99 protein-coding genes and 2 pseudogenes (1 of these 101 running past the window's edge) are annotated in these 115,343 nt (G+C 39.6%); 50 read left to right on the forward strand and 51 right to left on the reverse strand.

Annotated features, from left to right (window positions below):
- Together KNQ97_RS13050 and KNQ97_RS13055 are read left to right on the forward strand one after the other, a co-directional pair.
- On the forward strand, positions 1-685 hold a 685-nt coding region (locus KNQ97_RS13050), incomplete at its 5' end, for an acetyl-CoA C-acyltransferase (RefSeq protein WP_253612324.1).
- 767 nt (positions 686-1,452) lie between these two features.
- Positions 1,453-2,363, forward strand: a pseudogene (locus KNQ97_RS13055) (hypothetical protein).
- 73 nt (positions 2,364-2,436) lie between these two features.
- On the opposite strand, the gene KNQ97_RS13060 reads toward KNQ97_RS13055, so the two are convergent.
- Entirely contained in the window at positions 2,437-2,907 is a 471-nt protein-coding gene (locus KNQ97_RS13060) for a hypothetical protein (RefSeq protein WP_163048376.1), read from the reverse strand.
- Between the two features lie 299 nt (positions 2,908-3,206).
- Between KNQ97_RS13060 and KNQ97_RS13065 the strand changes: the two genes are divergently transcribed.
- The 3 genes from KNQ97_RS13065 to KNQ97_RS13075 are packed head-to-tail and all read left to right on the forward strand — an operon-like array spanning position 3,207 to position 4,938.
- Positions 3,207-3,878 carry a CsgG/HfaB family protein gene (locus KNQ97_RS13065; protein ID WP_000721904.1) on the forward strand — a complete coding sequence of 224 codons (672 nt, stop codon included), beginning with the start codon at positions 3,207-3,209 and terminating at the stop codon, positions 3,876-3,878.
- 17 nt (positions 3,879-3,895) lie between these two features.
- Entirely contained in the window at positions 3,896-4,264 is a 369-nt protein-coding gene (locus tag KNQ97_RS13070) for a DUF4810 domain-containing protein (RefSeq protein WP_002059262.1), read from the forward strand.
- Positions 4,261-4,938, forward strand: coding sequence for a GNA1162 family protein (locus KNQ97_RS13075; protein ID WP_000592254.1), 678 nt, complete (start codon positions 4,261-4,263; stop codon positions 4,936-4,938). Before KNQ97_RS13070 ends, KNQ97_RS13075 begins: the two co-directional genes overlap by 4 nt.
- Positions 4,939-5,081: 143 nt before the next feature.
- On the opposite strand, the gene KNQ97_RS13080 is transcribed toward KNQ97_RS13075, so the two are convergent.
- Positions 5,082-5,441: a hypothetical protein gene (locus tag KNQ97_RS13080; RefSeq protein WP_000416092.1), complete on the reverse strand. Its 360-nt coding sequence runs from the start codon at positions 5,439-5,441 to the stop codon at positions 5,082-5,084.
- A gap of 383 nt (positions 5,442-5,824) precedes the next feature.
- Positions 5,825-7,183: an amino acid permease gene (locus tag KNQ97_RS13085; protein WP_074031673.1), complete on the reverse strand. Its 1,359-nt coding sequence runs from the start codon at positions 7,181-7,183 to the stop codon at positions 5,825-5,827.
- Positions 7,184-7,524: 341 nt separating this feature from the next.
- On the opposite strand from KNQ97_RS13085, the gene KNQ97_RS13090 reads away from it, so the two are divergent.
- A complete protein-coding gene (locus tag KNQ97_RS13090) occupies positions 7,525-8,037 on the forward strand; it encodes a hypothetical protein (RefSeq protein ID WP_253612325.1) in 513 nt (170 codons plus the stop codon).
- A gap of 94 nt (positions 8,038-8,131) precedes the next feature.
- Here the strand turns inward: KNQ97_RS13090 and KNQ97_RS13095 are convergent, their stop codons facing one another.
- The 7 genes from KNQ97_RS13095 to KNQ97_RS13125 all read right to left on the reverse strand — a co-directional run bounded on the left by KNQ97_RS13095 (position 8,132) and on the right by KNQ97_RS13125 (position 15,646).
- Positions 8,132-9,577 carry an FAD-binding oxidoreductase gene (locus tag KNQ97_RS13095; protein WP_000691959.1) on the reverse strand — a complete coding sequence of 482 codons (1,446 nt, stop codon included), beginning with the start codon at positions 9,575-9,577 and terminating at the stop codon, positions 8,132-8,134.
- A 19-nt stretch (positions 9,578-9,596) separates the two neighbouring features.
- Positions 9,597-10,928, reverse strand: coding sequence for an APC family permease (locus tag KNQ97_RS13100; RefSeq protein ID WP_253612326.1), 1,332 nt, complete (start codon positions 10,926-10,928; stop codon positions 9,597-9,599).
- Positions 10,929-11,123: 195 nt separating this feature from the next.
- The gene (locus tag KNQ97_RS13105) at positions 11,124-11,831 is read right to left on the reverse strand and encodes a cache domain-containing protein (protein ID WP_000191922.1); all 708 of its coding nucleotides are present in this window, start codon (positions 11,829-11,831) and stop codon (positions 11,124-11,126) included.
- 65 nt (positions 11,832-11,896) lie between these two features.
- Positions 11,897-12,616, reverse strand: coding sequence for a FadR/GntR family transcriptional regulator (locus tag KNQ97_RS13110; RefSeq protein ID WP_253612327.1), 720 nt, complete (start codon positions 12,614-12,616; stop codon positions 11,897-11,899).
- A gap of 59 nt (positions 12,617-12,675) precedes the next feature.
- Positions 12,676-13,446, reverse strand: coding sequence for a nuclear transport factor 2 family protein (locus KNQ97_RS13115; protein ID WP_001041177.1), 771 nt, complete (start codon positions 13,444-13,446; stop codon positions 12,676-12,678).
- 28 nt (positions 13,447-13,474) lie between these two features.
- Positions 13,475-14,905: a gamma-aminobutyraldehyde dehydrogenase gene (locus KNQ97_RS13120; RefSeq protein ID WP_109090620.1), complete on the reverse strand. Its 1,431-nt coding sequence runs from the start codon at positions 14,903-14,905 to the stop codon at positions 13,475-13,477.
- Between the two features lie 318 nt (positions 14,906-15,223).
- Entirely contained in the window at positions 15,224-15,646 is a 423-nt protein-coding gene (locus KNQ97_RS13125; RefSeq protein WP_002001056.1) for an Lrp/AsnC family transcriptional regulator, read from the reverse strand.
- A gap of 135 nt (positions 15,647-15,781) precedes the next feature.
- On the opposite strand from KNQ97_RS13125, the gene KNQ97_RS13130 reads away from it, so the two are divergent.
- From KNQ97_RS13130 to KNQ97_RS13140, 3 genes are all read left to right on the forward strand, one after another.
- Positions 15,782-17,017 carry an aspartate aminotransferase family protein gene (locus KNQ97_RS13130; protein ID WP_253612328.1) on the forward strand — a complete coding sequence of 412 codons (1,236 nt, stop codon included), beginning with the start codon at positions 15,782-15,784 and terminating at the stop codon, positions 17,015-17,017.
- Positions 17,014-18,108, forward strand: a complete 1,095-nt coding sequence (gene astA / locus KNQ97_RS13135) for an arginine N-succinyltransferase (protein WP_253612329.1) — start codon at positions 17,014-17,016, stop codon at positions 18,106-18,108. The genes KNQ97_RS13130 and astA overlap by 4 nt, the downstream gene beginning before the upstream one ends.
- Positions 18,109-18,506: 398 nt before the next feature.
- Positions 18,507-19,970 carry an amino acid permease gene (locus tag KNQ97_RS13140; protein ID WP_000042092.1) on the forward strand — a complete coding sequence of 488 codons (1,464 nt, stop codon included), beginning with the start codon at positions 18,507-18,509 and terminating at the stop codon, positions 19,968-19,970.
- 82 nt (positions 19,971-20,052) lie between these two features.
- Here KNQ97_RS13140 and KNQ97_RS13145 read toward each other — a convergent pair whose 3' ends face one another.
- Complete coding sequence (locus KNQ97_RS13145) at positions 20,053-21,513, reverse strand: coniferyl aldehyde dehydrogenase (protein ID WP_253612330.1); 1,461 nt, start codon at positions 21,511-21,513, stop codon at positions 20,053-20,055.
- 129 nt (positions 21,514-21,642) lie between these two features.
- On the opposite strand from KNQ97_RS13145, the gene KNQ97_RS13150 reads away from it, so the two are divergent.
- Entirely contained in the window at positions 21,643-22,713 is a 1,071-nt protein-coding gene (locus KNQ97_RS13150; protein WP_253612331.1) for an AraC family transcriptional regulator, read from the forward strand.
- 15 nt (positions 22,714-22,728) lie between these two features.
- Here the strand turns inward: KNQ97_RS13150 and KNQ97_RS13155 are convergent, their stop codons facing one another.
- The 3 genes from KNQ97_RS13155 to KNQ97_RS13165 all read right to left on the reverse strand — a co-directional run bounded on the left by KNQ97_RS13155 (position 22,729) and on the right by KNQ97_RS13165 (position 26,727).
- On the reverse strand, positions 22,729-23,625 hold the full coding sequence (locus KNQ97_RS13155) for a DMT family transporter (protein ID WP_253612332.1): 897 nt from the start codon (positions 23,623-23,625) through the stop codon (positions 22,729-22,731).
- Between the two features lie 125 nt (positions 23,626-23,750).
- Entirely contained in the window at positions 23,751-25,298 is a 1,548-nt protein-coding gene (gene garD, locus KNQ97_RS13160; RefSeq protein WP_253612333.1) for a galactarate dehydratase, read from the reverse strand.
- A gap of 70 nt (positions 25,299-25,368) precedes the next feature.
- Complete coding sequence (locus KNQ97_RS13165; RefSeq protein ID WP_047480210.1) at positions 25,369-26,727, reverse strand: MFS transporter; 1,359 nt, start codon at positions 26,725-26,727, stop codon at positions 25,369-25,371.
- A 285-nt stretch (positions 26,728-27,012) separates the two neighbouring features.
- Between KNQ97_RS13165 and gudD the strand changes: the two genes are divergently transcribed.
- From gudD to KNQ97_RS13185, 4 genes are all read left to right on the forward strand, one after another.
- Entirely contained in the window at positions 27,013-28,347 is a 1,335-nt protein-coding gene (gene gudD, locus KNQ97_RS13170) for a glucarate dehydratase (protein ID WP_000235919.1), read from the forward strand.
- Between the two features lie 162 nt (positions 28,348-28,509).
- Positions 28,510-29,421 (forward strand): 5-dehydro-4-deoxyglucarate dehydratase, encoded by a 912-nt coding sequence (gene kdgD / locus KNQ97_RS13175; RefSeq protein WP_000339249.1) that lies wholly within the window; start codon positions 28,510-28,512, stop codon positions 29,419-29,421.
- A 30-nt stretch (positions 29,422-29,451) separates the two neighbouring features.
- Positions 29,452-31,038, forward strand: a complete 1,587-nt coding sequence (locus tag KNQ97_RS13180) for an aldehyde dehydrogenase (NADP(+)) (RefSeq protein ID WP_253612334.1) — start codon at positions 29,452-29,454, stop codon at positions 31,036-31,038.
- Positions 31,039-31,279: 241 nt separating this feature from the next.
- Positions 31,280-31,993 (forward strand): FadR/GntR family transcriptional regulator, encoded by a 714-nt coding sequence (locus KNQ97_RS13185; RefSeq protein ID WP_000092890.1) that lies wholly within the window; start codon positions 31,280-31,282, stop codon positions 31,991-31,993.
- A gap of 63 nt (positions 31,994-32,056) precedes the next feature.
- Here the strand turns inward: KNQ97_RS13185 and KNQ97_RS13190 are convergent, their stop codons facing one another.
- The 8 genes from KNQ97_RS13190 to KNQ97_RS13225 all read right to left on the reverse strand — a co-directional run bounded on the left by KNQ97_RS13190 (position 32,057) and on the right by KNQ97_RS13225 (position 41,706).
- On the reverse strand, positions 32,057-33,808 hold the full coding sequence (locus KNQ97_RS13190; protein ID WP_253612335.1) for a tannase/feruloyl esterase family alpha/beta hydrolase: 1,752 nt from the start codon (positions 33,806-33,808) through the stop codon (positions 32,057-32,059).
- Positions 33,809-33,841: 33 nt separating this feature from the next.
- Positions 33,842-34,231, reverse strand: coding sequence for a PaaI family thioesterase (locus KNQ97_RS13195; RefSeq protein ID WP_000372418.1), 390 nt, complete (start codon positions 34,229-34,231; stop codon positions 33,842-33,844).
- Positions 34,232-34,271: 40 nt separating this feature from the next.
- A complete protein-coding gene (locus KNQ97_RS13200; RefSeq protein WP_000758283.1) occupies positions 34,272-34,808 on the reverse strand; it encodes a DUF3237 domain-containing protein in 537 nt (178 codons plus the stop codon).
- Positions 34,809-34,864: 56 nt separating this feature from the next.
- Positions 34,865-36,115 (reverse strand): OprD family porin, encoded by a 1,251-nt coding sequence (locus tag KNQ97_RS13205; protein ID WP_253612336.1) that lies wholly within the window; start codon positions 36,113-36,115, stop codon positions 34,865-34,867.
- A gap of 81 nt (positions 36,116-36,196) precedes the next feature.
- Positions 36,197-37,336, reverse strand: coding sequence for an acyl-CoA dehydrogenase family protein (locus tag KNQ97_RS13210; RefSeq protein WP_001119793.1), 1,140 nt, complete (start codon positions 37,334-37,336; stop codon positions 36,197-36,199).
- A 73-nt stretch (positions 37,337-37,409) separates the two neighbouring features.
- Positions 37,410-39,296 (reverse strand): feruloyl-CoA synthase, encoded by a 1,887-nt coding sequence (locus KNQ97_RS13215; protein ID WP_253612337.1) that lies wholly within the window; start codon positions 39,294-39,296, stop codon positions 37,410-37,412.
- An 81-nt stretch (positions 39,297-39,377) separates the two neighbouring features.
- The gene (locus KNQ97_RS13220; protein WP_253612338.1) at positions 39,378-40,829 is read right to left on the reverse strand and encodes an aldehyde dehydrogenase; all 1,452 of its coding nucleotides are present in this window, start codon (positions 40,827-40,829) and stop codon (positions 39,378-39,380) included.
- Positions 40,830-40,866: 37 nt separating this feature from the next.
- Complete coding sequence (locus tag KNQ97_RS13225) at positions 40,867-41,706, reverse strand: p-hydroxycinnamoyl CoA hydratase/lyase (RefSeq protein ID WP_171255666.1); 840 nt, start codon at positions 41,704-41,706, stop codon at positions 40,867-40,869.
- Between the two features lie 247 nt (positions 41,707-41,953).
- Here KNQ97_RS13225 and mhpT point away from each other — a divergent pair, with 247 nt between their 5' ends.
- The 3 genes from mhpT to KNQ97_RS13240 all read left to right on the forward strand — a co-directional run bounded on the left by mhpT (position 41,954) and on the right by KNQ97_RS13240 (position 44,528).
- On the forward strand, positions 41,954-43,186 hold the full coding sequence (gene mhpT / locus KNQ97_RS13230) for a 3-(3-hydroxy-phenyl)propionate transporter MhpT (protein WP_000411717.1): 1,233 nt from the start codon (positions 41,954-41,956) through the stop codon (positions 43,184-43,186).
- A gap of 70 nt (positions 43,187-43,256) precedes the next feature.
- Complete coding sequence (locus KNQ97_RS13235; protein ID WP_017386391.1) at positions 43,257-43,712, forward strand: MarR family winged helix-turn-helix transcriptional regulator; 456 nt, start codon at positions 43,257-43,259, stop codon at positions 43,710-43,712.
- Positions 43,713-43,835: 123 nt separating this feature from the next.
- Positions 43,836-44,528: a GntR family transcriptional regulator gene (locus KNQ97_RS13240; protein ID WP_162280053.1), complete on the forward strand. Its 693-nt coding sequence runs from the start codon at positions 43,836-43,838 to the stop codon at positions 44,526-44,528.
- A 43-nt stretch (positions 44,529-44,571) separates the two neighbouring features.
- On the opposite strand, the gene KNQ97_RS13245 is transcribed toward KNQ97_RS13240, so the two are convergent.
- The 5 genes from KNQ97_RS13245 to KNQ97_RS13265 form a co-directional block, all read right to left on the reverse strand.
- On the reverse strand, positions 44,572-45,516 hold the full coding sequence (locus KNQ97_RS13245) for a PDR/VanB family oxidoreductase (protein WP_253612339.1): 945 nt from the start codon (positions 45,514-45,516) through the stop codon (positions 44,572-44,574).
- A gap of 12 nt (positions 45,517-45,528) precedes the next feature.
- Positions 45,529-46,605, reverse strand: a complete 1,077-nt coding sequence (locus tag KNQ97_RS13250) for an aromatic ring-hydroxylating dioxygenase subunit alpha (protein WP_253612340.1) — start codon at positions 46,603-46,605, stop codon at positions 45,529-45,531.
- A gap of 235 nt (positions 46,606-46,840) precedes the next feature.
- Entirely contained in the window at positions 46,841-48,028 is a 1,188-nt protein-coding gene (locus KNQ97_RS13255; RefSeq protein ID WP_253612341.1) for an OprD family outer membrane porin, read from the reverse strand.
- Positions 48,029-48,040: 12 nt separating this feature from the next.
- On the reverse strand, positions 48,041-48,994 hold the full coding sequence (locus KNQ97_RS13260) for a formylglycine-generating enzyme family protein (RefSeq protein ID WP_253612367.1): 954 nt from the start codon (positions 48,992-48,994) through the stop codon (positions 48,041-48,043).
- A gap of 25 nt (positions 48,995-49,019) precedes the next feature.
- Complete coding sequence (locus KNQ97_RS13265) at positions 49,020-50,705, reverse strand: arylsulfatase (protein ID WP_253612342.1); 1,686 nt, start codon at positions 50,703-50,705, stop codon at positions 49,020-49,022.
- 374 nt (positions 50,706-51,079) lie between these two features.
- Between KNQ97_RS13265 and KNQ97_RS13270 the strand changes: the two genes are divergently transcribed.
- Positions 51,080-52,426: an MFS transporter gene (locus KNQ97_RS13270; protein WP_253612343.1), complete on the forward strand. Its 1,347-nt coding sequence runs from the start codon at positions 51,080-51,082 to the stop codon at positions 52,424-52,426.
- 31 nt (positions 52,427-52,457) lie between these two features.
- Positions 52,458-53,738 (forward strand): OprD family outer membrane porin, encoded by a 1,281-nt coding sequence (locus tag KNQ97_RS13275; protein WP_253612344.1) that lies wholly within the window; start codon positions 52,458-52,460, stop codon positions 53,736-53,738.
- A gap of 59 nt (positions 53,739-53,797) precedes the next feature.
- On the opposite strand, the gene KNQ97_RS13280 is transcribed toward KNQ97_RS13275, so the two are convergent.
- From KNQ97_RS13280 to KNQ97_RS13295, 4 genes are all read right to left on the reverse strand, one after another.
- Positions 53,798-55,468, reverse strand: a complete 1,671-nt coding sequence (locus KNQ97_RS13280) for a GMC family oxidoreductase (RefSeq protein ID WP_140954355.1) — start codon at positions 55,466-55,468, stop codon at positions 53,798-53,800.
- Between the two features lie 28 nt (positions 55,469-55,496).
- Positions 55,497-56,390, reverse strand: coding sequence for an alpha/beta hydrolase (locus KNQ97_RS13285; RefSeq protein WP_000811578.1), 894 nt, complete (start codon positions 56,388-56,390; stop codon positions 55,497-55,499).
- 72 nt (positions 56,391-56,462) lie between these two features.
- The gene (locus tag KNQ97_RS13290; protein ID WP_000834590.1) at positions 56,463-57,317 is read right to left on the reverse strand and encodes an SDR family oxidoreductase; all 855 of its coding nucleotides are present in this window, start codon (positions 57,315-57,317) and stop codon (positions 56,463-56,465) included.
- 44 nt (positions 57,318-57,361) lie between these two features.
- Positions 57,362-58,849 carry an NAD(P)/FAD-dependent oxidoreductase gene (locus KNQ97_RS13295; protein WP_098714533.1) on the reverse strand — a complete coding sequence of 496 codons (1,488 nt, stop codon included), beginning with the start codon at positions 58,847-58,849 and terminating at the stop codon, positions 57,362-57,364.
- Positions 58,850-58,985: 136 nt separating this feature from the next.
- On the opposite strand from KNQ97_RS13295, the gene KNQ97_RS13300 reads away from it, so the two are divergent.
- Positions 58,986-59,999 carry an AraC family transcriptional regulator gene (locus KNQ97_RS13300; RefSeq protein ID WP_001984934.1) on the forward strand — a complete coding sequence of 338 codons (1,014 nt, stop codon included), beginning with the start codon at positions 58,986-58,988 and terminating at the stop codon, positions 59,997-59,999.
- 11 nt (positions 60,000-60,010) lie between these two features.
- On the opposite strand, the gene KNQ97_RS13305 is transcribed toward KNQ97_RS13300, so the two are convergent.
- The 4 genes from KNQ97_RS13305 to KNQ97_RS13320 all read right to left on the reverse strand — a co-directional run bounded on the left by KNQ97_RS13305 (position 60,011) and on the right by KNQ97_RS13320 (position 64,400).
- Positions 60,011-60,886, reverse strand: coding sequence for a class I SAM-dependent methyltransferase (locus KNQ97_RS13305; RefSeq protein ID WP_253612345.1), 876 nt, complete (start codon positions 60,884-60,886; stop codon positions 60,011-60,013).
- A gap of 111 nt (positions 60,887-60,997) precedes the next feature.
- The gene (locus tag KNQ97_RS13310) at positions 60,998-62,521 is read right to left on the reverse strand and encodes an NAD(P)/FAD-dependent oxidoreductase (protein WP_253612346.1); all 1,524 of its coding nucleotides are present in this window, start codon (positions 62,519-62,521) and stop codon (positions 60,998-61,000) included.
- 23 nt (positions 62,522-62,544) lie between these two features.
- Positions 62,545-63,378 carry an SDR family NAD(P)-dependent oxidoreductase gene (locus KNQ97_RS13315; protein WP_000600022.1) on the reverse strand — a complete coding sequence of 278 codons (834 nt, stop codon included), beginning with the start codon at positions 63,376-63,378 and terminating at the stop codon, positions 62,545-62,547.
- Between the two features lie 62 nt (positions 63,379-63,440).
- Positions 63,441-64,400, reverse strand: a complete 960-nt coding sequence (locus KNQ97_RS13320; RefSeq protein WP_000626177.1) for a metal-dependent hydrolase — start codon at positions 64,398-64,400, stop codon at positions 63,441-63,443.
- 525 nt (positions 64,401-64,925) lie between these two features.
- Here KNQ97_RS13320 and KNQ97_RS13325 point away from each other — a divergent pair.
- The gene (locus tag KNQ97_RS13325) at positions 64,926-65,549 is read left to right on the forward strand and encodes a TetR/AcrR family transcriptional regulator (protein WP_000107496.1); all 624 of its coding nucleotides are present in this window, start codon (positions 64,926-64,928) and stop codon (positions 65,547-65,549) included.
- A gap of 65 nt (positions 65,550-65,614) precedes the next feature.
- On the opposite strand, the gene KNQ97_RS13330 is transcribed toward KNQ97_RS13325, so the two are convergent.
- Positions 65,615-66,337, reverse strand: a complete 723-nt coding sequence (locus tag KNQ97_RS13330) for a pirin family protein (RefSeq protein ID WP_000459994.1) — start codon at positions 66,335-66,337, stop codon at positions 65,615-65,617.
- A 511-nt stretch (positions 66,338-66,848) separates the two neighbouring features.
- Here KNQ97_RS13330 and KNQ97_RS13335 point away from each other — a divergent pair.
- The 6 genes from KNQ97_RS13335 to KNQ97_RS13360 all read left to right on the forward strand — a co-directional run bounded on the left by KNQ97_RS13335 (position 66,849) and on the right by KNQ97_RS13360 (position 73,629).
- Positions 66,849-67,811: a metal-dependent hydrolase gene (locus tag KNQ97_RS13335; protein WP_072618814.1), complete on the forward strand. Its 963-nt coding sequence runs from the start codon at positions 66,849-66,851 to the stop codon at positions 67,809-67,811.
- A 65-nt stretch (positions 67,812-67,876) separates the two neighbouring features.
- A complete protein-coding gene (locus tag KNQ97_RS13340) occupies positions 67,877-68,707 on the forward strand; it encodes an SDR family oxidoreductase (RefSeq protein WP_031993549.1) in 831 nt (276 codons plus the stop codon).
- 23 nt (positions 68,708-68,730) lie between these two features.
- Complete coding sequence (locus KNQ97_RS13345; protein ID WP_253612347.1) at positions 68,731-70,281, forward strand: NAD(P)/FAD-dependent oxidoreductase; 1,551 nt, start codon at positions 68,731-68,733, stop codon at positions 70,279-70,281.
- A 368-nt stretch (positions 70,282-70,649) separates the two neighbouring features.
- Positions 70,650-70,877: a hypothetical protein gene (locus tag KNQ97_RS13350; protein WP_000608974.1), complete on the forward strand. Its 228-nt coding sequence runs from the start codon at positions 70,650-70,652 to the stop codon at positions 70,875-70,877.
- A 322-nt stretch (positions 70,878-71,199) separates the two neighbouring features.
- Positions 71,200-72,519 (forward strand): NCS2 family permease, encoded by a 1,320-nt coding sequence (locus KNQ97_RS13355; protein ID WP_000729980.1) that lies wholly within the window; start codon positions 71,200-71,202, stop codon positions 72,517-72,519.
- Between the two features lie 111 nt (positions 72,520-72,630).
- On the forward strand, positions 72,631-73,629 hold the full coding sequence (locus KNQ97_RS13360) for an adenosine deaminase (protein ID WP_001077401.1): 999 nt from the start codon (positions 72,631-72,633) through the stop codon (positions 73,627-73,629).
- 42 nt (positions 73,630-73,671) lie between these two features.
- Here KNQ97_RS13360 and KNQ97_RS13365 read toward each other — a convergent pair whose 3' ends face one another.
- Positions 73,672-74,229 carry a cytochrome b gene (locus KNQ97_RS13365; protein ID WP_001111768.1) on the reverse strand — a complete coding sequence of 186 codons (558 nt, stop codon included), beginning with the start codon at positions 74,227-74,229 and terminating at the stop codon, positions 73,672-73,674.
- A gap of 239 nt (positions 74,230-74,468) precedes the next feature.
- Between KNQ97_RS13365 and KNQ97_RS13370 the strand changes: the two genes are divergently transcribed.
- Positions 74,469-74,858: a hypothetical protein gene (locus KNQ97_RS13370; RefSeq protein ID WP_000735756.1), complete on the forward strand. Its 390-nt coding sequence runs from the start codon at positions 74,469-74,471 to the stop codon at positions 74,856-74,858.
- 65 nt (positions 74,859-74,923) lie between these two features.
- Complete coding sequence (rnhB, locus tag KNQ97_RS13375) at positions 74,924-75,490, forward strand: ribonuclease HII (protein ID WP_000495836.1); 567 nt, start codon at positions 74,924-74,926, stop codon at positions 75,488-75,490.
- A 69-nt stretch (positions 75,491-75,559) separates the two neighbouring features.
- On the opposite strand, the gene csrA is transcribed toward rnhB, so the two are convergent.
- The 3 genes from csrA to alaS all read right to left on the reverse strand — a co-directional run bounded on the left by csrA (position 75,560) and on the right by alaS (position 80,043).
- Positions 75,560-75,814, reverse strand: a complete 255-nt coding sequence (gene csrA / locus KNQ97_RS13380; protein ID WP_000906487.1) for a carbon storage regulator CsrA — start codon at positions 75,812-75,814, stop codon at positions 75,560-75,562.
- A 246-nt stretch (positions 75,815-76,060) separates the two neighbouring features.
- On the reverse strand, positions 76,061-77,341 hold the full coding sequence (locus KNQ97_RS13385; protein WP_001185176.1) for an aspartate kinase: 1,281 nt from the start codon (positions 77,339-77,341) through the stop codon (positions 76,061-76,063).
- 65 nt (positions 77,342-77,406) lie between these two features.
- Positions 77,407-80,043: an alanine--tRNA ligase gene (gene alaS, locus KNQ97_RS13390; protein WP_000199457.1), complete on the reverse strand. Its 2,637-nt coding sequence runs from the start codon at positions 80,041-80,043 to the stop codon at positions 77,407-77,409.
- Between the two features lie 269 nt (positions 80,044-80,312).
- On the opposite strand from alaS, the gene gap reads away from it, so the two are divergent.
- From gap to KNQ97_RS13415, 5 genes are all read left to right on the forward strand, one after another.
- Positions 80,313-81,338 carry a type I glyceraldehyde-3-phosphate dehydrogenase gene (gene gap, locus KNQ97_RS13395; RefSeq protein ID WP_253612348.1) on the forward strand — a complete coding sequence of 342 codons (1,026 nt, stop codon included), beginning with the start codon at positions 80,313-80,315 and terminating at the stop codon, positions 81,336-81,338.
- 275 nt (positions 81,339-81,613) lie between these two features.
- Positions 81,614-82,780 carry an ATP phosphoribosyltransferase regulatory subunit gene (locus KNQ97_RS13400; RefSeq protein ID WP_000155682.1) on the forward strand — a complete coding sequence of 389 codons (1,167 nt, stop codon included), beginning with the start codon at positions 81,614-81,616 and terminating at the stop codon, positions 82,778-82,780.
- A 64-nt stretch (positions 82,781-82,844) separates the two neighbouring features.
- Positions 82,845-84,164: an adenylosuccinate synthase gene (locus KNQ97_RS13405; RefSeq protein ID WP_000517792.1), complete on the forward strand. Its 1,320-nt coding sequence runs from the start codon at positions 82,845-82,847 to the stop codon at positions 84,162-84,164.
- A 121-nt stretch (positions 84,165-84,285) separates the two neighbouring features.
- Complete coding sequence (locus tag KNQ97_RS13410; protein WP_000776215.1) at positions 84,286-84,603, forward strand: hypothetical protein; 318 nt, start codon at positions 84,286-84,288, stop codon at positions 84,601-84,603.
- Between the two features lie 116 nt (positions 84,604-84,719).
- Positions 84,720-85,499, forward strand: a complete 780-nt coding sequence (locus KNQ97_RS13415; RefSeq protein WP_001034598.1) for a M48 family metallopeptidase — start codon at positions 84,720-84,722, stop codon at positions 85,497-85,499.
- 57 nt (positions 85,500-85,556) lie between these two features.
- Here KNQ97_RS13415 and KNQ97_RS13420 read toward each other — a convergent pair whose 3' ends face one another.
- Together KNQ97_RS13420 and crp are read right to left on the reverse strand one after the other, a co-directional pair.
- On the reverse strand, positions 85,557-86,606 hold the full coding sequence (locus tag KNQ97_RS13420; protein ID WP_002067358.1) for an NADP(H)-dependent aldo-keto reductase: 1,050 nt from the start codon (positions 86,604-86,606) through the stop codon (positions 85,557-85,559).
- Between the two features lie 160 nt (positions 86,607-86,766).
- Positions 86,767-87,474, reverse strand: coding sequence for a cAMP-activated global transcriptional regulator CRP (crp, locus tag KNQ97_RS13425; protein WP_000203217.1), 708 nt, complete (start codon positions 87,472-87,474; stop codon positions 86,767-86,769).
- A 241-nt stretch (positions 87,475-87,715) separates the two neighbouring features.
- Between crp and KNQ97_RS13430 the strand changes: the two are divergent.
- From KNQ97_RS13430 to KNQ97_RS13440, 3 genes and pseudogenes are all read left to right on the forward strand, one after another.
- Positions 87,716-87,835: pseudogene (locus tag KNQ97_RS13430) on the forward strand (hypothetical protein).
- Positions 87,836-87,913: 78 nt separating this feature from the next.
- Positions 87,914-88,336 carry an OsmC family protein gene (locus tag KNQ97_RS13435; RefSeq protein WP_001195082.1) on the forward strand — a complete coding sequence of 141 codons (423 nt, stop codon included), beginning with the start codon at positions 87,914-87,916 and terminating at the stop codon, positions 88,334-88,336.
- Positions 88,337-88,429: 93 nt separating this feature from the next.
- Positions 88,430-88,855, forward strand: coding sequence for a GNAT family N-acetyltransferase (locus KNQ97_RS13440; RefSeq protein WP_001026236.1), 426 nt, complete (start codon positions 88,430-88,432; stop codon positions 88,853-88,855).
- Here the strand turns inward: KNQ97_RS13440 and KNQ97_RS13445 are convergent.
- The gene (locus tag KNQ97_RS13445) at positions 88,852-89,658 is read right to left on the reverse strand and encodes a peptidoglycan DD-metalloendopeptidase family protein (protein ID WP_253612349.1); all 807 of its coding nucleotides are present in this window, start codon (positions 89,656-89,658) and stop codon (positions 88,852-88,854) included. The two genes, KNQ97_RS13440 and KNQ97_RS13445, sit on opposite strands and share 4 nt — an antisense overlap.
- Before the next feature lie 300 nt (positions 89,659-89,958).
- Here KNQ97_RS13445 and clpB point away from each other — a divergent pair, with 300 nt between their 5' ends.
- On the forward strand, positions 89,959-92,538 hold the full coding sequence (gene clpB / locus KNQ97_RS13450) for an ATP-dependent chaperone ClpB (protein WP_245147062.1): 2,580 nt from the start codon (positions 89,959-89,961) through the stop codon (positions 92,536-92,538).
- A gap of 56 nt (positions 92,539-92,594) precedes the next feature.
- Here clpB and KNQ97_RS13455 read toward each other — a convergent pair whose 3' ends face one another.
- Complete coding sequence (locus KNQ97_RS13455; protein WP_058061855.1) at positions 92,595-93,083, reverse strand: CinA family protein; 489 nt, start codon at positions 93,081-93,083, stop codon at positions 92,595-92,597.
- A gap of 268 nt (positions 93,084-93,351) precedes the next feature.
- On the opposite strand from KNQ97_RS13455, the gene KNQ97_RS13460 reads away from it, so the two are divergent.
- Positions 93,352-93,768: a hypothetical protein gene (locus tag KNQ97_RS13460; protein WP_001060738.1), complete on the forward strand. Its 417-nt coding sequence runs from the start codon at positions 93,352-93,354 to the stop codon at positions 93,766-93,768.
- 26 nt (positions 93,769-93,794) lie between these two features.
- Here KNQ97_RS13460 and rlmKL read toward each other — a convergent pair whose 3' ends face one another.
- Positions 93,795-95,999, reverse strand: a complete 2,205-nt coding sequence (rlmKL, locus tag KNQ97_RS13465) for a bifunctional 23S rRNA (guanine(2069)-N(7))-methyltransferase RlmK/23S rRNA (guanine(2445)-N(2))-methyltransferase RlmL (RefSeq protein ID WP_253612350.1) — start codon at positions 95,997-95,999, stop codon at positions 93,795-93,797.
- A 238-nt stretch (positions 96,000-96,237) separates the two neighbouring features.
- On the opposite strand from rlmKL, the gene KNQ97_RS13470 reads away from it, so the two are divergent.
- From KNQ97_RS13470 to KNQ97_RS13490, 5 genes are all read left to right on the forward strand, one after another.
- Positions 96,238-96,582 (forward strand): hypothetical protein, encoded by a 345-nt coding sequence (locus tag KNQ97_RS13470; RefSeq protein WP_000654265.1) that lies wholly within the window; start codon positions 96,238-96,240, stop codon positions 96,580-96,582.
- A gap of 123 nt (positions 96,583-96,705) precedes the next feature.
- Positions 96,706-97,722: an aspartate carbamoyltransferase catalytic subunit gene (locus tag KNQ97_RS13475; RefSeq protein WP_000546639.1), complete on the forward strand. Its 1,017-nt coding sequence runs from the start codon at positions 96,706-96,708 to the stop codon at positions 97,720-97,722.
- Between the two features lie 12 nt (positions 97,723-97,734).
- Positions 97,735-98,970, forward strand: a complete 1,236-nt coding sequence (locus KNQ97_RS13480) for a dihydroorotase (RefSeq protein ID WP_000029353.1) — start codon at positions 97,735-97,737, stop codon at positions 98,968-98,970.
- 213 nt (positions 98,971-99,183) lie between these two features.
- The gene (locus KNQ97_RS13485; protein WP_000026485.1) at positions 99,184-100,599 is read left to right on the forward strand and encodes an OmpA family protein; all 1,416 of its coding nucleotides are present in this window, start codon (positions 99,184-99,186) and stop codon (positions 100,597-100,599) included.
- Positions 100,600-100,686: 87 nt separating this feature from the next.
- Positions 100,687-101,466, forward strand: a complete 780-nt coding sequence (locus KNQ97_RS13490) for a Rossmann-like and DUF2520 domain-containing protein (protein ID WP_109090597.1) — start codon at positions 100,687-100,689, stop codon at positions 101,464-101,466.
- A gap of 10 nt (positions 101,467-101,476) precedes the next feature.
- Here the strand turns inward: KNQ97_RS13490 and KNQ97_RS13495 are convergent, their stop codons facing one another.
- Together KNQ97_RS13495 and trmB are read right to left on the reverse strand one after the other, a co-directional pair.
- The gene (locus KNQ97_RS13495) at positions 101,477-102,103 is read right to left on the reverse strand and encodes a glutathione S-transferase family protein (RefSeq protein WP_000912920.1); all 627 of its coding nucleotides are present in this window, start codon (positions 102,101-102,103) and stop codon (positions 101,477-101,479) included.
- Positions 102,104-102,274: 171 nt separating this feature from the next.
- The gene (trmB, locus tag KNQ97_RS13500) at positions 102,275-102,991 is read right to left on the reverse strand and encodes a tRNA (guanosine(46)-N7)-methyltransferase TrmB (RefSeq protein WP_000020860.1); all 717 of its coding nucleotides are present in this window, start codon (positions 102,989-102,991) and stop codon (positions 102,275-102,277) included.
- Between the two features lie 145 nt (positions 102,992-103,136).
- On the opposite strand from trmB, the gene KNQ97_RS13505 reads away from it, so the two are divergent.
- The gene (locus KNQ97_RS13505; protein WP_253612351.1) at positions 103,137-105,575 is read left to right on the forward strand and encodes an ExeM/NucH family extracellular endonuclease; all 2,439 of its coding nucleotides are present in this window, start codon (positions 103,137-103,139) and stop codon (positions 105,573-105,575) included.
- A gap of 207 nt (positions 105,576-105,782) precedes the next feature.
- Positions 105,783-106,394 (forward strand): glutathione binding-like protein, encoded by a 612-nt coding sequence (locus KNQ97_RS13510; RefSeq protein WP_000781338.1) that lies wholly within the window; start codon positions 105,783-105,785, stop codon positions 106,392-106,394.
- A 63-nt stretch (positions 106,395-106,457) separates the two neighbouring features.
- Here KNQ97_RS13510 and KNQ97_RS13515 read toward each other — a convergent pair whose 3' ends face one another.
- Together KNQ97_RS13515 and ahpF are read right to left on the reverse strand one after the other, a co-directional pair.
- Positions 106,458-106,802 (reverse strand): hypothetical protein, encoded by a 345-nt coding sequence (locus KNQ97_RS13515; RefSeq protein ID WP_001037895.1) that lies wholly within the window; start codon positions 106,800-106,802, stop codon positions 106,458-106,460.
- Positions 106,803-106,975: 173 nt separating this feature from the next.
- A complete protein-coding gene (gene ahpF / locus KNQ97_RS13520) occupies positions 106,976-108,541 on the reverse strand; it encodes an alkyl hydroperoxide reductase subunit F (protein WP_004841445.1) in 1,566 nt (521 codons plus the stop codon).
- Between the two features lie 261 nt (positions 108,542-108,802).
- Here ahpF and KNQ97_RS13525 point away from each other — a divergent pair, with 261 nt between their 5' ends.
- Positions 108,803-109,021 carry a DUF1653 domain-containing protein gene (locus tag KNQ97_RS13525; protein ID WP_000058246.1) on the forward strand — a complete coding sequence of 73 codons (219 nt, stop codon included), beginning with the start codon at positions 108,803-108,805 and terminating at the stop codon, positions 109,019-109,021.
- Between the two features lie 36 nt (positions 109,022-109,057).
- Positions 109,058-109,645 (forward strand): O-methyltransferase, encoded by a 588-nt coding sequence (locus KNQ97_RS13530; protein ID WP_001133993.1) that lies wholly within the window; start codon positions 109,058-109,060, stop codon positions 109,643-109,645.
- Positions 109,646-109,709: 64 nt separating this feature from the next.
- Here KNQ97_RS13530 and KNQ97_RS13535 read toward each other — a convergent pair whose 3' ends face one another.
- Positions 109,710-109,925 carry a KTSC domain-containing protein gene (locus KNQ97_RS13535; protein WP_000024050.1) on the reverse strand — a complete coding sequence of 72 codons (216 nt, stop codon included), beginning with the start codon at positions 109,923-109,925 and terminating at the stop codon, positions 109,710-109,712.
- Positions 109,926-110,117: 192 nt separating this feature from the next.
- Positions 110,118-110,681, reverse strand: coding sequence for an alkyl hydroperoxide reductase subunit C (gene ahpC / locus KNQ97_RS13540; RefSeq protein WP_000052794.1), 564 nt, complete (start codon positions 110,679-110,681; stop codon positions 110,118-110,120).
- 352 nt (positions 110,682-111,033) lie between these two features.
- Here ahpC and hrpA point away from each other — a divergent pair, with 352 nt between their 5' ends.
- The gene (hrpA, locus tag KNQ97_RS13545) at positions 111,034-114,891 is read left to right on the forward strand and encodes an ATP-dependent RNA helicase HrpA (protein ID WP_253612352.1); all 3,858 of its coding nucleotides are present in this window, start codon (positions 111,034-111,036) and stop codon (positions 114,889-114,891) included.
- A gap of 94 nt (positions 114,892-114,985) precedes the next feature.
- A protein-coding gene (locus tag KNQ97_RS13550; RefSeq protein ID WP_253612353.1) for a beta-ketoacyl-ACP synthase III crosses the window boundary here: on the forward strand, positions 114,986-115,343 show its beginning. It continues 749 nt past the right edge of the window; 358 of the gene's 1,107 nt are visible here — the first part of the coding sequence; its start codon is at positions 114,986-114,988; its stop codon lies off the right edge, out of view.

Below are 115,343 nucleotides of genomic sequence, written 5' to 3' on the forward strand. Positions count from 1 at the left end.
CGTCAATCGTGCAGATCAGGACCAGTTTGCCTTGGTGAGCCAACAACGCACCGCAAGCGCGCAAGCCAAAGGCTTTTTTTCTAAAGAAATCGTGGCAGTTGAAATCCCTCAGCGTAAAGGTGATGCTGTGGTGATTGATACCGATGAACATCCACGTGCATCGACCACACTTGAAGGTTTAAGCAAACTTAAACCAGTTGTCAAAGCAGATGGTACAGTCACTGCAGGTAATGCTTCAGGCATCAACGATGGTGCAGCGGCTCTGCTGATTGCTTCTGATGAGGCAGTTCAGGCTTATAACCTAAAACCACGTGCCAAGATCATTGCTTCAACAGCCGTAGGTGTAGAACCACGCATTATGGGTTTTGCTCCGGCACCAGCCATTAAAAAATTACTTAAACAAGCCAACCTGACTTTAGATCAGATGGATGTGATTGAGCTCAATGAAGCCTTTGCTGCACAGGCTTTGACAGTGACCCGTGACTTAGGCTTACCAGACAACTCTGACAAAGTAAATCCAAACGGTGGTGCCATTGCTTTAGGTCATCCGCTTGGGGCGTCAGGTGCACGTCTTGTAACGACAGCCTTAAACCAGCTTGAACAAACAGGTGGCCGTTATGCCTTGTGTTCAATGTGTATTGGTGTGGGCCAAGGCATTGCTTTGATTATTGAACGTGTTATTTAAAAGGAAAGAATTAATGCTATTTACGTACGAAAATATTTAACTATATCTACTCCTTTAACTGATCAGAAAATTGAAGATATTCAAGCAGAGGAGAGTGCTTATTTCAAAGAAATTCAAAAGTCAGGAAGTGCTCCCACTTATAGAGAATAATGGAGCAATATACAAACATGAGTATTTTGATGTTGAAAGCAATTAGGAACTACATAACTTGTTGCAAAGTTTACCACTTTATTCTTATAGAAAATGGAAGTGGTTCGTTTAAACCCATTCTATCTTCAGTATGAGAAAATGTTTATTAATTTTTGATTAAAGCTATATTATTTTCTGCAAAGTATATATTTTTTTGTAACGAATATTCGGAAAACCTGTTAGATGGTTTTAATTTTTGGGTTTTTAAATACAAACAGCTTTTTGAGTGAAAGAGATACGATGTTGGAGTATTTTTTTAAATTTGCTCATTAAACCTAAGTTAGATCTAAATGTTGTCTTTTTCTTCAAGATATAAGTTGAATATATTGATTATATTTAATTTATATGTATGAGGTGTTTGAATTTTTTAATAATTTTTAACTAAATTGGAGGTGGAATTTAGTTGAAAATTAAAAAATAAATTAGTAACTGGCTTTGCAATTGAATGAGGGCAAAGGAAAAATTTAGTATTCTTATATGTCGTATAATATATTTTTATTTTCGAATAAAACAGAGTTTGGTATAAATTTATTTAATTATAGGAGTAAATAAAATATACAAACTTAAAGGTTTATTTTATGAGATTTAATAATTATAATTTAAAAGTTTATTTAATAGCATTAATATCATTATGTCAAAATTAGAAGTAAAGGCCGAAAACCATAAAATTTTTGTTTTCAAAAAGATATTTGAGTTTGAGTCCGCTAAGCAACAAGCTGAAAAGAAAAAGGTCAACGCTTTTGGAATGTTGGCAAAATTTAATTTTCTAAAACGTCCTACTGAAGAAACTGTAAATTTAAAAAATCATATTCTACGTTATGAACCGTTTTGGTTTGTTTCAAGTGAACGCAATTTAAACTATGATTGTGTTGTTACTTATTCTATTCCTGTACATAATCCTCATGCGAAGCAGATTCAGGTTTATACAGATCCTGAACAAAAAAATTATCCTGTTACACGCCAACAAGATAAAGGCAAAATAGAATTACAAATGAAGGAAGTGTGTAGCCGGAAAATAGAGTTTTCAAATTATTTTGATGGCTTGCAGCGTGAACTTAAATCATCTCATTTAGCAGAATATATTAGAAAATTTGAACTTACCGAAGTAGAGAAAGTCGAAGTTGAGAATGTACTTCAACCATTACTTTCTCTTGATTCAGTTACTAGTATAGTTAGGTCAGAACTACAAAATCAAAAAGTTCATGCAACTAATATCATTGAAGATTCAGAAGAAATAACTCAACTTTACCTTTATTTTCGCCCCGTTTATGCGTTTGAATATATTTGGTCTAATGCAGATAAAATTGGTGTTATTGAAGTTGATGGACTTACCGGCGAGGTTATTGAACAAGGAAATTGGTTCAGAAATACTTTTGATCAAGCTTTTACTAAAGAAAATTTAGTAGAGCTTTCAGCAGAATTGGCGAGTACAGTTGTTCCTGGTGGAGGTACTTTGGTAAAAGTCGCATCAAAAGCTATTCCTCTTTAAGGTAGCCTCTACCTATTGGATTCTTTAAGCCAAACAACTTGTTTGGCTCTTATTTTCAGAATTTAATTCCTATCTATTGAGACTCATCTAAATCACGTTCGCGGCATGATAATTCATAATAATTACCTTTTGGCAGAGAACTAATTTTAAACCCATAGTAAGTGCTATCGGTTTCTATCGGAGCGATATTACATTGATTCTTTTTTGCAAATTTTTCAATTAATTTTAAATTGGTGGTTTGCTTAAATACAGCTCCCCAACCTTCACTCACACAACAGCCCACATATTCAGACATATATTCATCTGAAATAAGTACAACGTTTTGTCCCATAAATTCATAAGGTTTTTTGAGTTTGTATATATCGTTATAGTCTGCTCTTGAAATATTAGGTTTTTTGGCTAGGAAACCTTTTTGTTTAAGAATTTGAAACTTTAAAAAATCTTCAGGACCAGTACCAAGTCCCCGATAAATCGAGCTATTTTCCTCTGCAAAACTATATGAGCTGAAAATGCTAACTAAGCTTAAAAGTAATAATTTTTTCATTTTAAATTTCAAAAGTTATATGAGGCCACAATTCTTTCATATCTTATGAATAGCGTAAAGTAAATGACTGATTTTTATATTATAGATAGGTTTTTCTATACCACGGCAAACCATAATTAATTTACTAATAATAGGTTTCATATAATTAACTATCTATAGAATAAATTTTTTGCTTCTTTAAAAATTATTTAAACGAATTAAGTAAATTTTTTATCAGAGTCCTAATTTATTCGCTTATTGGATAGTCTTTTTGTATATAATATGTATTCTTTGTATTTATTTATCTTTATAGAGTAAACATGAAAAAAATATTAATCATTACTATGGCGTGTTCTTTCAGTTTAATTGCTTGTTCAACTACTGAAACTTCAAGAACGATACAAAGTCCACAAGTCACTGCTGCTACTGCTACAACAAAATATACCGGAGTAAAAACTCCTATTTCTATTGGTAAGTTTGATAATCGCTCTAGTTATATGAGGGGTGTTTTCTCTGATAATGTCGATCGTTTAGGTGGGCAGGCGAAAACTATTCTTGAAACACATTTACAGCAAACTGGCTATTTTTCAGTTTTAAACCGTGACAATCTATCAGAAATTAAACAAGAAGTAGGTTATAGCAATACTGCTCAATCTATTAAAGGTGCTCGCTACGTTATTACTGGTGATGTCTCTGAATTTGGTCGTAAAGAAGTAGGCGATCAACAGTTATTTGGTATTTTAGGACGCGGTAAACAACAAGTTGCTTATGCCAAAGTTAATTTAAATATTGTTGATGTAAAAACATCAGAAGTCGTGCATTCGGTACAAGGTGCTGGTGAATATGCATTAGGTGCACGAGAAGTTTTAGGCTTTGGTACTACAGCTTCTTACGATTCTACGTTAAATGGTAAAGTACTCGACTTAGCTGTTCGTGAAGCAGTAAATAATCTTGTGACAGATATTCAAAATAACCGTTGGTCAATTCAATAATTTTGGATATGTGTTAGATGAAAAAAATTCTTTTTAGCAGTTTTCTTGCGATGAGTTTGGTGGGTTGTGCCGCTGGTCCTCAACCTTTATACAATTGGGGAACTTATACTCATCAAACCTATTTGATGTATAACGCACCTGAAAAAGCAACGCCAAATACGCAGATCACAAAATTAGAAGCAGAGATTGAAAAAACCAAAGGTAAGGGCCTAGCTGTACCACCGGGGTTATTTGCTCATTTAGGATTATTGTATTTACAAGAAAATAATTCTCAAAAAGCAATCGAGTATTTCCAACTTGAACGTCAAGTATATCCAGAATCTACCGTTTTAATGGATCGCTTATTGCAAAAAATGAATACGAATGGTGGGAATGCAAAATCATGATTAAGAAACTTCTCATTGCCAGCTTGGTCATTTCTAGCCTTGCATTTACAGGATGTGCAGTTACTGCACCACCTAATAAAGATATTACGGCCTATAAAGCCCATATGCCAAAGTCAATTTTGGTATTGCCACCAGTCAATGATTCACCTGATGTAAAAGCGACCTATAGTTATTGGCCTACTGTGGTGGCACCTGTAGCAGAAGCTGGCTATTATGTTTTTCCAATCTCTGTTGTAGACAACATGTTTAAAGAGAATGGCGTTACTAATGGCAACGATGCTCAGTCTATTTCACCTCAGAAATTACAAGAAATTTTTGGCGCAGATGCTGCTCTCTATATTCGAATTAAAGAATATGGCTCTAAATATCAAGTCATTCAAAGTGTTGCTACAGTAAGTGCAGATGCAAAACTTGTTGATTTGAAAACGGGAGATGTGATTTGGACAGGTGAGAAAAAACTTGTTCAAGCGAGTAGTGATGGTAATGCGGGTTTAATAGGGATGGTCGTTGGGGCTTTAGTTGAACAGATTGCTGGCAGCTTTAATGATAGAGCTTATCCATTAGCAAGTATGGTCAATACTCAACTGTTTACCCCGACTAATTATAATCCAGGTATGGGGTTATTATACGGACCACGTTCACCTAAATTTCAACAAGATGGCGTAGCTAAGTAAATTAAACTCAAGCTAGTTTCTTAATTTCTTAAATAAGTTGCTTCATATATTTGCTATGTGGAGCACTTCTATAAAAACTTTGAACTAAGCAGAATAGACAGTTAAGAAACTGATTTTATCTGCTTAATTCAATTGAAATCATATTATTTCTTCTGTTTAAAACGGTATTTACATTTCAAGCAGCGATAGTCCTGAAATATATTTTTATCAATCATTACGCCTGCTTTTTTACCAAAAATATTACCTACCACACCGCCAGTAATGCCTGCACTAATTGCACCGACAAAAGTTCCTACAGTTCCACCAACAATTACACCTAATGGTCCGGCAACAGTACCAATCGCTGCCCCTACAGTAGCACCAGTTGCGGCGCCGCCTACAGTACCTGCCGTAGTGCCTGCAGCTGTTAATAAAACACCGCCAGTGGTTTTAAGTAATTTGTCATGATCACGTGTTTCAATTTCTGTAGAACCACATTTCGGACATTGCAGTGTTTTTTCCATAAAATTTTCCTGTCTTTCATCATTGAGCGACGCAGTGAATAATGCGAAATCTATATGTGGGTAAAGAACACTGTGTTAGATGAAGTGTCTTTTTCCTAGAAAGGCATCGCAACAATATACTTTGTCAGCCTCGATTTTAGCTGAACATAAGCACAAATAATTATAGATCATGTAAACACTTGTATTTTAATCATGATCTGTTGAGTATGATTTAATTGCTTGTTTTAAAATGAATAAAGAATACATAAAATATCTCAGAATTAATTATTGTGAATTAAATTAGAAATAGGCATATGGCATAATTGGTTTGTTCTGAAGGCAAATTGTTTGTAAACCCCAAAATAATAAAGGCTTATCCTGTTTGAATAAGCCTTATTTGAAGATTAGAGTGATTTTTTCCAACTCAAAATTGTATATAGCCCAAACATAAAGGCGATCCAGATTGGAATAAGAATTACCGACTTTTCAAAGCCTTGAGTCCACATGATATATAAAATCATGCCAATAAAAGTCAAAACGATATAGTTACTCAAAGGTGAAAATAGGGCAGGAAATTTGGCAACTTTATTTTCAAGCTTCATCGAACGTTTAAATTTTAAATGGGTAAAACTAATAATTGCCCAGTTTAAAACCAAAGCTGCTACAGCCATGTACATAAGATAGCTTAAAGCTTCTTCTGGTATGAAATAGTTAAGTAATACACACCCAAAAATTAGAATAGAAGAAAAGATAACCGCGGATGTAGGTACACCTTGTTTGCTTACTTTTGCAAAAACTTTAGGTGCGTTGCCTTGAACTGCTAGCCCGTACAACATACGGCTATTGGCATACATCCCACTGTTATAAACAGAAAGTGCAGCAGTCAAAATAATAAAGTTAAGTAAATGTGCTGCCCAACCAATGCCCAGTTGGCTAAAAATCATGACAAATGGACTCTTATCTAAACCGCCGAGGTCCAGTTGATTCCATGGAATAAGCGACATAATAATTGCCAGCGAAGCCACATAAAATACCAAAATTCGAAAAATGACTTGGTTAATGGCTTGTGGAATACTTTTTTCAGGATTTTCAGCTTCAGCTGCCGTCATTCCAATGAGTTCAATACCACCAAAGGCAAACATTAAAAAAGCGAGCATATAAAACAGGCCCGAGAATCCATGAGGGAAAAATCCGCCATGCTGCCATAGGTTTGAAAAGCTAGCTATAGAGTCACTACCCGCGGTAAGCAGTAAATATAAGCCAAATACAATCATTGAAATGACCGCAGCAACCTTGATAATGGCTAACCAAAATTCAGATTCGCCATAAAATTTAACATTGCCTAAGTTCAAGCAGGTGACCAGCACAAAGAAAAATAAAACTGAAACCCAAGCAGGGATATGAGGCCACCAATAATGTACATATTTAGCCACGGCGGTAAGCTCGGTCATGGCAACCAAAATGTACACTACCCAATAATTCCAGCCCGATAAAAAACCGGGAAATCTTCCCCAGTATTTTTGTGCAAAGTAACTAAAAGAACCGACTACAGGTTCTTCGACAATCATTTCACCCATTTGGCGCATAATTAAAAATGCAACCAAACCGACAATGGCATAACCCAAAATGATTGAAGGACCAGCAGACTGAATGACTTGTGCCGAGCCTAAAAATAGTCCTGTGCCCACAGCACCACCCATAGCGATTAACTGGATGTGACGATTTTTAAGTCCACGTTTTAGTTGGGAAGATGAATTACTCAAAATACTATGCGCTGAATAAAGAAGCCGGCGTTATTGTAATGGATTGTGCATCATTAGCCTAATCAGAAAAACAGTGATGAATTGCAAGTATAGAAAACTACAAATATTTGAAATGATTGAAGACAATTATTTGATATACAAATAAAATAGAAGTTGATGAGTGAAATGACAAAGTTCTATGTAAGTCTTTTAAGCTAGTAAAGCTGTAAAGATGATTGTTAAAACTGGATATACTTTTATCTATGAATTTTGGTGGGATATTGTATTTCTAACAGTATTAACAAGAGAAATTTATATTCGTAAAAGAATAAAGCTGAATAAGGGAATAAAGGTAGTAGACAATGCAGTGTAAAGAACTATATAAATATGAATGCCTTATAAATCCTGATTGTACGAAACTAATAAAAGGAGAGATTCTGGGAATTATATTTCTCCTATTTTGTATGTTTATATTGGGGACAGCTCTTTTTGAATCTAATAAATGGGTAACAGATTTATTTGGTGTTAATATATCATTGTATTATTTGTATCCTGTCACTATTGGTATATGTGGACTAGTTTATTTATTTGGAAAATTTTTTAAGTATTATCGTTATACTATCTTTAGATTTTATTTTAAAAAAGATTTTTTGATATTGAAAATTTGTGGAATAAAAACTGTTAAATTTAATAATTTTAATATTATTACTGATCAATATCGTATTGGGCATTGGAATAGTTTTAAAAAGGAATACTTTAATTGTATAGGTATTGCTAATGACAAAAAAGTATACTTAATTCCAGTAGCTGACGGTAAGCAAGATGAGCTTATAGAAGTCTTAATGAATCATATTGATAAACAAGTTGAAACATAAATAGACCTATTCCTATTTAACTAAGTCTAATTAATATCTAAAAAAGGATTCACAACTGTACGAATCCTTTTTTAGAAAATGACGTTTTTATAAATTAGAAAGAAACCATTTTGCCTGGGTTAATCATTGCTCCGATGCCATACATACTTTTAGCGAGTGGAATAACGACAGGGGCAAGCGTACGGCCAAAAATAATATTTTGATGGTCAATTTTAGATAACATTTCAAAGTCATTCGATTGCCCAATAAAGTCATTTGCAATGGCTTTACCAATACGTACTGTCTGCGCTACGCCATGACCGCTCCAGCCGTGAACTGCATAAATCGGGAACTTGTTGCCAAATTTACGGCTATCGACTGCACCATTAACAGTTAAATCGGTAGTTCCACTCCAGACGAAATCCATCTCTAGATTTTTAATTTGCGGGAATACGGTATGAATTCGATGCTCTAGATAATTTAGAGTTTTCTCTGGTCCCCAACATGTTCCTGTACCTTGTCCACCAAACAGTAAACGGTTATTAAAGACAGGGCGGTAGTAATCAATCTGGAACTGAGTGTCATAAACCGGATGTCCAAATGGCAGAAGCTCTTTGGTATCAAGCTCTAAAGGGGCGGTGGTCGCGACATAGGTATAAAATGGAATAGTGGTATTGTTCTGTTCAGATAAAAGTTTAAACGAGGCATGGTGTACTGCCAGAACTACAGATTTTTTAGCTTTCACGACTGCATTTGCTGTGTGAACATAAATACCATCTTCTTTTTCTTCTATTGAAATAACTTCTGTTTGTTCATAAACAGTACCGCCGTTTTGGCAAAAACCATAAATTAAGCCGCGGTTTAGAGCCAACGGATGGATTTGTCCACCTAACTCATCAATTAAACCGCCTGTATAGTAGTCTGACTTAATAAAGTCCATGAGTTCATGTTTACCCACAATACGGGTATGGTCTTCACCTAAGTATTTTCGGGCATCGGCACCTTGTGTTAAGCCAACCAAATGTCCCTCATGAACGGCGGCAGTGATATGGCCGTATTTACGGTCAAAGTTGAGTTGGTATTTTTCAGAGATATCATCAATCAGTTGCATCGCTTCAGTAGAGGTAAAATGCCATAGCTTTTTGGCATCTTCGTAGCTGAGTCGATCGGCCATTTCTTGAGCTTCCCAACGTGCTAAACCTGGGGTGAGTTGTCCACCATTTCGACCTGAAGCTGCACTACCAATACGATTTTTTTCTAATAAAACCGTATCTACACCTTGTTCAGCTAAATGTAAGGCAGTTGATGAACCTAATAAGCCACCACCAATAACCACCACATCACACTCGATGTCAGCATTTAAACTGTCAAATGTATGCCAATTCGAGAGGGAACTTTCATAGTAGTTTGCTGGGTTATCTACCGAAGTGCCGTTAATCGTGGTTGCGTCAAATTTCGCGTGTTTTGGATTTAACCAGCTCCATTCTTTACCCACTTGTAAAGACTGACTTGGTTTGTATTCCACATCTTTTAAAAGTTGAGGTTTAGAAATAATTTTCATGACGAAGTTCCTTAAAAAATTAATAAGCATTACTAATTGCAATACTTTGTTTTTTAATCGTTTTATAAATGAATAGGAGAATGCCTAAAGCCAACCAGAAGCACCCAAAAGTCAGTGAAGACGAGTCGAGATTGAGCCATAAACAAATAATGCTGATGACCGATAACAGCGGTAAAAATAGGTTTAGAAATTTATTTTTAAAACCTGAGCGTTGTTTATCTTTAATATAAAATTTCATAAAAACTGAGAAGTTTACGGCTGTAAACGCAACAAGCGCACCAAAACTGATCAGACTGACAACTTGAGCTAAATCTAAGAAAATAGCCGACATTGAAATAAGCCCGACAAATAAAACCGAGAAAAAGGGTGTGCCTAAAGAGCTATGGATGGTTCCAAAATACTTTTTAGGGAAAATATTGTCGGTACCCATTATATACAGTAAACGCGAAGCACTGGCATGTGAGGCAAGGCCAGAGGCGACAGTGTTCATAATTTGTCCGCATAAGAAGATGGACTGAAACAAAGCACCACCGACATAAAGCACAATTTCTGGTAACGCTTCTGAAGGATGGTGAAAACGGACATTATTTGGAAAATAAAGCTGAATAAACCAAGCGGCTGTGAAGAAAATAGCTCCGCCAGCAAGTGTGGTTAACATGACTGCACGGGGAATATTTTTGGTGGGTTGTTTGGTTTCATTTGAAAGGGTGGTGACCGCATCAAAACCTAAGAATGAAAAGCATAGAACTGAGGCCCCAGCAACAAGTGGTAACAGTGATTGTTGACCATGCCATAGCGGAGCCAAGGTAAGTACATGTTCGTAACCTTGAGTAGAGCCAATACCCCGGACCACTAAATATACAAAAATGACCATGAGGATAATGGGTGCGAACACAAACACGAGGCTTAAGTTGGCAAGTAACTGAATACGGAAACAGTTGACTAAAGTCACAAGGCCCGCCGATACCAGCACCCAAAACCAATAAGGCAAACTTGGAATTAGTGCGGTGAGATAAATTGCAGCCAGTAACACATTGATGAGTGGTAATAACAGATAGTCGAGTAGAGAGCACCAGCCGACAAAAAAACCACTTTTGGGTCCTAAGCTTTCGGCAGTATAACTATAGGCTGAGCCTGATTTTTCCGAATTTTGACTAAACCTTGCGTAGCTCCAAGCGGTAAGCAACATAGCACCTAAAGCAAGTAAATATGCGAGAGGGACATGCCCGTTGGTAATTCCGGAAACAATACCGAAAGTATCAAAAACCGTCATGGGGGTCATATAGGCAATACCAATAATTGTCACTTGCCATAGCGATAATTTTTTTAAGGAAGACGCTTTATTTTCCATGTCTTTTCAACCTCAAATTTCGTTGTTTTTGCTTTTCATCCAGAAAGGCGATGCTATTTTTAGGCCAAAACTTCTCCTAGACCTGAATAAACAAGTCTGTTTGAAGAAAGTTTGAACAATAGCTAGGGACTTAAAGTGCTATATCACCTTGGTGGTACACTAAAGCGGGAATAAAAGGCCAATATTCTTTGCTTTTTAGATGACAACCAACTGGAAAGACTGACAGGGTTGCGAGAAAAACTGTTGATCAGTTTTATCTTTAAATAATGTCCCGGTTCTGATGCTAATGTCATTTGAAGTAATGACTCGAGATGAATCATTCATAATGACCGCCTTTTGCTTAATGTTTTTGAGTTTTGGCATAAGTAGTTTTTCAAGGGCCGAAACTAAAATATCGGTCGCAATGACACCGATAAAATGGTCATGAATCATGACAGGGTGAGCAATGGTAATGGTATAGGCACCATTGCAAATATAATCCACATAAGGACCATGTATGCATGGACTTTTATTTTGTGCAGGTTTATGGAACCACTCAAATGAGCGGAAATCTAAAAAGCGCTGCGCATTTTGGTAGTTTTCAAGTTTTGCTTGTTGTAATTGATCTTCTTTTTTATACCACCATTCTAGCGTCCAATAGTCTTGCTCATCTTGAGTTGCCGGACTATAACTTGCAAAACCCGTACCTTGACTATAATGGCTCTGAGAGAGTGCTTTTTTAATTTCTTTCTGCAAAGCAGCGCGTTCTGAAGTTGAAAGCTTAATATCTGCATTTTTTTCAGAAGCGTGTTTTGACAGAATTTTACTTGCTTTACTTGCGAGTGTTTCCGTAATAGAGGTTGTTTCGTCAACCACCGTCTTTAACAAATTTTGAAGCTCTTCTACATCTAAATGTTGGGTCATTCCTATAACTCCTAAAATTCCATATTCCTAACTTGTGTATTAATAAGCCATCTTATTTCTTATTTTTATTCACTCGATAACTTATATCGAAGCATTTGGTCAGTGAGCATTGAAACTATGTTTCTGGCTTGAATAACAGCTTCATTTTCATTGTTGTCAATAAAAGACGACAAAAGATGGTGATATTGTTTTACAACTTCACGGTGAAAATCATCATCTTGATAAAGCACGGCAATGAGCGGAGCCCATTCAGCCTGAATCGTGAGTTCCTGATTTGCCAGTCTCGAAGATTGGGCAAATGAGGTGAGTGTGAGTAAACAACGTAAATCAAGCTGTGCACGTGTATCTGCTTCAACAGCTTGTTCAAATTGATCAATCAACTCTTTGATTTTGTTAAGTTCGTATTCAGTTGTTCTTTGAGCGGCCAGATAGGCACTATGACTTAAAATTGCACTATGAAACTCACCTAAATCGGCAAGATACTCATTTGAAGCTTGGCGCAAAGGATGTTGATTTAAAAGTAAATCCGAAGGTAGCTCACAAACAAAACTTCCACCATTTCTTCCGCGACGTGTATCAATTAAACCCTTTACGCGTAAAGTATTTAATGCTTCACGAACAGTAATTGGCGAAACTCCCATTAAGCGTGCTAAGTCTGCTTCATTAGGAAGTTGTTCATTGCTTTTGAGCAAACCAGAGATAATTGCATTTTCCAAGCGTTCTACAACTTGTTCCGAACGAGTTGCTTGAGCAATAGGTGCAAAAATTATCGTATATGCTGACATGGCGAATTCTCTAAAAGCTAAGTCAAAAGACTTAGCTTAATGAAGCGGATAAATAGTTATTAAAACACGCCATAACCATGGACAGCCTGTTCATCTTCAGGCACAGCAGGTATTGCATCCCAAAGTTCAACAATTTTGCCATTATCTACACGCCATAGTTCAAAATAGGCATGTCGATTTCCGGCAATACTGCCTTCGGAATGTGTCAATACAAATTGACCATCAGCAATGGAGCGATGCGTTTTTGAGTATACCAAACCTTGTCCTTCATTACGGATATTGTTCAAAAAATCAATCACGGCTTTAACGCCATCACCAATATCTGGACTATGTTGAATGAACTGATCGCCGTCGGTATATTCTTTAAAGGCTTCATAATTTCCATCAATTAATGACTTCTTGAAGAAAGACGTCACAATCTCGCGGTTTTTCTCTGGGTCATGGTGAGTTACGATTTCAGTCGGACCATCTAGTTGAGTTCTACCGCTTACATTCGGTGCAGCTTCTGCCACAAGACCATCCCAATGCTCGACAATTTTGCCGTCTTTTACTCGGTAAATATCAAAACCAACCAATGGGTTTTCATCTAAGCCTTGAAAGCGGCCATGAATTGCAACCAAATCACCATCTGCTAGTACACGTACAGCTTCGTGTTGCATATCGGGACAATCTTCTACCAATTGACGAAGACCTGAAATACCATTTGCAACGAGTGGTGAGTGCTCTATAAAGTCTTCAGAAAAATAACGGTCTAGAGCAGTGGTGTCATGCAAATTAAAGAGTTCGTGATGGGCTTTAGTCACCAAGTCTTTCATTTCTTGCTTATTCATTTTGATCTCCTTTCAAAACGCATTGTTATTATTCGTTTGAACTCATCACATGTTTAACACGGGTATATTCTTCAAAACCGTAACCAGATAAATCTTTACCATATCCTGACTTTTTGAAGCCGCCATGTGGCATTTCCGCGGTTAAAGGAATATGGGTATTAATCCAAACTGTACCGAAATCAAGTTCACGTGATAGGCGTGTTGCACGAGCATGGTCTTTGGTCCAAACACTTGAAGCTAGGCCATATTCAACATCGTTGGCTTTTTCAATGGCATCATTTTCATCGGTAAATTTCTGAACGGTAATCACTGGTCCAAAAATTTCATTTTGAATAGCTTCATCATGTTGTTTTAGGCCACTAATAACAGTCGGTTCAAAATAGAAGCCTGGGCGGTCTGCCTGTTTTCCGCCTGTTTCAACTTTGGCGTGAGCAGGTAAGTTGTCGATAAACGCTTTAACATTCTTTAATTGATTGGCATTGTTAAGTGGACCATAAAGCGCGTCTTGATCATCTGGATCGCCAAAACGGGTATTTTTTGCAGCTTCAACGAGTTTAGCTAAAAACTCGTCATGAACAGATTCAGCCACAATCACACGTGTTGCAGCAGTACAGTCTTGGCCTGCGTTGAAATAGCCGGTTAAAGCGATCATTTCAACGGCTTTATCAAGGTCTGCATCTTCAAAAACCAGTACAGGTGCTTTACCACCAAGTTCAAGATGAGCTTTTGCTAAATTTGCAGCAGCAGAAGCAGCAACTTGTAATCCGGCACGAACTGAACCGGTAATCGAAACAAGAGCAGGGGTTTTGTGTGATACAACTTTTGAACCGACTTGCGCTTGGCCTAACACCACGTTAAATGCACCTTTCGGAAAAAATGGTGCAGCAATTTCTGCAAGTAAAAGGGTACTTTCAGGAGTGGTGTCACTTGGTTTTAATACGACAGTATTACCCGCTGCCAAAGCAGGAGCAATTTTCCAAACCGCCATCATGAGTGGATAGTTCCAAGGTGTAACTTGGCCGACCACGCCGACTGGTTCGCGGCGAATAGAAGAAGTTAAACCTTCTAAATATTCTCCAGTTGCTGTGCCATCGAGTAAGCGGGCAGCGCCTGCAAAGAAACGAACTTGATCTGCCGATGCACCTACTTCTTCAGATGCAATTAAATGTTTTAACTGACCTGTATTGCGGCTTTGCGCTTCAATTAAACGGTCAGCATTTGCTTCAATGGCATCTGCCAAGTGAAGTAATGCTTTTTGACGAGTCGAAGGTGTACTACGTCCCCAAATTTTAAATGCTTCTTTTGCAGCAGCATAAGCTGCATCAACTTCTGCCTCGGTCGCATTCGGCGATTGTGCATAGACTTCACCAGTGACTGGACTTACCAAATCGAAGAAATCATTTCCTTTGCTAGCAACATATTCGCCGTTAATGAAGTGTTGTAGTTGAGTTTTAGCCATTTTTATACCTTGTCCTTAGGTTTTAACATATAACATATAATACTATATGTATTATGTTTTAAATTTTCTGTCAAATGCTTTGATGGGGGGGAGTGAGTGAAAAAGGGGGAATTTAAATCAAATTAGATTTTAAGTTTTTGATTTTGATTATTTAAAAAAATTAAAAATTTATTGAGGATTGTTAGAATAGGTTCATCATGAGGATGGCACTTTTAGATTTAACGAGCGGCCATAGAGAAATTTTTGAATGAAAGGGAATGGATGAGCTCAGCCGTAAGTTGGCTCACTCCATGCTTGATTTAAGTTTGAACGCAGTGATTAGGTCTTATGGCTAGCAAGTAAAATACTAGTTTCACTATTGTAAATACCTGAAATATTTCTAATTCTCTCTAATACTTTATCGAAGTTTTCTAAAGTGTCGGAACGTAGCTCAACCAAAATATCCCATTTACCGTTGGTTTTATGTAGACATTCAACCGCACTTTCTAGGCGTAGTTCTTTAATCACAGACTGTGCTTTGGTGCCTTCGACCATAATGCTCATCCATGCACGGATGACATTCCGTTCCGCATTTGGTTTAAAACGAACCGTATATCCGGTAATAATGCCCGAGGATTCAAGATACTCCATTCTCTTTTTAATCGTTGCTCTTGAGACGTGAACTTTTTCAGCTAATTCGGTTACAGACATCCGTGCGTTATCTTTAAGTAAACCTAAAATAATTTGATCAATATTGTCCATAATGTAATTGTCAATTATCAGATTGGTAAAAAATAATTCATTTTTTACTGAATTACAAATTTTGTGAATCAATTTGATTTTGAATAATAAGGTCATCAGTTAACCCGAATAATTCAATTTAATGGACTAGATAAGATGAATAATTTTGCAGTTTCTCGTGGTGACTTTAACGAGTGGATGGTTCCAGTATTTGCACCGGCAAATTTCATTCCGGTACGTGGTGAAGGTTCACGTATCTGGGATCAAGAAAATAAAGAATATATCGATTTTGCAGGCGGGATTGCAGTAAATGCATTAGGTCATGCGCATCCAGTGGCAGTCAATGCGTTAACAGAACAAGCAAAAAAACTTTGGCACGTCGGTAACGGCTATACCAATGAACCTGTTCTACGCCTTGCTAAACAACTCACCGAAAATACATTTGCAGACAAGGTTTTCTTCTGTAACTCAGGTGCTGAAGCGAATGAAGCAGCATTAAAACTTGCGCGTAAAGTTGGACTCGACAGCGGTGTTGCAGGTAAAAGTGGCATTGTGGCATTTAACAATGCTTTCCACGGCCGTACCTTATTTACCGTTTCAGCGGGTGGTCAACCTAAATATTCACAAGACTTTGCACCACTTCCAAATGGCATTAATCACGTTGCCTTTAATGATTTAGAAGCTGCCAAAGCAGTCATTAATGAGCAAACTTGTGCAGTCATTGTTGAGCCAATCCAAGGTGAAGGCGGCGTTATTCCTGCTGAGATCGAATTTTTAAAAGGTTTGCGTGCGCTATGTGATGAGTTCGGTGCCTTACTTATTTTTGATGAAGTACAAACTGGTGTTGGTCGTACAGGTGCACTGTATGCCTACATGAACTACGGTGTGATTCCAGATGTGTTAACTACTGCAAAAGCATTGGGCGGTGGTTTCCCGGTCGGTGCAATGTTAACAACTGATAAATTTGCGCCGCATTTTTCTGTAGGCACACATGGTACGACTTATGGTGGTAATCCGTTAGCAAGTGCGGTTGCTGGCGCTGTATTCGAGTTTATTAATACGCCTGAAGTGCTTAATGGCGTTAAAGAGCGTCACGACTACTATAAAAACGCTTTAAATCAATTAAATGAAAAATATAAAGTCTTTAAAGCAATTCGTGGCAGTGGTTTATTGCTCGGATGTGTTTTAAAAGACGAGTTTGCTGGTAAAGCAAAAGATATTAATAACCTTGCGGGTGAAGAAGGATTATTGAGTCTGATTGCTGGTCCAAATGTAGTCCGTTTTACACCTTCTTTAATCGTTCCATTTGCTGATATTGATGAAGGTTTAAAACGCTTTGAACGTGCGCTTGCTCGCTTTGTGGAAATTCAAAAGGATGAACAAGCAGCATGATGATTATTCGCTACATTGAACCTAAAGATATTAATGACCTTTACCTGTTGGCGCAAAAAGCGGGTTTTGGTTTGACATCTTTGCAGCCAAATATGGAAAAGTTGGCTGCACGTATTGAACGGGCCTGTAAAACCGTAGCAGGTGAACTTCCAAAAGCAGATCAGGTTTACTTATTTGTTTTAGAAGATACTGAACTCAACAAAGTTGTCGGGGTTTGCGGAATTGAAGTCGCACTTGGTTTAAAAGAGCCTTGGTACAATTTCCATGTAGGAATCCAAGTTCATGCTTCAGAACCGTTAAGTGTTTATAACGCTTTACCTACTTTGTATTTGAGTAATGACCATACTAACTGTAGTGAGCTTTGTACTTTATTTTTAGATCCTGACTATCGCTTAAATAAAAATGGCAAATTTTTATCTAAAGTCCGTTTTTTGTTTCTCTCTGCCTTTCGCCAATATTTTGAAGAAACGATTGTTGCTGAAATGCGCGGCTATTCTGATGCAAATGGGCAATCACCATTTTGGAATGCGGTAGGGCATAAGTTTTTTAATATTGAATTTACCAAAGCCGATTATTTGAGTGGAGTGGGGCAAAAGGCTTTTATTGCTGAGTTGATGCCGAGACATCCCCTCTATGTCGATATGCTGCCTGATGATGCTAAAGCCGCGATTGGTATTGTTCATCCCAATACTCGACCAGCCTACAATCTCTTGCTTGAAGAAGGACTACGCTACAAAGGCTATATAGATATTTTTGATGGTGGTGCAACGCTGCAAGCAGATATTGAAAATTTAAGAGCAATTAAAGAAAGCCAGATTTTAACTGTACAAGTTGTAGAGTCTATTCCTCTTAGTTTAGGTGATGAACCCTATATTGTGGCCAACGATAACTATGAAAATTATCGAGCAATTCTTGTATTTGGCACACCTTATCAGGAGTCATTGCAAATAACAAAAGCACAAGCAAAACAATTAAATGCTGAAAATGGTGGTTTAGTCCGTGTGTTAAGCGTCCATGTTAAACAGGACTCGAACCCACAGATAGTGAACAAACTTAAAGAAACAGAACATTTGCGAATGGCTGTTAATTAAACAGAAATACTATACATTTCACCAAATTTAAGAAGGAATACTATATTATCGCTAGCGCAAGATGGGTATATGGATAAATACAATCTTGCTCGCTGAGCTGGGATTAATTAGCCTGTTTTATTATATAAAAGATAATTCAATAAAATGTGTAATTAATTTATATATTTTAAGAATTTTTCAAAATTATATTTTTAAATGCAGGCTAATATAATAATGAAGGAAAGGAATGATGAATAATTTTTATTGTTATAGGTGATGGCTTTTAAAAAGGAATTTATAAGGTCTTAAGTGATTTAATAATATTTTTAGAATGGTTTAATGGACTAAATTAATAATCATATAATTTATTTATTATTAAAGCATTTACGACGGTTGCTATAAATTGGAGTAAATATTACATGAGTAAGAATAACGGAAAGCAATTCCTGGAAGGAGATCTTCTTGGTAGTCAACATATGACTGAGCAAGAAGAAGAGAAATTGCAGCGCTCATTGACAAATCGTCATATTCAAATGATCGCAATCGGTGGTGCAATTGGTACTGGATTATTTATGGGTTCCGGGAAAACATTAAGTGTTTCGGGTACTTCAATTGTTTTAACCTATTTAATTATTGGTTTCTTCTTTTTCTTCGTGATGCGGGCAATGGGTGAATTGTTGCTTGCGAATACCAATTTTAAAACATTCGCCGATTTTGCAACGGCTTATCTCGGTCCGTGGGCGGGGTTCTTCCTTGGTTGGTCCTACTGGTGTAACTGGATTATTACTGCGATTGCCGATGTAATCGTGATCGGAGGGTACATGCAGTTTTGGTATCCAGATTTACCCGTCTGGATTCCGGCATTTACTTCATTGGCGATCTTAACCATACTCAATTTTGTGGCCGTTCGGCTTTTTGGTGAACTTGAGTTTTGGTTCTCCCTCATCAAAATTACTGCAATTATTCTGTTTATTCTGGCGGGAATTTATTTAATTGGGACTGGATTTACTTCACCAAATGGTGTTAAGGCCTCAATGAGTCATTTGTTTGAAACAGAATCAATGTTTCCTTATGGTGTAACAGGTTTCTTGGCAGGCTTTCAAATTGCCATCTTTGCATTTGTGGGTATTGAGCTTGTCGGTACGACTGCTGCTGAAACCAAAGACCCGCATACTTCACTTCCGAAAGCAATTAACTCTATTCCTTTACGCATTTTATTATTCTATGTAGGCGCATTGGTTTGTATTATTGCAGTCACATCTTGGGCAAAAGTTTCACCAGAAAAGAGCCCATTTGTAGAAATGTTTACCTTGGTTGGATTACCAATTGCGGCGGGTTTAATCAACTTTGTTGTTGCGACTTCGGCTTTATCTTCTGCAAATAGTGGAATCTTTGCAACCAGTCGTATGCTATATGGTTTGGCTTTAGACAACGATGCACCTAAAAGCTTTAGTAAGCTGTCAAAAAGAAAAGTTCCAATTCGCGGACTCGTATTTTCAATGGCATGCGTAACGGTTGGTACTTCTATTTTATTTATTGTGCCTAATGTCATGACCGCCTTTACGATTATTTCAGCGCTCACTTCAATTTTATGTATTTTTACGTTTATGTTGATTGTGCTTTCATATATTTATTATCGTAAGAAAAGCCCTGAACTACACATCCAGTCAAAATATAAAATGCCGGGTGGATTATTTATGGCTTGGATGACTATGTTGTTTTTAGTGTTTACTATCGTAATTTTGGCTTTAGATCATGATACTTTAATTGCACTTGAGTGTTCACCAATCTGGTTTATTGGTTTATTTATTGCCTATAAATATAAAAAGAAAAAGATGTTGCAGCTTGATATTTTAAAAGCTCAAAAGGTTGATTATATTTAAATCATTTTTAGTGATTTTATTAGAAATCTTATTATTTAAAACCCAATAAAAAAGCCTCATTGCGAGGCTTTTTTATTGGGTTTTAATTAATAGTTGGATCGCCTTTCTTCAAGAAAAAGCGAATCGCTAATTTTTGTAGGAATGTTCCATAAGGAGGGTGGAAAAGCTGAGTCGGGAAAAAACGATGGCGAATAAAAACAGTTTTTGCATGTGAAAGTTCACGGAAACCTTCTTCGCCATGATATGACCCCATACCTGAGTTGCCGATACCCCCGAAAGGAGCATCATGGTTAACTACATGCCAACCCCAGTCATTGATGGTCACACCACCCGAATGAGTTTCACGTAAAATACGATCACGTTCTATCGAGCTATGTGTAAAGCAATAAAGCGCTAAAGGTCGTTCGTCCGATTTCACATAGGTAATCGCATCATCTAAAGAATCATAAGCCACCACAGGTAAAATAGGGCCAAAGAGTTCTTCTTTCATAATGCGCATATCTGGCGTGCAATTCAGCACAATGTGCACAGGCATCCTGCGGCCTTGTTGATCGAAGCTGTAAGTGTCGCAAGGAATAATACGAGCACCTTTTTCTTGCGCATCGGTCAAGATATCTTGAATACGTTTTAAATGGCGGTCGTTCACAATGGATGTGTAATTCTCATTATTTTCAATGTCGTGACCAAACATTTTTATAAAGCTTGATTTCGCAGCTTCAACAAATTCATCAATACTTTCTTTGGGAACCAACGCGTAGTCAGGCGCTACACAGATTTGACCACTATTAGTTGCTTTGCCATGGGTAATACGTTTTGCCGCATCGGCAAGTGGGTAATTACGGCTCACAATGGCTGGTGATTTACCACCTAACTCAAGTGTAACAGGTGTTAAGTTTTCAGCTGCTGCTCGCATGACGACTTTGCCAATCGCTGGCGAGCCAGTAAAGACAATATGGTTAAATGGTAAAGAGGTAAATCTTGCTGGGTCTGTAATTTCTTCACCAAAAACCGCCACTTCATCTTCATTAAAGACTTCAGCAAGCATGCGTCTTAGCATTGCATTGGTATTCGGTGTAATTTCAGGGAGTTTAATCATGACTCGGTTGCCTGCAGCTAATGCGGCAATGAGTGGGCCAAGTGCTAAATAAACGGGGAAATTCCAAGGAACAATGACACCAACCACACCTTTAGGTTGGTATTGCACACTTAAACGGTTTGATAAAAATAAAAGCTCGGTACGGCGTTTACTTGGACGCATCCAGCGGCGTAAATGATGAATCGCATGATCAGCTTCCAACACGGAGCCAAGCAAATCTAGTAGTTTAGATTCATCGAGTGATCTTGAACTAAAGTCAGCATTAATCGCGGCAGCTAAAGCATCTTGATAACGAATAATTTGTTTTTTAAGTTGATGCAGACTTGTACGGCGTGCTTCAAGACTTGGGTAAGGATCTGCTTCAAAATTGGCACGTTGTTTGGAAAAAATAAGTTCCATATGTTCAGTGGCAGAGCCGCTATATTCTTTTAAGGTGGACTGTTCCATTATTATTCCTTCCATACTTTTGCTTATCATACTTTATGCTTGAAGCGTCATATGGTCGATGTTAAATTGAGACAACAAGAGGTAGTTTAGTGCCATTATGCACGTCACTCTAGGGATGGTGTGAATTAAATGCCTAATAATGTTTATAAAAATACAAATGCTATTATCGAAGGAAATTATGATAATACACTCTTAGGTGCCAATACATATTTGCTAGGTTTAACCAGTTTATTTGATGAAATGGGTTTGCAAGGCCATTCAATATCCGATGTTTTATCTGGCACGAATATTTCAACAGATGAGATAAATCAATCCTCTTTATATATTTCTCAAGTTCAAAAAATTCAGCTATTTCAAAATATTCAAAAACTATCAAATGATCCACTCATTGGTCTGCGCGCAGGGCAAAAGCAGCGATTGTCAGATTTTGGAGTGTATGGCTATGCGTTGTATTCCTCACGTAATTTTAGACAAGCGGTAGAGCTTGGTATTCGACACATTAAGCTTGCAGGACCTATTTTAAAGAAGTCTTTTTATATTCGGGATGACGTTGCCCTTTTTGAAGGGCAGGACATTATTGCACTGGGTAAGCTTTTACCTTTAGTGTGCGAGTTTTGGTTTAGCTCTATGCAAACCTTAATTGAACGAGTGCTTGAAGGACCATTTCAAGCGAAGAAGCTTTTATTACCATACCCAGCGCCTGACTATGCAGAAGAATATGAAAAATTTTTTCATTGTCCCGTTCAGTTTAATACTGGGGTGATGCAATGGCACTTTGATTTAAAGTGGCTCGATGTACCTTGCCCAAATGCCAACCCGATTACTGCGGACATGTGTAAGTCGTTTTGTGAGCGGATGCTAGGCGCTGCTGAACTTGAAGAGCCTGAGTTGGTGAAAACGATTCGTTTAATACTATTGGATGGAACAGGGCTTTTTCCATCAGCTCAAGAAATGGCTGAACGTTTACATATCTCAAAGCGTACTTTACACCGGCGCTTGGCAGGTTTTGATTTAACCTATCAAGAATTGTTAGATGAGACTCGGCGCCGTCTTGCTGATGAATATTTGCGAGAGACAACTTTAACCATAGATGAAATTGCTGAGAGAATTGGCTTTTCAGATACTTCTAACTTTCGAAAAGCCTACCGTCACTGGACAGGCATTTCACCAAATGAGTATCGAATACAGTACCTAAATTAGATTAAGGTTTGTTTATTATTTAAATCGAGAGAGTAACTTTTTCTGCAAAAATGGATTACAGAGCAAAATCGCAAATAAAATAATAAAAATGCCGATAATACTGAATAGATCTGGTAATTCATGCCAAAAAACAAATCCCCAAATTCCTGCAAAAATAATAGCAATATAGTTCATTGGGCCAATTTGTCCTGCTGGTGCTAAGCTGTAAGCATAAGACATAAATAGTTGGCTAATGTTTGCTAAAAGTCCTGCGGCAATGAGTAGTGCTAGTTCATACCAAGTGAAAATACGCCAATGCCAGAACATGGGAATAGAGGAAATTAAACTACCAAAAACACAGAAGTAAAAAACAATACGTTCAGGCGGCTCTGTACTGGTTAAAGCTCTTACGGTGACAAAGGCCATTGCTGATAAAAAGCATGCACCCAAGCCAATAAAAGATAATGCGTTAAATAGACCTTGATCGGGTTTAGCGACAAATAAAACCCCAATGAGCCCAATCACAGCGGCAAAAATCATCGATTTGGTAATTTTTTCTTTTAAGAAAAACCATGCAATCAGTGGAATAAAGATAGGAGATGAATAACTAAAAACCATGGCATTTGAGAGTTTTAAGTTCGCAATGGCATAGAAAAAACCATACATTGCAGCAAGTCCTACTAGACTTCGCCACGTGTGCATCCAGAGTTTATCGGTTTTAATAAAGTCTAAACCCTGTTTAAACAACATTGGAATAAAAATAAATAAACCTACTGCATTTCTAAAAAATACGACGGTCGCGTTGTCTACCGTTTGTGAAGCAAAACGAATGCACACACCCATAATGGAAAATAATAATGCCGACGTCATAAGACAAAGCAGTGCTTTTCCAAGTTGTGTAGAGGGGAGGTTTGAAGCAGTCTGATTTTGCATAGAGAAATACAGTTCTTAATTTTCGATGTTATTTTAGCAGCGCTGTTAAGTTTTAGTGAAATGTGTCGTAATTAATAGGGGAAATAAGAAAGATGAAGTGATATAACCTCATCTTCTAAACCTTATTAGGTCACTGGTGCAGGGTTAAATACAGCGAGTGAGTTATGAATACCCCAACGGTCCGACCACGTTTGCTGCTCACCACTAGCCACGCGTAAAATCATTTCAAAAAGCTCCCAGCCCACTTCTTCAATAGTTTTCTTTCCAATCGCAATATCGCCGGCACTGATATCAATCAGGTCATACCAACGGTTTGCAATATTGTTTCGGCTTGCCATTTTAATGACAGGTACGGCTGCCAGCCCGTAGGGTGTACCGCGACCTGTGGTAAAGACTTGAACGGTAATACCAGATGCCATTTGCTGCGTACCACAGATAAAGTCACTTGATGGTGTTGCCGCAAAAATTAAACCCTTTTTAGTTGGTCTTTGGCCCGGTGCGAGAACTTCTACAATCGGTGAGCGGCCCGATTTGGCGATCGATCCCATCGCTTTTTCTACAATGTTATTCAGTCCACCTTTTTTATTGCCGGGTGTGGTATTGGCACTTCGGTCCACTTGGCCTGCTGCTAAGTAGTCATCGTACCATTTCATTTCCCGAATTAGATCTTTGGCAACTTGTTCATTTGCTGCACGTGGAGTAAGTAGGTGAATACCATCGCGGACTTCTGTAACTTCCGAAAACATGACGGTGCCGCCACATTGCACAATCAGGTCAGCTGCAAAACCAACGGCAGGGTTAGAGGTAACTCCGGAAAATGCATCACTCCCCCCACATTGCATGCCTACAACTAATTCAGAGGCTGGAACTTCTTCTCGAGTACGTTGATTAAGCTTTTCAAGGTGTTGTTCTGCCACGGTTAAAATATGGTTCACCATACTTTCAAAACCGTTGTGGCGCTCATCTTGCAATTGAATAATATCTTCGTTTGCTAGGGGAATATATTTGTTTTCTTTAGGAATATTTAAAAGTCGTTCGGGTTGCATTTTTTCGCAGCCCAGACTTACCACCATAATTTCTCCACCAAAATTAGGGTTGAGTGCAAGGTTATGTATGGTACGAATAGGAACAATTGCAGCGGGTGCATCAATTGCTACACCACAACCATATAAATGGTTTAATCCAACTACACCATCTACATTTGGATATTTTGGAAGTAAATCACGTTCAATAATTTTAACGACATAATCGACAATACCCTCTACACAGTTAACACTGGTCGTAATACCTAAAATATTTTTTGTGCCGACGCTGCCATCCTTATTTTTATAACCTTTAAATGTATATCCGGTCAGTGGAGGAAGCTTGGGGTCGGGGCGAGTTGCTAACTCAAGAGTATCTAGCTCAGGTGCCTCTGGCATTTGGGTAACGGCTTCATTTACCCAAGAACCTACGGGTAAATCTTTGTTGGCATAGCCAATGATTTCGCCATAACGAACAATTGCTTCACCTTGCTTTAACGGCTCCAATAAAACCTTATGTCCTTGTGGTACTTCATCAACCAAGGTGAGTTGGTATTCTTCAATATATGTAGAGGATGGTAAGCCACCGTCATTGACTACAATGGCTACATTATCGAGAGGACTGATTCTTATTAGGAGAGGCTTCAGCATGATCGTTCCTTGTATACATTTGAAGAGAGGTCATAACGCTTAAGTTAGTTAAGCGTTATGGTGTAAAGGTTTAAGAGGTAGGTTTTAACTCGAAGCGCTGAATCTTGCCGACAATAACGGTATAGCAAATGACAGCTGCGATGGCATGTACACCGACATAAGTTAATGCAAGGTTGAAAGAACCAGTACTTGCCAAGATATAGCCGATCACAATTGGGGTCACGATTCCTGCCGTATTACCAAATGCATTCATCATTCCACCTGATAAACCAACCATTTCTTTTGGTGCAACGTCAGACATCACAGCCCAACCTAAAGAGCCAATTCCTTTACCGAAGAATGATAAGGACATAAAGAATACGATTGCTGCTTGAGAGTCGACGTAATTACACATAATGATTGAGGTTGAGACCAAGAAGCCGACTACGATAGGGAGCTTTCTCGAAAAGCTTAAGCTGTAATTCATTCGAATTAACTTATCTGAAATTAAGCCACCTAAAATTCCGCCTACAAAGCCACAGAGTGCTGGTGCAACCGCTGCAAAACCCGCTTCTAAAATGCTGAGATGTCTTTCTTTGACAAGGTAAACAGGGAACCAAGTCAAGAAAAAATAGGTCAGTGTATTTACACAATATTGACCAATAAAAATACCGAGCATCATACGTGAAGCAAGCAGTTGTTTAACTTTACTCCAAGTAATTTTCTCTTTTTTAGCGTTTTGGCTGTTTTCGCCCATATCGAGTAAAGCACCTTCTGAAGCAATGTATTTTACTTCTTCAGGATTTACTGTTGGATGATTGGTCGGGCTATAAATGACCTTGAGCCAGATAAAGGAAAGAATGATTCCTAAACCACCCATGACCCAGAAAATAGACTGCCAGTGGACGGTTGCAACAAGCCAGCCCATGAGGGGAGCGAAAAGTACGGTCGAGAAATAAGAGGATGAGTTAAAAATGGCAGCGGCAGTTCCACGTTCTTTGGTTGGAAACCATGCAGCAGCAATTTTACTGTTACCCGGAAAAGCAGGTGACTCAGACAAACCGACTAAAAATCTGAGTATAAAGAGTGAAGTAATGATGGTCGCAGTATCACCTAAAATGTCGGTAAAACCGATTAAAACAGTGAACAAAGACCATAAAAACAGGCTCCAGAAATATACACGGCGAGCACCAAACTTATCGAGTAGCCAGCCACCTGGAATTTGACCAATCACATAGGCCCATGCAAAGGCCGAGAAAATATATCCCATAGTGACTGAGTCAATTCCCAGTTCATGAGACATTGGCGTTGCTGCCATTGAGAGAGTTGCACGATCACCGTAATTAAAAGCCGTGACCAAAAAAATCATCGCAAGAATGTAATAGCGAGTTTTTGTATGCTTGGCTCTTTGCTGAGTCACTACAGCAATATTTGTTTGCAGATTATCCATATACAAACTCTTTTTAATAATCGACCTATTTGCATATCCGTGAAATAGGTGACGTCATGTCAAATTCATCGATAGAATAGATGAGAAAACGGAATGTTGTATCTACTCTATAGTCCTAATTCTAAAACCGCGCCTTTAGATGTATGACATCATATGATTAAAAATATTATTTTGGCAAGTAGGCTCGAAAAATAATTTTTGTGCGAGTTTATATTGACAAGTTGTCTGATGTCTTATAAGTTTTGGTGATGAAAAAATAGTATCAGTATGCCAAGGAGTATTTTAATGGCGACCTCTACACCTATTGTTAAATCCATTCGAGCAATCCCTGTTGCCGGACATGACAGTATGCTGCTCAATTTGAGTGGTGCGCATGGACCTTATTTCACTCGTAATATACTCATTATTGAAGATAATTCTGGAAATATTGGTGTAGGTGAAATTCCGGGCGGAGAAAAAATTTTAGCGACACTAAATGATGCTAAAGCCTTGGTAGAAGGACAACCGATTGGCGAATATAAAAATTTGCTCAAAAAAATTCAGCAAAATTTTGCCGATCGTGACAGTGGTGGCAGAGGCAATCAAACCTTTGATTTACGTACCACAATTCATGTTGTAACGGCTTATGAGTCAGCATTACTTGATTTGCTTGGTAAGCATTTAAATGTGAATGTCGCAAGTTTACTTGGTGAAGGGCAACAACGTAGTGAAGTTGAAGTATTAGGGTATTTATTCTTTATTGGTGACCGCAAACAGACTTCATTAGACTATGCGACTACACCTCAACATAACCATGATTGGTATAAAGTCCGTCATGAAAAAGCGTTAACACCTGAGGCTGTGCAGCGTTTAGCAGAAGCATCTTATGACCGTTATGGTTTTAAAGACTTTAAATTAAAAGGTGGTGTATTACAGGGCGAACAAGAAGCCGAAGCTGTTACAGCTATCGCGCGCCGTTTCCCGGATGCACGTGTGACGCTTGATCCAAATGGTGCGTGGTTTTTAGATGAAGCAATTGCTTTAGGTAAACATTTAAAAGGTGTGCTGGCCTATGCGGAAGACCCGTGTGGTGCAGAGCAAGGTTATTCAAGCCGTGAAATTATGGCTGAGTTTAAGCGAGCGACGGGGTTACCGACCGCCACGAATATGGTTGCGACCGACTGGCGGGAAATGTCGCATAGTATTCAATTGCAAGCTGTTGATATTCCATTAGCTGACCCGCATTTCTGGACATTGGAAGGTTCGGTGCGTGTTTCTCAGTTATGTAAAATGTATAACTTAACGTGGGGATCGCATTCAAATAATCACTTTGATATTTCCCTTGCCATGTTTACCCATGTTGCAGCGGCTGCCGTGGGTAATGTGACTGCAATTGATACGCACTGGATTTGGCAAGAAGGTACAGATCAACTGACTAAAGCACCGCTTGAAATTAAAGACGGTAAAATTCAGGTACCAACAGCACCGGGACTTGGCGTCGAACTTGATTGGGACCGAATTAATCAAGCCCATGAACTTTATAAGTTAAAAGGTTTAGGAGCTCGTAATGATGCGGATGCGATGCAATTTCTGATTCCTAATTGGACTTTTAATAATAAAAAGCCATGTTTGGTTCGTTAATCTGACTCGATTCGTATTTAAATATTGAATTGATAGCTGTCCTTTGGGGCAGCTTTTTTATTGCTATAAAAAAATTAATTTTAAAAAGAAAAAAGATATTGAAAGAAATTAGATTGATGATGTAAGATGTCTGACAACATAAATACGTATGGAAACTTGCAAATGGATGCTCTTGAGTTAAAAAACATTATTTCTGATGGTTTACTGTCTTTCCCGGTAACAGATTTCGATCAAAACGGAGATTTTAATAAGTCTTCTTATGCAAAACGTCTTGAGTGGTTAGCTCCATACGGCGCAAGTGCTTTATTTGCTGCAGGTGGTACAGGTGAGTTTTTCTCATTAACTGGCAATGAATATTCTGAAGTAATTAAAACTGCGGTAGATACATGCAAAGGTAGTGTACCGATTATTGCTGGGGCAGGTGGTCCGACACGTCAGGCGATTGAACAGGCAAAAGAAGCAGAGCGCTTAGGAGCACACGGTATTTTGTTAATGCCGCATTACTTAACTGAAGCAAGCCAAGAAGGTTTAATTGAACATGTTAAGCAAGTATGTAATTCAGTAGACTTTGGCGTAATTTTTTATAACCGTAGCGTATCAAGATTAAATCTCGATTCAATCCAAAAGTTAGCCGAGATGTGCCCGAACTTAATCGGTTTTAAAGACAGCTCTGGCCAAATTGATATGATGACGGCAGTGACTCAAACTATTGGAGACCGTTTGTCATATTTAGGTGGCTTGCCGACAGCAGAAGTTTTTGCAGCGCCATATAAAGCCTTAGGTTGCCCAGTTTACTCGTCAGCTGTATTTAACTTTATTCCAAAGACTGCTATGGAGTTTTATAACGCGCTTCGCAGTGATGACTTTGAAACAACCAATCGTTTGATTAAAGATTTCTTCTTGCCACTGATTAAAATTCGCGACCGTAAATCAGGTTATGCGGTAAGCATGATTAAAGCAGGTGCCAAAATTGTTGGGCATGATGCAGGCCCTGTGCGTCCACCATTAAGTGATTTAACTCAAGCAGACTATGAAGATTTGGCTGCTCTCATTGCGACACTTGGTCCGCAATAATTCTAACTATTTAGGTATTGGAGCTTTAAAATGAGTAAAAATAACGGTCGGCAGTTTATTAATGGTCAACGCGTTGCTGTAAATGCACCAGCTCTAGAAAGTATAGCTGCAAAAGACTATCAACCAACAGGTTATGTATTTAGTCAGGCAACACTTGAAGAAGTAGATCAGGCTGCTCAAGCTGCACATAACGCTTTTTTAGTTTATAGCCAAACGACTCAAGAACAACGTGCCTCTTTTCTTGAAGAAATTGCTCGCCAAATTGAAGCATTAGGTGCCAACCTGCAAGAGGTCGCTTCACTTGAAACAGGTTTGCCACTTGCTCGTCTTCAAGGGGAGACAGGCCGTGTTACTGGACAGCTTCGACTATTTGCTGAACTTTTACGCCGCGGCGATTTTTATGGTGCCCGTATTGATGTGGCATTGCCAGAACGTAAGCCTTTGCCGCGTGTCGATTTGCGTCAATATAAAGTTGGGGTAGGACCAGTTGCCGTATTTGGCGCGAGTAATTTCCCACTCGCATTTTCAACTGCAGGCGGTGATACCGTAGCTGCTTTAGCAGCAGGATGTCCGGTTGTCTTTAAAGCACACTCTGGCCATATGGCGACTGCTGAGCTTGTTGCAGAAGCCATTGAAAAAGCAATTGAAGTTTGCGGTATGCCTAAAGGCACATTCAATATGATTTTTGGTGGCCGTATTGGTGCAAACTTGGTAGAACATCCACTGATTCAGGCAGCCGGTTTTACAGGTTCACTTGAAGGAGGAATGGCGCTTTATAACCTTGCGCAGAGCCGTCCTCAGCCGATTCCATTTTTTGCTGAAATGTCGAGTGTGAACCCTGTGGTGGTTTTACCTGAAGCACTTCATTCACGTGGTGAACAGATTGCACAAGATACGGTTGCTTCTTTTAATATGGGATGTGGCCAGTTCTGTACAAAACCGGGTCTAATTTTAGGTATAAAAGGCCCCGAGTTTGATCGCTTTATTACAGCTTTAGCTGAAAATACGCAGAAAGCTGTGCCTCAGGTTATGTTGAATGAAGGTACTTTAAAAAGCTATCGAACTGGTATTGATGCATTAATAAATGAAGCTGGTTTTGAGATCATTGCATCGGGTCAGGAACCTGAGCTAGTTTCTCAAGCAAAAGCACATCTATTTAAAGCGGACCAATCTGTTTTATTGTCAGGTAACCCAAAACTACAACATGAAGTTTTCGGGCCAATGTCGATTGTGATTGCGGTCGAAGATGAAGCCACTCTGTTGAAGGGTATTGAAGCTTTAGGTGGACAGCTTACAGCAACCATTATTGGTGATGAAAATGAATTGTCTAAGGCAGGCGAGCTTCTTGATTTGTTAACCCGTAAAGCTGGCCGTGTATTGTTTAACGGTTTCCCGACAGGGGTAGAGGTATCGGATGCTATGGTACATGGTGGCCCTTTCCCTGCAACCAGTGATGCCCGTGGCACTTCGGTAGGTACGGGAGCGATTGAGCGTTTCTTACGTCCGGTATGTTTCCAAAATACGCCACAAGTATTATTGCCCGATGCATTAAAAGACAGTAATCCGCTACAGATTACTCGTCTGGTCAATGGGCGGTTAAGTCAGGCCCAAATTTAAAAATGGTGCAGCTCAATCAAGAGTATTGAGCTGCATTTTTTTAACTTATTCAAAGAATTGTTAAATATTTAAATAAGCACAAATTGCTTACTTTTTAAATATGAGTGGTGGTTTAATAAGTGAGAGAAAATATTTTATTTTTAATAACTTAGGGGTCTAAAAACCGAATATGACTATCGGCTAAGTTTATAGTAAAATGAATTTTATAATTTTTTTCAACATTTCATGAGTTCTTCAGATTATGTCTAGCGCAATTAAACCTAGATCAACAAAAAAACTAAGCCAGATTATTGTAGAACAACTGATCGAAAAAATTCAGTCTGGAGAATTTAAAGTTGGAGAAAAAATCCCGACCGAACTTGAATTAATTGAAACTTTTGAAGTAAGCCGTTCTGTCATTCGCGAAGCAATTACTGAGTTGCGTTCATTAGGATTTGTCGAGACTCGTCACGGAATTGGTACTTTTGTCAAAGAGCAGACAGTTGAGCAAAATTTTCTGTTGTCTAATGCCAGTTTAGAAACCATTAATGACATTATTTCCTTGCTTGAGCTTCGGATTAGCCTTGAGTCTGAAGCTGTCTTTTTAGCATCTGAGCGCCGTAAGCAAATCCACATCGATAAAATGAAAGCTGCGCTTGAAGACTTTGAACGACATATTTCTTCAGATGCAAATGATGGTACGGTAAAAGCTGACTATGATTTCCATATTGCCATTGCTGAAGCTTCTGAAAACCAATATTTCGTTGATTTTTTGAAGTATCTGGGTGAAAAAATTATTCCACGTGCACGTGTTAAATCTATTGAGCAAAGTCCTGAAAATCGCGAAGAATATTTAAAAGCGGTTCACCATGATCATGTCAATATTTATAACGCAATTGTCGATCAGGACGGATTATTGGCCCGACAAATGATGCGAGCTCATTTGTCTAAGAGTATTAAAAAGTTTAAGCAGTAAAGCTTGAGCTAAGATCAAGATAAAAAAGAGAGCCTGTTTAGCTCTCTTTTAATTTTTTGGGTGTTATTTACAGCTAAAGTTTTCGGCTTTTTCGCTATCGCCTTGACCATTGTAACGGGCAATCAGCGGGTAAGGGCAAAGTGGACGGGTGCGGTCAGGCGCCCAGTCTTGAGGAAGTTCAGTATTCACTTGACCACTCGGGTTACCTGCACCGCGTGCAGTTGCAATGATTTTGTCAGGTGCTTGCCCATATTCCACCCAATTAACTAAAGCAGTCAATGCGTCAAATTGGTCGGTCGCAATGCCATCACGGGTATGGTTCATACCCGGAACTCTGAAGAAACGCGCAAATTCAGGCGCTGTACCTTTCGCATCATTTTTATAGTGTTGTAGGAGTTGATCGTACCAATTTTGGGTGTCATCTACAGAGAAAACGCCATCTGCTGTGCCTTGTACTACAATCATTTTTCCACCGTGATTACGGAGTTTATCTAGATTGAGTTCATCGGGTGGCATCATGAAAGACATCGAACTTTCGGTATAGACATCATTGGTTGCTGATAGTTTTGGATAGTCGGTATCGAAGTTAAAATTAAAGGCAAATTGTCTAGAGTTTTGAGTCACAGTTGGGTCTGGTGGAACCTGAAAAAGAATGCCGACTGCAACGGGGTCACGCGCTGTTCCCACCGAAGATTCAAATTTCCAGCTTGCCCAGTTACTACCGACTAAACCCGGGTCGAAAGGTTGGGTTGCATAGAGTGCTTGTCCAGCCGAATTTACAGGACCACGGTAAATGTTGGCTAATACATCAATTTGTTCGGTACTTAAACAAGTACCATCTCTTGTGCTTGAGCAAACGGGTACATGCTTATGAATATCAAAAGCTGTACGGCAAGCTTCGACATCTTGAACCAGTCCATCTGCAACACCGTCTAAAGCATCGCATCGATCTAAAATCGCTTTTGCTAATACTTTACGCTCTGAAAGAGTAAGTGCGGTACTTAGGTCATTTTCATCTGTTGCGACACGACGGAGCTGCTGTGCTGTATAGAGTTGAGCCGCAGCTGCACGAGGTAAGTGAAAACCTGGTGTACTTGCTAAAATTCCATCATATTGGTCGCCCAAACGAGTTGCAGCAATCATGGCATGACGCCCACCGTTAGATGTACCGCCTGCATAGGAGCGGTCTGGCAATTTACCATATGCGGCTTTAATTAGGTTTTTTGCCATAGGCGTGAGTTTGGTAATTGCACCATAACCGTAGTCAATTCTGGCTTGAGGGTCTAAACCAAACATTGGATTTTGTGAAGCATTATGTCCTGCGTCGGAAGAAATGACCGCAAAACCATCATGTAGGGCATTGGTGAGTGGACCGCCGCTGCCGACCTGACCCGTTGCAGGCACTAAGTTGCCATCGGTTCCGCCATTACCTTGATAGAGGAAACGGCCGTTCCAATCAACAGGTAAACGCATTTCAAAACCAATTTGATAAGTTTGACCATCGACGGGGCTTACCCGTTGATCCATATAACCCTTGACCAAACAATGTGCACCAATCGGTTTATTGGCGACCGTCAATGTGCCTGCTTCTTGAAGGGTAGCTGAGCTAATAACGGTATTGTTGTACTGAAATCCGAGTAAGTCTGAACAGCTTCCTGTCATTTTTACGCCAACAGCAGGAGACAACTGCGGTGGTTTGGTTGTTGAGGGAACCGTTGTGTCATCATTATCACTTCCACAGCCTGCCAAAGCACCAAGCATGGCAAGCACTAAAGCGGAATGCATCAAAATTCGTTTATTGTTGGTGTAATTCATTTATTCATATCCTTATTGAATGAATGTTTGCAATTAATCTAAAACCAAAAAATTAGCTGTGCTTCGTGCAATCATTTTGTTGTTTTGCCAAGCTTCACTTTCGAGATTTAGTACAGTTTTGCCTTGTTTTATGAATCGGCATTTTGTAATGACTTCGCCCACAGCACAGGGCCTTAAAAAATCCATTGTTAAGTTGATGGTGGTGGCTGGTTTACGGTCATTGGCGAGATATGCAAAAAGCCCCATCACATCGTCAAGCATGGCGCAGATCATGCCGCCTTCAACGGTGCCGCGTGGATTGGTAAAGCTTTCTAGCGCCGTGTAGTGGATGGTGAGTTCAGTGTTTTGGTCATTCCAATGGATATTATGTCCACCCAAATGCTGATGGATGGGCGGTAAGTGTTCTAAAGTTTTTTGATCCATAGTGAAGGGTCCATCCTTTTTGTAAGTGTTATAAAAATTATTATTTCAGGGTATAGGCATCATAAATAACCGCTTTGCCCAAGCGCATTGCACTGCCTACAGCAACGGTCTGATTGAGCCATGAATATTTTGGTGAACTGGTTTCAAACTGCATGGTAATTTTGAAATAGTAGTTTTTCGGGTCCACATCTTTGCCTTGGGCAAGCTGTTTTAGCGTCTCTGCCGAGCCATGGCGGTAACCTTTTGTTTGAAGGTAAATAAGCGCACCGTCATCGGTTTCTAACAAATATCGCGTATCAATAATGGCTAGTCCTTTACTGTCAACGATTTGCCAATCTGCACCATTATTTAAAATGCGGCCCTTAAGGGATTTGCCTTCAAATGTCCCACCTGTAATGGGAATAATTCGGCGTTTACCTGCATCACTGGTCGTGCCTAATTCCCAAACAGGTGCATTTAGATCAACACTAAATTTTGCTAAAGGCTCAAGCTGAATGGGTGGCGGGTTATATTGCGTTTCGGCATGAGACAGGGCAATGAGACAAATTCCGCAGAGTAGTGTTACAACTTTCTTCATGATGAATTTCCCGAAATAAAAAGAGGTTCTATGTGTGACAGAACCTCTGGTTTTAATTATTTAAATTTCCATGTGTAGTCGATGTTGATACGGGTTTCGTTTACAGGTTTGATGTTGGCTGTAGAGAGCATGTTGTTGTCATAAATGGCGTAGCGCGCGCGTAGCCCTAGATTTTTTAACCAGCCACTTTGAACGGTGTAGCCTAAATCAAAGTCTGTTTCGCGTTCTTTTAGATTGGTTCCACCTAAGTTGGGTGCATAAATATTGTGACCTGTGGTGTAACGAGTCATAAACCGTAAACCCGGAACATAATCTTTAAAGTCATATTCATAACGGAAGCTATAGGCTTTTTCTTTTGGGTTTAAAAACTCGCCCGGCCATGTATCAATGAGTAGACCAGTTTCACCTCCGGTCAAATACGGAAAAGCGGTGTCGCCGTGATGTTGGAAGGTGCCAAAAATAAATTTATGGTTTTGATGTTTAAGTTCGAAATGCGCATGATAAAGGTCATTATCGACTAAGCCTGCTTTCGCCTGTCCGTCATCTCGGCTGCGGTAGTAACGTAATTGCGAACTAAAGTTGGTGGTGTCATTAATTTTGTGTTGGTGTAATGCACCGACCATGGTTTGGTTATAAAGATCGTCAACGTCCATGTAAAAAGCGGTGAGCTTGAGTGCAGGATTAAACTGATAGTTTCCACCTAAATAATAAAGTCCATCAGTTTCAGCAGTTTTAAATCGTCCATTCACGCCTGAAATTTTAATTTTTTCATAGTTGGTCGAATCCCGATGATTCACTTTATCGAGGTAGGCTGCCTGTAAATCAAAATCTTTAATATCTTTACTGGTCAGTGAAATTCCTCGATAAGTTTGAGGAAGCAAACGAGCAGGTGAAGCCACTAAAACAGGATTCATTGGCATTAGGGTACCAATGCGTAGTTCAGTCTGACTCATTTTGGCTTTTGCTGTGACCCCAATTTCGCCATAAGAGTCGGCAGGCTCATTGGTGCGCGTGTCTCTAGGTAAGTTTCCTGTACCTCCGTGCTCGGCATCGGCATCGAGTTTAAAGCCTGCCGTTGCAAGCACATCCAGCCCAAAACCGACAGTCCCTTCGGTATAACCTGAATTGGCTTTAAGAATAAAACCTTGTGTCCAGTCCTTGGCAGCAGGGTAAGCAGATTGCTCTTGGTAGTCGCGGTCAAAATAGAAATTTCGCGTGGTGAGTTCTACTGAACTATTATCAATAAAACTGCCAGCCCACACTGAACCTGAGAGCATAAGGGTAGAGTACATCCATAATTTCGACATAGCATTTCTTCCTGAAATAACATTTTTTGTTTTCAACAAGGCATAGTTGTTGTGTCTGCCTTGTTTGGTTTTTAAATCGAATTATTTTCCGAGCAGTTCTCGGGCGACGATTTCTTTCATAATTTCATTGGTTCCCCCATAAATTTTTTGTACCCGCGCATCCACAAAAAAGCGTGAAATCGGGTATTCCTGCATGTAACCGTAGCCACCAAAAAGCTGAAGTAATTGGTCAATCACTTCACATTGGACATCGGTAATAAAGCATTTCAGTGCGGCAACTTGAGTCACGCTTAACTGGTGTTGTTGATAAAGCGCCGCACATTGGTCTACAAAAGCTTGGGTGGCTTTGGCTTTGATTTGCGCGTTTGCGAGCACGAAGCGTGTGTTTTGCATGTGGCTTAAAGGTTGCCCGAAAGCTTTACGCTCTAATACATAGTCTTTGGTCAGTTCGATAGCGCCTAAAATTGACCCCAAAGCCATCATGGAAATACTCAAACGTTCGCGAGGTAACTCTTGCATTAAATAAGCAAAGCCTTGTCCTTCTTCCCCCAAACGCTGAGTTACAGGCACACAAACATCATCAAAAAATAGTTCGGCTGTATCTTGGGCATGGAGTCCGATTTTTTGTAAAGAGCGGCCTTTTTTAACACCGTCTAAAGCTGCATCAACTAAAAAAATCGAAATACCTTTTGCTTTGGCTTGAGGATCAGTTTTTGCTACCAGAACGATCAGGTCGGCATGCAAGCCATTTGAGATAAACGTTTTTGAACCATTCACACGATATTGGCCATTTTCTAAAATGGCCTGAGTGCGTATAGCCTGTAAGTCTGAACCCGCATTGGCCTCTGTCATGGCAATTGCAGTGACGACTTCCCCTGTCACCATTTTCGGTAACCAATAGCGTTTTTGCTCTTCGGATCCGATATTTTGCAGGTAAGGAGAAACCAATTCATTTTGCCCACCAATGGCAACAGCTAAAGACGCAAAGCCCGCTTGAGCAGTTTCTTGAACCAGCATGAGGGAGTAATGAACAGGAGCGCCATAGCCGCCATATTCCTCAGGCACATCAACACACAAAAAACCATTTTCCCCAAGACGAAGCCATAGATCACGTGGGATAAGACCATCGTGTTCCCATTGTTCGTAGTAGGGAGCAACCTGTTCTTTTAAGAACCTGCGATAGCTGTCCCGAAATAGTTCAAATTCTGTATCGTGTGGCATGTTGAACCTTTTTTGGCAAAAGTGAGGCTAAGGCCCAAACCGAAATTTGAGCTTCCTTTTTTATTTCAATTGCTTATTGTTTTAAGGTGGGCACCCGAATAATCAGTGGGTTATCAGTCTGCTTTTGATAAAGCTCATCAATTAAAGCGGCACGACGTTTCGTAATACTGCTTTGATTAAGGTTGCCTTTATCGGTCACTTCACCTGCATCAAGTTGAGGTGGCTCGGTCATTAAATAAAGCATTGAGACTGTATTTGAACTGCCAGTCGCATCTTTATTAAAGGTCGTTAAAAATTGGCGGAACCATTGCTGGACTTTAGGATGCTGTAATATCTCTGTTGCAGAATGATCACCAAGCTTAAGACCTGCATATTGAGCACAAGCATCTAGTTTTGGAAAAATCAAAAAGCCAACCGCATTTAGGTTTGAACCTGTAATACAGACATCTTGGATGAGTAAATTGCCTTGAATGAGTACTTTGTTGCGTAATGTGCCGACATTCACAAAAGTACCTGTATTGAGTTTAAAGTCTTCGGCAATTCGTCCGTCGTACATTAGGCCTTTAGTCGGATCATTGATATCGACCAAACGAACGGCATCGCCTGTATGGAAAAAGCCTTCATCATCAAAAATAGTACTTTGCTGGTCCGCCTTTAAGCGCCAATAGCCTTTCATGACGTGTTTGCCACGAACACAGAACTCAAGTTTGTCACCACATGGCACTAGCTTAATTTCGCATCCCGGAGCAGGGTAACCAATAAAACCAGCCATCACGCGTGGACCAGTGGTAAAAGCACAAGAGGGAGCAGTTTCAGTCATGCCCAATCCGCTCATAATACGGATTTTTTCTCCGCAATGTTGCTGAGCAATTTTATCGAGTCTGTTCCAGCCCGCTTCTGAGAGCGCAGCACCTGCAAAGAATAAAATTTTAACTTTGGCAAAAAAGCGGTCTCTTAATTCTTCATCTTTTTCTAATGCTTCGGTGAGTTCTTCCCAACCTTTTGGCACATTTAAATAAACTGTTGGAGAAATTTCTTTGAGATTACGAATGGTTTCGTCAAATTTTCCTGCAACGGGTTTGCCGTCATCAATGTAAATCGTACCGCCATTATAGAGCGCGATGCCGACATTGTGACTACCACCAAACGTGTGGTGCCAAGACAGCCAGTCGAGTAGGACAGGTGGTGTTTCTTCAAACTCAGGGAAAGTCTGTAATAGCATTTGCTGATTAACACACAACATTAAATGTGTGGTCGGTACAGCTTTAGGTAATTTGGTTGAACCTGATGTAAATAGAAATTTAGCAATCTGGTTTTCATCAAGGGTTTGGTAAAACTCTTCAACATTTGAAACTGGTGTATCTAACAGCGATTGAAAAGACGTGCAGATCTGATCACCCACAATCCCTTTATTGGTCACCACTTCAATATCAGGTGTAATACACGCTTGAATGGCTTTAGTAAAGGCTTGTCCATCGCTGGCATAAACCATACCAGGTGTGAGCACTTCAAACACATGTTTAAGTTTGCCAAAGTCTTGAGAAATCAGAGAGTAGGCAGGGGAAATAGCAGAGAAAGGCACACCTGCCAACATGGCACCCATAGAGAGCGTTAAATGTTCGAGATCATTGCCACTTAAAATGACGAGTGGTCTTTCTTGACTTAAATTACGGTCATGCAAAGCCTGAGCAATATGCCATGCGCGTTGTAGAACTTCTGCATAACTCAGTTTGACCCATTCGCCTTGAGCATTGCGTTTTGCTGCAAAAATATGGTCGGGTTGGGTTTGTGCAAAATGAATTAACCGATCTGTCAGTTTTTGTGGATACGGTTTTAATTGCTCTTTTGGGCTGATATAGAGCGTCTGTTCTTTATAGTGATAATGAATATCGTGTTGCCCTAATTTTACGAACCGTTCGCGGTCTTGTGATTGAGTGGCATTCATTTGCATTTCTTTCACTCCATGGAAAGCGCATCACTGCGCTTTATTTTTTGCATCATGCAATTTTTATTTAATCTGTTTGTCTTCGCATTAGCCTGACTAAATCGGGTAATGGCGTGATTGGGTTTGAATGGTAATCCAGCGTAGTTCGGTAAATTCGGCAACAGAGACTTTACTACCAAAACGTCCGTAACCACTCGATTTTGTTCCACCAAATGGCATTTGAGCTTCGTCATGTACGGTTGCGCCGTTAATATGACAAATACCCGAATCAATCTGTTTGGCGACTTCTAATGCCTGTGAAATATTCTGGCTAAACACTGCTGAAGAAAGACCGAACTCGCTGTCATTTGCCAGTGCTACACCTTCTTCAATGCTTGAAAAACGTTGAACTGTGCATACAGGTCCAAATGATTCTTCGCGGTAAAGCAGCATGTCCGGTTTAATATTGAGCACCAACGTCGGTTGCATGGTGGTGTCTTCAATATGGATGCCTAAAGGTAAGTCAGCCCCTTTGTTTTGGGCATCTTCTAACAAATGTTGAATACGGTTTGCAGCTCGGCGACTTTCTAATACGCCGAGTACATTGTCTTTTGAAGTTGGATTACCTGCCCGAATAGAGCGGGTTTTTTCAATCAGTTTTTCAATAAATTGATCGGCAATTTTATCTTGAACCAAAACACGTTCGGTCGACATACAGATTTGCCCCTGATTAAAGAACGCTCCAAAAGCGACTGCATTTACGGCTTCATTAATGTCAGCTTCATTTAAAACCACGACAGGGGCTTTACCACCGAGTTCAAGTAAAACAGGTTTTAAATATTTGGCAGCAGTCTCGGCAATAATTTTGCCGACTTTGGTTGAACCCGTAAAATTAATGCGCTTCACGGCTGGATGAGATACTAAGCGCTCCACGATTTGTGGGGCATCTTCGGCGGCATGTGTAATCACATTCACCACACCTTCACCTAGACCTGCTTCATGTAACACTTCACCAATTAAACGATGTGTTGCTGGGCAGGCTTCCGATGCTTTTAACACAACCGTGTTACCACAAGCCAAAGGCATGGCAAGTGCACGTGTTGCCAAAATCACAGGCGCATTCCAAGGTGCAATGCCAACAATGACACCGCAAGGAACCCGTACACCCATTGCAAGATTGCCCGGCACATCTGACGGAATCAGGCTTCCGTCAATTTGTGTGGTCATGGCTGCGGCTTCACGTAACATGTTGGCAGCAAGGTGAACGTTAAACCCATACCATGTCGCAGTTGAACCTGTTTCTTGCATTCCAGTTTCAATGAATTGCTCGGTTTTTTGGTCCATTAAATCGGCTGCTTTTAACAAACGTAAGCGACGTTCGGTAGGCGAGAGTTTCGACCATACTTTAAAAGCTTGCTGTGCCGAATCGATTGCACGATCAACATCTTCCAATGTTGCAGCAGCAGCTTTTGTTGCCACTGATCCATCAATTGGACTGATACGTTCAAAAGTTGCCTGATTTGATGCATCAACAGATTGACCGTGAATAAGTAACTGTACATTTTGCATGGGTTGCGTCCTTACATTGCCATTAAAGAATCAAAAGTTAACCAGTACGTTTATAACTCTGTAAACCCGGTTTAATTGATTTTTCATCTAAGAATTGTTTCAAACCTTCTTGACGGCCATTTTCGGTATCTCGGTGGATACATTGATCAAGTTTGGCATATAAGTAGTCTTCATTTTGATCCCAAGTCAGTTCACGGCAACGCTTAAAGCCATTTTTAGCGGTACGAAGAACCACAGGGTTTTTTTCGAGTAAGCAATTTGCAAGTCCAGTTACTTCTGCTTTTAATTGGGCAAGCGGTACGCTTTTATTTACAAGGCCCATGGTTTCGGCTTCTTTACCGCTAAAGGTTTTACCCGTCATGATGTAATACAAAGATGCACGATGACCTACGGTATCTGCCATTGCTTTACTTACAAGGTTGCCCGGTGGGATACCCCAGTTAATTTCAGATAAACCGAAAGTTGCTTCATCTGCTGCAATTGCTAGGTCACACGCCACTAAAGGTGAGAAACCGCCTCCAAAGCACCAGCCGTTAACCATAGCAATGGTTGGTTTTGAATACATACGAAGAAGTTGCCACTGCCAGCGACATGAGTCACGTCGAATACGCTCTTGGAAAATTTCAGGCTGAGTGTCGACTTCACGGAAATATTCCTTCAAATCCATACCCGCTGTCCAAGAGTCACCAGCACCCGTCAAAACTAAAACACGCGCATCTTGATCAAGCTCAAGAGTTTCGAGCACATCAATCATTTCGCGATTGAGTGTTGGGCTCATGGCATTTTTCTTTTCAGGGCGGTTTAGGGTGACCCATGCAATTCCTTCTTCAACTTTAACATCTACTGTTTCCCAGCGGTTTTCATAACTCATCTTCATACTCCTTGAATGATTTTTTGCTGTTCTGGGATTTAATCTAATATCAGTTAAACTTACATTCAAGTCTTTTTTGGAAAATTTCATAAATATTTTATAATTTATTGTATTTTAAACATTAATTATTTTAAAAATTAATTTTAAATAAAAATATGTTGATTTTTTAATAAGTTTAACTGATATTTTTGGTGTGTTTAAAAATAATACACAAAGGGCTAAATGGAACGACTAGTCAATAAAGGACAACACAATGGAAAAAATATCAGGACAGCCTTCAAGGGCAAAAATCACGTTGCTACTGTGCTTTGCCATAGCGATTTTTGAAGGATTTGATCTTCAATCAATGGGGGTAGCCGCTCCACGAATGCGGGCTGAGTTTATGTTAGATAATGCCCAGATGGCGTGGGCATTTAGTGCTGCAATTTTGGGAACACTCCCAGGCGCAATATTAGGTGGTCGGTTTGCCGATATTGTCGGGCGTAAGAAAATTCTGATTTTTAGTATCTTACTTTTTGGAATTATGTCTTTGCTAACCGCCTATGCGGCCAATTTTAGTCTGTTACTGCTTATTCGTTTTTGTACGGGTTTGGGAATGGGTGGGGCGCTACCCATGATGATTACGCTTGCCTCTGAAGCTGTGCCTGACCAGCACAAAGGTACTGCGGTTAGTGTGATGTATAGTGGCATTCCTTTTGGTGGCTTACTCACTTCCGTCGTTGCTATGTCGTTGGCAGGCGATGCAGAGTGGCGTCATATTTTCTATATCGGGGGGATTGCACCTATTTTACTAATCCCACTGATTATGCGCTTTTTACCTGAGTCAAATGACTACCTGCAACGCAAAGTTCAAGCACAGCAAACTACGCCATTCTTTGAGGTTTTATTTGCCAAAGAGCGTCGTATGTCAACCATTCAACTTTGGATAAGTTTTTTCTGCACATTGGTGGTACTGTATTTCTTGTTGAACTGGTTGCCATTGCTGATGGGTGCGCAGGGATTATCAAAACTACAGGCGAACTATGTACAGATGGGCTATAACGTTGGCGGAATTTTAGGTTCGGTTCTGATGGGCGTATTGCTTGATAAATTACGCATGAGCTTTGTGATTAAGCTAATTTATCTCGGCATTTTATTCTCACTATGCTGTTTAGCAATTTCTCCAACCGTTGCTTTACTTGCACTTTCGGCAGTGGGTTGTGGCTTATTCATTGTGGGTGGACAATCGGCGTTGTATGGTTTGGCGGCAATGTATTATCCAACCGAAATGCGTGGAACCGGAGTTGGCGCTGCGGTTGCAATCGGGCGTATTGGTTCTTTTGCAGGACCTTTAATGGCTGGTTTTTTACTCTCGCTTGGACAAAGCTCGACCATCGTAATTGGTTCAAGTATTCCAGTGATCTTAATTGCAGCGATCTCTGCATTACTTCTTGTCAAAAAACCTAAACAGCCTGTACATTTAGTACAAAGCTCAGGTGCTCGCTAAGTTTTAACGAAAGTATGGGGTTAGAACCTCATACTTTCACTACAGATTTTCTTATGATGATTGAAAGGTTATGGTACGTTCAAATTTAGTTCCAAAAAAAGTAGAAGATGAGCCTAAGTTAAGTTACATGATTGCTCGTGTTGACCGAATTATTAGTAAACATTTAACAGAACATTTAAAAGAGCTTGAAATTACCTTACCGCAATTTACTGCACTTTCTGTTTTAGCTTCAAAAAGTAATTTATCCAATGCCAAGCTTGCTGAGCGCTCTTTTATAAAGCCGCAATCTGCCAACAAAATTTTGCAAGATTTACTGGTGAATGGCTGGATTGAGAAAAAACCTGACCCAACACATGGCCGCCGTATTTTAATTACACTGACAGACAGTGGTATTGATAAGCTAAATAAATGTAATGAAGTGGTTTTGAAAGTTGAAGAAAAAATGCTTGAAGGCATTGATATTAACTTGGCTTATTTAATCCGTAATAACCTCGATATTATGGTCAATAATCTTAAAAATCTTTAATTGAATGTGGTTTGTAAATTAATTTATTAAAATCTACAGAAATGCTTAAGCACTGATTCACACAGAAAATTTATTTCATTTTACAAATGAACTTGCTAGCATCGAAGAGACGTTTTTGGTGATGTGTGGCAGCGAATGTCTTCAGGACAACAAGTTTTACTTAAACTAAGAAAAATGATTATTTCAGGGGAACTTGAAGGCGGTGCCAGAATTGCCGAAATTCCGACTGCCGAGTTACTTGGTGTTTCAAGGCAGCCTGTTCGTATTGCTTTTAGGTTGCTCGAGCAAGAAGGTCTCCTCATTAAAAACCCAACTCGTGGTTACACGGTTCGTGAAATTTCAGAACAACTGGTTCATGATGCGCTCGAGGTACGCGGTGTGCTGGAAGGATTAGCTGCGAAAACTATGGCAGAACAAGGCTTAAGCGAAGAGCAGAAAAAGACACTGCAACATTGTATTCAAGAAACTGAAAAACTATTTAATGAAACAGACGAGTTTGGTGATGCTGAATTAGAACGTTATCACCATTTTAATGTCATTTTTCATGACACGATTATTGAAGGCGCACAAAACGTCGCACTTATACAAGCCTTAGCAAAAAACAATCAATTGCCGATGGCTTCTGCTCAAGCCATTACCTATGACCAGAACCAAGCTTTGTCTGAATATCGCCGTTTGCACTATGCACATTTACAGCATTGTTCGATTTTTGATGCATTGGTACATCGTCAGGCAGGGCGTGCTGAAACTTTAATGCGTGAGCACAGTAGTGTAGTGATTTTAGGTGAAACGCTCAGAAATGTTCTCAGCGCTTAAGCTGAAATAAGTTCCTTTATATTTGAATAAAGGAACTTGAGTATTAAAGCTCAATCACAAGATGTTTAGTTTTTGCACGAGAACAGCAGGGTGTAAATTGGTCGTTCAAAGCATGTTCCTTATCAGTCATAAATAGATCCCGATGATCTGGAGTGCCTTCTAAAACGCGTGTAATACACGTACCACAAATGCCTTGTTCACATGAAACTGGGATATCAAAACCATTCGCAATTAATGCTTCAGTAGCAGTCTGCTCTGGTAATACTTCAATTCTGCGGCCTGTACCTTTTACTTCAATAGTAAAAGCTTCATCATTAGACGTATCTACTTTTTGGGCGACAAAATGCTCTTGATGTAACTGTTCGCTATGCCACCCAGCTTGTTCAGCCGAGCTCATGACAAACTGCATAAATCCTGTCGGACCGCATACATATAAGTGTTTATCAGGTGAAGCTTGGCCTAAAACCTCTGCCATTTTACATTCGGTGTCGGGTTGATCTTGAATATGAAAATGAACTTGGTCACCAAAGTGCTCGGTTAAGTTGCCATAGAAGGCAATCATTTCATGACTACGAACGAAGTAATGTAATTCAAAAGGAATATTGGCCGACTTAAGCCGATATGCCATCGACAAAATAGGAGTAATACCGATACCACCCGCAAATAAGACGGCCTGTTTTGTTTGAGGGTGAATTTCAAATAAATTACGCGGCTCACCAATTTTTAAACGATCGCCTTCACGATATTCATTGTGAATGCAACGTGAGCCACCGCGTGAATTGGCATCATGTAAAACACCAATGACATAGCGATGCTTTTCAGTGCAGCAGTTTGAAAGAGAATATTGACGGATGAGGCCGTTTTTTAGATGCACATCAATATGTGCACCTGCTTCAAAACTCGGCAGCTCTGTACCATTTGCTGGAACCAATTCAAACGCACGAATAGTCGGGGTGAGCTGGTGAATTTTTTGAATGATAACGTCCATGTTCATGCTCCTTTAAATAATCCGAATGTTTGGAAACTTCTGTGTGGACGTTTCAGGAGGTGTTTTATTTTCTTCGGCAAGGAGTCGGTCAATGACCTTACGGGACTGGACACCGCCTGCGTCGATATTGAGCATTAGTAATTTGCGATGTGGATTGTTTAAAATATTTTGTTGCTGTTGCTCCAGCATTTCTAAATCTTCAGTAAAGATTTTGCCTTGGCCTTCACGAATTTGATCGGTGAGTTCAGCATTATCTGGCTGGAAGTTACGTGCCATTCCCCAGAAATACCAGTGAGAGGTTTCAGTCTCTGGTGTAATAAAATCGACCACAATTGAGGAAACTTTTTTGTCTTTTGGTGCGTGATAACCACCATGTCCAGCATGTGCTACACCTACTTCAATATGTACATTGCTTGGTGCAAAGAAGTGACAACGTTGCCAACGGTCAACTGGTACATCATCTGCTAAGTGGTTACCACGAAGGGCCATTTGCCAAAATGGAGGTGCGATCACATTTTCCATATAGCGTTCGGTAATCACATGGTCGCCGTCAACTTTAGTGACAGGTAATGATTCATCAATCTCTTTTTGTCCGATGCTGCTTGAGTGAACATAGGTCTCGTGGGTTAAATCCATCAGGTTATCGACCATCAAGCGATAGTCGCACTGAATGTGAAACAAGCCTCCGCCATAGCTCCATTCCGGATGATCTGCCCATTCTAAAGTTGGGAGTTTTGCTTCATCTGCTAAAGCCTTTTCACCTGGCCATACCCAAATAAAGCCGAATTTTTCGACAACTGCATATGATTTATTGCAAGGGAAACCATTTACACGTTGAGCTGGCATTGAAACGGTCTTTCCGTCACACCCCATCACTAGTCCATGATAACCACACACGAGGTTGCCATCTTCGACATAGCCAAGTGAGAGTGGGGCACCACGATGCGGACAAAAATCTTCAACGGCTGCAACTTGGTTTTCTTTACCACGATAAAAAACGATTTTTTCACCACAGATGGTGCGACCTAATGGTTTATCTTGAATTTCTTCTGGACGGCAAGCTACATACCAAGCATTTTTAATAAACATTTGTGACGACTCCTTATCACTTATTGGATCCAATTTATAATAAATAAAAATATTGGTCAATTGATAAGCAGTATATTTTTTAAAAAATATTGATCTTTTGATTTGGTTGTTTTGTATATTTTTAATTGCTATTAAAGACTTTTGTGATTACTTTGAATTTTAGAGGCTAAATTTTTATTGATTTTAATTTGGATCCATAATGGCTGTGGTTATAGCCATTATGGCGTGTGAAAATTTAGAAATTAACCGTGTAGTGAAGCATCATGCGCTGTTCATCCAAACTTTTGCCGTGTTTGGTGTCGTAATTTATATTTAAGAAAAGAAACTTAAGATTTTTAACCCAAGCATTTAGGTCGTATTGAATCAACACGTCACTTTCTTGCTCAAAATCATTTTGGTTCATGGTCTGAAATGAATCGCCATAAATGTATTTATAGGTGATTTTTAAACCCTTGATATAGTCTTTAAAGTCATACGAGGCAACGAAATGATAAGACTTTTCATCTGCTTTGGTAAACGCGCCTAAGGTCCAGTTCACCATATGGGGGATGGGCATATTGTCGAGTTTTGGAATACCATCTTTGCCAAAGTTTTCTTGGTAGCCAATTCCAGTTGTAAAGTTTTCATGTTTAATGAAATGCATGGCCCCTACAGATGTATTGTCATATTCACCAAGCTTTGATTTGCCGACATCGTCGTGGCGAAACACACGTAATTTTGTGGTGTGCTGCCTTGTCCATTGATAATCAAAAGCAAAGTAACTTTGATTGATGAGGTCGGTTAAGTAACCATTGTAAAATTTCCAATGATATCTAGGCGTTTTCCCATCCCATTGAAAAAAGTAAAGCCCATCAGACTCATGTTTTGAGATGGCAAGTTTGTGGTAGTCCTCCTCATTTTTTGGCGAATAACGGTTAATCAAACCCAGCTCGAAATTTTGTTGCGGTGTCTTATATTTTAATTCCAAGCCTTTATAGTTCACCCGTAATTGATGTGTGTCTACTTGTGGAGTAAGTGGTGAGTCGGGAGTGATTTCACCTACATTCATGCGAAAGTTTTGATATTCAACTCCAGCACCTAAGCCATATTTAACTTGGTCTTGTGCTTGTTTCTTGATGTTAGGGTCAAAGGGTATGACCATATCATTGGTGTGTTGGTCGCTACTTAGGCGATAAGCATATTGAATGCTTGGATTGAGGTGGAGCTGTACATCATTAAGCTTGGTTGACCAGTCACCACGATAAATCAGACCTTGGCTCAAGCTATGAGTATCGGGACTAGTACCATTTTCATATTGTCTGTCAAAGTTGAATGTTTTTAGTGTGAGTGTATTTTGAAAATTAACATCTACTTCACTATGAGCTAAACAACAGGCAAGGGTTGTCCCTGAGAAGAAAATCCCATAAATAAAAATATGCTTCATTTTTAAATCCGTTTAAAAGCGTTTTACTGTTCTAAATCCGACATGGCTGGTGGCAAGGTCGAGTTCCTGTGGATGCCTCGCGGCAGCACGATAACGCGCGCAATAGTTGGTTGCACACAAATAAGATCCACCCTTAATCGTGTATTGCAAAATCTGTTCGTGACTTTGCCGATATTTCGATGGATCCCCCATATGATGATCTCGTGATCCTGTGTAGGGTGTTTGCGTCCATTCCCATACATTGCCAATCAAGTCATATAAACCAAATGGGTTTTTACTAAAACAACCCACAGGGGCAACATCCTTAAAACCATCTTCCTGAATGTTTTTATAAGGAAATTCACCTTGCCAGAAGTTGGCTACAATATGGCCTTCATGAGTAGGGCCAATATCGGAGTTTTGCTGAAAACCTTTGGCTGCATATTCCCACTCAAGTTCGGTCGGTAAGTCATGACCCAGCCAGTTTGCATAAGCGTAGGCATCATTCCATGTCACCATGCGAACAGGCTCATGAGGTGCTGGTTGTTTAGGGTCGTTTGGCCCCCATGGATGTTTCCAATTGGCGCCTTTTTCAAATTTCCACCACTGTAATTCTTCAACTGGATGATCTGGCTGTACAAACATAGCTGCGCCGCCTTGCTTCTCTGCATCGGTGACATAACCCGTTTGTTTAACAAACTCTTGAAATTGGGCAGTGGTGACTTCAGTTGCATCAATTAAAAAAGCGGAAACGGAAGTTGTCTGTAAATTTAATGGGCGTTCATCTTCATAACCTTGTGTAGTGCCTAAAACAATTTTTCCTTGCGGAAGCTTGGCCATGCCTGCTTCTTTATTGTTAGGCCATCCCGAAGGAAGGCCTGAATAAGAATTACATTTAGCTTTGCTGCCTAAGTTGGGCAAGGTGGTCTGTTCTAGTTGAGGTGTAGTTTTTTGGCATGCACAAAGTAACAGGAAAGATGAAAGCATTATGATCTGTTTCATCTGGTTTTCTCTACTTTTTGTTGTATTGCTCAAAATCCACAACACCATTTTCATCGGCATATCTTAAATATTTGTCATTTAAGACTTTGACGATCTCAGGATGTTCTGCATAAACATTATGTTGCTCATTAAAATCTGTTTTTAAATTGTAGAGCTCCCAGCCATGGCTCTTAAATTTAGAAGGTGAGTTTTCAATAAGTTTCCATTCGTCAGTTTTTGCGTAGCGGCTGCCATGCAATTCTTTAAAGTCATAATAATTAACAGGACGAATACGGGCAGTATTATCTTTAAACGCAGGAATTAGGCTAAAGCCCGACGGTTTAATTTTGGTGCTTGAAGTTGGATAAACCTGATTATTTTGAATACCCGCTAGTTCCATTACAGTTGGGAATATATCTCTGACTGTCGCAAAGTTATTGTTAATTCCACGTTGTTTGGAAATCTGCACAGGCGATTTAACAATAAATGGAACTCGTACTCCGCCTTCTGAAGCAGCTGACTTCCAGTGCGTAAATGGGGTGCTGCTCACTTCGGCCCAGCGTGGACCCATATAAACATATGAACTGGCGTTGCCTATATTTTCATAGCGATTGTCGGCATCACCCATTGGGAAATTGTGATCACCACCTTCAGCGCCGTTATCTGACATAAACACTATCAAAGTGTTGTCATATAAATGATGCTTTTTAAGATATTGAATGACATCACCCACGCGGTCGTCTAACTGGGTAACCATGCCCGCATAAACTTCCATTTTACGCGCTTCATATTTGCGCTCTTGTGGGGTGAGTTCATTCCAGCTTTTGGTGCCTAAAGCTTGGTTACCACGCTCGACTGGGTATTCTGCATTTGCAGGAATTAATCCTAATTGCTTTTGTCTAAGAAAGCGTTGTTTACGAATTGCATCGTAGCCTTGATCGTATTTACCTTTATATAAGTCTCTATAATGAGCAGGTGCTTGTAGCGGCCAGTGTGGAGCGGTATAGGCTAGGTAGGCAAAAAATGGTTTTTGCGCTTTATTTTTGTCTAAGTACTCAAACGCTTTTTGTGTAAAAAAGTCGGTCGAGTAGTAGTTGTCAGGCAAAGTGGTCTTTTGACCATTTTCTGTGTATTGGGTGTTACGCGGATAGTTTTTAGGCTGGTCTTTAAAGTGTAAATCGAAGCCATCGAGTAGAGCAAAAGATTGATCAAAACCACGGGCTTTAGGGTTTTGGTGGGAAGCATAGCCTAAGTGCCATTTACCGACCATGAAAGTGTAATAATCTTTTGTCTTTAAAATCTCTGCCAGTGTGTAAGCATTTTGCGTTAAGTGACCTGAATATCCGTCAATTTTGAGTAGTGCACGCGGGCTATCGGCTCCAACCAATTGTTCTTGTCGTTTTGAAGTTTCATACATCGCACCTAAACCGACCAAGTGGTTATCTGCACCTGTCATAAGCTGTGCACGAGTAGGTGAACACATTGATGAAGCATGAAAATTAAAAAGCATTTTTCCTTGCTTTAGCAGGCTATCAATATGAGGGGTTTTAATTTCGCCGCCATAAGCGCCAATATCTGAAAATCCAAGATCATCGGCCAAAATAATCATGATGTTAGGTGGTTGTTGATTTTTTGGAGGTGCTGCTTGCGTTGTGTAAAACAATTGGCTGGCAAAAAAAAGTCCTAATGTAAGCTGACTTACTCTTTTGAGTTTCATAACAACAATCCTTTGATGTTTTATAAATGCATCTTGCATTTCTTGGAGATAAATAAAGTATTTTTTTGGCTAAAAAATGCTCTGGAATCGATCATAATGGATTTTTTAATATGGATCCATAAAAATATTCAAGCATCCTAATTTTATGTTTTTAATAATTTTATACTTATATATTTTATGTGTTTATATACTTTTTAATAATCCATTTATAATTTTAGTTGATTTTTTGGATCCAAATATTCAGTATAGAAAAAGAGCAGGATGCTCAAAAAACAAATATACCTCTAGGTCATTATGGATACGGATGTGCATAACCACCCAATCGCTCATATCAGCAATGTCGTGTGTATGTCTTATCCAAGGGAGATACACAAATGGAAAGAGACGTTCTAAGTGAGATCAATCAAAACAACATGAGCCGTTACCAATGGTTCGTCATTTTGATCTGTATTTGTCTCAATATTATTGATGGCTTTGATGTGATGGTGATGGCATTTACCGCTCCATCTGTGTCAGCAGAATGGTCACTTTCAGGCGCACAAATTGGTTTGTTGTTAAGTGCAGGTCTTTTTGGGATGGCTGCCGGTTCCATTTTTCTTGCACCTTTAGCCGATAAAATCGGTCGCCGTTTACTCATCTTAGTTTGTCTTGTAATTGCAGGTCTGAGCATGTTGGGCTGTGCTTTTGTACAAAGTCACGGCATGTTAGCAGCACTTCGGTTTATTACTGGAATTGGGGTGGGTGGCATCCTTGCGAGTAGTAATGTACTGGCAAGTGAATATGCCAACGCTCGTTGGCGTAGTCTCGCAGTGAGCTTAATGTCTACAGGTTATGGAATTGGCGCGACACTTGGCGGAGTACTATCACTGGCATTGATTGAGCATTTAGGTTGGCGCTCAATCTTTTTAGCAGGTGGAGTTACTACCATTGCAATGCTGCTGATCAGTGCGTGGTTACTACCGGAGTCTTTAGATTACTTACTCGCGAAACGACCAAAACAGGCACTAGAACGAATTAATGCAACTGTAAATCGTATGGGGCTAAACAAATTACCAGTTATGCCACGTTATGAAAAAATCAACACGCAAAATGGTAGTGAACTGGGCAAGTTATTTGCTGGACAACTTGGATTTCAAACACTTTGTTTATGGTTTGCATTCTTTTTAGTGATGTTTGGCTTTTACTTCGTGATGAGCTGGACACCAAAAATTCTTATTTCAATGGGAATGTCGCCTGAACAAGGCGTAAGTACCGGTATTTTAATTAGTATTGGTGGTATTTTCGGGGCAGCCATTATTGGTTTACTTGCTTCACGTATGAAAATTTTCTATGCCCTAAGCTTATTTCTGGGATTAACCGCTGTCTGTGTTTTCCTATTTGTCGCCGTTTCATCTCAAGTGAGCATTGCTCTCATAGTCGGTTTATTACTTGGCACACTCATTAATGGCTGTGTGGCAGGTTTATATTCTATTTCTCCAACGATTTACGATGCTGAAATCCGTAGTCGCGGCGTGGGTTATGCAATTGGTTTTGGTCGGATTGGGGCAATCTTATCGCCAACGGTTGCAGGCATTTTCTTAGATAAAGGTATTGCACCTGCAACGCTGTATGCCTATTACGGTGTGGTGTTTATTTTGGCTATTTTCCTGATTTTGAGTTTAGGTAGCGCTTTTTACCGAAGTAAGAAAGAGCAAAACTTCTCACTTAAAACAGCACCTTAATCCATTAAAAATTAAATAGTTGAGTTAAAAAATGAAAAAGACACCATTATGGGTGGGGGTATGCTTGTGCCCATTATTTAGTCAAGTTGTGCATGCCGAGTTTATAGCAGACAGTAAAGCTGAGCTGACGCTCCGTAATTTTTACTTCGACCGAGACTATAAAAAAGACCCATATCCCTATACGGCGGCCAGAGATTGGGCACAGGGTTTAATTTTTAAAGGACAGTCGGGTTATACCGAAGGGACAGTGGGGTTTGGTGTTGATGTGCTCGCAATGGCAGGTTTTAACCTGATGGGAAGTCGTGCTGACGACTATGCACGTAGTGGCTTACTCCCAGTTAATCCTGATAACTCGCGTGATGATTATTATGGAAAAATAGGCATTACAGGGAAGGCTAAATTTAGAAAAAATGAGCTTTTTGTGGGCGACTTAGTTCCGCAATTACCAACCATATTTTCATCGCCAGCGCGTTTGTTTCCACAGACTTATCGCGGTATCCGTTTTGTTTCAAATGAAATTCCAAATCTTCAACTCGAAGGGTTTTATGTCGACGAAGTACGGCAGCGTGACTCCATTCGTTATACCGATGTTGGAACAGACAATATCAATCATCGATTTAACAAAGCTGCCACCACTGACTCGTTTTATACTTTAGGTGGAAGTTATCAGTTAAAAGACTACCGTTTACGTGCTTATCATGCTGAACTCAAAGACATTTACCAGCAACAATTTTTGGGCTTTAACGGCAAACAACCTTTGAATGACCAGCTTAACTTTTTAAGTGATGTGCGGTTTTTTAATAGTGAAGAAACTGGAAGTAAAAAAATAGGAGAGGTCGATAACCGACATATTAGTGGCTTATTTGGTTTGAACTATCAAAATCATACGGTTTCTTTGGGCTACATGCAGTCGTTTGGCTCGACTGGTCTGCCATTTTTGTCGGGAACTGAAAGTCCGGTTGTGCTTGATTTTATGAGTTCGGACTACTCAAATAAAGACGAAAAAGTCTATTCAATTCGTTACGAATATGACTTTAAAAATACGCGGATAGGGGATGTTTCATTAAACGGACTACGTTTTATGACTCGCTACGCAAAAGGCGAAGATATTGATTTACTGCAATATGGCGATCAGCGATTTAAAGAAGATTCGCTAGAGTTTGATTTGGGTTATAAAATTCCAGAAGGCAAGTTAAAAGGCTTAGGAATGCGAGCTCGCTTTTCTCACTACCGTAATGACATGCCAACGAATATGACTTTCCACTCGGCAAATGAAACGCGGTTGAATGTTGATTACACCTTTAAATTTTAAATATTAAAAAAGCAGGTTGAAACCTTTTATTTGAGGTTTTAACCTGCTTTTGGATGTGGTTAAGCAGATACTTTTGCTGCTTCTAAAACTTCATTATGAGTTTGAGTATAAGCTTGTTCTTCTAAAGTATGTTTAGCCGGAATATAAGACATTGCACGTTCTGCTAGAGCTGTAATGGTGAGACTTGGGTTAACGCCCAAATTTGCACCTAACATTGAACCATCTACAACGTATAAGTTTTTATAGTTAAACACCCGATTTTGTCCATCTACCACACCACGCTCTGGACTTGAAGCAATTGCACAACCACCCATACAGTGAGCTGTAAAAGGTACGTTAAACAAAATTTCGGTAATGGTCGTCATGGGGTGCCCATTAAACATTTTGGCAACTTTTTCGGTAAATGCATTGGCCTGCGGAATATAAACAGGTAGCTTTTTACCTTCGCTCGATAACACTTTACTAAAAGGCCAGAACCAGTTACGTTTTAAACGCATGTTGATTGAGGCATCGGCAGTTTGCATCACTAAGAAAATTAAGGTTTGACGTGCAAAACTGACAGGATTACTCATGCGAAGGAAAATAAATGGATGGCAAATGAGTGCCCATAACCAAAAGAAAATACGTGTCCAACCCGGTTTGCCTTTAGCCATGTAAGTACACATAAGGCCCATGGCATCTGAACCACTTTGGTAGCGAGTCGCTTCAATGTGAGTGTCATGGTCAATGTAAATACTTGAACCAATAGCAACACCTTTACTCATGTCGACATCTTTACCAAAAAAACGAACACCTAAAATTGACTCGGCATTGGTACGAACCCGATTACCCAAATCATCAGAAATATTTGGCAGAGAACCAGACTGTTTTAAACGAAACAACATCTCTTGTGTCCCTAAAGAAGATGCCGAGAAAATCACATTACGAACTCGCCAAGTACGACGTTGTTTGTTAAACCATGAGCTTGAACATTCAGTCGTGACTTCATAACCGTCGCTGCCATCGGCTTTACCATTGAGAGGTTTAACATCAACTACTTTGGTTTCTTCATAAACCTTGGCGCCATTTTTTTCGGCAAAGTACAAATAGTTTTTATCTAATGTATTTTTTGCGTTGTGTTTACAACCCGTCATACAACCGCCACATGCGGTACAAGTGCCACGGTCTGGACCTTCGCCGTTAAAATAAGGGTCGGGGTAGGTCTTGCCACCTTCTTCACCTTCGGGTGGAAAGAAAGTGGCGACACGAGTAGGTTTAAATGTATGGCCGACACCGACTGCTTCACCCATTTTCTTTAGCATGTGGTCGGCAGGGCCGAAAATTTTATTATCAGTCACGCCAAGCATACGTTCTGCTTCAGCATAGTGCTGAGGCATTTCATTTTTCCAGTCCGCCGCATCTGCCCATGTGCCTTCATCCCAAATATGTTCAGGTGGAACCAGTAGGGTGTTGGCATAGGTAATTGAGCCGCCACCTACCGCATTACCGCAAATAATAGTGACATGGCGAAAAAAACGCATGTTGAAATAACCGAAAAGTTTCATGCCCGGACGCCAAATCCAGCGGCGGGTATTCCAGTTGTTTTTAGCAAAATCTTCAGCTTTCCAGCGTCGCCCCATTTCCATTACGGCAACCGAGTAGCCTTTTTCAGTTAAACGGCAAGCAGAAACACTACCACCAAAGCCTGAACCAATAATCAGGTAATCATAGTCATAATTGTTTATTGTCATGATGAAGGCTCCTGTCTAATGATATTTTTTATATTGACTCTGTATGTTTATCAATGAATTGCCCAATGCGCTCAATGGAGTCATTAGATTCCTTTAGTATACCTGCATGAAATTGAAAAACATGTCCGACTTGGTCATAAACCCTTAAGTTCGTCGGAATGCCGTATTTTTCAGTCTGTTCAGCAAGGCGTTTTGCATCGTCTAATAAAACTTCTTCGGTACCGACATGGATCAGAACCGGCGGTAATCCGGTTAAGTCAGCATAGAGTGGGGAACACGTTGGATCGGTTGCCGATTTTTGGCCGCAATAGTTTTTTGCACACCAAGCTAACCAGTCTTCCGAGAGCATTGCATCTTGAGCAGCATGAGTTTTTATTGTGTTTCCTGAAAGGCTTAAGTCAACCCAAGGCGAAAGTAAAACTAAAGCCGCTGGTAAAGGTAAACCAGCATCTCGTAAAGCAATTACGGTGCTTAAGCTCAGCCCGCCGCCAGCGGAGTCACCCGCAATTACAAGTTTTTTAGGGTCTTGTCCGTAAGCAAGTAAAGTTTTATAGACTGCAATGCTATCTTCAATAGCAGCAGGGCTTGGATGTTCTGGGGCCAGACGATATTCAGGTAACCAGACTTGTGCTTGAGCTACATGTCCGATCTGAGCGGCAAGTTTAGCGTGGCTTTTGCTACTGCCCACGACATAGCCACCACCATGTAAATACAAAATACCGAGCCCTGACTTAATGGTCTTAGGCCGAATATGAAGCGTAGGAACTTGAGCAATTATTTGCTTTTTTGTTTGATAACCACGAGGCCCAAGTACAATAGCACTGGCTGCATCACTACAAAAACGTTGTAGCTTTAGTGGTGTTTTAGGGGATAAAGCTGGACGTAGTGTGGTACGGATGGTCCATGCAAGAAGTTGCTTCATAATAAGGACTCATACTAAGCATGTGAGATTAGCCAGCATCTCCTAAAATTAAGAGCATGCTGACCACTATTTTTATTTTGCTGATTTGTTGAGTAGGCGAGTTTGCCAAGCAGTCGCGGCTGCAAAGATCTTTTGGTAGCCTTGCGGCAGAATACGCTGAATTACATCAACGGCTTTTGCATCGGCTCCAATAAGTAAACGGCGACGGTCCTTACGAACAGCTTCCAAAATTTGTTGAGCTGCATCATCAGCAGGGGTGCGAAGTAATTTATCGAAAGCATCTTGGCTTTTTAGCGGGTCCATTCCTAAAGACTGGACGCTATTATTCATACGTGCAGCTTTGGCAATATTGGTGCGAATACCACCCGGATGCACACAAGTCGCGCTCACACCAGCATTTTGCATATCAAGTTCTTGGCGCAATGATTCAGTAAAACCACGAACGGCAAATTTACTGGCGTTATAAGCACTTTGGGTCGGTTGAGCTGTTAAACCAAACATACTGGAAATATTAATAATATGCCCATCACCACTTTGCTTTAAGTAAGGCAAAAACTCTTTGGTGCCATAAACCACGCCCCAAAAGTTAATACCAATGAGCCATTCAAGATCTTCGTAGCTCACACCTTCAGCCGTACTCCCTATTGCGACACCAGCATTATTAAAAATCAGGTTAACTTGGCCATGCTCATCTACCACTGCCTTTGCCCAAGTTGCAACTTCATCACGTTTAGCCACATCAACTTTTTGAGTGGTGACTTTGACAGAATAGGGTGCTAATAGCTCGACTGTTTTGGCTAACCCGGCTTCACTAATATCAGAAAGTGCCAGATGACAGCCTTGTTTGGCGAGGGCGATTGCAATTGCTTGTCCAATACCTGAACCCGCACCTGTCACAGCTGCGACTTTATTTTTAAAAGACTTCATAAAATTCTCCGTTTATTTTTCTCATTTCCTATGGCGAAGCGTATTTAAGAAATAGCTGACACCTGAGTGTAGTTTTCAATGTCAAAGCGACGAGTGCGTTGGCGATATTCAAGGGTAAAACCTGGCCAGTTATTGGTATTTTTGCCATCAGCAGTTTGATACCAACTGGTACAGCCTTGCGCCCACACCGTTTTTTTCATTTTTTCCTGAATATTTTGATTAAACTCGTGTTGAATTTCGGCACGAATGTTGGTGAACAGCAGGTTATTTTTCAAAGTAGTGCGCAGTGCATCTAAAATATAATTCACCTGACTTTCAATCATATAGACGATTGAGTTATGCCCGAGGTTGGTATTTGGTCCATACAACATAAAGAAGTTAGGGAATCCGTTTACTGTTAGACCTAAATAAGCCTCAGCACCATTTTTCCATGTGTCTTTTAATGTACGCCCATCAAGTCCAGTAATTTGCATTGGCGCCATAAATTCAGTCGCCGTAAAACCTGTACCGTAAATAATGGCATCAACTTCACGCAGCTTTCCTTCCGTGTCTAAAATGCCATGTTCAGTAATTTCCTGAATACCTGTATCAATCACATCAACATGAGGTTGGGTCAGCGTTTCATACCAGTGGTTAGAGATTAAAATACGTTTACAACCAATTGGATAGTCTGGCATTAAACGATGGCGTAACTTCCCATCTTTAACAACTTTTCGAATGTGGCGCTGGAATATGTATTCCACCAAAGGCATTTCATTAAGTGAAGTTGTAAAAGCAAGTAGGCGAATTTCATGATGACCATATTGCAAGGCACGGTCTAGACTTTGCAAGATCGGCAGTTTACGGAAAGCTTTTTTCTCTAAAGGTTGGTAAACCCGATCCGGTTTTGGAATAACATAAGGCGCTGAGCGTTGATAAACGTCTAGGTGAGCCACTTGTTTTGCAATTTCAGGTACAAACTGAATCGCACTTGCGCCTGTGCCAATGACTGCAACACGTTTACCAGTTAAGTCATAGTCATGGTCCCAACGTGCTGAGTGAAATGCCTTACCTTTGAAGTTTTCAATGCCTTTAAGTTTTGGATAGGCAGGGCGGTTGAGTTGGCCTACCGCACCCACTAAAAATTCAGCTTCAAACTGTTCACCAGTTGTACTTTGAATGTGCCATACACCTTGCAGTGCATCAAATTCGGCGCTGGCTATTTCAGTGTTAAATTTGATGTGTGGGCGAAGGTCATATTTATCGGCACAGTGACGTAAATATTGATAAATCTCTTGAGATGTCCCGTAGCGATTTTTCCAACCAAGTTCCTGTTCAAAAGAAAAAGAATAAAGATGTGACGGCACATCACATGCAGCGCCTGGATAAGTGTTGTCACGCCAGACACCACCTACATCGGCAGCTTTTTCAAATAGAGTAAATTGTTCAAAACCTGCTTGTTTGAGACGAATGGCAAGTCCTAGACCACCAAAGCCAGTGCCAATAATGGCGATGCGTACATTTTTATTTGAATTAGACGACGAATTAAACATAGGCTGCTCTAAAATCCTTAAAAACAGTGAGCGAAAAAATCGCAATTTCCTATATGCAGAATAGACGTTTATTAACTTGATTTAGAGGATGGATGAGGACAAAATATTGTGATTCGAGGACATTCTGAGCAATACAGTGAAGTATGCATGGGCATTTGAACGCAGTGTACATAGTGTTCGGTTAATGGCTGATTTCGCGCTGGAATCAGGCATCTCTTATCAGACAATTTTGCAAGGGACTGGGCTTAGCCAACAACAATTACTTGACCCTAATATGGTGGTGACAGGCCATCAGGAATTACAGTTGATTCATAACTTGGTTGAGCAATTAGGAGACAGACCGACATTAGGCTTAGAGGTGGGCACACGCTATCATTTCACCACATTTGGGCCATTAGGCATGGCTCTGATGAGTAGTGCGAGCATTCGTGAAGCACTGGATCTGGCTTTAACCTATTTTACTTTAACCTTTGCTTTTACCCGCTTTGATGTGTCGGATACACCACAAGGAATCCGTATCGAAATTGATGAGCAAGATATTCCATCTTCAGTGCGTCAATTCATTATTGAACGCGATGCGGCTGCACTCATTACGGTACAGCGAGATTTGGTGCAGGACAATTTTTGCCAATATTTGGCTTTTTCTTTCCAACCCAAAGGTGATGCCGAGCCTTATCGGAATTTATTTGGGGTCATGCCAGAATTTGGCGCAGCTAAAAGTTTTGTAATTCTTGACCCGCAAAAAGTGGATCAAAAATTACTCATGGCGAATGAGTTGGTTTTGCACACTGCAGAAGAACAATGCCGTCAAATATTAGAAAAACGCCAATCACAAAATAAATTTACAACCTTAGTGCAACAGCAGCTGATGAGTATGCGTGGGGAAATGCCATCTATGGATATAGTGGCTGATCGACTGCATTTAAATATAAGAACCCTGCGCCGTCACTTGGCATCGGAAGGAATGACTTTTATCCAGATTCGTGAAGAGGTTAGACAGGTCTTAGCAGAGCAATATTTGGCATTACCAAAAGCTTCTGTTGAGCAAATTGCCGAGTGGTTAGGTTATGCCGAACCTGCCAGTTTTATTCATGCTTATAAAAGATGGCATGGGAAAACACCTCATGCCATGCGGTTAAATAGCCAATAGTCAAAGTATCTTTATTTCTTTAAACGCAAATGCAATAAGCGCGTCGCTGATGTATGGCGTATATTGTCGGCACGGCTATAAAAATAACGTTCAGTAATAGCTTCACCAGACAAGTCTTCGACTACTTCAAAACCCATTTTTTCAACCGCCTGATGTAAATCAGAAGGTTTAAATTGACCTAGTAAAGGTTCTTTCAGCAAATGGGTAAACTGTGCAACACCCATACTCCCGAGTCGCTCAATACCTTTTAATTCCTGAAAATCGGTTGAATAGTCGAGTACCACTTCGCTTCCGTTTGCAGCAAATTCAGCAATACTTTTTAAAGTTTGCAGCGTAGTTTCCGGCTTTAAATAATGAGTGGTGCCCAGCCAAGAAAAGAAAGCCGGAGCTTTTCGTACATAGCGACTTCGGGCAAGCGCTTCAGAGATAGATTCTTTCTCAAAGTTAATAGAAACAAATTCAACAGTAGAGGGAAGTTCGCCTAATTTTTTGAGTTTAGATTGTTTGGCAGCCTGAGTATCAGGATGGTCAACTTCAAAAATTTTTAAAGTTGGATAATGCTGTGATTTTCGGAGCACAAAAGAGTCTAAACCCGCTCCAACCAAAACATATTGCTCAATATTGTGTTGAACAGCTTGATTAAGTAAGTCCTCGGCATAACGTGATCGACCGACAACCTGCCCACTCAATAAACCTAAGGTGCGGTTTAAAATGGGTGAATTCATTAATTTAACAATGAGTGGTGTAGATAAAAGCTTTTTCCAACCTTTACTGGTCATTTCAAAAGCATAGGGATCTGAAAATACAGGGTTTGTCGTATTTTTAAAGTGATTCGCACGTAAAGCAGCAGCGGCTTCGGCAGTACGACTTGATTGACCTTCTTTCATCTTTAACCTGTTCTTTTATTTCTTGAAGATTGAATGAAGAAGGCAGTGTATTTCATGAAAATCTAAAATACACTGCCCATTCCTTACAACTGATTTGGTCAAATTTACAAATTAATGTGTCTTTGACATTTGATATGTAACTTCATAATCCTTCAAATCTAGTTTTTTCAAACGTTGTTTAAGCTTTTTCAATGACCACGGCCATGCTGCAAAGTTGCGACCGTTAGCATCAAGGTAATAACTCTTACAGCCACCACTATTGAATACAGTGGTTTGAAGATGCTTTTGCACCAAGTCGTTGTGCTTTTTAATTACATCAGCCTTAACATTTAACTTGCTAATTCCTTTGTTTTTAATTTTCAATAAGCCATCTACGATATAGTCGAGCTGTGCTTCTGCCAAACCAATAAATGAGTCATAAACCAGTACGTTTGGTCCCAATACTAAGAATGCATTTGGTACATTTTCAATGTTGGTTCCTAAGTAAGCTTCCGGTGAACTATTTTTCCACAAATCATTTAAACGTTGGCCTTTTTCATTAAACACACGTTTGCCGATTGGTGGGTGAGATACTTCAAAACCTGTACCCCAAATAATCACATCAACTTCATGGCGTTCGCCATTAGCTGCAATCACCGTATTGCCTTCGACTTTAACCAGGCCATGTGGAATAAGCGTGGTATTTGGTGCTTGTAGTGCAGGGTAGTAATTGTTAGCAAACAAAATACGTTTACAGCCAATATCAAAATTAGGCGTTACGTTTTTACGTAACTCAGGGTCTGCAATTTGAAGTTTAAGTAATTGCTTGCCGAGTACATTTACTGGTTTTAGCACAAGTGGGTTACGTAAACCAAAATTAATCGCATTGAGGGTTAGCGCTACACTTTTACGCCAACTTGCCTGAATCACTGGATATTTTGCAATAATTGATTTACTAAACTCACCTAAGTCTGTATCCGGTTTTGGCAATACCCAAGGGGCTGTACGTTGGAATACAAACAATTCTTTGGCTTTAGGTTGAATTTGGGGCACAAACTGGATGGCAGATGCACCTGTACCAATTACAGCAATGCGTTTTCCAGTTAAGTCATAATCATGGTTCCATTTCGCTGAATGGAACATTTCACCTGTAAAGGTATCCAAACCTTCAAGACGGGGAATCTGGGCTTCGGTAATGGGGCCTGTTGCAAAAATAACAGTTCGCGATAGATATTGACCAGTAGTTGTATCAAGTACCCACAAATGGCGTGATTCATCCCAAGCAGCATTGAGTAGTTCGTTGTTAAACTCAATTTTAGACGTAATATTAAACTCGTTACTTACATCTTCTAAATAACTTAAGATTTCCGGTTGACGCGCAAATAAGTGACTCCATTTTGCACTAGGTGCAAACGAATAAGAATACAAAGCCGAAGGTACATCACAGCCACAGCCCGGATAGGTGTTTTCACGCCAAGTGCCACCTACACGTCCTGCTTTTTCAATAATTTTATAGTTGGTATAGCCAACTTGGTCGAGACGAATCGCTGCGGCGATACCGGAAATTCCGGCACCGACAATAAAGGTATCGTAAATATGGCTAGGTGAATTGACAGCTTTTTTTGCTGATGCATTTGTTTTCATTTGAGCAGTCATATGGGTACTACCTATAAAATTTCTTATTTAAATAATTTGTAAGAGGTACCAAGGAACTTGGTATACAAACTTGGTGATGCACGTTTCATCAGCCAGAACAACTTCGCATCGATTTGAGGAATGGTATAAAGCTCATCCTGATCAAGGCGGTTAAGTGTGAGTTTGGCTACATCATCACTTGTGGTGAGTGCGTAGTTCATGAGCGCATGGTCTGCAAGTTTTGAATAACGGCCCGGAATACGACCATTTTTAATGATATTGGTAGGCACCAAAGTCGGGCAGAGCACATTGACTTTAATGTTGAATTTACGAAGCTCAGCCGAAAGTGTTTCAGACAACGCACGAACACCAGCTTTCGTTACATTATAGGCAGTCATTTCTGGTGCTGCGGTATAAGACGCCGCAGAAGCTACATTAATAATTGCACCGTAACCTAGTTTTTTGAACTTTGGTACAAATGCATGACAACCATGAATAACACCCCACAGGTTAATATTCATGACCCAGTTCCAGTCTTCTAGGCTGAGTTCGTCAAACTTACCGCCCAAACCTACACCCGCATTATTAATGACAAGGGTGACAGGATGACTAAGTAAAATTTCAGCAGTTTCAGCTAAATTTGTGACATGTTCAGGGTTACCTACGTCACAATGCATTGCAAATGCTTTTGCACCCTGTTGTTCAAGCAACGTTACAGTTTCTTCTGCAGCTTCTAAATTAATATCTGCGCAGACTACGCTGCCACCACGTTTTGCCAGTTCAATTGCAAAACTTCGTCCAATTCCACTGCCTGCACCCGTCACGACGGCATAAGCTTTTTGGCTTGGTTTAACTTTCTTTTTGCCAAATAAAATCATGATTCATCCCGAAATAGATTTAAGGAACACCAGCCATTAAGTAATGACTGGTTGTAAGCCAGTTAAGACAAGCGTACAGGTGGGGTAAATTCCTTCACAAAGTAAGGTGCAATCGCGCCGCCTTCTTTGAGTAATTTGTCTTTGTAGTACTCTAGATATTCGGTCGTGTCATGGTCATTTGGATGGAAGTCAGGACGTAAGTAATCGAAAATCTGGCCAATGGTGCTACCGAATACACCATCTTTTGGACCAAAAATAAGTCCGACACCACGGCGCGCGTCTTTCCAGAATTTTCTAGTCAACATTTCCTGCGGTTTTCTTAAAACCGGAATAAACAAGGTAGTCGCAGGGATTAGACCTAAAATAGTGAAGAATGCTAAGAAGAAGCCAGAAGCTCGTAGTGGGTAGCTACCATTGAGTAATTGATATACATCATAGGCAATATCTTTATGCTCAGATTCTTCAAGCATATGCCACATCCATAAAGCACGGCTTTTTGCATCATCTGAATAGTAGAAATTCTTTTCGTGCTTCATCATGTATTCGGCAAGTACCGCAGTAAAATGCTCAATACCAGCCATCATCGATAATTTAAGCGGTTGCGGGAATTTCAAAAACACATATTTAAAGAAGTTCTCGCCCAAGAAACGGTATAAATCGACAGGGTATTCAACATCTTTAAGTGCATCGTTATATTCATTGTGCAGTTTAGAGTGAATTGCCTCTTGTCCAATCAATGAAGTAACACGCTGTTTTAAAACTGGGTCTTGAATAAATTCACGGTGATGACGAGCTGTTTCAATCACCAGATCTTCACCATAAGTCAGAAATACTGAAAGCGTAGCAAAAAACATCGTGGCAAATTGATTGTTCATATAGAATTCAACATCAATCTCTTTACCTTCAAATCCGATATTTAAATGACGGATTGGGATGGATTTTTTACTGGCAAAATCCGGTAACTCGATTTCACGGTAAAATTTAATTTTGTTTAGTGATTTTTTAACTGTGGTCGAGATCATGGTGACACCTTCAGATCAATCAGTGATAGTGCAGCTACGTTGAAAACCAAAAGCTTTGATTTGCAACACGACACTGTAAATTCCATTTTCAAAAAGCAGTTTTCTCTGCTTACTGACTACGGTGATGTTGCTCCGTTATTTGTGTGATTATTTGACTGAATAACGGGAAAAAGAGGGAAGTTCAGTAAAACGGCTCAACCTCTTTTTAGATTTTTTCATGTTAATCTGAGTTTATGTTCGGATTCAATTCGGGTAACTTTTCAAGTTTCTAAACCTAAAGTTTCATGTTTTTATAAAATAAAAAATTAGTTTTAAAATTTATTAATATATTGATTTTTATTTAAATATTTTAATGCAATTAAAAAGAAATATTCAAACATAAAAGAACTTATAACTGTATTTCATTGTAGTTTTAAAAGAAATATTTCATGAAAGTTGACAACTATTCGGATTTTGTTTTTTTATTAGGGTAGGGCTAAATTACATGCTAATCTGAGCTTATGTTCGGATTATTTATAAGAAAATATGTCTACGCGAAAGCCCCGTCAGGCACGAGCCAAAGTCACTGTCGATACCATTATTGAAGCAGGTTTTATTGCCGTAGCATTGCATGGACCAAGTGGTACCACCACACGTCATATTGCAGAAATTGCAGGGGTAAGTGTGGGGTCACTCTATGAGTATTTTAAAAACAAAGAAGAAATCTACGATGCGATGAATCACTACTTTGTGAGTGAAATTCTCGACATGATTAAAGAGCTAACTCCTACAATTTTAGAGTTGGAGTTAGAACCTGTCATTGAAATGATTTTTTATACGTTCAGTGATTTATTAAAGAAAAATAATGACCGTTATTTAACCGTTTTACGTTATGCAGGTGAGTTGCAATACGATAAATATATTCCAAAAATTGAACAGGCTTTAATGGAAGTCATCATGAAGTATATGATGCATAATCCTAAATATTTAAAAATTAACAATTTACCTGTAATTACCTATATTTGTATTAATAGCGGTATTTTTAACGTTGCAAGGCATCTTATTTTACCCAACCCATTTATTAGTTTTGATGAAATGGTGCAGGGGCTAACCACTATGATTATGAGTTATATCAATACTGAAATGGCACGCTCAGAAGATCAATCATAATTTTTAGTTTTTCAAATGCGATAAAAAAACACCTGCGTATATTTCTACGCAGGTGTTTTTACTATTTATGGCATAGTTGGAATTTCTTCCGGACGCATATCAAAAATTAGAATTTCAGCATTGTCACCATTGGTAAATGATAACTTGCCTCCATCGCGAATACGCGCAGCATCACCGGTATTAAAGGTTTTACCGTTTACATCAATACGGCCTTTTGCCACATGTAGGTAAACATAACGACCTTCAGGAATTGCAAACTCTGCTGTTTCTTCACCATCAAAAAGACCTGAATAAATATTAATATCTTGTTTGATGGATAAAGTTTTTTCGCCACCTTTTGGTGAAATCATCAAGTGCAATTTGCCGCGTTTGTCTTCCTCGGAAATATGCAATTGTTGATAGCCCGGTGTTGTGTTCACTTCATTTGGAACTACCCAAATTTGCAAGAAGTGCACGTTTTCTTGAGCAGAGTGATTAAATTCACTATGTGCAACCCCACGGCCTGCGCTCATTAACTGAATATCACCAGGCACAATAACCGAACCTGTACCCATTGAATCTTTATGTTCTAACGCACCTTCAAGCACATAAGAAATAATTTCCATGTTACGGTGAGGGTGAGTACCAAAGCCTTTTGATGGAGCAACCGTATCATCATTAATTACAAGTAAATCTGAAAAGCCAACTTGTTTCGGGTCCCAATAATTTGCAAATGAAAACGTGTGTTTTGACTGTAACCAGCCATGATGTGCTGCACCACGCTCATGAGATAAACGCATATCAAACATGATTTATTCTCCTCATCCAATTTTTTTCTCTGAATGCAGTTTATCGTTTTCATTTGTGCAATAAAGCTCTAAAAACAGAAAGCTTGGTGTGATTTTTGGAACGCTCAAATATAGAACTAAGGCATGTATAGAAATAGGCAGAATATTTCGTATATTATCTTTTTAAGCCATGTTTTTATCATTTTAGGACAAATGTATTTTATTTAAATCATAATGAATAATAGTAGTTTATATAAATAATTTAAAATAATCGAAAAATATTTGAGTTGGCAAAAAGTTTCAAAATGGATTGGCTTTTTTTGTCCTTGTTCGAGTGTTATAGCAAGCGCACTATTTAACCTGATTTGGTGAACTTAACAACGCTTAAGTTCATAAAACATGACAAGGCAGAGGTATTCGAGCAAATTTTTGTTCGAGAGCAGTTAAAGATTGCAAGAAATAATCCAAAGACAACTTTAGCTGTTTGATTCGACGCTGCCTTGTATTTAACAAATTTTATAGGGTGTCGAAAATGGTCGCTCAAGCTATCCGAAATATTATTTCTCCTAAATCAGTTATAGCTCAGTATCAAAAGATAGATTTCTCAAATAAAGGAACTATCCCAATTCGCCATTTAAATATCGGGTTTGATGGTAAAGAAATTGATATCGAGTTTTACGTCAACAACCAGTTTGCAACTTTGTTCTTTGCAACGCTTTCGGTTTTTTTGACCTATGGTGAAGATCTGGTGATTGAAACAGCTCGTCACCACCGTGAATTTATTCAAGATCCGATTTTAAAACAGCGTGTTACATCGCTGATTGGTCAAGAAGCCATCCATTCAAAATTGCATAATGAGTTCAATGATGCAATTAAAGAGCTGGAATATCCGGTCGATTTTTATCGTTTCTTGGGTGAGAACTTCTTTAAATATGTGTTCTTAAAATTCCCGCAGCCATTAAAGCTTTCACTCATGGCAGGTATTGAACATTTTACGGCGGTACTTGCCGAATACATGATGAAGCATGAAAAGAATTTCTATTATACCGACGATGCCAAAAGTCGTGCCTTATGGATGTGGCATATGCTTGAAGAATCTGAGCATAAAGATATTGCTTATGACGTCTACCAGGTTTTAAACGGTAATTATCCGTTACGGGCAACGGGCTTTTTAATGGCTTTCATTACCATTTTAGGGCTTATTCCAACAGCAACTTTATTTGTACCTCTACTGCGTAAGCCAAAAGAACTGTTGACCAGAAAATTTTGGAAAGATGCACATCGTGGCGTCAACTTAATTTTTAGTCCAAAAGATGGCGTATTTGGTAGCACCATTGGTCAGATTTTTGATTACTTACGTCCAGACTTCCATCCAAATGATCATGACACGACCGAATATCTGGAGTACTACAAAAAGAAATTACTTAACGAGGGCGGTGCAATTGCGCCTTACTTTGTGAAGGAATTTACACCACCAGTTCGTGCAGTTTCATAAGCCTATTGGTCATGGCAGTAATATGACAATTACTGCCGTCTCCCTAAAATTTTTTAGGATTTACTATGATTTTATTTGGTAAGAAAGACCAGCCGAGCCGAAACGCATATGCGGTCGTAACTGGGGCAGGCAGTGGGATTGGACGAAGCTTTGCAGTTGAACTGGCAAAACGTGGTGGCAGCGTAGTCTGCGCAGATATTAATTTAGAAGCTGCTGAAGAAACCGTAAAGTTAATTGAACAGTTGGGACAAAAAGCATTTGCTGTACAGTGCGATGTTGGGCAAGCAGAACAAGTACAGGCTTTGGCTGATCAAGCAGAGCAGTTACTTGATCATCCGGTAACCCTCATCATTAATAATGCTGGCGTAGGTCTAGGTGGCAAATTTGATGAAATGAGTTTGGAAGACTGGAAATGGTGTATGCATGTAAATCTGTGGGGTGTTATTCATGGTTGTCATGCATTTGTGCCAAAGTTCAAAAAACTAGGTTACGGTGCAATCATTAATGTGGCTTCTGCCGCGTCGTATACCGCAGCACCAGAAATGAGTGTCTACAATGTAACGAAAGCGGGTGTTTTGGCATTATCAGAAACTCTTTCAGCCGAGCTTCGCAAATTCAATATTAAAGTCAATGTACTTTGCCCGACTTTGGTGCCAACCAATATCATTAAAAATGGTCGTATTCCGGGGCGTTATTCCAAGCTTGCAGACCATGCACTCATGAACTATGCCATGACGACCAGCGATGCAGTTGCAACTTTAACATTGAATCGATTAGATCGTGGGCAGCTCTACACCACGCCACAGATCGACGCCAAATTATTCTGGCTTATGAAAAGGACATCTCCAACGCTATATGCAAAGTTCCTTGGGCTTTCGTATCAGTTATTTAAATAAAATTTTGTATAGGCAGAAAAATTATGGTCACTAAACCTAGAACAAATACACGCACCCGTAAAACCCAAGAAGTTGCACATATTTATGACACTTTTATTGTCGGTGCGGGTATTTCTGGTCTTGCTGCTGCAATTAAGCTAAATGAAGCAGGCCTAACTAATTTTAAAATTATTGAAAAAGCAAGCCGCGTTGGTGGTACTTGGCGTGAAAATACCTATCCGGGCTGTGGTTGTGATGTACCTTCGGCTCTGTACTCTTACTCGTTTGCCCCAAGTGCAAAATGGAGCCATTTATTTGCACGCCAGCCGGAAATTTTAAGTTATTTAGAAAATGTAAGCCGTGAGTTCGATATTGAGTCCTTAATTGAATTCAATACCGAACTATTAAAAGCGGAATGGGACAATGTAAAAAATGTCTGGAAACTAGAGACAAGCTCTGGTTTATATATTGCTAAAACAGTTCTATTTGCTACAGGCCCAATTACTGAGGCGCAGATTCCACGCCTTGAAGGTCTAGATACCTTTACAGGTGAAATGTTCCATTCAGCGAAATGGAACCATGAATATGACCTTACTGGAAAACGTATTGCCGTGATTGGTACTGGTGCATCTGCCATCCAGTTTGTGCCCCAAATTCAACCTAAAGCAAAAGAACTTTTTGTATTCCAACGTACAGCTCCTTGGGTACTGCCAAAACCGGATACGGATTTGGGGGAGTTGAGTAAATCAATTATTGCCAAATACCCAAAAATACAGGCCACTTGGCGCCAGACTGTAGCAGGCACCTTAAATGTCATCAATTTTGGTTTACGCAACCCAAAAGCTTTAAAGCCTGTCAATTTTGCTGCGAAACAATTGTTAAAGTTACAAATTAAAGATCCGGTTTTACGTAAAAACGTAACACCTAATTTTGATATTGGTTGTAAACGTATTTTATTTGCCAATAACTACTATCCAGCGTTACAGGCATCCAATACCACGCTTATTCCACATGGCCTGGTTAAAGTCGAAGGCAATACGGTGATTGCAGCTAATGGCGAACGCCACGAAGTAGATGTGATTATTTGGGGCACTGGATTTGAAGTGTCTCATCCACCCATTGGTAAACGGGTACATAACGAAAAAGGGGAATGTCTGGCAGAACTCTGGAAAGACTCCTCACCGGAAGCTTACTTAGGAACCAATATTGAAAATGTACCGAACGCATTTCTTATGCTAGGGCCAAATGTCTTGGTTTATGACTCATTCATTGGTCTTGCTGAAGCCCAACTGCAATATATTGTAGATGGTTTATTGCAAATGAAAGCGAAAGGTATTGCTAAACTTTCTGTAAAATCAGAAATAATTAAAAAGCATAATGAGCTTGTACAAAAGCATTTACAAACCACAGTATTCAATAGTGGTGGTTGTAAGAGTTATTACCTTGATGCAAATGGTCGCAACTTTGCAGCATGGCCATGGTCATTGAAAAAGCTTAGACAGCGTTTACATCATTTAAATTTAGAAGAATACGATGTCATCTATGAAGCTGATCTTGTAAAAGTAAAACCTAAAGTTGAAGAAGTCGCAGGTTAATTAATTTATAAAAGCCCACTTTATTGATGAAGGTGGGCTTTTTACTATTAAATAATGAAAGAAATATATGAAAATTCAATAAATAATATAATGAAGTTAAAGTAAACGATAAATTTAAATATACTTCAAAATAAAAATGGGCCAAGCAGTCTATATAATTTTCATTTAAAATAATATAGCTATTTTTAAAAATGAATTTTTAAGTGAAAAGTTTTCTTTTTAATCAATTTTTTAAATTGTATATTAGAAAACATTTTTATATCAATAACTTGTGTGGTTGATAATTATTGTAAATAAATGTGAAAGTATTCACAACCTTATTTTTTTTTGTTAAGATCATTAACATTAAAAACATAGAGATAATAATAATGATTAATAAAGTATTAATAGTGTTATGCGTGAGTATTGTATTTGTATTAGGCTATTGGGCATATTTAGATACCCAAAATAAAAGACATCAAGAGCTCATGAGGATCATTCAAGAAGCTGAAAAAAATTTGCAGACAATCGAACGTAATCCTAACCGTGTTAGTCATAGCAATTTAGCTTCATATAATTTGCAAAAATATATCAGTGATAAAAAAGTTTTTTTCTAAGCACAGGGGTGATTGTGATTTGCTTTAAAAAGTGTGCCATTGATCATATCTTTTCATAAATTTTGATCATGTTGCTGTTGAATCTGTTAAACTTATTGAACGTATAGTAAAAAAGCTGCATAGGGGTTATGCAGCTTTTTTGTGTTTCAAGAGGGGCTGTGGCTATTTTCTGTGTATGACAGCAGAAATCAAATGAGTGGCATATTTGTTGCTTCGTCTATTTAAGATTTTTGTTTAGAGATCTGAACAGAAAAACAAGATTGCTCAGATACCTACATAGAAGTACATATTCCACAGCTCAGATTTTGCATAGAGGCTACTTATGGCGGCGCCCAATTCTTCGGCAGGGTGGTTAGAGCGTTTATTTAAGTTAAGCGACAATAAAACCACGTTTCGAACAGAAGTTCTTGCTGGTGTAACTACATTTTTAACAATGTGCTACATCATCATTGTCAATCCACTCATTTTATCTGAAACCGGCATGGATCATGGCGCCGTATTCGTTGCGACCTGTTTGGCAGCAGCAATCGGTTGCTTAGTGATGGGGATTATTGCTAATTATCCAATCGCCTTGGCACCAGGTATGGGGCTTAATGCTTATTTTACCTATTCGGTTTGTATGGGCATGGGAGTGCCATGGCAGACAGCTTTAGCTGCTGTTTTTGTTTCAGGTGTTGTATTCCTTGCAATTAGTTTCTTTAAAATTCGTGAGGCAATTGTCAATGCAATCCCGATGTCGCTTAAATTTGCGATAGGTGGTGGTATTGGTTTATTCCTTGCGCTCATTGCATTAAAAAATGCCGGAATTATTGTCGCGAACCAAGCAACGTTGGTCGGTTTGGGCGATATTAAACAACCTACTGTATTATTAGCTTTATTTGGCTTTTTACTTATCGTAATTTTGCATCAGCTTAAAGTTCGCGGTGCGATTATTATTAGTATTTTAGTCGTTACAGCAATTGCCACAGCTTTAGGTCTAAATGAATTTAAGGGTGTGGTTGGTGAAATTCCTTCAATTGCGCCAACATTCATGCAAATGGACTTTGAAGGGTTGTTTACCGCAAGTATGGTTGGTGTCATCTTCGTATTCTTTATTGTTGACTTGTTTGACAGTACGGGTACTTTGGTTGGCGTTTCACACCGTGCCGGCCTTTTACAAGATGGTAAATTGCCACGTTTGAAAAAAGCGCTATTTGCTGACTCTACTGCAATCGTTGCTGGTGCTGCATTAGGTACCTCATCAACTACGCCATATATTGAATCGGCTTCAGGTGTAGCAGCAGGTGGACGTACAGGTTTAACCGCGGTAGTTGTCGCTTTCTTATTTATTTGCTGTTTATTCTTGGCACCTCTTGCTCAATCTGTGCCAGGTTTTGCAACAGCACCCGCTTTATTGTTCATTGGTGTATTGATGATCCAAGGGATCACTCACATCGATTGGGATGATATTACAGAAGCTGTACCAGCCTTTTTAACGATTGTATTTATGCCATTTGCATACTCAATTGCAGATGGTATTGCAATGGGCTTTATCAGCTATGCATTAGTTAAATTATTTACGGGTAAGGCAAAAACTGTTCCATACATGGTGTGGATTATTGCTGCCCTTTGGGTATTTAAATTTATCGCCTTTGGCGGTTAATACGATTGTTTATAATTTCCTTCTAGAACTATTTTAGTGATAGGGATATAAGAAGGAAATTATAGAAGGGTGTGCTTACCACACCCTTTTTTCTTTAGATGTGGAGTTAATATGAATCAAGTCGAGCTGATTCAGGCCTTACCAAAAGCCGAGTTGCATGTGCATATTGAAGGGACCTTTGAACCTGAATTAATGTTTGCCATTGCACAGCGTAATCAGATTCAGATTCCTTACAAATCTGTTGAAGAAGTAAAGCAAGCTTATAACTTTCACAATCTTCAATCATTTTTAGATATTTACTATGCTGGTGCAAATGTTCTTGTTCATGAGCAAGATTTTTACGATTTAGCATGGGCATATTTTGAAAAGTGTGCAGAAGATCGTGTCGTTCATACAGAAATGTTCTTCGATCCGCAAACTCATACTGACCGTGGTATTGCTTTTGCAACCGTGATCAATGGGCTTAAACGTGCATGTGCTGACGCAAAAGCCAAATTTGGTATCAGTTCTCAGCTGATCATGTGTTTCCTGCGTCATTTAAGCGAAGAAGCTGCATTTGAAACGCTTGAGCAAGCTTTACCGTTTAAAGAAGATATTATCGCTGTAGGACTTGATTCAAGCGAAGTAGGTCATCCACCAGCTAAATTTGAACGTGTTTTTGCTAAAGCGCGTGAAGAAGGCTTCTTAATCGTGGCTCACGCAGGTGAGGAAGGCCCACCTGAATATGTATGGGAAGCTTTAGATCTGCTCAAAGTAAACCGTATTGACCACGGCGTGCGTTCTGAAGAAGACGAACAATTAATGGCTCGTTTAATTAATGAAAAAATGCCATTAACGGTTTGTCCTTTAAGTAACTTAAAGCTATGTGTTGTTAAGGATATGAAAGACCACAATATCCGCCGTCTTTTACAAAAAGGCGTACACGTGACTGTTAACTCAGATGATCCTTCATATTTCGGTGGTTATATGAATGATAATTTCTTTGCCATTCAACAGGCATTAGATTTAACCAATGATGAGTTGAAGCAACTCGCAATTAACTCTTTTGAAGCCTCTTTCATTTCAGATGAAGAGAAACAAAAGTGGATTTCAGAAATCCAGAAAATCTAAATAAAAAACCGCCTGTGATAGGCGGTTTTTTTAACATTGAATTTATTTAGGTTGTTTGGTCATACTGTTTAAAACATTGTCTTTATCTACAAAGTGATGTTTTAAAGCTGCCAGAACATGGCCAACAATAAGTAAACCTGCAAACCATGAAATATAAATATGTAATGGCTTAACAATGGCTAATAACTCAGGGTTATCTTGCACCAGGCGTGGAATTTCAAATAAATATAAAACCGGAGCAGGGTGACCAGCACTCCAGCTAAATAAACAGCCAGTGACAGGTAAAGCGACTAAAATCACATACAGTAATAAATGTCCGATGTGAGCTAAAGTTTTCATTGTTGGTGACATTGTGTCAGGCAATTGTGGGGCAGGATGGGTGTAACGCCAAAAAAGACGAATGACCACGAGGAAGATAATGGTTGTGGCGATATTCTTATGTAGTGTAATGACATCGCCTTTAAAGCTGCCATCAACGTCATAACTTAGAAAATTTCCACTATAGAAACCAATCACCCAAGCAGTGATAAAAATGATGGCCATGACCCAATGCAGAATCTGTGCAGTACGGGTGTAGTATTGAGAGGTTGAGGCAGGCATAAAAGACCCTTTTTTTGTCATTCTAGCGCTAGATTTTATGGGAAACTGTTAAATTTGAGAAATGTTGTTCCCGTAACAGAGCGTGCTATAAACAGAACGCTTCAATTTAAAAAAACACGGTTAAGTTGAGCTGGAGATTAAGGGACTTAATTTGCATAAATGCATCAATTTATTTGTTTCTTCTAAGCATAAGTTTAGGCAAAATACGCGCTGCTTACGTTCGATCAAAGGAAAAAATGATGAAAAAATTGATGCTCGCTGTAGCACCAGTTGTTTTAGCTTTAACTGCATGTGCAACCACTACAGGTACCGGTACTGGCGGTGCTTCTGCACAAACGACAACTCAACAGTTAGGCGTAGCTGCATTAAAAGTTGCTGTTAATGCGAAATGTATTACAGAAATTAATAATGTTGCTGCATGGAAGACAGCAACAAAATATATGACTGCTGAACAGCGTGATAGCATCCAAACGAATGTTTGCGGCTGTGTAAGTGAAAAAGCACCAAATAGTGTGACTGCAGTAGAATTAGCTGCTGCTGCGCTTGACGTGAATGCACGTGCTACAATCGTAAACCAAGTGGTTTCTAAAACTGTAAATGCTTGTGTGGCAGAAGCTTTACAAAAATAATTGATGTTTTAAGCATTAAAGAAGGCCGATTCTTATAAATCGGCCTCTTTTTCATTGGAGTATACATGTTTGTTGCAGGCGTAGATGAGGCAGGACGAGGCCCATTAGTGGGTTCTGTTGTTGCTGCAGCTGTTATTTTAGATCCGAATAATCCAATTTTAGGATTAAACGACTCTAAAAAATTAACTGAAAAGAAACGTGAAAAGTTGTTTATTGAAATTCAAGAAAAAGCTTTAGCATGGTCAATAGCAGAAGCTACACATGCAGAAATTGATGAGCTGAATATCTTGCAGGCAACTTTTTTGGCTATGCAACGTGCAGTGGAAGGTCTGAAAACACAACCTCAAAAGGTAATTGTAGACGGCAATCAAATTCCAAAAGGAATTATTATTCCTTGCGAGGCGATTGTAGGGGGAGATGCAAGCCATGCCGAGATTAGTGCGGCGAGTATCTTGGCTAAAGTCACGCGTGATCGTCAAATGGCAGAATTAGATCAACAATATCCATTATTTGGTTTTGCCAAACATAAAGGTTATCCAACCAAAGCACACTTTGAAGCCATTGCAGCTCATGGCGTGATTGATCAACACCGTCGTAGTTATGCACCTGTAAAACGCGCATTAGGTCTATAAATTTATATATTCCCAAAAAATTTAAAGCGACTATAAAGTCGCTTTAATTAGGGAGAGAACAACTTCATACTAACGATTGAAGTTTTTCTGTGCATAATTATCATCTTCATATGAAACTTGATAATCTTGATCAAGATGTTGAAGGTGTTCATGCATTGCACGTTCATGTTGAATACGTTGATAAATTTCTTCGCGATGAACAGAAACCTCTTTTGGTGCATTTACACCAATTCGAACTTGGTTTCCTTTGACGCCAAGCACAGTAACACTGACTTGATCCCCAATCATTAATGTTTCCCCGACACGGCGGGTCAGAATCAGCATGTTTATCTCCTTGCTAAACGCTTAAAACTGCAATATTGGTACCCAAATAAAAAGCTCAACCTCAGTTTTCAGTCAGATTCTAACAGAAATATGAGAACAAAGTCATATTTTGATAATCACTGCCAAAAAACTTTCCGTTTAATATAACAGAGCCGCTATAAAAAAAACTATAGCGGCTCTGTGTTTTCTTTGATTATTGTCGGACAAGTAAACATTTTTTAATGAATTCTTGACCGTTCGGTAAAATTAAGCGCGTGCGCTGCTTTCACCATGTTCACGATCTAAACCAAAAGCGGTATGTAAGCAACGAACTGCAAGCTCAAGGTATTTTTCATCAATAATGACAGAAACCTTAATTTCAGATGTTGAAATCATAAGGATGTTAATACCTTCGTCAGCAAGGGCAGTAAACATTTTGCTTGCTACACCCGCATGCGAGCGCATACCTACACCCACGATAGATACTTTAACGATGTCATCGCGTGTTGAAACTTCGCGTGCACCAATATTTTTGGCAGTTTCATTTAAGATTTTTTCAGCTTTTGCTAAATCAACACGGTTTACAGTAAACGTGAAATCTGTTGTGCCATCTTCTTCAACATTTTGGACTATCATATCCACTTCAATGTTGGCATCACTTACTGGTGATAAAATTTTAGAAGCAATACCCGGTTCATCAGGTACACCTAAAATTGTTAATTTTGCTTCGTCACGGTTAAAAGCGATACCTGCAATGATTGGCTGTTCCATAGTGTCTTCTGCCTCAGTAGTAATGAGTGTACCTACATTTTCTTTAAATTCGTCGTCAAATGCGCCGTCGTCATCATTATCAAAACTTGATAATACGCGTAAAGGAACTTGATATTTTCCGGCAAATTCTACTGAGCGAATCTGTAAAACTTTAGAACCTAATGATGCCATTTCTAGCATTTCTTCAAAAGAAATACGATCGATTTTCTTCGCTTTAGGGGCAACACGAGGGTCTGTAGTATAAACCCCATCAACGTCAGTATAAATTTGGCATTCATCTGCTTTTAGGGCAGCTGCAATGGCAACACCAGAAGTATCTGAACCACCACGTCCTAGAGTTGTAGTATTTCCGTTGGCATCGAAGCCTTGGAAGCCTGCAACTACAATAACACGGCCTGCATCTAGGTCATTGGTCATGACATCTGTGTCAATCGACTCAATACGCGCCTTAGTAAATGCACTGTCAGTTTTAATACCGACTTGACGTCCGGTATAGGATTTAGCTTCCACACCAATCGAATTAAGTGCCATAGCTAACATGGAAATCGTCACCTGTTCACCGGTTGAAACCATTTGGTCTAACTCGCGTGGGTCAGGTGTTTCGGTAATGGCTTTAGCGAGGGCAAGTAAGCGGTTTGTTTCACCACTCATTGCAGATACGACCACAACAACCTTGTGACCGTGATCATGCCAACGCTTCACACGACGAGCAACATTTAAAATGCGCTCGGGGGTACCCATAGAAGTACCGCCATATTTTTGAACGATTAATGCCATAGTTGTTCCATATAAGCCATGACCCTGAGAGGCTTGTCAGGGTCAGTTACACAAAAAGTGAAGTCTTATTTTTGTTCAAGCCAAGCAGGTAATGCTGCCATAACTTGTCCAAACTTCTCGTTAAGTGGCGCGCCACCTTGTGCTAAGTCAGGTTTACCACCACCTTTACCACCTAACTCGGTCGCTAAATGTTTGATGATGTCACCTGCTTTTAGATTTGCAGTGTATTGCGACGCGACTGATGCAAGCAGGCTGACTTTGTCACCCTCTACACCTGCTAACACAATCACTGCGTTCTCTAATTTTGATTTTACACTGTCATGTAAGTTGCGAAGCGCTTTGGCATCAACACCCTGAACAGTAGTAATAAGCGTTTGACGACCAGCAATAGTTTGAACTTGGTCAATCAAATCAGCCGCTTGGAAGTTTGCCAATTTTTGGTTGAGTTGTTCAATCTGCTTTTGTAATGCAGAAACCAATTCTACATTGGCTTGTACACGCTCAACCGTTTGGTCTTTCTGTGCTTTTAATAAGCTATTAATGTGCTGAATATCATGATCAGCTTTTTGTACTACTTCTAATGCTTTAGTACCGGTCACTGCTTCAATACGACGTACGCCGGCAGCTACGCCACCTTCAGAAGTAATTTTGAATAAACCAATATCACCTGTACGTTTTACGTGAATACCGCCACAAAGTTCGATTGAGAAGTTTTTCTCGTCAATGACTGAACCCATAGAGAGCACACGAACTTCATCACCGTATTTTTCACCGAACAACATCATTGCGCCTTTTGCTTTCGCAGTTTCAATGTCGAGTAGTTCAGTTGTTACAGCAGTATTTGCAATGATTTCAGCATTTACCAGACGTTCAACTTGTTGTAGTTGTTCAAATGACACAGGTTGGTCATTTGCAAAGTCAAAACGTAAGATATCACTTGCAACCAAAGAGCCTTTTTGTTGTACATGTGAACCTAAAATTTGACGAAGGGCAGCATGCAACAAGTGAGTTGCTGAGTGGTTACGCGCAGTAGCTTCACGAATGTCTGCTTTAACAATCGCTTCTACATTTTGACTGGTTTTAAGGTTACCGACAGTCACAATACCTTGATGAACAAAGGCACCACCAGACTTTTTCGTATCCTGAACTTCAAAAATACCTGTTTCGTTTTTGAAGATACCAGTATCACCAATCTGACCACCGCTTTCAGCATAGAAAGGAGTTTGGTTTAAAACGATAAGTGCTTCGTCGCCTTCAGAAACTTCATCAACTTGTACGCCATCTTTATAGATCGCTACAATCTGGCCTTGACCGGTTGTGTTGGTATAACCATCGAACTGAGTTTCGCCTTCAACTTTTACAATGTTGTTATAGTCAACAGCAAATTTACCAGCATCACGCGCACGTTGACGCTGTGCAGCCATTTCAACTTCAAAACCTGCTTCATCAATAATAAAGCCACGTTCACGTGCAATATCAGCAGTTAAATCTGTTGGGAAACCATAAGTATCGTAAAGTTTAAATACAGTCGCACCCGGAATAGTTTTATCTTTTAACTGAGCAAGTTCACCTTCAAGAAGTTTTAAACCTTGCTCTAAGGTTTTAGCAAACTGTTCTTCTTCACGAATTAATGTTGCTTCAATGACTTCACGGCGAGCTTCTAACTCAGGATAAGCCTGTCCCATCACTTCAATTAATGGTTGTAGCATTTTGTAGAAGAACGTACCTGTTGCGCCAAGCTTGTTACCGTGACGGACAGCACGGCGGATAATACGACGTAATACATAACCACGTCCTTCATTACTTGGGTTTACACCATCAGCAATTAAGAAGCAGCAAGAACGGGCATGGTCTGCAACTACACGTAAAGAAGGCTGACCTTCATCTTCAATACCAATGATGTTTGCAGCAGCTTTTAATAAGTGTTGGAACAGGTCAATGTCATAGTTTGAATTAACATGTTGTAATACGGCAGAAATACGCTCTAAGCCCATACCTGTATCTACAGATGGAGCAGGGAGTGGGTGAAGTACGCCATCAGCAGTACGGTTAAACTGCATGAAAACGTTGTTCCAGATTTCAATGAAACGGTCACCGTCTTCTTCAGGTGAACCAGGTAAACCACCCCAAATGTGTTCACCGTGGTCGAAGAAAATTTCTGAACATGGACCGCAAGGACCTGTATCACCCATTGCCCAGAAGTTATCTGATGCGTATTTTTCGCCTTTGTTATCACCAATACGGATAATACGTTCTGGTGCTAGGCCGATTTCTTTATTCCAGATGTCATAAGCTTCGTCATCAGTATGGTAAACCGTGACATAAAGTTTATCTTTCGGTAAAGCAAGCCATTGTTCGCTAGTTAAAAATTCCCATGCGAACTTGAGAGCATCACGTTTGAAATAGTCACCAAATGAGAAGTTACCCAACATTTCAAAGAATGTATGGTGACGAGCTGTATAACCAACATTATCTAAATCGTTATGTTTACCGCCTGCACGTACACATTTTTGTGATGTTGTTGCACGTACATAATCACGTTTTTCAAGACCTAAAAAACAGTCTTTAAACTGGTTCATCCCAGCATTTGTAAATAATAAAGTTGGGTCGTTGGCAGGAACAAGAGAACTCGATGCAACACGTGTATGCCCTTGCGTTTCAAAGTAGCGCAAAAATGCTTCACGAATTTCAGCAGATGTCATTAAACGAGTACTCACAACCAAGTCACTCCATATTTTCGAATTTGGCTAAAAGCATCACCACAAGTTTATTTGTTCACAAAACTCGCATGTGATACGGGGCTTATTTTTAAAAAACGCTAAATTGTAACGGAAAAACCCCACCGAACCAACGATTTTAGAGGGAATATCTTACAAAACTGTGATTTGGCTAAAAATCTATATTCAATTAGCCATGACGTGTTTTACTATATGCCTTCTTTCGCTTCTCGTTTTGTAGATAAGGATAGGTCATGCAACGTATCGCCATTAATGGGTTTGGCCGGATTGGACGTAATGTTTTACGTGCCTGGTTTGAGAGCCCGAAACAATTTCATTTTGAAATCGTGGCGATTAACGATATAGCAGATGTACATACACTGGTACATTTATTCAAATATGACTCAACCCATGGTCGTTTTAATGGCAAGGTTGATATCACCATTGAAAATGAAAAGATTTATTTAAATATTGAATCTAACCAGAGACTCTTAAAGGTTGAAGTTTTGCAGCAAAAACAGCCGGAACTTTTACCGTGGGCAAGTTTAAAAATTGATGTTGTACTTGAGTGTACAGGTTTATTCCGCTCCCATGCTGATGCTACCCGCCATTTAGAAGCAGGGGCTAAAAGGGTCATTATTGGCGCTGCGCCTTTTGATCATGTTGATGCTGCAATTGTTTATGGTGTTAACCATGCTGATGTGAAAGCGACTGATCAAATTATATCGAGTGTGTCATGTACGACACAGGCTTTAGTTCCACTGGTTAAAATCATTGATGATGCATTTGGCATAGAAACAGCGCTTATGACGGAAATTCATGCGGTAACAGCAGATCAGTCTGTGCTTGATCATGCGCATCGTGATTTGCGTCGTGCTCGAGCTTCTGGGCAAAATATTATCCCGACTACCTCTAGTGCGCTCGGTGCTTTAAAGCGTGTGATGCCAAAAATGGAAGATCGTATTGATGGTTACTCAATTCGGGTACCTACCATTAATGTAGCGGCAATTGATTTAACGTTTATCGCGCAATCTCCAATTACGGTTCATCATATTAATGAATTGCTAATTAAAGCATCTCAAACAGATTATGCAGAAATTATGGCTGTAACAGATGAACCATTAGTTTCAAGTGATTTTAATCATTCACCTTATTCACTTATTGTTGATTCAACTCAGACCATGGTTGTTGGACATCAAGCCAAAGTATTTGCTTGGTATGATAATGAATGGGGCTATGCAAATCGTTTATTAGATTTGTGTGATTCTTTCAAAAGTTAAATTTGGTTAATTGGAAACCAGGTGATAGTTCAGTTATTGCCCCATTCTTTGGTCTAAGAACTTTTATTGATAATGGAGGTCAAAAACAATAAGTCTTTGAATATTATTTTTAATTCATAGAGTCTACTTTTTGACTTTAGAGTTTATTAAGAAAGATTTATGCAAATTGTCAGGTGCATGGCACAAAGTATCATGCTACACTAAGAGAAATCGGGTGTGTTCCCGATTTTTTTATGTGGGGTCGTTCCACGTTGATCAGATTTTAGGCTTGAAATATGACCATTTCAGAGACATGGTTGCTGCCTGACGGGGTAGCAGATGTATTGCCGGAACAGGCGCAAGTCATTGAAAAACTTCGCCGTGAAGCTATAGATTTCCTCGCAGTACGAGGTTATCAACTGGTATATACACCATTTATCGAATACATCGAATCGTTGTCTTCATTATCAGAATCAAATCAAGACCTGGATTTAGTAACTTTTAAGGTGATTGACCAGCTTTCAGGCCGTTTACTCGGTATCCGTGCTGATATGACACCGCAAGTTGCACGTATTGATGCACATGTAAGACCTGTTGAAGGTGTTGCACGTTACTGTTACGCAGGGACTGTATTACATACAAAACCACAAAATTTCAATGCGACTCGCGCACCTTTACAATTAGGTGCAGAGTTATATGGGCACGATAGTATTGAAGCTGATGTCGAAATGGTCGACGTGATGCTGGGTTTGATTGAAAATGCCTATACTTTGCAAGGCGCACATTTAGACTTAGGGCATGTAGGCCTATTTCGTAGCTTAGTAAAATATGCTGGTCTTTCTAAAAATGAAGAGCATGAGTTATCTGATCTTTATCAAAGAAAAGCATTACCTGAGTTAGCTGAATTTACCCAAAATTTAAATATGGGTTCAGATTTCTATGCACTTGGCCGTTATGCAAGTGATTTAGATGCCTTACAAGCGCATTTAAGTGCAGATATTTTAAAAGATACTGAATTTGATGCTGCATTAAATGCACTTAAAACCACTCTCGAACAGATTAAAAACCGTTGGCCAGCACTTAATGTTGGAATTGACGTGGTTGAACTTCGCAGTTACCACTACCACACTGGTTTGATGTATGCAGTTTATGCACCAAATCGTGCTGCACCTTTAGCGCAAGGTGGCCGTTATGATGGTATTGGGGAACACTTCGGTCGTGCACGTCCGGCTACCGGTTTTAGTTGTGATTTATATGCTTTAGGTGCGAACCAGTTTGCCGAAATCGAAACTGTAGTGGCACCTAAAGGTACAGAAGCTGATTTACTTAAAGCAATTGCGAATGCGCGTTCAGAGGGTTTACGTGTGGTTCAATTGTTAGGTAATGATGATTTAAGTTCTATTCCTTATGCAACACATCAATTGGTATTGCAAAACGGACAATGGAATATTGAAAAGATTTAAACGCCAGCAGTAAGTTTTTTACTGATGGTTTCCAATTTTAACAGCATGATGTAATGAGGCTATTATGGGCAAAAATGTTGTGGTACTTGGTACCCAATGGGGCGACGAAGGTAAAGGTAAAATCGTCGACCTGCTCACAGATCAGGCGGCTGCGGTAGTACGTTATCAAGGCGGACATAACGCAGGTCATACTCTTGTCGTAGGTGGTAAAAAGACTGTATTACACCTCATTCCATCAGGCATTTTACGTGAAAACGTATTGTGCTTAATTGGCAATGGCGTGGTGCTTTCACCAGCAGCATTAATTGAAGAAATGGGAATTTTGGAAGCTGAGGGTGTTCCGGTTAAGGAGCGTCTACGCATTTCTCCAAACTGTCCACTTATTTTGCCTAACCACATTGCTCTTGATCAGGCACGTGAGAAGAAACGTGGTAACGCTAAAATCGGTACTACAGGTCGTGGTATCGGCCCTGCGTACGAAGATAAAGTTGCGCGCCGTGCAGTGCGTGTTGCAGACCTTGTTCGTGGTGGTGCAGCGTTAGAAGAAAAACTAGCCGAAATGCTAGAGCTACATAACTTCCAATTGACTCAGTTCTACGGTGTAGAAGCGGTTAAATTTGAAGACGTATTGGCTCTTTGCAACCAATGGCGTGAAGTTCTTGCTCCATTAGTGATTGACGTAACTAAAGTATTACATGACTACCGCAAAGAAGGTAAGGCTGTAATGTTTGAAGGCGCTCAAGGTTCACTTCTAGACATCGACCACGGTACTTATCCGTATGTTACCAGCTCAAATACAACTGCTGGTGGTGTAAGTTCTGGTTCAGGTATGGGTCCTTTACATCTTGATTATGTATTAGGTATTACGAAAGCTTATACAACACGTGTAGGTGCTGGTCCGTTCCCAACTGAATTGGTTTACGATGCTGCGAGTGATTCTGGAGACCCAATTGGTAAACATTTGGGTACTGTGGGTCATGAGTTCGGTGCTTCTACTGGTCGTCAACGTCGTTGTGGTTGGTTTGATGCTGAAATCTTACGCCGTTCTGTAGATGTAAACTCACTTTCAGGTATTTGCTTAACTAAACTTGACGTTTTAGATGGTTTAGAAGAAGTGAAAATCTGTGTAGGTTATGAAAATACAGATTCAGGTTGTGTAGGTTCTTCTGATGCGGTTTCTTTCGAATGCTTGAAACCAATTTATGAAACTATGCCAGGTTGGAGCGAGTCAACTGTTGGTTTAACGAGCATTGACCAATTACCTGCAAATGCTTTGGCTTATGTAAAACGTATTGAACAATTAATCGAATGTCCGATTGATATCGTTTCAACTGGTCCAGACCGTGCAGAAACAATCATTTTACGTCATCCATTCTCTGCGTAATTCGCAAAGATAAAAATAGCCTCCTAAAAGGGGGCTTTTTTATACCCTACTAAAGTGCAGTTTTGGTTTGATTCGATTCAGATTAAAACATGATATATAGTTCAGGAATCATAGGCTCAGGATGAAGCTGCAACCCACTATTTCAAAAACCATTTTTTATTCTTTTTTATTTGCTATAGGTGGTTCACCTACATTAGCAATGCTGATTATTTATGGTCAAAATTATAATCCGGACTTCTTCATGACGGCATTTATGAGTCTTTCTGTCCTGATTGCTTGTGTCCTCATCCCTGTTGTTCTCATACAAAACAGTTATTTACTCTGGAAGAGGAAAAATCCTAATCTTGAAGAGAAAGTTAAGACTTTAAGTCACGTTTATCTTGGTTTAAACATAATATGTTTAATATTCTGGATTTATTTGATGACTTTATCTAATTGACCGTTACATAAATACTATGATCGTGAAGAAATGAGAGATTTAAAGCGTGAGTGGTATTTCTTATAATAAGTGCAAAAGAATAAACAGTTTTTTAACGATTTAGGTGACCCATGTTAATGAATAAAAAGTTCGTTCTAAGCTTGTGCGCAGCAGGTGCAGTAACAATTTCTGGTTGTGCCACAATGGCTGATATGGCAGGTGCAGATACCGCAACCTTAAATGCTCAATCTGCACAAAGTTTCAATAAAATGGTGCAGGAAGCGCGTGGTAAAGGTGCTTTAGATACAAGTTCAAGTACCTATAACCGTATTAATGCGGTTTTTAACCGTTTAAAACCTTATGCGAATCAAATGAATCAGACAGGCCAGCCATTTAGTTGGCAATTGGCTGTATTGAAGTCAGATACGATTAACGCTTACGTTGCACCTGGTGGCAAGGTCGTGTTCTACACAGGTATTGTAAATAAACTGAACTTGACTGATGCTGAAATTGCAGCAGTTATGGGCCATGAAATGACTCACGCCTTGGAAGAGCATGCAAAAAGTAAAATTGGCGCACAAGCTTTAACTGATTTAGCGTTAAATATTGGTTTAAGTCAGATTAATGGTGGTAATGTGAGTCAACTAGGCGCGGCTGCGGCTCAGTTAGGCACGCAAGTAGGTGTGGGTCTGCCATATTCTCGTAGTTTGGAAAGCCGTGCTGACCAAGGTGGTTTAATGCTAATGGCGCGTGCAGGTTATAACCCAAATGCAGCGATTACGCTTTGGGAAAAAATGAACAAGCTTGAAGGCAGTGGATCATCTTTCTTGTCTACTCACCCATCAAACGCTCAACGTATTAATGACATGCGTAAGAATTTACCTGCGGCATTAGCTATTTATAATGGTCGTAAGTAAGTTTTAACACTTATAGAACTGATGTTAAAAACGGATGCTTGACATCCGTTTTTGTTTTTAAGGAGCAGGATTAGGCTGTTGTATATGAATAGCCTCAATGCCTTGTAAAATCTCTGGTGAAAGCTCGATTTCAAAAGCTTGGATATTTTCTTTGAGCTGATCCAAATTGGTTGCACCAATAATCGTACTCGTCACAAAAAATTGCTGCTTAATAAAAGCCAGAGCCAATTGAGTCAGGCTTAAACCATGTTTTTCAGCAAGCTGTGCATATTGTTCAGTTGCCCATTCACTTTGCGGATTGCTGTATCTGCTAAAGCGAGGGAAGAGTGTAACGCGGGCATTGGCTGGTCGAGCCCCATTTCTAAATTTGCCAGTTAAATAACCAAAAGCAAGAGGGGAGTATGCAAGTAAACCTACACCCTCATATTTGGCAATTTCTGACATACCGATTTCATAGGTGCGATTAAGCAGACTATACGGATTTTGCACACTCACAAATTTACTCACACCTAAATTTTCGGCAAGCTGAAGGAACTTCATGGTGCCCCACGGTGTTTCATTAGATAAGCCGATATAACGAATGCGGCCTCGATTAATCTCTTTTTGGAGAGCGAGTAATGTTTCTTCTAAGGGAGTAGTATCGTAATCATTTTGGGCTTGCTGATTACCATAAGCGAGCGTTCCAAAGAAGTTGGTATGGCGTTCAGGCCAATGTAATTGATAAAGATCAATATAATCAGTTTGTAAGCGTTTGAGAGAGCCATCAATTGCTTGTGAAATATGTTCACTATTAAACTTGGTATGGCCGTCTCGAATATGTGTTCCACCAAAGCCGGGACCTGCAATTTTTGAAGCAAGGAATACTTTATCGCGCTGACCATGCTGTGCAAACCAATTGCCTAAGATGGTTTCGGTTGCTCCATATGTTTCTGGTTTAGGAGGGACGGAATACATCTCTGCCGTATCCCAAAAATATAAACCGTGTTCTAAAGCGTAATTGAGTTGTTCGAAAGCTTCTTGTTGAGTATTTTGCTCACCAAATGTCATGGTACCTAAGCAAATTTCAGGAAGGTTAATGCCAGTGTGACCAAGTGGTTTAAATTGCATACTGCGAAATCCTTAAGAAATTTTAAGTTAGCCTAACGGAGAATATGTATTCAACTTAAATCATAAAAACAGAATAGTTTGTAAGCTTTGTGTATTAACTCATTGTTGCATATAAAAAAAGCAAACCGAAGTTTGCTCTTTATTCAATAATTACGAGTAATTATTCTTCGTCATCATAGTCTTCGTCAGTGACTGGGGTTTCTTCTAATGAAGTATCAAAAATCAAAATAGCTTTACCGTCAGTTTGAATCATACCTTGATCTTCTAAGGTCTTTAATACACGGCCAACCATTTCTCGCGAACACCCGACAATGCGTCCAATCTCTTGTCGAGTAATACGAATTTGACGGCCATTCGGCAAGATCATTGCTTCTGGTTGTGAAGATAGGTCGATTAAGCAACGCGCAATACGACCTGACACATCAATAAATGCAAGATCGGTCATTTTACGAGTTGTATTTTTTAAACGACGAACGAGTTGCGCGAAAACGGCATAGCTGAGATCTGGATACTGTTTGCTCAGTTCGTGGAAGTTGTCATATGAAATTTCCGCAATTTCACAGACATCACGGGTACGAACTTCAGCTGTACGTTGAGGGTTCGGTTCGAAAAGCCCCATTTCCCCAAAGAAGTCACCAGGATTCAAATATGCCACAACAATTTCACGTTCATCGTCTTCACGTAAAATAATTGAAACTGAGCCTTTTAAAATTAAATATAAAGATTTTGACTCTGTTCCGGCATCAACAATTGTGGTTCGTTTTGGATATCTGTTGATGTGAGCACGTTTTAACAATGCTTTAACGGATTCAGGTAGTTGCCCCGGAGATAAAGCATCTGTGCTGAGTTGTGAAAAATTTGAAGTCATGCTTGATATGTTCCGAATAGGGTAAACAATTCACACAAGCTCGAGATGAGCTATTACACAGAAGAGATGAAATTCCTTATCAACTCATTTTATGTTAGTGTACAAAACAAGGGTCTGTTGACATTTCACAGATGGTTGCGACATAAGACAATTTTTCTGGACGTTACGAAGCAAGAACTATGGAATTTAGTCATTCTAAATCAATAGAGCTTAACAACGAAACGAACAAAAAAATCTGGCCTTGCGCTGCATCAAAGATGCTTTAATTGCACCTCAGATTCCGGCTGAAATTTAACAAACTTTATTACAAAACTGGACAAAGGATTGCCCTTGTCTGTGTTTTGCGTTTTATTTGGATTAATTTTTAGCTATTACGCAATCCATAGATGAAATGTCAACAGACCCTGCTTAAATTTATAATTTTTTTTGGGTAGTTGCAATGCAAACAAGTGTACATTGGCTAGAGAATGTTGCTTTTGAAGCGAAATCAGAGAGTGGTCATAGTGTAGTGATGGATGGCTCACCTGAGTACGGTGGTGAAAACCGTGGACCACGTCCTATGGAGTTGATATTAATGGGACTTGGTGGGTGTGCTTCGTTTGATATTGTGACTATTTTAAAGAAATCCCGTCAAGATGTGACGAATGTCGTATGTCAGCTTAAAGCTGAGAGAGCAGATGCAATTCCGGCAGTTTTCACCAAGATCCATTTACACTTTGTAGTGACAGGTAAAGCTGTAAAAGAAAAACAGGTCGCAAAAGCAGTAGAGCTATCAGCTGAGAAATATTGTTCAGCAAGTAAAATGCTTTCAGATGGTGGCGTAGAAATTACTCACGATTTTGAAATTATTGAAGCAGCGTAATTTTATTTATGAATGCCTAAAAAATAAAAAGCTAACAGTCATGTTGGCTTTTTTTATGATAAGAATAATTAAAAAATAAAAGGAGAGAGTTAAGTGAATATCCGTTTAGCACAATGGGAAGATACCGAAACCATATGTTATTTACTTAAACAAATGGGATATTCACAGCCTTTAAAAGTGGTTCAGGAACAATTTCAAATACTAAGTAAAGATCCTAATGCGATTACGTTGGTCGCAGCTGACGATTTAAAAGTGTATGGAGTTTTATCGCTTTATTTTATTCCACAAATTGCCTTACAAGGTGAGTTTGCCAAAATATGTTATCTGTGTGTTGACGAGAAGATGCGTAGTAAAGGAGTAGGGCATTTGCTTGTACAAGAAGCAGAACGGTTAGCAAAGCAACGTGGTTGTGACCGAATGGAACTTCACTCGGGGATACAAAGACCTTTGGCACATCAATTTTACCTAAGAGAAGGCTATGTCGAAGCGCCAAAGTACTTTCGTAAAGCTTTAAATTAATGAGTGGGGTTTAGAAAAAGTTGAGGGTCTACCCGTGCATTGTTAAGGCTCATTCCCCAATGTAAATGAGGACCTGTGACACGTCCTGTTTTACCGACTAGACCTAAAGTTTCCCCTTGACGAATATGCTGGCCTTTTTCTACTTTTATCTCGCTTAAATGACAGAACATACTAATTAAGCCTTGACCGTGATCGATTAATACAGTTTGCCCATTAAAAAAATAATGACCTGTTTGAACGACTACGCCGTCTGCTGGAGCAACTACTTTTTGGCCTATTGGTGCTGGAATGTCTAGACCTGAGTGTGGAGCACGTTCTTCACCATTAAAAAAGCGTTTTCTTCCAAAAGAATTGGTAAATTTACCAGAAGTTGGGCGTATAAATTTTGGTAAGGCTTGCCACGAACTTTGCGTAAATGAACTATAAACATCATTTTGTTCTTTAGCTTCTTGAGCGTAACGATCTAATTGACTTTGATTGGGATTTACATAGTCTTGATTGGTAACTTTAAGGCGTTGCTCAGCATATGGATAAGATTTAACTTCTATTTGAATAGGGGCTTTATTGGTATCGAGTTGAACACTACCAAGTGGAGTAGATAACGGAATACCGAAAACTGCATAACGCTGCTGTCCTTTTTGGCTAATTAAAACCGGTTTGTGTTGAAAAGTGACCTGAGTAATATCCGACGTTAAAGGAATAACTGCAATACCACCGGGTCTTCTTGAATCTTGGGGTAACTCCGCCATTGCTAGAGTCGAGCTAAAAAGACAAGTTGTTAATATAATATGTTTTAAGCGCATTTTTAATTTCAAAAACAGGATGGAATTGGAAAGATAAATTAATTCTTAATTCGGGAATTCTCAATGAAGTCTTTGTGAAGACTATAAAATAGATGAGAGTAAATATAAATATTCAAGATAGTTAATAAAATGTAGCCGAAGTGTACTTGAAATATATACAAAACAAACCCATATTATAATCGAGTTTTACTCGCAGTATTTTTTATAACTTAATGAAAAATATATAAAAATTTATTTGAAATCCGAAAAAGTGTTCCCATCTATTACACAAGTACGAATTTGTTGTGAGGAATAACAAGAATGCGATTTGAAAAATTTACGAACCGCTTGCAGCAAGCCCTCTCAGATGCTCAATCCTTAGCGATGGGTAAAGACCATACAGCTATAGCAGGTATTCATATTTTGAGTACTTTATTGGAAGAGCCCTCCAATATTAGTTTGTTGCAACAAGCAGGTGCACGGTTACCTGAACTTAAACAAAAGCTAGAGCAGGCTTTAAAAGATGCTCCGACTATTGCTAACCCGACGGGCGATGTCAATTTAAACCCAGAAGCAGTTAAAGCACTCAACTTGGCAGATCGATACGCGCAAAAAGCTGGCGATGAGTTTTTGTCAACTGACTGGGTTTTATTGGGCTTGGCAGAAACTGGTGAAACAAAAAATATTTTAAGTGCCGTAGGTGTAACTCCCGACAGCTTACGCAAAGTAATTGAAAATATTCGAGGTAGTGACAAAGTCATGAGTAATAATCACGAAGACCAACGTGACTCACTTAATAAATATACGATTGATTTAACCGAGCGGGCTTTATCGGGGAAACTTGATCCGGTGATTGGGCGTGATGATGAGATCCGCCGTACCATTCAGGTCTTGTCACGCCGTACTAAAAATAACCCAGTACTCATTGGTGAACCTGGGGTAGGTAAAACCGCTATTGTTGAAGGTTTGGCACAACGTATTGTCAATGGTGAAGTACCAGAAGGCTTAAAGAATAAACGTGTTTTATCGTTAGATTTAGGTTCATTACTTGCAGGTGCTAAGTATCGTGGTGAGTTTGAAGAACGTTTAAAAGCTGTTTTAAAAGATTTGGCAAAACACGAAGGCGAAATCATCTTATTCATTGACGAGTTACATACACTCGTTGGTGCTGGTAAAGGTGATGGTGCGATGGATGCAGGTAATATGTTAAAACCTGCGTTGGCTCGTGGTGAGTTGCGCTGTGTGGGTGCAACAACCTTAGATGAATATCGCCAATACATTGAAAAAGATGCAGCCTTGGAGCGTCGTTTCCAAAAAGTGCTGGTCGATGAACCAAGTGTAGAAGATACCATTGCGATTTTACGTGGTTTGAAAGAAAAGTATGCGACTCACCATGGCGTACAGATTTTAGACTCAGCGATTATTGCTGCGGCGAAAATGTCTCATCGTTATATTACAGACCGTCAATTACCGGACAAGGCGATTGACCTGATTGATGAGGCAGCTTCTCGTATTAAGATGGAAATCGATTCTAAGCCAGAAGCACTTGATAAACTTGACCGCCGTTTAATCCAGTTGAAAATGCAATTGGAAGCGGTGAAAAAAGATGAAGATGCAGGCAGTAAGGCCGAAGTTACTCATCTTGAAAAACAGATCGCTGAAGTCGAGAAAGAATACAACGATCTGGAAGAAGTGTGGAAAGCTGAGAAAACACTGGTAGAAGGCACTAAACAAGCTCAGGTTGAACTTGATAAAGCACGTATTGCTTTTGAAAAAGCTCAGCGCGAAGGCGATTTGGCAGAAGCAGCACGTTTGCAATATGGTGTAATTCCAGAGTTGCAAAAACAACTTGAACAAGATGAAGTTGCTGAAGAAAACGAAGAGCCAAAACTCATTCGTACAAAAGTAACTGAAAATGAAATTGCCGAAGTCGTTAGTGCTGCAACAGGTATTCCGGTTGCTAAAATGATGCAAGGCGAGCGTGAAAAACTCCTTCATATGGAAGAGTTCTTGCATGAGCGTGTTGTAGGGCAAGATGAAGCAGTCGTTGCGGTATCGAATGCTGTTCGCCGTTCACGTGCCGGTTTGTCTGACCCGAATCGTCCTAGCGGATCATTCTTGTTCTTAGGACCAACAGGTGTTGGTAAAACTGAGTTGACTAAAGCTTTAGCTAACTTCTTGTTTGACAGTGATGATGCCATGATTCGTATCGATATGAGTGAATTCATGGAGAAACATTCTGTCAGCCGTTTAGTTGGTGCGCCTCCGGGTTACGTAGGTTACGAAGAGGGTGGTGTTTTAACCGAAGCTGTTCGCCGTAAACCATATAGCGTAGTGTTGTTTGATGAGGTTGAAAAAGCGCATCCAGATGTCTTCAATATCTTGCTACAAGTGTTAGACGATGGACGCTTAACCGACTCACAAGGTCGTGTAGTGGACTTTAAAAACACGGTTATTGTGATGACATCGAACTTGGGTTCACAAGATGTACGTGAACTTGGTGAAGGTGCAACTGATGATGAAGTGCGTACCATTGTAATGAATGCGGTAAGTCAGCATTTCCGTCCGGAGTTTATTAACCGGATTGATGAGCTGGTGATTTTCCATTCACTCAAAAAAGCACAGATTCGTGGCATTGCCGATATTCAGTTAGATCGCTTACGCTCACGACTTGTTGATCGTGATATGAGTTTAACTGTAGATGACAGTGCATTTGACTTATTGATTGACGCTGGTTTTGACCCTGTATACGGAGCGCGTCCATTGAAACGTGCAATTCAACAACAGGTTGAAAATACACTAGCTCAAAAAATCTTGTCAGGTGACTTTGTTGCGGGTGATACCATTTTAGTTAAAGGCGAAAATGGTCACTTAGTGTTTGATAAGCTGAAACTCAGCTAAGTTTTTTCTGCTAAAACCGAAAAGAGAATATGGAAACATATTCTCTTTTTTTATATTTAACTTTTATGTTGATTTGAAGATATAAGCGCAATAATTGAGTCTGCTACTTTCTGTGTGAGAGTTTTAAGTTTTTGTTCGGCATGACCTGATAAAAAATAATGATAATGATAAATACGTCCTAGATAAGAAATACAAATAAAGAAAGTACCTACAGGTTTTTCCGTGGTTTCACTTCCGCCAGGCTTTAATAAACCTGTGCAGCTCACAACAATGTCAGCTTGTTGAAATAGGGTTTGACCAAGCCTGCACATTTCTTCAGTTACTTGTGGTGATTCTGCTGTGTAGGTTTCAATTAACTTTGGATCAATTTTTAAAACACTGATTTTAATACTGGGGTCATAACTGACTAATCCACCCAGTAAAATATCAGCACCACTATTTTTATGAATCGAAAACTGACTGGTTAAGTAACCTGAACTGGCACTTTCAATAAACGCGACTTTAAGTAAACGGTCTTCTAATAACTGACAGCATTGCTGAAGCATTATTCCACCTCGTATGGTGTTTATTTATGAATAAATCTAACTACAAATAAATTATAAAATCACGTTAAGTGATCTAGGGGTCTGGTTCAAGTCTAAGATAAAAATCTATAAAACTATTTGAATATTCACAAAAAGCCTGTGAAGAATTTCAGGTTTTAAAATGATCAATGCTAATTATCGGGAAGTTTCTTTATAACATTGCGACAAGGTTAAAAACTTGTTAGTTTGATTCGATATAACAAACAATAACAATTTTAGGATGAACATGATGAACAATAAGCAAGGGTGTGTGCTGGGAATTTTAAGTTGTATAGCGGTATTACCGACGAATCTATGGGCTGCACAGCCTATGAATGAAAGTGCGCTTGCAACTCAAACAGGAGCAGTAACGGCAGCTCTACCCGTAATTATTGCGAAAGCTCAAGATGATGCGAAGAAGCCAGAAATAGAGCAACGTCAAGTTCGGCAAACACTAGGGGATAACTATTTACAGCAGGTTCGATGGAATTCACTGCGCACAAGTGTGTTATCACCTTATCAAGAACAAAAGCAAAATCAGGTCATTGATGGAAAAGAGAAGAAAAAGTTAGAAATGGTTGCTCTGCCAGAAAGAGCTGATCGATTTACGCGTTATGATTTTGAGTCAAAGAATGTACATGGTGAAGTTATCATTACCGTGAAGTAATGATAACTTCCTTTTTCAAATTCAGATTAGTTTAGCCCTGGATGCTGAATTTTCCATGCACGGTGGATTTTTTGATTACGTTTAAAATCGGGTCCAATCGTTTCAGAAGTAATTTCTTCAACGTCATATAAAGCCTCGATCTCTTCATCCATCTCAAAACCACGATAGTTATTTGAGAAGTAAAGTGTACCTTCACTTGTTAAGCGGTTCATTGCACGTTTAATCAAAGAGACGTGATCGCGCTGCACATCAAAAGTACCGTGGAACTTTTTAGAGTTAGAGAATGTTGGCGGGTCAATAAAAATAAGATCATATTGTTCATGACCTTCTTTTAACCATTCAAAACAGTCACTTGCAAAGAACATGTGCTGTTCGTCTGCATGATCTACCGTTAAACCGTTTAAAACGAAGTTTTCTTTTGACCAGCTCAAGTAAGTATTAGATAAATCTACACTGGTTGTACTTGCAGCGCCGCCTAAGGCCGCGTGTAAGCTGGCTGTCGATGTATAACTATAAAGATTTAAGAAGTGCTTACCACGTGCTTCTTTAGCAATACGTAAACGCATTTGACGGTGGTCAAGGAACAAACCTGTATCGAGGTAGTCAGTCAGGTTCACTAAAATTTTAGCTTTACCTTCTTGCACGATGAAACGTTTATTGGCTGTACTTTGTTTGGTGTACTGATTGGTACCAGTTTGACGCGCACGTGTTTTAATAAAGATTGCATCACGATTTAATCCTGTCACCGCACGAATAGCAGCAAGCGCTAAGTTAAAACGTTTTTTTGCTTTTTCAGGATCAATCTTTTTAGGTGGTGCATATTCCTGAACATGTAAACGGTCGCCGTATAAGTCTACAGCAAGGTTAAAGTCAGGGAGGTCTGCATCGTATAAACGTAAGCAATAGATATTTTCTTTGGTTGCCCACTTTTTCAAGGCAGCCATGTTCTTTTGCAAACGGTTAGCAAAGTCTTGAGCTTCTTCCATTTCAACAGGTTGAGCTTGCCAGTTTGCCAAGAATGGTTGAGTGACTTTTTCAGGTTTAACTGTACCGAAACGAACATAAATCGGTAATTTACCATTCATTAAGCGTAATGTTTCTGGTGCTTCAAATGCTAAAACATCGGCTTGTTCAATTTGTGCGGCAATAATTGCTGCATATTGATTTGGGAAGTTCTTTTGTAAGAGGGCAGATAAGCCTAAGTAAAGAGAACGGTTAGAAGCTTTGTCACCTAAGCGCTCACCATATGGAGGGTTGGTAACGATAAAAGCAGTTTTATTTTCAGCACCGAAATCTGGCCAGTCTGCTAAAGTGCGCTCTTCAATTTGAATATCGCCTAGTAGCTTTTCAAAACCTGCTGCAATAATGTTTTCGCGTGTTGCTTTTACAGCTTCCCAGTCAGCATCGTATGCATAAAACTTAGGTAACGGTTGTTCAAGTGCTTTTTCATGACGCTCTGCTGCTTCCGCTTTGAGTGAAAGCCAAAGTTCACGGTCATGACCATGCCAGCCATTAAAACCAAAACGACGTACAAGACCCGGCGCACGATCAGTTAAAATCATTAACGCTTCAATAATAAATGTGCCTGAACCACACATTGGGTCAAGTACGATTTCCGGGTTACGTTCCTGAAGCTTGGCTTTTTGCAAAATTGCCGCTGCGAGGTTTTCTTTAATTGGCGCATCTGTCATGAAACGACGGTAGCCGCGTTTATGTAATGAATCACCAGATAAATCTAGACAGTAGGTATGCTCGGTTTTGCCCGCAAGCACATATAATGTAATTTCTGGTTGTTTGGTATCAATACTTGGGCGGCGACCTACAGCTTCCATAAAGGAATCAACAACACCGTCTTTTACACGAAGGGTTGCAAACTGCGTATTTACCTTAATTTCACGCTCTGCGTGTAAGCGAATTGCAAAGGTACTTTGTGGTGCAAAAATAAGTGACCAATCAAAACTAATTGCACCTTCATAAAGCTCTTCAGCTACATCACGTGCATCGTGGGTACGTTCAAGTTCATAAGTATGAATTGGAAGTAAAACACGTGAAGCAAGACGTGACCACATGCAAATACGGTAAGCATGTTCAAGCGTTCCTTCAATGATTAAACGTCCTGCTTTACGTTCTGTCACTTTGGTGCCAAGCTGTTCTATTTCTTCTTGTAAGAGGGTTTCTAAACCATCAGCACAAGTAATCCAATAGTGGTTTAAACGTAAAGAGGTATTCATAAACTCGATTGACCAAAACATATAAATATTAACGATGCAAAGTTTAACGTATTTTGGTGTCTAAAAGTTTTTAAATTATTGCAACCTATCACTTGGCAACCAATAAATTGATTTTTAAAGCTTAAAATATAAAAACTGGTATGTATTTTGCTAAATCTTTCGAAATAAAACTTATTTAATTAATCATTATTGATGGTTTTTAACCAATTTCATGATTTGAATACATAGGGGAATATAAATGAAAGATATGATGGGGAATGGTTTTATAGCGAATGCAGAAGCTTTCACACTAGCTACTCAAATTTATGTGCGTATGCGCAGAGTAACGGGACGGGTGATAGATGCAATGTATGTTGTTCAAAATAAAGACTATGCGAAATATGTAATTGCACTGGCACTAGAAGCAGAAGATGATGAATTAAAACGCTGTGTTGAACGATTAATGGTATTGACGGATTCAATACCAGAGCAGTCTCAAAAAGAAATGACAGTAAGTATTCAAACTAGTGAAGAATCAGAAATCACAGCCGAAGACATTTATCGGGCACAAGTTCCACATCATTATATTGGTGCTTTAAGGTAATATGAGCACGGCTCTAAATTTTCTGGTCAATTTAGGGCCTTATTCTGTAAAGTTCTTCTGCGAAAAGAACGGAATTCAGCTACACTATGCACGTTTTCGCGATTCGACCCATAGGAATCCATTATGCATATTGCAGCGTTGCATCAACCGAGCCAGGTTCAGCTCAATCAAGACGGAAATTTAAAACATTTTTTAACGATTGAGGGCCTTTCAAAAGAAAACCTCACTAAGATTTTAGATACCGCGCAAAGCTTTTTAGATGATAATAATAATTTAATTAACCGCCCGCTTTTAGAAGGTCGGACGGTTATGAATCTCTTCTTTGAAAACTCCACCCGTACTCGTACTACTTTTGAAGCAGCAGCAAAACGTTTGTCTGCCAATGTATTGAACATTGATATTGCACGTTCAAGCACGTCAAAAGGTGAAACTTTACGAGATACGCTTTGGAACCTCGAAGCAATGGCTGCCGATATTTTTGTTGTACGTCATTCATCTTCAGGTGCTGCACATTTCATTGCTAAAGATGTATGTCCGAAAGTCGCAATTATTAATGCCGGAGATGGACGTCATGCCCATCCAACGCAAGCGATGCTCGATATGCTCACTATTCGCCGTGAGACGAAAAAACCATTTGAAGACTTGAGTGTTGCCATTATTGGTGACATTAAACACTCTCGCGTTGCGCGGTCAGATGTAGCTGCACTTCAAACACTCGGATGTAAAGATATCCGTGTGATTGCGCCGAACACCTTATTGCCGGTTGGTTTTTCAGAATATGGCGACCATGTTCGTTTGTTCAATAACATGGATGAAGGCATTACCGGTTGTGATGTGATTATTGCTTTACGTATTCAAAATGAACGTATCGATTCACCAGCATTATCTTCACAATCTGAATTTTACAGAATGTACGGTTTAAACAAAGAGCGCCTTAGCTTGGCTAAACCGGACTGTATTGTTATGCATCCGGGACCAATGAACCGTGGTGTAGAAATTGATTCGAGTATTGCTGATGGCGAACAGTCAGTGATTTTAAAACAGGTCACTAACGGTATTGCAGTTCGTATGGCTGTGCTAGCGTTGTCTATGCAAGGGCAACTCCAAGAACAAGGTTTAATTGAAGCGATTGCGTTGTAAGGAATGGATCACATGAGTATTGTAAAAATTGAAAATGTACGTGTGTTAGACCCAATCCAAAAAACAGACAGCGTACAAACTGTATATATTCAAGACGGTAAGCTCGTTGCTCCAGTCGATCAAGTTGAACAGACCATTGATGGTCAGGGTAAATGGTTAATGCCAACTATGGTTGATTTGTGCGCACGTTTGCGTGAACCGGGTCAGCAGCAGCATGGAACGTTGAAATCAGAAGGGAAAGCTGCACGTGCTAACGGTATTTTGCACGTCATTACGCCGCCAGACTCAAAGCCGATTGTACAAGACAACGGTGCGCTTATTCACGGCTTAATTGAAAAAGCTTGGCATGATGGTGGTATTCACATGCATATCATCGGTGCCCAGACTCAAGGTCTAAATGGTAAGCAACCAGCAAATATGGCAGGTCTTAAAAAGGGTGGCTGTACTGCTGTTTCAAATGCGAATGCTGCTTTTGAAAATGACGATGTCGTTGTTCGTACATTAGAGTACGCTGCGGGTCTTGGTTTAACCGTCGTTTTCTATGCTGAAGAGCCACAACTTGCTAAAGATGGCTGTGCTCATGAAGGCTTTATTGCATCACGTCAAGGTTTACCAATGATTCCTGCAATTGCAGAAACCGTAGCGATTGCAAAATATCTGCTTATGATTGAAGCGACAGGTGTCAAAGCTCACTTTGGTTTGTTGTCTTGTGGCGCTTCGGTCGAATTAATTCGTGCTGCAAAAGCAAAAGGTTTACCGGTTACTGCCGATGTAGCAATGCATCAGTTACATTTAACTGAGCAACTAATTGATGGCTTCAATTCACTTGCACATGTTCGTCCACCATTACGTTCTGAGCAAGATAAAGAGCTTTTACGCCAAGGTTTAAAACAAGGTGTAATTGATGCAATCTGTACCCACCATGAGCCTTTAAGCAGTTCAGCCAAAATGGCTCCATTTGCAGAGACTCAACCGGGTATTACTGCATTTGATACTTATGTGGCTTTAGGTATTCAGCTCATTAATGAAGGTCTATTTGAACCTTTAGAATGGGTAACTAAAGTGACAAGTGCTCCTGCACAGGTAGCAAACATGACAGCTCGTTGGCAAGCTGAAGCAGGATGGGTGTTGGTAGATCCTGAGTTAAGCTGGACTGTAAGTAAAGACACTATTTTATCTCAAGGGAAAAACACCCCTTTATTGGGCCAAAAGCTTACTGGTAAAGTCTTACAGACTTTTGCTGTTTAATTTTAAGCAGAAAAATGCCGATATAAAATATAAACAGGTAGATCATAAAGATCTGCCTGTTTTGTAAATACTAGATGGAAAATTGTATATAAATTATTTAAAAAACAACAAAAGATTTCGAGCGCATTAGAATAAAAAACTATCAGCAAAGAGAAGTATTTGAATAATCAAAAAGTTGCTGGTTACGACGTATAAGATTCGGGAGAATAACCAATGTCGATAAACCCTATAGAACTGCTTAAAGAAAAAGTATCTTCAACAATATTAAATAATCAGGATGGATACCTCGGCGAAAAAACAAACGCTTTATCTAAGTTTTATCCAATTCTACTTTCATTATTAGCTGCTAAACCTGATCTTATAGGACAATTGAAAAACAGTTTGGCTCCGTCATTATCCGATCTTTTTTCTCATAATGAGCAAATTAAGAATACTGTGCTTACCCATTTAAGCGGTACAGCACCAAATAATGAAATCGAAAATACCCTCAATAGCGCATTAAAACCGAGCCTTAATGCAATTTCTGACGTTGCCGGAAATGATCAACAAAGTATTGTGAACTATTTACGTCAGCATGCTGAAACGATCCGTTCATATTTACCAGGATGGGCCGTGGGCTTATTAGCTCCATTAGGTATTGGAGCTGGTTTATCTTCTGTAACTTCATCGACAGCACCGCCACTTGCAGCAGCAACAGAGACTACGGGTAAATCTCGTGGTTTTTTACCCATTATTGCGCTCATTATTCTCGGGTTATTAATTGCTTGGTTGTGGCGCTCTTGCCAGCATAAAGAAGCTACACCTGCGCCAGAAACTAAAGCTGCAAGTGGTGTAGAGGCCGCGGCTGCTCCAGCTACTTTAACTTTAAGCACCGATGATAAAGGTGCCGTGAGCCAGTGTCAGGCTGGAATTGGCGATCAAGGTTTCTTGGCGACTTTACAAACTCAAGTTAAACAAGTCTTTTCAGCTACTAAAGATTGTGATGTTGATACAAGTCAAACTTATGCGGCTGCTTTTACCGATAAGGATGCTTTGGCAGGAGTGTTGGGTGCATTAAAAGGTATTCCAAACGCTTCTTTAGAATGGGTGGGTGACAAGATTACATTGAAAGCAGGTGATGCTGCAGCGTTAGAAGCGTTAACTGCTAAAGTAAAAGCACTTGTTCCACATACTGAAGTTGTTGCCGCAGCGCCAGAAACAGCTGAACAGTCTGTAAGCAACAGTTTAAGTGCTTCACAAACAGCCTTAACTGCAATTGACCCGAACAATGTAGATGTAAACGCACTAGTTAAAGCACTTAATTTACAAATTATTAACTTTGCGAGTGGCTCAAGTGACATTCCTGCAGATAACAAAGCTATTCTTGATCAAGCAGCAACCCTTTTAAATAAAGTGTCTGGTGTTAAATTAGATGTAGGTGGTCACACCGACTCAACAGGGAATGCCGCTGCTAATAAAGCGCTTTCTCAACGACGTGCTCAAGCAGTAGTAGATTATTTAGTTTCTAAAGGAGTGGATGCTTCTAAACTGGTTGCTAAAGGCCATGGTTCAGAACAGCCAGTTGCAGACAATACGACCGAAGAAGGACGCTTTAAAAACCGTCGTATTGAGTTTTCAGTAGCTCAATAAAAAAACAGATTTTATTGAATTCTAATTTGAAAAAAGCTTCTCATTTTGAGAAGCTTTTTTTATAGAAATAAATATTGTTAGGTTGGCATGAAAATTAGTTTGTTAGGGAGTGGGCGTGTTGCCTTTCATTTGGCAAAGGCACTCTTGGCTCAAGGTCATCATATTGCACAGGTTTATGCGCGTGATTTTGAGAAAACCAAGAAGTTTGCAGAGCAAATTCAAGCGAAAGCATGTCAGTCTCTTCAAGAGTTTCAACCAAGCGATTTAATTATTCTAGCTGTTTCAGACAGTGCTATTGCTGAACTTGCAACGCAGGTACATGAGATATTCCCAGAAACGCTTATGGTCCATACCTCGGGTAGCACAGACATTCAAGTCATCAGTAATATTCATGAAAAAGCAGGGGTGTTTTATCCTTTGCAAACGTTCAGTCTTGAAAGAGACGTTGATTGGCAAGCCACACCATTATTTGTAGAGGCGACCAATAAAGACGATTTAGTCATACTTTCTGATTTAGCAAATAGCCTAAGTAAGCGTGTATATCAATATACCTCCAAACAACGTTTAACTTTGCATTTGGCAGCCGTGTTTGCCTGTAATTTTAGTAATTATTGTTTTGATATGGCAAAGCAAGTTGTAGATGCAGAGCAGGTCGACTTTGGCTTGCTTTACCCATTAATTCTGGAAACAGCAAAAAAAGCTACTGAAAATGATCCAAAGCAAATGCAAACAGGACCTGCAATGCGAGGAGATCAGAATATCTTGGTAATGCATCAAAGCTTATTAGCCCAAGCAAATCGAGATGATTTAAAACAGGTTTATCAACTTTTAAGTGATGGCATCGTAAAGCGCCATCACTCATCTTAATTTTAAGAGGTTAAGGTTGACCGTTATTGCCCCATTTTAAAAAGCCTTTACGCTGATTTAAACGTTCAAAATATTGGTCGACATGTTTAAGCGCTGGATGGTCAAAAGGAGTTGCTTTCCAGCGTTGTACAGACAGCCCAATTGGTATATCAGCTAGGGTAAACTCAGTACCTGCAACATAGGCTTGAGTTTTTGCAAGTTGTTGATCGAGAATCTGCATTTGTTTATTCCACTGATCAATACCTTGTTGTAACAAATTCGGGTCCTGATGAAGGGCTGAATGTCGAATGAGCGACATAAATGCATAAGTCCAACTGTTATTCAGTTCTATAGCTTGCCAATCAACCCACTGGTCAATAATAGCTCTTTGTTTAGCTTGAGTTGGGTAGAGTATATGATTTTTATCATAAGCATTTGCTAGATAACGTATAATGCTATTCGACTGCCAAAGGACTAAGTCGCCATCTAAAATCACTGGAATTTGTCCATTTGGATTTAATTCCAAAAATTCAGGAGATTGAGCGGAGCGGAAGCCTATACCCCAATCTTCTCTCTCATATGTAAGATTTAATTCGTCACATAGCCATAAGACTTTGCGAACATTAATAGAATTATCACGCCCTAAGATTTTTAACATGTGTTGTCCTTAGTATTTTTTAGTATGGCAAGTACCTTTTCTATAAATAACGAGATTGAGTTCAATTGGCAATCTTTAATTAGTCAGAAAAATGGACAAGATAAGTTATAGGTTTATTTAATTTTTAATATTGAAATGAAAAGGGCCTAGTTTGTTACTAAGCCCTGTTTCTTACTTAATCTTCTTAAAGATAAAGTCATTAATCTTATGACCTGACTCAATGCCACGGCGTTCAAACTTAGTTACTGGGCGCCATTCTGGTCTAGGATAGCTATTGCCTTTACCCGCCAAGTTTTCAAGGTTTGGACGGTTGTCTAAAACATCTAACATCCACTCAGCATACGGTTCCCAGTCTGTTGCAGCGTGGAATGTGCCACCAAGCTCAAGTTTTTGTTCAACCAATTGCATACGTTCATGAATAACGAAGCGGCGTTTGAAATGACGTTTCTTTTGCCAAGGGTCCGGGAAGTAAAGTTGTACGCAGTTGATACTGTTGTCAGGCATTTCACGTAGTACTTGAATTGCGTCAGCATCGAGTACACGTAAATTTTTAAGCTCTGCCATACCTGCTTCATAGACACATTGAGCAATGCCCGGTACATGGACTTCAATACCCACATAGTTGCGTTCAGGGTTCGCTTTAGCCATAAGCACTAAAGAACGGCCCATACCGAAACCAATTTCAACAGTTAAAGGGCGCTCCGGATGCTCAAAGTGTTGACGTAAGTCACCCACAGGATATTCCAAAATTAAATCGCGATGTTGTTCTAAAGCCGTGCGTTGAGACGTATTGAGTGGGGCTGAACGACGCATAAACGTCACAATTTCACGGTGTTCAGGCAAATTGTCCAATTCTGCAATTTGCGTTTCTAACTGATCGATCGACATAACCTTGGCAATATTGAAATTCAAATGCGGTATTTTAAGTCTTCAGGTGGTCAAGTCAAATGTTTCGGTGTTTTTCTTCATGTAGATGTCATGATCAATATTTAAGCTAAGAGGCTAATTAAAACTCACATGAACATTTTTACTCATGAAAACTTTTCAATTAAAAACACTTTCGGTTTTTTTAAGTGCATTAGGTGCATTTTCATATAGTTCTGTTGCTCAGGCACAGCTCATGTTTAGCCAGTATGTTGATGGTAGCAGTAATAAAAAAGGGTTGGAAATTTATAACCCGGATGGTACTACCGTTAACTTGGCTGATTATGAAATTCAACAATTTAATAATGGTGGAACTGCGAAAACAGCTACCTTCCGTTTACAAGGTACACTTGCAAGTAAACAAAAATTTTTGGTGGGGCGTTCAGAGTTACAGACAGAACTTGGCAATAAAGTAAATCAAGTGGCTGCATTGTCTTTTAATGGGGATGATGCAGTTGTGCTTGTTTATAAAGGCACACCTGTAGATCGTTTTGGCCGTATTGGGGAACGACCTGAGGCAGGATGGGGAACTGCCGTTTCAAGCTTGGGAAATAGCTTTAAACGTATTGAAACTGAAAATCCAGCTTTGAGTATTGATCCGACAGCGGCATTTGATTTGGACCATTCATGGACAGCATGGGCAAACCGAAATGATTTTACAAATCTATCAGGTACTACTACTCAACCTCCTATTGAAACGGTCAGCTGTTTAAGCTCAGATACACCAATTGCCGATTTAGCAACATCAGCACAAAACCAGACTTATACCGTGCGTGGAGTAATTACTGCCGACTATCGTTATGCAAATGGTTTCTCAGGTTTTTATGTTCAAACACCTGATACGAAAGCACGTGCAAATGTGAGCAATGCCATTTTTGTTTATATTCCGAATAGTAGTACGGTGAAAGGTGGACAAATTGGTGATGAGGTTATTTTACGTGGCCGTTTAACCAGCTATCAAAATCAGCTACAGATTGACCAATTACAACAAGATATTCAAACCTGTAATAGCAATATGGCAAATCAGGTTCAGCCAATTAGCCTTGAACTACCATTTTCGAGCTTAACAGGCGGTTCAACCCATTCTCCGCAGCGTTATCAAGGCATGTTGGTGAAATTGCCTCAGACTTTAACGGTGAGTGAGAATTATAATTATGGTCGTTATGGTGAACTATCTTTAAGTTTAGGTCGCTTATATATTCCAACCAATTTATATCCAGCGCTATCTCCTGAAGCTAAAGCTCTAGCTCAGAAAAATTTATTATCTAAAATTATTTTTGATGATGGTTATAACAACCAAAACCGTACACCATGGTTACCTACAAATTTTAGTGCTGCCAATACATTGCGTTCAGGCTACCAGCTTAAAAATGTCGAAGGGATTTTAGAATATCGTTTTAACGGTTGGCGCGTACAACCAGTGCTTGGACGTACGCAACCAGAAGTTATTACTCAAACCAACCCTCGTCAAAATATTATTGCGAAAAATGCCAATCATATTCGTATAGCTTCATTTAACGTCTTGAACTATGACAATGGTGCAACGGGTTTCCCAACAGAGCGTGGTGCAAACACACAAGCAGAGTTTGATAAACAGCACCGTAAAATTGTGAGTGCATTAAAAGCGATTGATGCTGACGTTTACGGTTTAATGGAAATTGCCAACAATGGTTATGGCACAAACAGCGCGATTGCTCATTTAACGAGTGCACTAGGTCCAGACTGGAAATATGTTATTCCTGAAAATCTGGATCGTTTAGGTAGCGATGTTATTGCTGTAGCGATTATTTATAACAGCAAGCGTGTGAAGCCTTTAAATAAAGCTGTTGTGCTTGATTTAGGGGATAAAAACAGAACGACCTTAGCTCAAACTTTCCAAGCTGTTCGTGGTAATAAAACATTTACTGTTATTCCAAACCATTTGAAATCAAAAGGATGTAGTGGAGTAGATGCCAACTCTTCTGATGCAGATCAAAATGATGGTCAGGGATGCTGGAATCCAACCCGTGTAAAAGCAGTTGATCAAATTGTGCAGTGGCTAGCAAAAAATCCGACGCAAGTGCCTAAGCAAAATGCTTTACTCGTTGGAGACATGAATAGTTATACAAAAGAGGCACCGATTTTGGCATTTGAAAAAGCCAATTATAAAGTCTTACTCAATGACGCTAAAGTTGGGCAAGGCGCTCAGGCGTACAGTTATGTTTTTGGTGTGGCAAGTGATGCAAATGGTAATGGTGGAGCGGGTAACTTAGACCATGCTATTGCTGATGCAGATTTATATCCAAAAGTAGTTCGTACTTTTGCTTGGCATATTAATGCTGACGAGCCGACGGTTCTAGATTACAACGAAGAATATAAAACTGATGAGCAAAAAGCTTTGTTCTATGGTGAAGATGCCTATCGTTCTTCAGACCATGATCCTGTGATTGTCGATCTAGATTTAAATGGCAAAGACTCGAATCAGCCAAATGATAACCAGAAAAGTCCAATTTTCGATTTCTTATCTCAATTAATGGAATGGATTAGCCAGCTTTTTAAACGTAGTTGACGATAAAAATGCGTGATGTGAATGTGTTTTATCATATTTTAAACAATCGTCACGCAAGACAACTTGCAAGGAAAAACTTTTTCAAGAATATTAGGTAGTGTAAGTAATTTATAAATTTACGCTTTTTTACAATTAAGGAATTGTACAAACCTTGCAGGTTTTTTAGAACCAATTTAAAACGTTAATGTGAGATAACAAGGATCAGATATGAAATTATATTATTCGCCAGGCGCATGTTCTTTAGCTGCACATATTATTTTAAATGAAATTAATGTTGATTTTGATTTAGAACGAGTAAATTTAAAAACACATAAAACAGAAAAAGGTGCAGATTATTATGAAATTAACCCAAAGGGATATGTACCAGCTTTAGAAATTAATCCGGGTTTAATTTTAACTGAAAACGTAGCGATTTTACCTTTCCTTGCTCAGCACGACCCTAAACAAGATTTGATTCCTCCTTCGGGCTTAGGCCGTGCGAAAGTATTGGAATGGTTGGGCTATTTAAATTCTGAATTGCATGATGCATACGCGGTATTTTTTGGGGCGCCGTTAACAAATGATGAAAAAACAAAAGCTTATGCTGAAATCGACCGTCTTTTAAAATATATCGATAATTATTTGGCTGAGTCGGATTATGACTATTTGGTAAATGATAATTTTGGTCCAGCAGATGCGTATTTATTTGTTTTAACAAATTGGTCAAACTCAATTGAGCATGATTTAACGCCATATAAACATATTATTGCCTTACGTAATAAAGTTGCAGAACGTCAGTCAGTACAAATTGCAATGCGTGATGAAGGTTTAATTTCATAAGCAATTTTCAAAAGCATTAAAAAAGCCCCTAAGCAATAGGGGCTTTTTTAATGCTAAAGCGAATTAGTGTTGAGCATCTTTTTTCACATCAGCAGCTGCATTTTCAACAGCTTGAGCTGTATCAGCAGTCGCTTTACGTGCAGTAGCTTCTGTTTCAGCTGCAGCTTTAGCAGTCGCATCAGCAGCGTGGTCAGCAGCAGCATCAATTTTAGCTGAAGCGTTGTCTGTTGCAGTTGCAATATCGCTCGCAGCTTGATCACCAGCAGATTTGATATCTGCTGTTGCTTGTTGAGCAGCATTTTCTAAGTGTTCACCTGTAGTAGCACCAGTTTCTGGAGCTTTATCTTTATTACAACCAACAAGGGCAACAGTCGCAGCAAGACCTAAAGCAACAAGTAATTTATTCATTGTGTTTTTCCTTCTAATTCATGGCATCCAAAATTATGGATGTCTAAAATATAAACATAAAGTAACTGATTAATAAAGATCAAAAATTGTTAAAAAGTTGTAACTCTCGTATTAAAAAAGCCTAGCATTTTGTAATGCTAGGCTTGAACTAAATGATAGTGATTTGACCGATTTTACTGCCCAGAACGAATGATGTAATCAAACGCAGAGAGTGATGCTTTAGCGCCTTCACCGGTAGCAATAATGATCTGCTTGTAAGGTACAGTCGTACAGTCACCTGCAGCAAATACACCTTTTACATTGGTTTCGTTGCGGTCATTGACAATGATCTCGCCACGGTTGGTTAACTCAACCTCACTGTCTTTTAAGAAGTCAGTGTTTGGAAGTAAACCAATCTGTACAAAGATCCCTGCAAGCTCTACCACATGCTCTTCATCAGTTGCACGGTCTTTATATTTAAGACCGGTTACTTGTGAACCGTCACCCAATACTTCTGTGCTTAATGCATTCATAATCACAGTGGTGTTTGGCAAGCTGTTTAACTTGTTTTGCAAGACTTGGTCAGCACGAAGTTTAGTGTCAAACTCAACTAAAGTTACATGCTCAACAATACCTGCAAGGTCAATCGCCGCTTCAACACCTGAGTTACCACCACCAATCACGGCAACACGTTTGCCTTTGAACAATGGACCATCACAGTGTGGACAGTACGCTACACCACGGGTACGGTATTCAGCTTCACCCGGTACATTCATCTCTCTCCAACGTGCCCCTGTAGAAAGGATCACAGTTTTCGATTCAAGTTTTGCACCGTTTTCAAGTTCAACTTCAACCAAACCGTTTGCTGTTTGGTCTGCACCAGTGATTTTGCTGACACGTTGCAGGTTCATAATATCCACATCGTATTCACGAACATGTGCTTCCATCTCGGCAGCAAACTTAGGACCTTGGGTCTTTTGCACAGAAGTGAAGTTTTCAATGTCCATGGTATCCATGACCTGACCACCAAAGCGTTCAGCCACGATACCTGTGTTAATGCCTTTACGTGCCGCATAGATTGCAGCTGTTGCACCCGCAGGTCCACCACCAATCACCAATACATCAAACGCATCTTTGGCATTGAGTGCTGCTGCGTCTTTTTCAGCAGAGTTGGTATCAAGTTTTGCCACAATCTCTTCAAGCGTCATACGACCTTGACCAATGTGTTCATTGTCCTGGAATACCATCGGTACAGCCATGATTTTGCGTTGTTCCACTTCGTCTTGGAAGAATGCACCATCAATCATGGTTGCCGTGGTGTTCGGGTTATAAATGGCAATCAAGTTAAGCGCCTGTACCACGTCCGGACAGTTATGACAGCTTAGCGATACAAACACATCAAAGTTAGCTTTGAGGTTTAAGCCTTTAATCTGATTTAAAACTTCATCCGACACTTTAGGTGCATAGCCAGACACTTGTAACAGAGCCAAGATCAAAGACGTAAACTCATGGCCCATTGGTAAGCCTGCGAAGAACACACGAGGCTGTTCACCTGCTTTGGCCACACCAAAGCTTGGACGACGTGTATTGTTACCGTCAAAACGGGCTGTTACCTTCTCAGAAAGCTCAGCGATTTCAGTTACTAATTCTTTAATTTGAGCAGCTTTATCTGATTCATCTAAAGCAGCAACTAATTCGATTGGACTTTCTAAACGTTCTAGGTAAGCTTTTAATTGAGTTTTAATGTTTTGATCTAACATCTGTTTTTTACTCCAATGCATCCAAATTCTTTCAATAGATGCATAGTACGTTAAAACAATGAATAGGTAAAACAGTATGTTTTTATGAATTTAATCGTTTTTTTGAATGTTGGTTTGCAACAACGCGTAAGTTAAGAAAGTGCAAAAGTGCATCTTAATTTCATTTTTAGTTTTGCAGTATTTTAAAGTGAAAGTGTTTGAAAATTTATATATGTTATATGGCTGTAAAGATTTTATGTCATAACATTAAAAGGTACTTTCATGTCATTGCAACGCGGCATTTATCAGCATTATAAAGGTAATCTCTATCAAGTTTTTTCTGTAGCAAAACACAGTGAAACTGAAGAGGAATTGGTCGTTTATCAATGTTTATATGGTGATTATTCAACTTGGGTTCGACCACTTGATATGTTTACTGAAACCGTGCAAATGAGTGATGGTAGCGTCGTACCGCGTTTTAAATTAATACAAAGTACTTAAATAAAATGGCTGTCATATAAAGAAGGAGTAAAATAGATGCCAAATACTATTTTCTTACAAAGAGTTGCTGATTTATATGACACCTTTAAACAGCATGACTCACAGCAATCCGATCGTTTACAACGATATCGTAATATAGAAGTAGAATCTGCTCAGCTAATTTCCCAGCTTATTCGTATGCAGCAAGCCAAGTCTATTTTGGAAATTGGCACTTCAACAGGCTATTCAACTTTGTGGCTTGCCGAAGCTGCCCAAGCGACTGGTGGGCAAGTCATTACAGTTGAAATTGATGCAAAGCGAAGTGCAGAGGCAAAACGTCATGTAGCTGAGTTAGAGCTCAGTGAAATTGTTCAATTTTGGGTAGGAGATGCAGCCGATTACTTAAAAGCAGCTCAGGAAAAATTTGATTTTATTTTGTTAGATGCTGAACGTGATGCATATGAAAATTATTGGCCAGATTTAAAACGTCTAATGAAGCCTAAAGGTGGGGTTTTAGTTGTCGATAATGTGATATCTCATGCGGCAGAAGTAAATCGATTTATAGCTTTAATTAAAAAAGATCCGGATTATATGAGCAGCATTTTGCCTGTCGGCGCAGGTTTGTGTTTAGTGGTCACAAAATAGTTATGCTGAAATAATTTTTCATATTCCAGTGGGGGCCTGTTTTGAACAGGCCTTTTTTATAATTTTATGAGGCAATCACCAAAGAGAGTCGAGTAAAGTGCAAATTAAATTCTAAGTATTTGTGTACAAAGGCGGCTTTATCGGTTGAACGTAATAAGTTGTCATAAACAAACTCAGGAACAGGATGATAAAGATCTCCTGAGCCATCGCTATAAAAGATTTTTAAATGACGCGATGTCGCATTGTATTTCCATGAAGTGACGACCGCTGTATTCGCCATAAATGCACCCCTTTATTTCATATCAAACGTACTCAAAAATTAACCAGTTGTTTATTTGACATTACTCAATGTTTAGGTAACGGGGAAGGGCAGAATTGTAAAAGTATCAGTAGAAAATGTGATGTGCTTATTCAAAACAAAAGAACCATCCGATAAAGGATGGTTCTTTAGGTTTTTAAAATCTAAGAGAGATTAGATTTTACCAACTAGGTCGATAGATGGAGCAAGAGTTGCTTCACCTTCTTTCCATTTAGCTGGGCAAACTTCACCTGGGTGAGAGTGTACGTATTGAGCAGCTTTTACTTTACGAAGAAGTTCAGATGCGTCACGACCGATACCGCCAGCGTTGATTTCAACGATTTGGATTTTACCTTCTGGATCGATAACGAAAGTACCACGGTCAGCTAAACCTTCAGACTCGATTAAAACGTCAAAGTTTTTAGAAAGAGTCCAAGTTGGATCGCCGATTAATGGGTATTGGATTTTCTTGATCGCGTCTGAAGTGTCGTGCCAAGCTTTGTGAGTGAAGTGAGTGTCAGTAGAAACACCGTAGATTTCCACGCCTAATTTTTGGAATTCAGCGTAGTTATCAGCTAAGTCTTCAAGCTCAGTAGGACATACGAAAGTGAAGTCAGCAGGATAGAAGAATACAACAGACCACTTACCTTTAAGGTTAGTTTCGTTCACTTCGATGAATTGGCCGTTGTGGTAAGCAGTTGCTTGGAAAGGTTTAACTTCAGTATTAATCAAGCTCATCATTGTCTCCATGATTGAGGTTTATATTTAAACTTGTTTACGAGATGTAGAATAAATAAAAATTCTTTATTGGGGAAATAGTATTTTTACATGACTAAAATCGGAAAATTGAATAAGTATGAAATTTTCGATTTTTAAGTCCCCAAATACTGTATTCGATTTGACTGCAAAAACATGTAAATCAAATGACAGTTATAGTAAAAGAAACTTGCCTAACAACATGAAGCTTACCTACTAAAAATTCAAGGGTGAAATGTAAAAAAATTAAAAATATATAAAAAACCAATTGTTTTACCTTATGGTCATTAAGGCGTAAAATAGAGGATTGTTGAATTTTCAGGAAAATTTATCTGTGCTGAATGGTTTAAATATAGATCAATGGGTGATGGCGAGAGATCGTTACCGTTTAAATCGTTTACGTAAAGATAAAAAAGCCAATACTGCAGAGATTGAAAAATTATTTGAACAGTCTAATGCAAAAGTTAGACAGCGTTTTGAACGCTTACCAAAAATCAAATTAAATCAGGATCTTCCTGTAACCCAATATGCTGACCGTTTAATAGAAGCGATTCAAAAGCATCAGGTCATTATTGTGGCGGGTGAAACAGGTTCAGGGAAAACTACTCAGCTCCCTCAAATTGCAATGTTAGCAGGGCGTGGCTTGACTGGTATGATTGGTCATACCCAGCCACGTCGTTTAGCTGCACGTAGTGTGTCGCAGCGTATTGCAGAAGAAGTCGGCGAAAAGCTCGGCGAATCGATTGGTTTTAAAATCCGTTTTAATGAACAAGGTTCGCAAGATTCGATTGTCCGGTTAATGACAGACGGTATTTTGCTTGCCGAGTTAGGCAATGACCGCTTCTTGTCTAAATATGACACCATTATTATTGATGAGGCGCATGAGCGCTCACTCAATATCGATTTTATTATGGGCTATTTAAAGCAGTTACTGCCAAAACGCCCAGATTTAAAAGTTATCGTGACTTCGGCAACTTTAGATGTAAATCGTTTTAGTAACTATTTTAATAATGCACCAATTTTTGAAGTAGAAGGGCGTAGTTATCCGGTTGAAGTGCGTTATCGCCCAATTTCAGAAATGAATATTGGTGGTAGTGATGACGACGAGTTCGATGACTTTGAAGAAAACCTGCCGCGTGCAGTCGTACAAGCTGTAGAGGAATGCTTTGCTGATGCCGAAGAAAAAGGCCATCCAGAACATGCAGATATCTTGATTTTCTCAAGTACAGAGCAAGAAATTCGAGAATTGCAGGAAACCTTACAAAAGTACGGGCCGAGACATACCGAGATTTTACCTTTGTATGCACGCTTAGCCGTTTCTGAGCAACAAAAGATTTTTAGCCCAAGTGGAAAGGGCCGCCGTATTATTATTGCGACGAACGTTGCAGAAACTGCACTGACTGTTCCTAATATTCGCTACGTGATTGATAGCGGCTTTGCACGTATATCTCGTTATAACTACCGTTCACGCGTGCAGCGCTTACCGATTGAGGCAATTTCACAAGCTGCAGCAAATCAACGTAAAGGGCGTTGTGGTCGTGTTGCTCCAGGTGTTTGTATTCGTTTATATAGCGAAGAAGACTTTTTAAGTCGTCCTGAGTTTACCGAACCTGAAATTAAGCGAACCAACTTGGCATCGGTTATTCTGCAAATGCAGAGCTTAGGTTTAGGTGAGCTGGAAAACTTTGATTTCATTGAGCCGCCAGATTTCCGTCTAGTCAATGATGGTCGTAAGCTACTCATTGAGTTAGGCGCGCTGAACGAGAAGAAAAATGAGCTGACTAAAGTCGGGCAAATGATGGCACGTATGCCAATTGATCCAAGACTCGCACGTATGATTGTGGGTGGGGCTCATTTTGGTGTACTCAAAGAAATTTTGGTGGTGGTCAGTGCACTTGCAGTTCAAGACCCGCGTGAACGTCCAGCAGATAAACAGATGCAAGCTGATCAAAAGCACGCATTATTCAAAGAGGCAGATTCAGATTTTCTGTTTTATTTAAAACTTTGGGATACTTTAAATCCTAAAGGTGAAGCAGGAATGTCGGAAAACAAGCGTCGTCAATTTGCTAAGCAGCATTTCTTAAGCTGGTTACGGTTACGTGAATGGAAACAGACACACCAGCAGCTAGTTGAGCTGGCCGAAGGTTTAAAACTTAGTTTTAATGAAAAGCCTGCAAATTATGAAAATTTGCACCGTGCGTTACTAACAGGTTTATTGTCTTTTATTGCCAATAAAACTGATGAACGTAATACCTTTATGGCAGTACGTCAGCAAAAGGCAAAAGTTTTTCCGGCCAGCACATTGCACAAAACCAATACTGCGTGGGTGATGGCTTTTGAGATGGTGGAAACCTCTCAAGTCTATTTACGTACATTAGCAAAAATTGATCCTGAATGGATTTTGCTTGCTGCACGCGACTTATTGAAATATCACTATTTCGAACCGCATTGGTCTAAAAAAGCCGGTATTGTAAATGCTTATGCACAAATTTCATTGTTTGGTTTAATTATTGAACCGAAGCGTTTGGTTAATTTTGAGAAAGTTGACCAACCTGCTGCACATGAGATTTTCTTACGTGATGCATTAACCACAGGAAATCTGGGGACAGTTCCACCATTTTTAAAACACAACTTGCTTAAACTTGAAGAAGTAGAGCGAGTTGAAGATAAATTACGTCGCCGCGATTTGGTGGTCGATGAAGAAACGATTTATCAGTTCTATGCGTCGAAAATTCCTGAAGAAATTGCGAGTCGTCGTAGTTTTGAAGACTGGCGTGCAACTGTAGAAGCAAAAAATCCACGTTATTTATACGTGGAAGATGATGCGCTTTGGCTCAATGACCGTCCGACCACGCAGCAATTCCCTGATCATTTACATAATGGTCAGTTACGCTTGGCAACTACTTATCGTTTTGACCCAAGTCATGATGAAGATGGCGCAACGGTCCAAATTCCGGTACAGGCATTGCCACAGGTAGATGAAAATATTTGGTCGTGGGGGATTCCAGGCTGGCGTTTAGATCTCATTGAAGCCTTATTGAAAGCCTTACCAAAGGATAAACGTCGTAACCTCGTACCGATTCCAGATACGGCGCGTAAGCTCATGCAAGGTATTGATGCTGTACATTTGCGACAACATATTTTTAGCTATCTGGCGTTTACTTTACGTGGTGAGCAGATTACGGAAAAAGATTTTTCATTTGAACGAATAGATCCGTATTTGGTGCCTTTTATTAAGGTAATTGATGAAAAAGGTAAATTGATCGCTAAAGGTCGTGACTTGGCTGAGTTGAAGGCTCGTTGTCGCGTAGAAACGCATCGTCCGGTGAAACAGCAAAAAGGTGAATTTAAAACTTTCCCTGAAAACTTTACCTTTGAAGCTTCACAGAAGGTGACAGGTGTTGTTGTTAAACAATATCAAGCTTTAGTGCCAACTAAAAATTTTGCCGAACTCGAGGCGAAAGATGAGTCCGGCGTGGTTATACAAACATTTAACGATCAGGCAGAGGCGATTAAACAACATCGCGAAGGTATTATTCGTCTGGTCCATATGCAACTTGGTGATTTGGTTCGTCAGTTGAAAAAGCAGATTTCGAAACCGCTTGCGTTGGCTTATTCACCTTTAGGTGATAAAGCTAAACTTGAGCAAATGCTGGTATACGCGACTTTACAAATGGCAATTACGACTTTGCCAATCAATGCTGGTGAATTTAATCAATTGCTTGAACAAGTTAAAAAACAATTTTTGAGCTATGGGCAGCAAGCACTTGAGCAATTAAGTGATATTTATATTCAGTGGCAACAAATCCGTCGTCAACTTTTAGTACTTGATCCGGACGTATTTGGACGCAGTATCGATGATATTGAAGATCAGCTAGATTTAATGTCACTCGGCAATTTTGTCTATTGCCAGCCAGTTGATCTTTGGCAGGAATATCCACGTTATTTAAAAGCGCTGCTATTGCGTTTAGATCGATTGCCAAATAATCTACAGCGAGATCATGCTGCTATTGACGATGTCGATCCATGGATGGACAAGGTATTTAAGTTCAAAAATGATCCAAGAATCAAAGAATTGTATTTGATGCTGGAAGAATTACGTATTTCTTTATTTTCTCAGCCGATGAAAACCAAGATGCCTATTTCGCCAACTCGACTACAAAAGTTATGGGATCGTTTGGGAATCAGTTAAAATAGATCGGGGTCTGTTTATGTTGTTTTTAGCTGGCAACGCAATTTATAAATGAAAGATTAACAGACCCTATTCATTTTTTTAGGAGTTTTACATGGGCATTCGTATCACAGGTACTGGGCTATTTCACCCAACAGAAATCATTTCTAATGAAGAACTGGCCGACAGTTTAAATGCTTATGTGGAACAATATAACCAAGAGAATGCAGAGAAAATTGCAGCAGGCGAACTAGAAGAATTACGTGGTTCAAGTGCTGAATTTATTGAAAAAGCTTCTGGTATTAAGCGTCGTTACGTGATTGAGAAATCAGGTATTCTTGATCCAACACGTTTACGTCCGCGTTTGTCTGAACGTTCAAATGATGAACTTTCAATTCAAGCAGAGTGGGGCGTTATTGCTGCAAAACAGGCAATGGAAAATGCAGGTGTAACTGCTGAAGATATTGATGTTG

The sequence above is a fragment of the Acinetobacter sp. UC24323 genome (assembly GCF_024151445.1).
In the GTDB taxonomy this organism is placed as follows: Bacteria; Pseudomonadota; Gammaproteobacteria; order Pseudomonadales; family Moraxellaceae; genus Acinetobacter; species Acinetobacter baumannii.

Coding starts and splice junctions, on each gene's coding strand:
- KNQ97_RS13270 (WP_253612343.1), top strand. CDS start 51,080: ATGGAAAGAGACGTTCTAAGTGAGATCAATCAAAACAACATGAGCCGT.
- KNQ97_RS13255 (WP_253612341.1), bottom strand. CDS start 48,028: ATGAAGCATATTTTTATTTATGGGATTTTCTTCTCAGGGACAACCCTT.
- kdgD (WP_000339249.1), top strand. CDS start 28,510: ATGGATGCTCTTGAGTTAAAAAACATTATTTCTGATGGTTTACTGTCT.
- KNQ97_RS13260 (WP_253612367.1), bottom strand. CDS start 48,994: ATGCTTTCATCTTTCCTGTTACTTTGTGCATGCCAAAAAACTACACCT.
- KNQ97_RS13185 (WP_000092890.1), top strand. CDS start 31,280: ATGTCTAGCGCAATTAAACCTAGATCAACAAAAAAACTAAGCCAGATT.
- csrA (WP_000906487.1), bottom strand. CDS start 75,814: ATGCTGATTCTGACCCGCCGTGTCGGGGAAACATTAATGATTGGGGAT.
- KNQ97_RS13125 (WP_002001056.1), bottom strand. CDS start 15,646: ATGGACAATATTGATCAAATTATTTTAGGTTTACTTAAAGATAACGCA.
- KNQ97_RS13075 (WP_000592254.1), top strand. CDS start 4,261: ATGATTAAGAAACTTCTCATTGCCAGCTTGGTCATTTCTAGCCTTGCA.
- ahpF (WP_004841445.1), bottom strand. CDS start 108,541: ATGTTAGATCAAAACATTAAAACTCAATTAAAAGCTTACCTAGAACGT.
- KNQ97_RS13505 (WP_253612351.1), top strand. CDS start 103,137: ATGAAAACTTTTCAATTAAAAACACTTTCGGTTTTTTTAAGTGCATTA.
- KNQ97_RS13330 (WP_000459994.1), bottom strand. CDS start 66,337: ATGTTTGATATGCGTTTATCTCATGAGCGTGGTGCAGCACATCATGGC.
- KNQ97_RS13470 (WP_000654265.1), top strand. CDS start 96,238: ATGAAAGATATGATGGGGAATGGTTTTATAGCGAATGCAGAAGCTTTC.
- KNQ97_RS13445 (WP_253612349.1), bottom strand. CDS start 89,658: ATGCGCTTAAAACATATTATATTAACAACTTGTCTTTTTAGCTCGACT.
- KNQ97_RS13080 (WP_000416092.1), bottom strand. CDS start 5,441: ATGGAAAAAACACTGCAATGTCCGAAATGTGGTTCTACAGAAATTGAA.
- KNQ97_RS13420 (WP_002067358.1), bottom strand. CDS start 86,606: ATGCAATTTAAACCACTTGGTCACACTGGCATTAACCTTCCTGAAATT.
- KNQ97_RS13290 (WP_000834590.1), bottom strand. CDS start 57,317: ATGAAGTCTTTTAAAAATAAAGTCGCAGCTGTGACAGGTGCGGGTTCA.
- alaS (WP_000199457.1), bottom strand. CDS start 80,043: ATGACATCTGCTGAAATTCGTGAAGCATTTTTGCGCTACTTTGAAACG.
- KNQ97_RS13475 (WP_000546639.1), top strand. CDS start 96,706: ATGCATATTGCAGCGTTGCATCAACCGAGCCAGGTTCAGCTCAATCAA.
- garD (WP_253612333.1), bottom strand. CDS start 25,298: ATGCTGAAGCCTCTCCTAATAAGAATCAGTCCTCTCGATAATGTAGCC.
- KNQ97_RS13200 (WP_000758283.1), bottom strand. CDS start 34,808: ATGAAGAAAGTTGTAACACTACTCTGCGGAATTTGTCTCATTGCCCTG.
- KNQ97_RS13315 (WP_000600022.1), bottom strand. CDS start 63,378: ATGATTTTATTTGGCAAAAAGAAAGTTAAACCAAGCCAAAAAGCTTAT.
- KNQ97_RS13480 (WP_000029353.1), top strand. CDS start 97,735: ATGAGTATTGTAAAAATTGAAAATGTACGTGTGTTAGACCCAATCCAA.
- KNQ97_RS13250 (WP_253612340.1), bottom strand. CDS start 46,605: ATGTTTATTAAAAATGCTTGGTATGTAGCTTGCCGTCCAGAAGAAATT.
- KNQ97_RS13275 (WP_253612344.1), top strand. CDS start 52,458: ATGAAAAAGACACCATTATGGGTGGGGGTATGCTTGTGCCCATTATTT.
- KNQ97_RS13195 (WP_000372418.1), bottom strand. CDS start 34,231: ATGGATCAAAAAACTTTAGAACACTTACCGCCCATCCATCAGCATTTG.
- KNQ97_RS13150 (WP_253612331.1), top strand. CDS start 21,643: ATGCCTAATAATGTTTATAAAAATACAAATGCTATTATCGAAGGAAAT.
- KNQ97_RS13515 (WP_001037895.1), bottom strand. CDS start 106,802: ATGAATAAATTACTTGTTGCTTTAGGTCTTGCTGCGACTGTTGCCCTT.
- KNQ97_RS13205 (WP_253612336.1), bottom strand. CDS start 36,115: ATGTCGAAATTATGGATGTACTCTACCCTTATGCTCTCAGGTTCAGTG.
- KNQ97_RS13385 (WP_001185176.1), bottom strand. CDS start 77,341: ATGGCATTAATCGTTCAAAAATATGGCGGTACTTCTATGGGTACCCCC.
- KNQ97_RS13190 (WP_253612335.1), bottom strand. CDS start 33,808: ATGAATTACACCAACAATAAACGAATTTTGATGCATTCCGCTTTAGTG.
- KNQ97_RS13280 (WP_140954355.1), bottom strand. CDS start 55,468: ATGACAATAAACAATTATGACTATGATTACCTGATTATTGGTTCAGGC.
- KNQ97_RS13370 (WP_000735756.1), top strand. CDS start 74,469: ATGAAAAAATTGATGCTCGCTGTAGCACCAGTTGTTTTAGCTTTAACT.
- mhpT (WP_000411717.1), top strand. CDS start 41,954: ATGGAAAAAATATCAGGACAGCCTTCAAGGGCAAAAATCACGTTGCTA.
- KNQ97_RS13090 (WP_253612325.1), top strand. CDS start 7,525: ATGCAGTGTAAAGAACTATATAAATATGAATGCCTTATAAATCCTGAT.
- KNQ97_RS13410 (WP_000776215.1), top strand. CDS start 84,286: ATGAAGCTGCAACCCACTATTTCAAAAACCATTTTTTATTCTTTTTTA.
- astA (WP_253612329.1), top strand. CDS start 17,014: ATGATGATTATTCGCTACATTGAACCTAAAGATATTAATGACCTTTAC.
- KNQ97_RS13265 (WP_253612342.1), bottom strand. CDS start 50,705: ATGAAACTCAAAAGAGTAAGTCAGCTTACATTAGGACTTTTTTTTGCC.
- KNQ97_RS13400 (WP_000155682.1), top strand. CDS start 81,614: ATGACCATTTCAGAGACATGGTTGCTGCCTGACGGGGTAGCAGATGTA.
- KNQ97_RS13225 (WP_171255666.1), bottom strand. CDS start 41,706: ATGAAGATGAGTTATGAAAACCGCTGGGAAACAGTAGATGTTAAAGTT.
- KNQ97_RS13065 (WP_000721904.1), top strand. CDS start 3,207: ATGAAAAAAATATTAATCATTACTATGGCGTGTTCTTTCAGTTTAATT.
- KNQ97_RS13455 (WP_058061855.1), bottom strand. CDS start 93,083: ATGCTTCAGCAATGCTGTCAGTTATTAGAAGACCGTTTACTTAAAGTC.
- KNQ97_RS13070 (WP_002059262.1), top strand. CDS start 3,896: ATGAAAAAAATTCTTTTTAGCAGTTTTCTTGCGATGAGTTTGGTGGGT.
- KNQ97_RS13305 (WP_253612345.1), bottom strand. CDS start 60,886: ATGAAAGAAGGTCAATCAAGTCGTACTGCCGAAGCCGCTGCTGCTTTA.
- rnhB (WP_000495836.1), top strand. CDS start 74,924: ATGTTTGTTGCAGGCGTAGATGAGGCAGGACGAGGCCCATTAGTGGGT.
- clpB (WP_245147062.1), top strand. CDS start 89,959: ATGCGATTTGAAAAATTTACGAACCGCTTGCAGCAAGCCCTCTCAGAT.
- KNQ97_RS13110 (WP_253612327.1), bottom strand. CDS start 12,616: ATGTCAGCATATACGATAATTTTTGCACCTATTGCTCAAGCAACTCGT.
- KNQ97_RS13510 (WP_000781338.1), top strand. CDS start 105,783: ATGAAATTATATTATTCGCCAGGCGCATGTTCTTTAGCTGCACATATT.
- KNQ97_RS13335 (WP_072618814.1), top strand. CDS start 66,849: ATGGTCGCTCAAGCTATCCGAAATATTATTTCTCCTAAATCAGTTATA.
- KNQ97_RS13100 (WP_253612326.1), bottom strand. CDS start 10,928: ATGGAAAATAAAGCGTCTTCCTTAAAAAAATTATCGCTATGGCAAGTG.
- KNQ97_RS13320 (WP_000626177.1), bottom strand. CDS start 64,400: ATGATCTCGACCACAGTTAAAAAATCACTAAACAAAATTAAATTTTAC.
- KNQ97_RS13155 (WP_253612332.1), bottom strand. CDS start 23,625: ATGCAAAATCAGACTGCTTCAAACCTCCCCTCTACACAACTTGGAAAA.
- KNQ97_RS13360 (WP_001077401.1), top strand. CDS start 72,631: ATGAATCAAGTCGAGCTGATTCAGGCCTTACCAAAAGCCGAGTTGCAT.
- KNQ97_RS13295 (WP_098714533.1), bottom strand. CDS start 58,849: ATGTTTAATTCGTCGTCTAATTCAAATAAAAATGTACGCATCGCCATT.
- gudD (WP_000235919.1), top strand. CDS start 27,013: ATGGCGACCTCTACACCTATTGTTAAATCCATTCGAGCAATCCCTGTT.
- KNQ97_RS13340 (WP_031993549.1), top strand. CDS start 67,877: ATGATTTTATTTGGTAAGAAAGACCAGCCGAGCCGAAACGCATATGCG.
- KNQ97_RS13435 (WP_001195082.1), top strand. CDS start 87,914: ATGCAAACAAGTGTACATTGGCTAGAGAATGTTGCTTTTGAAGCGAAA.
- KNQ97_RS13245 (WP_253612339.1), bottom strand. CDS start 45,516: ATGGACGTTATCATTCAAAAAATTCACCAGCTCACCCCGACTATTCGT.
- KNQ97_RS13535 (WP_000024050.1), bottom strand. CDS start 109,925: ATGGCGAATACAGCGGTCGTCACTTCATGGAAATACAATGCGACATCG.
- KNQ97_RS13140 (WP_000042092.1), top strand. CDS start 18,507: ATGAGTAAGAATAACGGAAAGCAATTCCTGGAAGGAGATCTTCTTGGT.
- KNQ97_RS13060 (WP_163048376.1), bottom strand. CDS start 2,907: ATGAAAAAATTATTACTTTTAAGCTTAGTTAGCATTTTCAGCTCATAT.
- ahpC (WP_000052794.1), bottom strand. CDS start 110,681: ATGAGCTTGATTAATACTGAAGTTAAACCTTTCCAAGCAACTGCTTAC.
- KNQ97_RS13210 (WP_001119793.1), bottom strand. CDS start 37,336: ATGCCACACGATACAGAATTTGAACTATTTCGGGACAGCTATCGCAGG.
- KNQ97_RS13130 (WP_253612328.1), top strand. CDS start 15,782: ATGAATAATTTTGCAGTTTCTCGTGGTGACTTTAACGAGTGGATGGTT.
- KNQ97_RS13350 (WP_000608974.1), top strand. CDS start 70,650: ATGATTAATAAAGTATTAATAGTGTTATGCGTGAGTATTGTATTTGTA.
- KNQ97_RS13285 (WP_000811578.1), bottom strand. CDS start 56,390: ATGAAGCAACTTCTTGCATGGACCATCCGTACCACACTACGTCCAGCT.
- KNQ97_RS13405 (WP_000517792.1), top strand. CDS start 82,845: ATGGGCAAAAATGTTGTGGTACTTGGTACCCAATGGGGCGACGAAGGT.
- KNQ97_RS13365 (WP_001111768.1), bottom strand. CDS start 74,229: ATGCCTGCCTCAACCTCTCAATACTACACCCGTACTGCACAGATTCTG.
- KNQ97_RS13105 (WP_000191922.1), bottom strand. CDS start 11,831: ATGACCCAACATTTAGATGTAGAAGAGCTTCAAAATTTGTTAAAGACG.
- KNQ97_RS13220 (WP_253612338.1), bottom strand. CDS start 40,829: ATGCAAAATGTACAGTTACTTATTCACGGTCAATCTGTTGATGCATCA.
- KNQ97_RS13310 (WP_253612346.1), bottom strand. CDS start 62,521: ATGACTGCTCAAATGAAAACAAATGCATCAGCAAAAAAAGCTGTCAAT.
- KNQ97_RS13325 (WP_000107496.1), top strand. CDS start 64,926: ATGTCTACGCGAAAGCCCCGTCAGGCACGAGCCAAAGTCACTGTCGAT.
- KNQ97_RS13355 (WP_000729980.1), top strand. CDS start 71,200: ATGGCGGCGCCCAATTCTTCGGCAGGGTGGTTAGAGCGTTTATTTAAG.
- trmB (WP_000020860.1), bottom strand. CDS start 102,991: ATGTCGATCGATCAGTTAGAAACGCAAATTGCAGAATTGGACAATTTG.
- KNQ97_RS13415 (WP_001034598.1), top strand. CDS start 84,720: ATGAATAAAAAGTTCGTTCTAAGCTTGTGCGCAGCAGGTGCAGTAACA.
- KNQ97_RS13495 (WP_000912920.1), bottom strand. CDS start 102,103: ATGTTAAAAATCTTAGGGCGTGATAATTCTATTAATGTTCGCAAAGTC.
- KNQ97_RS13145 (WP_253612330.1), bottom strand. CDS start 21,513: ATGGAACAGTCCACCTTAAAAGAATATAGCGGCTCTGCCACTGAACAT.
- KNQ97_RS13095 (WP_000691959.1), bottom strand. CDS start 9,577: ATGAAAATTATTTCTAAACCTCAACTTTTAAAAGATGTGGAATACAAA.
- rlmKL (WP_253612350.1), bottom strand. CDS start 95,999: ATGAATACCTCTTTACGTTTAAACCACTATTGGATTACTTGTGCTGAT.
- KNQ97_RS13180 (WP_253612334.1), top strand. CDS start 29,452: ATGAGTAAAAATAACGGTCGGCAGTTTATTAATGGTCAACGCGTTGCT.
- KNQ97_RS13115 (WP_001041177.1), bottom strand. CDS start 13,446: ATGAATAAGCAAGAAATGAAAGACTTGGTGACTAAAGCCCATCACGAA.
- KNQ97_RS13485 (WP_000026485.1), top strand. CDS start 99,184: ATGTCGATAAACCCTATAGAACTGCTTAAAGAAAAAGTATCTTCAACA.
- KNQ97_RS13235 (WP_017386391.1), top strand. CDS start 43,257: ATGGTACGTTCAAATTTAGTTCCAAAAAAAGTAGAAGATGAGCCTAAG.
- crp (WP_000203217.1), bottom strand. CDS start 87,474: ATGACTTCAAATTTTTCACAACTCAGCACAGATGCTTTATCTCCGGGG.
- KNQ97_RS13490 (WP_109090597.1), top strand. CDS start 100,687: ATGAAAATTAGTTTGTTAGGGAGTGGGCGTGTTGCCTTTCATTTGGCA.
- KNQ97_RS13345 (WP_253612347.1), top strand. CDS start 68,731: ATGGTCACTAAACCTAGAACAAATACACGCACCCGTAAAACCCAAGAA.
- KNQ97_RS13120 (WP_109090620.1), bottom strand. CDS start 14,905: ATGGCTAAAACTCAACTACAACACTTCATTAACGGCGAATATGTTGCT.
- KNQ97_RS13530 (WP_001133993.1), top strand. CDS start 109,058: ATGCCAAATACTATTTTCTTACAAAGAGTTGCTGATTTATATGACACC.
- KNQ97_RS13460 (WP_001060738.1), top strand. CDS start 93,352: ATGAACAATAAGCAAGGGTGTGTGCTGGGAATTTTAAGTTGTATAGCG.
- KNQ97_RS13525 (WP_000058246.1), top strand. CDS start 108,803: ATGTCATTGCAACGCGGCATTTATCAGCATTATAAAGGTAATCTCTAT.
- KNQ97_RS13165 (WP_047480210.1), bottom strand. CDS start 26,727: ATGGATAATCTGCAAACAAATATTGCTGTAGTGACTCAGCAAAGAGCC.
- gap (WP_253612348.1), top strand. CDS start 80,313: ATGCAACGTATCGCCATTAATGGGTTTGGCCGGATTGGACGTAATGTT.